The 109,506-nt window shown below is 64.5% G+C and carries 105 protein-coding genes, 1 tRNA gene and 7 pseudogenes (2 of these 113 only partly in view); 66 read left to right on the forward strand and 47 right to left on the reverse strand.

Going from position 1 to position 109,506, the window contains the following annotated elements; translation table 11 throughout:
• Nucleotides 1–2,102, reverse strand: the 5' portion of a protein-coding gene (locus ACTTAG_RS04590; RefSeq protein ID WP_444464372.1) for a GcvT family protein. 346 nt of this gene lie to the left of the window's left edge; the window shows 2,102 of its 2,448 coding nt (coding positions 1–2,102); the start codon lies at nucleotides 2,100–2,102; its stop codon lies beyond the left edge, outside the window.
• Between the two features lie 175 nt (nucleotides 2,103–2,277).
• On the opposite strand from ACTTAG_RS04590, the gene ACTTAG_RS04595 reads away from it, so the two are divergent.
• Nucleotides 2,278–2,835, forward strand: coding sequence for a helix-turn-helix domain-containing protein (locus ACTTAG_RS04595; RefSeq protein WP_444464373.1), 558 nt, complete (start codon nucleotides 2,278–2,280; stop codon nucleotides 2,833–2,835).
• A 198-nt stretch (nucleotides 2,836–3,033) separates the two neighbouring features.
• Complete coding sequence (locus ACTTAG_RS04600; RefSeq protein ID WP_444464374.1) at nucleotides 3,034–4,680, forward strand: FMN-binding glutamate synthase family protein; 1,647 nt, start codon at nucleotides 3,034–3,036, stop codon at nucleotides 4,678–4,680.
• 42 nt (nucleotides 4,681–4,722) lie between these two features.
• Here the strand turns inward: ACTTAG_RS04600 and ACTTAG_RS04605 are convergent, their stop codons facing one another.
• The 3 genes from ACTTAG_RS04605 to ACTTAG_RS04615 are packed head-to-tail and all read right to left on the reverse strand — an operon-like array spanning nucleotide 4,723 to nucleotide 6,550.
• A complete protein-coding gene (locus tag ACTTAG_RS04605) occupies nucleotides 4,723–5,787 on the reverse strand; it encodes a 5-(carboxyamino)imidazole ribonucleotide synthase (protein WP_444464375.1) in 1,065 nt (354 codons plus the stop codon).
• Nucleotides 5,780–6,265, reverse strand: coding sequence for a 5-(carboxyamino)imidazole ribonucleotide mutase (gene purE / locus ACTTAG_RS04610; RefSeq protein WP_444464376.1), 486 nt, complete (start codon nucleotides 6,263–6,265; stop codon nucleotides 5,780–5,782). Before purE ends, ACTTAG_RS04605 begins: the two co-directional genes overlap by 8 nt.
• Before the next feature lie 54 nt (nucleotides 6,266–6,319).
• Nucleotides 6,320–6,550 carry a YdcH family protein gene (locus ACTTAG_RS04615; protein WP_444464377.1) on the reverse strand — a complete coding sequence of 77 codons (231 nt, stop codon included), beginning with the start codon at nucleotides 6,548–6,550 and terminating at the stop codon, nucleotides 6,320–6,322.
• A 222-nt stretch (nucleotides 6,551–6,772) separates the two neighbouring features.
• Between ACTTAG_RS04615 and ACTTAG_RS04620 the strand changes: the two genes are divergently transcribed.
• Both ACTTAG_RS04620 and ACTTAG_RS04625 read left to right on the forward strand, forming a co-directional pair.
• Nucleotides 6,773–7,186 (forward strand): Hsp20 family protein, encoded by a 414-nt coding sequence (locus ACTTAG_RS04620; protein ID WP_013068525.1) that lies wholly within the window; start codon nucleotides 6,773–6,775, stop codon nucleotides 7,184–7,186.
• A gap of 9 nt (nucleotides 7,187–7,195) precedes the next feature.
• Entirely contained in the window at nucleotides 7,196–7,423 is a 228-nt protein-coding gene (locus ACTTAG_RS04625; protein ID WP_444464378.1) for a DUF1150 family protein, read from the forward strand.
• 70 nt (nucleotides 7,424–7,493) lie between these two features.
• Here ACTTAG_RS04625 and ACTTAG_RS04630 read toward each other — a convergent pair whose 3' ends face one another.
• Nucleotides 7,494–9,200, reverse strand: a complete 1,707-nt coding sequence (locus ACTTAG_RS04630; RefSeq protein ID WP_444464379.1) for a bifunctional sulfate adenylyltransferase/adenylylsulfate kinase — start codon at nucleotides 9,198–9,200, stop codon at nucleotides 7,494–7,496.
• 237 nt (nucleotides 9,201–9,437) lie between these two features.
• Here ACTTAG_RS04630 and ACTTAG_RS04635 point away from each other — a divergent pair, with 237 nt between their 5' ends.
• Entirely contained in the window at nucleotides 9,438–9,893 is a 456-nt protein-coding gene (locus tag ACTTAG_RS04635) for a hypothetical protein (RefSeq protein ID WP_444464380.1), read from the forward strand.
• A 54-nt stretch (nucleotides 9,894–9,947) separates the two neighbouring features.
• Here the strand turns inward: ACTTAG_RS04635 and trxB are convergent, their stop codons facing one another.
• On the reverse strand, nucleotides 9,948–10,889 hold the full coding sequence (trxB, locus tag ACTTAG_RS04640; RefSeq protein ID WP_444464381.1) for a thioredoxin-disulfide reductase: 942 nt from the start codon (nucleotides 10,887–10,889) through the stop codon (nucleotides 9,948–9,950).
• A 185-nt stretch (nucleotides 10,890–11,074) separates the two neighbouring features.
• Between trxB and ACTTAG_RS04645 the strand changes: the two genes are divergently transcribed.
• Nucleotides 11,075–11,575 carry an Lrp/AsnC family transcriptional regulator gene (locus ACTTAG_RS04645; protein WP_444464382.1) on the forward strand — a complete coding sequence of 167 codons (501 nt, stop codon included), beginning with the start codon at nucleotides 11,075–11,077 and terminating at the stop codon, nucleotides 11,573–11,575.
• A gap of 186 nt (nucleotides 11,576–11,761) precedes the next feature.
• Here ACTTAG_RS04645 and ACTTAG_RS04650 read toward each other — a convergent pair whose 3' ends face one another.
• The 3 genes from ACTTAG_RS04650 to ACTTAG_RS04660 all read right to left on the reverse strand — a co-directional run bounded on the left by ACTTAG_RS04650 (nucleotide 11,762) and on the right by ACTTAG_RS04660 (nucleotide 14,864).
• Nucleotides 11,762–12,733: a Gfo/Idh/MocA family protein gene (locus ACTTAG_RS04650; protein ID WP_444464383.1), complete on the reverse strand. Its 972-nt coding sequence runs from the start codon at nucleotides 12,731–12,733 to the stop codon at nucleotides 11,762–11,764.
• Nucleotides 12,734–12,784: 51 nt separating this feature from the next.
• Entirely contained in the window at nucleotides 12,785–13,684 is a 900-nt protein-coding gene (gene rpoH / locus ACTTAG_RS04655; protein WP_444464384.1) for an RNA polymerase sigma factor RpoH, read from the reverse strand.
• A gap of 136 nt (nucleotides 13,685–13,820) precedes the next feature.
• Nucleotides 13,821–14,864 carry an RluA family pseudouridine synthase gene (locus tag ACTTAG_RS04660; protein ID WP_444464385.1) on the reverse strand — a complete coding sequence of 348 codons (1,044 nt, stop codon included), beginning with the start codon at nucleotides 14,862–14,864 and terminating at the stop codon, nucleotides 13,821–13,823.
• Here ACTTAG_RS04660 and ACTTAG_RS04665 point away from each other — a divergent pair.
• Nucleotides 14,854–15,156: a DUF6476 family protein gene (locus ACTTAG_RS04665; protein ID WP_444464386.1), complete on the forward strand. Its 303-nt coding sequence runs from the start codon at nucleotides 14,854–14,856 to the stop codon at nucleotides 15,154–15,156. The two genes, ACTTAG_RS04660 and ACTTAG_RS04665, sit on opposite strands and share 11 nt — an antisense overlap.
• Nucleotides 15,157–15,475: 319 nt before the next feature.
• On the opposite strand, the gene ACTTAG_RS04670 is transcribed toward ACTTAG_RS04665, so the two are convergent.
• Entirely contained in the window at nucleotides 15,476–15,715 is a 240-nt protein-coding gene (locus tag ACTTAG_RS04670) for an accessory factor UbiK family protein (protein ID WP_023916636.1), read from the reverse strand.
• A gap of 135 nt (nucleotides 15,716–15,850) precedes the next feature.
• Here ACTTAG_RS04670 and lgt point away from each other — a divergent pair, with 135 nt between their 5' ends.
• The 5 genes and pseudogenes from lgt (at nucleotide 15,851) to ACTTAG_RS04695 (ending at nucleotide 20,087) form a co-directional block, all read left to right on the forward strand.
• Nucleotides 15,851–16,735: a prolipoprotein diacylglyceryl transferase gene (gene lgt / locus ACTTAG_RS04675; protein ID WP_444464387.1), complete on the forward strand. Its 885-nt coding sequence runs from the start codon at nucleotides 15,851–15,853 to the stop codon at nucleotides 16,733–16,735.
• Nucleotides 16,732–17,802, forward strand: coding sequence for a class I SAM-dependent methyltransferase (locus ACTTAG_RS04680; protein WP_444464388.1), 1,071 nt, complete (start codon nucleotides 16,732–16,734; stop codon nucleotides 17,800–17,802). Before lgt ends, ACTTAG_RS04680 begins: the two co-directional genes overlap by 4 nt.
• A 3-nt stretch (nucleotides 17,803–17,805) precedes the next feature.
• Nucleotides 17,806–18,569 (forward strand): annotated as a pseudogene (gene pgeF / locus ACTTAG_RS04685) (peptidoglycan editing factor PgeF).
• Between the two features lie 228 nt (nucleotides 18,570–18,797).
• Complete coding sequence (locus ACTTAG_RS04690) at nucleotides 18,798–18,962, forward strand: hypothetical protein (protein WP_444464389.1); 165 nt, start codon at nucleotides 18,798–18,800, stop codon at nucleotides 18,960–18,962.
• Between the two features lie 285 nt (nucleotides 18,963–19,247).
• Nucleotides 19,248–20,087: a Hint domain-containing protein gene (locus ACTTAG_RS04695; protein WP_444464390.1), complete on the forward strand. Its 840-nt coding sequence runs from the start codon at nucleotides 19,248–19,250 to the stop codon at nucleotides 20,085–20,087.
• A gap of 219 nt (nucleotides 20,088–20,306) precedes the next feature.
• Here ACTTAG_RS04695 and ACTTAG_RS04700 read toward each other — a convergent pair whose 3' ends face one another.
• The gene (locus ACTTAG_RS04700; RefSeq protein WP_444464391.1) at nucleotides 20,307–21,482 is read right to left on the reverse strand and encodes a dipeptidase; all 1,176 of its coding nucleotides are present in this window, start codon (nucleotides 21,480–21,482) and stop codon (nucleotides 20,307–20,309) included.
• A gap of 64 nt (nucleotides 21,483–21,546) precedes the next feature.
• The gene (locus tag ACTTAG_RS04705; protein ID WP_444464392.1) at nucleotides 21,547–23,385 is read right to left on the reverse strand and encodes a M3 family oligoendopeptidase; all 1,839 of its coding nucleotides are present in this window, start codon (nucleotides 23,383–23,385) and stop codon (nucleotides 21,547–21,549) included.
• Nucleotides 23,386–23,587: 202 nt separating this feature from the next.
• On the opposite strand from ACTTAG_RS04705, the gene ACTTAG_RS04710 reads away from it, so the two are divergent.
• From ACTTAG_RS04710 to ACTTAG_RS04725, 4 genes are read left to right on the forward strand one after another with little or no spacing between them, the layout of a single operon-like run.
• Nucleotides 23,588–25,000, forward strand: a complete 1,413-nt coding sequence (locus tag ACTTAG_RS04710) for a circularly permuted type 2 ATP-grasp protein (protein ID WP_444464393.1) — start codon at nucleotides 23,588–23,590, stop codon at nucleotides 24,998–25,000.
• 4 nt (nucleotides 25,001–25,004) lie between these two features.
• Nucleotides 25,005–25,958, forward strand: coding sequence for an alpha-E domain-containing protein (locus tag ACTTAG_RS04715; protein ID WP_444464394.1), 954 nt, complete (start codon nucleotides 25,005–25,007; stop codon nucleotides 25,956–25,958).
• Complete coding sequence (locus ACTTAG_RS04720; RefSeq protein WP_444464395.1) at nucleotides 25,955–26,767, forward strand: transglutaminase family protein; 813 nt, start codon at nucleotides 25,955–25,957, stop codon at nucleotides 26,765–26,767. The genes ACTTAG_RS04715 and ACTTAG_RS04720 overlap by 4 nt, the downstream gene beginning before the upstream one ends.
• Nucleotides 26,768–26,795: 28 nt before the next feature.
• Entirely contained in the window at nucleotides 26,796–27,521 is a 726-nt protein-coding gene (locus ACTTAG_RS04725) for a peptidase (protein WP_444464396.1), read from the forward strand.
• Nucleotides 27,522–27,567: 46 nt separating this feature from the next.
• Here ACTTAG_RS04725 and ACTTAG_RS04730 read toward each other — a convergent pair whose 3' ends face one another.
• Nucleotides 27,568–27,990 (reverse strand): tellurite resistance TerB family protein, encoded by a 423-nt coding sequence (locus ACTTAG_RS04730; RefSeq protein ID WP_444464397.1) that lies wholly within the window; start codon nucleotides 27,988–27,990, stop codon nucleotides 27,568–27,570.
• 103 nt (nucleotides 27,991–28,093) lie between these two features.
• Here ACTTAG_RS04730 and ACTTAG_RS04735 point away from each other — a divergent pair, with 103 nt between their 5' ends.
• Nucleotides 28,094–29,698 (forward strand): lysine--tRNA ligase, encoded by a 1,605-nt coding sequence (locus tag ACTTAG_RS04735; protein ID WP_444464398.1) that lies wholly within the window; start codon nucleotides 28,094–28,096, stop codon nucleotides 29,696–29,698.
• Nucleotides 29,699–29,927: 229 nt separating this feature from the next.
• Nucleotides 29,928–32,219: a glycosyl hydrolase family 28-related protein gene (locus ACTTAG_RS04740; protein ID WP_444464399.1), complete on the forward strand. Its 2,292-nt coding sequence runs from the start codon at nucleotides 29,928–29,930 to the stop codon at nucleotides 32,217–32,219.
• Between the two features lie 69 nt (nucleotides 32,220–32,288).
• Here ACTTAG_RS04740 and ACTTAG_RS04745 read toward each other — a convergent pair whose 3' ends face one another.
• Nucleotides 32,289–32,768, reverse strand: a complete 480-nt coding sequence (locus tag ACTTAG_RS04745; RefSeq protein WP_444464400.1) for a HugZ family pyridoxamine 5'-phosphate oxidase — start codon at nucleotides 32,766–32,768, stop codon at nucleotides 32,289–32,291.
• Nucleotides 32,769–32,856: 88 nt separating this feature from the next.
• Here ACTTAG_RS04745 and ACTTAG_RS04750 point away from each other — a divergent pair, with 88 nt between their 5' ends.
• Together ACTTAG_RS04750 and acs are read left to right on the forward strand one after the other, a co-directional pair.
• Entirely contained in the window at nucleotides 32,857–34,506 is a 1,650-nt protein-coding gene (locus ACTTAG_RS04750) for a SulP family inorganic anion transporter (protein WP_444464401.1), read from the forward strand.
• 350 nt (nucleotides 34,507–34,856) lie between these two features.
• Nucleotides 34,857–36,791 (forward strand): acetate--CoA ligase, encoded by a 1,935-nt coding sequence (gene acs / locus ACTTAG_RS04755; RefSeq protein WP_444465199.1) that lies wholly within the window; start codon nucleotides 34,857–34,859, stop codon nucleotides 36,789–36,791.
• 148 nt (nucleotides 36,792–36,939) lie between these two features.
• Here the strand turns inward: acs and ACTTAG_RS04760 are convergent, their stop codons facing one another.
• Both ACTTAG_RS04760 and ACTTAG_RS04765 read right to left on the reverse strand, forming a co-directional pair.
• Nucleotides 36,940–37,998 carry a quinone-dependent dihydroorotate dehydrogenase gene (locus ACTTAG_RS04760; protein WP_444464402.1) on the reverse strand — a complete coding sequence of 353 codons (1,059 nt, stop codon included), beginning with the start codon at nucleotides 37,996–37,998 and terminating at the stop codon, nucleotides 36,940–36,942.
• Nucleotides 37,995–38,333 (reverse strand): DUF952 domain-containing protein, encoded by a 339-nt coding sequence (locus tag ACTTAG_RS04765; protein WP_444464403.1) that lies wholly within the window; start codon nucleotides 38,331–38,333, stop codon nucleotides 37,995–37,997. Before ACTTAG_RS04765 ends, ACTTAG_RS04760 begins: the two co-directional genes overlap by 4 nt.
• Before the next feature lie 160 nt (nucleotides 38,334–38,493).
• Between ACTTAG_RS04765 and ACTTAG_RS04770 the strand changes: the two genes are divergently transcribed.
• The 3 genes from ACTTAG_RS04770 (at nucleotide 38,494) to ACTTAG_RS04780 (ending at nucleotide 42,090) form a co-directional block, all read left to right on the forward strand.
• On the forward strand, nucleotides 38,494–40,059 hold the full coding sequence (locus tag ACTTAG_RS04770) for a bifunctional metallophosphatase/5'-nucleotidase (RefSeq protein WP_444464404.1): 1,566 nt from the start codon (nucleotides 38,494–38,496) through the stop codon (nucleotides 40,057–40,059).
• Between the two features lie 94 nt (nucleotides 40,060–40,153).
• The gene (locus ACTTAG_RS04775) at nucleotides 40,154–40,840 is read left to right on the forward strand and encodes a D-lyxose/D-mannose family sugar isomerase (protein ID WP_444464405.1); all 687 of its coding nucleotides are present in this window, start codon (nucleotides 40,154–40,156) and stop codon (nucleotides 40,838–40,840) included.
• Nucleotides 40,828–42,090 (forward strand): glycerate kinase type-2 family protein, encoded by a 1,263-nt coding sequence (locus ACTTAG_RS04780; RefSeq protein WP_444464406.1) that lies wholly within the window; start codon nucleotides 40,828–40,830, stop codon nucleotides 42,088–42,090. Before ACTTAG_RS04775 ends, ACTTAG_RS04780 begins: the two co-directional genes overlap by 13 nt.
• On the opposite strand, the gene ACTTAG_RS04785 is transcribed toward ACTTAG_RS04780, so the two are convergent.
• Both ACTTAG_RS04785 and puuE read right to left on the reverse strand, forming a co-directional pair.
• Entirely contained in the window at nucleotides 42,087–42,917 is an 831-nt protein-coding gene (locus ACTTAG_RS04785) for a bifunctional allantoicase/(S)-ureidoglycine aminohydrolase (RefSeq protein ID WP_444464407.1), read from the reverse strand. The two genes, ACTTAG_RS04780 and ACTTAG_RS04785, sit on opposite strands and share 4 nt — an antisense overlap.
• On the reverse strand, nucleotides 42,914–44,329 hold the full coding sequence (gene puuE / locus ACTTAG_RS04790) for an allantoinase PuuE (RefSeq protein WP_444464408.1): 1,416 nt from the start codon (nucleotides 44,327–44,329) through the stop codon (nucleotides 42,914–42,916). Before puuE ends, ACTTAG_RS04785 begins: the two co-directional genes overlap by 4 nt.
• Before the next feature lie 118 nt (nucleotides 44,330–44,447).
• Here puuE and uraH point away from each other — a divergent pair, with 118 nt between their 5' ends.
• Entirely contained in the window at nucleotides 44,448–44,804 is a 357-nt protein-coding gene (gene uraH / locus ACTTAG_RS04795) for a hydroxyisourate hydrolase (protein WP_444464409.1), read from the forward strand.
• Nucleotides 44,805–44,809: 5 nt separating this feature from the next.
• Here uraH and ACTTAG_RS04800 read toward each other — a convergent pair whose 3' ends face one another.
• Entirely contained in the window at nucleotides 44,810–47,452 is a 2,643-nt protein-coding gene (locus ACTTAG_RS04800; RefSeq protein WP_444464410.1) for a methyl-accepting chemotaxis protein, read from the reverse strand.
• 13 nt (nucleotides 47,453–47,465) lie between these two features.
• Nucleotides 47,466–48,059 (reverse strand): hypothetical protein, encoded by a 594-nt coding sequence (locus tag ACTTAG_RS04805; protein ID WP_444464411.1) that lies wholly within the window; start codon nucleotides 48,057–48,059, stop codon nucleotides 47,466–47,468.
• Between the two features lie 182 nt (nucleotides 48,060–48,241).
• On the opposite strand from ACTTAG_RS04805, the gene ACTTAG_RS04810 reads away from it, so the two are divergent.
• From ACTTAG_RS04810 to ACTTAG_RS04830, 5 genes are all read left to right on the forward strand, one after another.
• A complete protein-coding gene (locus ACTTAG_RS04810) occupies nucleotides 48,242–48,871 on the forward strand; it encodes an ATP-dependent Clp protease proteolytic subunit (protein ID WP_444464412.1) in 630 nt (209 codons plus the stop codon).
• 121 nt (nucleotides 48,872–48,992) lie between these two features.
• Entirely contained in the window at nucleotides 48,993–50,267 is a 1,275-nt protein-coding gene (gene clpX, locus ACTTAG_RS04815; RefSeq protein ID WP_444464413.1) for an ATP-dependent Clp protease ATP-binding subunit ClpX, read from the forward strand.
• A gap of 120 nt (nucleotides 50,268–50,387) precedes the next feature.
• Entirely contained in the window at nucleotides 50,388–50,762 is a 375-nt protein-coding gene (locus tag ACTTAG_RS04820; protein WP_444464414.1) for an NADH:ubiquinone oxidoreductase subunit NDUFA12, read from the forward strand.
• Nucleotides 50,763–50,804: 42 nt separating this feature from the next.
• Nucleotides 50,805–51,278 carry an outer membrane lipid asymmetry maintenance protein MlaD gene (gene mlaD, locus ACTTAG_RS04825; protein WP_444464415.1) on the forward strand — a complete coding sequence of 158 codons (474 nt, stop codon included), beginning with the start codon at nucleotides 50,805–50,807 and terminating at the stop codon, nucleotides 51,276–51,278.
• Complete coding sequence (locus ACTTAG_RS04830; protein WP_444464416.1) at nucleotides 51,275–51,643, forward strand: DUF2155 domain-containing protein; 369 nt, start codon at nucleotides 51,275–51,277, stop codon at nucleotides 51,641–51,643. The genes mlaD and ACTTAG_RS04830 overlap by 4 nt, the downstream gene beginning before the upstream one ends.
• On the opposite strand, the gene aat is transcribed toward ACTTAG_RS04830, so the two are convergent.
• Nucleotides 51,607–52,245 (reverse strand): leucyl/phenylalanyl-tRNA--protein transferase, encoded by a 639-nt coding sequence (gene aat / locus ACTTAG_RS04835; protein WP_444464417.1) that lies wholly within the window; start codon nucleotides 52,243–52,245, stop codon nucleotides 51,607–51,609. The two genes, ACTTAG_RS04830 and aat, sit on opposite strands and share 37 nt — an antisense overlap.
• 64 nt (nucleotides 52,246–52,309) lie before the next feature.
• Between aat and ACTTAG_RS04840 the strand changes: the two genes are divergently transcribed.
• Nucleotides 52,310–53,017, forward strand: coding sequence for a hypothetical protein (locus tag ACTTAG_RS04840; RefSeq protein WP_444464418.1), 708 nt, complete (start codon nucleotides 52,310–52,312; stop codon nucleotides 53,015–53,017).
• Between the two features lie 27 nt (nucleotides 53,018–53,044).
• Here ACTTAG_RS04840 and accC read toward each other — a convergent pair whose 3' ends face one another.
• The 3 genes from accC to ACTTAG_RS04855 form a co-directional block, all read right to left on the reverse strand.
• A complete protein-coding gene (accC, locus tag ACTTAG_RS04845) occupies nucleotides 53,045–54,391 on the reverse strand; it encodes an acetyl-CoA carboxylase biotin carboxylase subunit (protein WP_444464419.1) in 1,347 nt (448 codons plus the stop codon).
• A 7-nt stretch (nucleotides 54,392–54,398) separates the two neighbouring features.
• Complete coding sequence (gene accB / locus ACTTAG_RS04850) at nucleotides 54,399–54,896, reverse strand: acetyl-CoA carboxylase biotin carboxyl carrier protein (RefSeq protein ID WP_444464420.1); 498 nt, start codon at nucleotides 54,894–54,896, stop codon at nucleotides 54,399–54,401.
• Between the two features lie 948 nt (nucleotides 54,897–55,844).
• The gene (locus ACTTAG_RS04855) at nucleotides 55,845–56,495 is read right to left on the reverse strand and encodes a TetR family transcriptional regulator C-terminal domain-containing protein (protein WP_444464421.1); all 651 of its coding nucleotides are present in this window, start codon (nucleotides 56,493–56,495) and stop codon (nucleotides 55,845–55,847) included.
• 145 nt (nucleotides 56,496–56,640) lie between these two features.
• Between ACTTAG_RS04855 and ACTTAG_RS04860 the strand changes: the two genes are divergently transcribed.
• From ACTTAG_RS04860 to ACTTAG_RS04905, 10 genes and pseudogenes are all read left to right on the forward strand, one after another.
• Nucleotides 56,641–57,966, forward strand: a complete 1,326-nt coding sequence (locus ACTTAG_RS04860) for an aspartate aminotransferase family protein (protein WP_444464422.1) — start codon at nucleotides 56,641–56,643, stop codon at nucleotides 57,964–57,966.
• An 82-nt stretch (nucleotides 57,967–58,048) separates the two neighbouring features.
• Nucleotides 58,049–58,504, forward strand: coding sequence for a hypothetical protein (locus ACTTAG_RS04865; RefSeq protein ID WP_444464423.1), 456 nt, complete (start codon nucleotides 58,049–58,051; stop codon nucleotides 58,502–58,504).
• Nucleotides 58,505–58,615: 111 nt separating this feature from the next.
• A complete protein-coding gene (locus ACTTAG_RS04870) occupies nucleotides 58,616–58,771 on the forward strand; it encodes a hypothetical protein (protein ID WP_444464424.1) in 156 nt (51 codons plus the stop codon).
• 189 nt (nucleotides 58,772–58,960) lie between these two features.
• Nucleotides 58,961–60,292 (forward strand): short-chain fatty acyl-CoA regulator family protein, encoded by a 1,332-nt coding sequence (locus ACTTAG_RS04875; protein ID WP_444464425.1) that lies wholly within the window; start codon nucleotides 58,961–58,963, stop codon nucleotides 60,290–60,292.
• Nucleotides 60,293–60,340: 48 nt separating this feature from the next.
• Nucleotides 60,341–60,769, forward strand: a complete 429-nt coding sequence (locus ACTTAG_RS04880) for a response regulator transcription factor (protein ID WP_444464426.1) — start codon at nucleotides 60,341–60,343, stop codon at nucleotides 60,767–60,769.
• A 294-nt stretch (nucleotides 60,770–61,063) separates the two neighbouring features.
• Nucleotides 61,064–63,758: pseudogene (locus ACTTAG_RS04885) on the forward strand (ATP-binding protein).
• A 121-nt stretch (nucleotides 63,759–63,879) separates the two neighbouring features.
• Nucleotides 63,880–65,106, forward strand: coding sequence for a FliM/FliN family flagellar motor switch protein (locus tag ACTTAG_RS04890; protein WP_444464427.1), 1,227 nt, complete (start codon nucleotides 63,880–63,882; stop codon nucleotides 65,104–65,106).
• Between the two features lie 71 nt (nucleotides 65,107–65,177).
• Nucleotides 65,178–65,501, forward strand: coding sequence for a TraR/DksA family transcriptional regulator (locus ACTTAG_RS04895; protein ID WP_444464428.1), 324 nt, complete (start codon nucleotides 65,178–65,180; stop codon nucleotides 65,499–65,501).
• A gap of 100 nt (nucleotides 65,502–65,601) precedes the next feature.
• A pseudogene (locus ACTTAG_RS04900) lies at nucleotides 65,602–66,084 on the forward strand (enoyl-CoA hydratase/isomerase family protein); the annotation flags it as partial.
• A 19-nt stretch (nucleotides 66,085–66,103) separates the two neighbouring features.
• The gene (locus tag ACTTAG_RS04905) at nucleotides 66,104–67,477 is read left to right on the forward strand and encodes a hypothetical protein (protein ID WP_444465292.1); all 1,374 of its coding nucleotides are present in this window, start codon (nucleotides 66,104–66,106) and stop codon (nucleotides 67,475–67,477) included.
• Here the strand turns inward: ACTTAG_RS04905 and ACTTAG_RS04910 are convergent.
• Nucleotides 67,470–67,685 (reverse strand): hypothetical protein, encoded by a 216-nt coding sequence (locus tag ACTTAG_RS04910; protein ID WP_444464429.1) that lies wholly within the window; start codon nucleotides 67,683–67,685, stop codon nucleotides 67,470–67,472. The genes ACTTAG_RS04905 and ACTTAG_RS04910 overlap by 8 nt on opposite strands.
• Nucleotides 67,686–67,849: 164 nt before the next feature.
• On the opposite strand from ACTTAG_RS04910, the gene ACTTAG_RS04915 reads away from it, so the two are divergent.
• On the forward strand, nucleotides 67,850–68,098 hold the full coding sequence (locus ACTTAG_RS04915; protein ID WP_444464430.1) for a DUF2312 domain-containing protein: 249 nt from the start codon (nucleotides 67,850–67,852) through the stop codon (nucleotides 68,096–68,098).
• Between the two features lie 27 nt (nucleotides 68,099–68,125).
• Here the strand turns inward: ACTTAG_RS04915 and ACTTAG_RS04920 are convergent, their stop codons facing one another.
• The 3 genes from ACTTAG_RS04920 to ACTTAG_RS04930 all read right to left on the reverse strand — a co-directional run bounded on the left by ACTTAG_RS04920 (nucleotide 68,126) and on the right by ACTTAG_RS04930 (nucleotide 70,045).
• Nucleotides 68,126–69,013: a hypothetical protein gene (locus tag ACTTAG_RS04920; protein WP_444464431.1), complete on the reverse strand. Its 888-nt coding sequence runs from the start codon at nucleotides 69,011–69,013 to the stop codon at nucleotides 68,126–68,128.
• 469 nt (nucleotides 69,014–69,482) lie between these two features.
• On the reverse strand, nucleotides 69,483–69,650 hold the full coding sequence (locus ACTTAG_RS04925) for a hypothetical protein (RefSeq protein WP_444464432.1): 168 nt from the start codon (nucleotides 69,648–69,650) through the stop codon (nucleotides 69,483–69,485).
• On the reverse strand, nucleotides 69,647–70,045 hold the full coding sequence (locus ACTTAG_RS04930; RefSeq protein WP_444464433.1) for an XRE family transcriptional regulator: 399 nt from the start codon (nucleotides 70,043–70,045) through the stop codon (nucleotides 69,647–69,649). The genes ACTTAG_RS04925 and ACTTAG_RS04930 overlap by 4 nt, the downstream gene beginning before the upstream one ends.
• A gap of 327 nt (nucleotides 70,046–70,372) precedes the next feature.
• Here ACTTAG_RS04930 and ACTTAG_RS04935 point away from each other — a divergent pair, with 327 nt between their 5' ends.
• The 3 genes from ACTTAG_RS04935 to ACTTAG_RS04945 all read left to right on the forward strand — a co-directional run bounded on the left by ACTTAG_RS04935 (nucleotide 70,373) and on the right by ACTTAG_RS04945 (nucleotide 73,521).
• Complete coding sequence (locus ACTTAG_RS04935) at nucleotides 70,373–70,579, forward strand: hypothetical protein (protein ID WP_444464434.1); 207 nt, start codon at nucleotides 70,373–70,375, stop codon at nucleotides 70,577–70,579.
• A 181-nt stretch (nucleotides 70,580–70,760) separates the two neighbouring features.
• Nucleotides 70,761–71,789: a RhuM family protein gene (gene rhuM / locus ACTTAG_RS04940; protein WP_444464435.1), complete on the forward strand. Its 1,029-nt coding sequence runs from the start codon at nucleotides 70,761–70,763 to the stop codon at nucleotides 71,787–71,789.
• Between the two features lie 544 nt (nucleotides 71,790–72,333).
• The gene (locus ACTTAG_RS04945; protein ID WP_444464436.1) at nucleotides 72,334–73,521 is read left to right on the forward strand and encodes a PIN domain-containing protein; all 1,188 of its coding nucleotides are present in this window, start codon (nucleotides 72,334–72,336) and stop codon (nucleotides 73,519–73,521) included.
• A gap of 389 nt (nucleotides 73,522–73,910) precedes the next feature.
• Here ACTTAG_RS04945 and tnpC (ACTTAG_RS04950) read toward each other — a convergent pair.
• From tnpC (ACTTAG_RS04950) to ACTTAG_RS04965, 4 genes and pseudogenes are all read right to left on the reverse strand, one after another.
• Nucleotides 73,911–75,496, reverse strand: a pseudogene (gene tnpC, locus ACTTAG_RS04950) (IS66 family transposase).
• Nucleotides 75,497–75,565: 69 nt separating this feature from the next.
• On the reverse strand, nucleotides 75,566–75,919 hold the full coding sequence (gene tnpB, locus ACTTAG_RS04955) for an IS66 family insertion sequence element accessory protein TnpB (RefSeq protein WP_444462574.1): 354 nt from the start codon (nucleotides 75,917–75,919) through the stop codon (nucleotides 75,566–75,568).
• Nucleotides 75,916–76,377 carry an IS66-like element accessory protein TnpA gene (tnpA, locus tag ACTTAG_RS04960; protein ID WP_444464437.1) on the reverse strand — a complete coding sequence of 154 codons (462 nt, stop codon included), beginning with the start codon at nucleotides 76,375–76,377 and terminating at the stop codon, nucleotides 75,916–75,918. The genes tnpB (ACTTAG_RS04955) and tnpA (ACTTAG_RS04960) overlap by 4 nt, the downstream gene beginning before the upstream one ends.
• 6 nt (nucleotides 76,378–76,383) lie before the next feature.
• Entirely contained in the window at nucleotides 76,384–76,752 is a 369-nt protein-coding gene (locus ACTTAG_RS04965) for a HipA domain-containing protein (RefSeq protein ID WP_444464438.1), read from the reverse strand.
• 92 nt (nucleotides 76,753–76,844) lie between these two features.
• On the opposite strand from ACTTAG_RS04965, the gene tnpA (ACTTAG_RS04970) reads away from it, so the two are divergent.
• The 3 genes and pseudogenes from tnpA (ACTTAG_RS04970) (at nucleotide 76,845) to tnpC (ACTTAG_RS04980) (ending at nucleotide 79,357) form a co-directional block, all read left to right on the forward strand.
• A complete protein-coding gene (tnpA, locus tag ACTTAG_RS04970) occupies nucleotides 76,845–77,252 on the forward strand; it encodes an IS66-like element accessory protein TnpA (protein ID WP_444462229.1) in 408 nt (135 codons plus the stop codon).
• Nucleotides 77,249–77,602 carry an IS66 family insertion sequence element accessory protein TnpB gene (tnpB, locus tag ACTTAG_RS04975; protein WP_444462228.1) on the forward strand — a complete coding sequence of 118 codons (354 nt, stop codon included), beginning with the start codon at nucleotides 77,249–77,251 and terminating at the stop codon, nucleotides 77,600–77,602. The genes tnpA (ACTTAG_RS04970) and tnpB (ACTTAG_RS04975) overlap by 4 nt, the downstream gene beginning before the upstream one ends.
• A gap of 63 nt (nucleotides 77,603–77,665) precedes the next feature.
• A pseudogene (gene tnpC, locus ACTTAG_RS04980) lies at nucleotides 77,666–79,357 on the forward strand (IS66 family transposase).
• A 5-nt stretch (nucleotides 79,358–79,362) separates the two neighbouring features.
• On the opposite strand, the gene ACTTAG_RS04985 reads toward tnpC (ACTTAG_RS04980), so the two are convergent.
• The 8 genes and pseudogenes from ACTTAG_RS04985 to ACTTAG_RS05020 form a co-directional block, all read right to left on the reverse strand.
• A complete protein-coding gene (locus tag ACTTAG_RS04985; RefSeq protein WP_444464439.1) occupies nucleotides 79,363–80,376 on the reverse strand; it encodes a HipA N-terminal domain-containing protein in 1,014 nt (337 codons plus the stop codon).
• A 1-nt stretch (nucleotide 80,377) separates the two neighbouring features.
• Nucleotides 80,378–80,599, reverse strand: a complete 222-nt coding sequence (locus ACTTAG_RS04990; RefSeq protein WP_444464440.1) for a helix-turn-helix domain-containing protein — start codon at nucleotides 80,597–80,599, stop codon at nucleotides 80,378–80,380.
• A 924-nt stretch (nucleotides 80,600–81,523) separates the two neighbouring features.
• A complete protein-coding gene (locus ACTTAG_RS04995) occupies nucleotides 81,524–82,843 on the reverse strand; it encodes a type II toxin-antitoxin system HipA family toxin (RefSeq protein WP_444464441.1) in 1,320 nt (439 codons plus the stop codon).
• Complete coding sequence (locus ACTTAG_RS05000; protein ID WP_444464442.1) at nucleotides 82,843–83,094, reverse strand: helix-turn-helix domain-containing protein; 252 nt, start codon at nucleotides 83,092–83,094, stop codon at nucleotides 82,843–82,845. Before ACTTAG_RS05000 ends, ACTTAG_RS04995 begins: the two co-directional genes overlap by 1 nt.
• Nucleotides 83,095–83,548: 454 nt before the next feature.
• Nucleotides 83,549–84,064, reverse strand: a complete 516-nt coding sequence (locus ACTTAG_RS05005) for a hypothetical protein (RefSeq protein ID WP_444464443.1) — start codon at nucleotides 84,062–84,064, stop codon at nucleotides 83,549–83,551.
• A 20-nt stretch (nucleotides 84,065–84,084) separates the two neighbouring features.
• Nucleotides 84,085–84,753: pseudogene (locus ACTTAG_RS05010) on the reverse strand (IS66 family transposase zinc-finger binding domain-containing protein); the annotation flags it as partial.
• 148 nt (nucleotides 84,754–84,901) lie between these two features.
• Nucleotides 84,902–85,171: an IS66 family insertion sequence element accessory protein TnpB gene (tnpB, locus tag ACTTAG_RS05015; RefSeq protein WP_444464444.1), complete on the reverse strand. Its 270-nt coding sequence runs from the start codon at nucleotides 85,169–85,171 to the stop codon at nucleotides 84,902–84,904.
• 664 nt (nucleotides 85,172–85,835) lie between these two features.
• Nucleotides 85,836–86,459 carry a helix-turn-helix domain-containing protein gene (locus ACTTAG_RS05020; RefSeq protein WP_444464445.1) on the reverse strand — a complete coding sequence of 208 codons (624 nt, stop codon included), beginning with the start codon at nucleotides 86,457–86,459 and terminating at the stop codon, nucleotides 85,836–85,838.
• A gap of 102 nt (nucleotides 86,460–86,561) precedes the next feature.
• On the opposite strand from ACTTAG_RS05020, the gene ACTTAG_RS05025 reads away from it, so the two are divergent.
• From ACTTAG_RS05025 to ACTTAG_RS05035, 3 genes are all read left to right on the forward strand, one after another.
• Nucleotides 86,562–86,768 (forward strand): hypothetical protein, encoded by a 207-nt coding sequence (locus ACTTAG_RS05025; RefSeq protein ID WP_023912155.1) that lies wholly within the window; start codon nucleotides 86,562–86,564, stop codon nucleotides 86,766–86,768.
• A complete protein-coding gene (locus ACTTAG_RS05030) occupies nucleotides 86,768–87,487 on the forward strand; it encodes a nucleotidyl transferase AbiEii/AbiGii toxin family protein (protein ID WP_444464446.1) in 720 nt (239 codons plus the stop codon). The genes ACTTAG_RS05025 and ACTTAG_RS05030 overlap by 1 nt, the downstream gene beginning before the upstream one ends.
• Before the next feature lie 605 nt (nucleotides 87,488–88,092).
• On the forward strand, nucleotides 88,093–90,657 hold the full coding sequence (locus ACTTAG_RS05035) for a hypothetical protein (protein WP_444464447.1): 2,565 nt from the start codon (nucleotides 88,093–88,095) through the stop codon (nucleotides 90,655–90,657).
• A 259-nt stretch (nucleotides 90,658–90,916) separates the two neighbouring features.
• Here ACTTAG_RS05035 and ACTTAG_RS05040 read toward each other — a convergent pair whose 3' ends face one another.
• Both ACTTAG_RS05040 and ACTTAG_RS05045 read right to left on the reverse strand, forming a co-directional pair.
• Complete coding sequence (locus tag ACTTAG_RS05040) at nucleotides 90,917–92,221, reverse strand: type II toxin-antitoxin system HipA family toxin (RefSeq protein WP_444464448.1); 1,305 nt, start codon at nucleotides 92,219–92,221, stop codon at nucleotides 90,917–90,919.
• Nucleotide 92,222: 1 nt separating this feature from the next.
• A complete protein-coding gene (locus ACTTAG_RS05045; RefSeq protein WP_023921405.1) occupies nucleotides 92,223–92,444 on the reverse strand; it encodes a helix-turn-helix domain-containing protein in 222 nt (73 codons plus the stop codon).
• A gap of 1,098 nt (nucleotides 92,445–93,542) precedes the next feature.
• Here ACTTAG_RS05045 and ACTTAG_RS05050 point away from each other — a divergent pair.
• Together ACTTAG_RS05050 and ACTTAG_RS05055 are read left to right on the forward strand one after the other, a co-directional pair.
• On the forward strand, nucleotides 93,543–95,312 hold the full coding sequence (locus tag ACTTAG_RS05050; RefSeq protein WP_444464449.1) for a DUF262 domain-containing protein: 1,770 nt from the start codon (nucleotides 93,543–93,545) through the stop codon (nucleotides 95,310–95,312).
• A gap of 11 nt (nucleotides 95,313–95,323) precedes the next feature.
• A complete protein-coding gene (locus ACTTAG_RS05055) occupies nucleotides 95,324–95,722 on the forward strand; it encodes a hypothetical protein (protein WP_444464450.1) in 399 nt (132 codons plus the stop codon).
• A 7-nt stretch (nucleotides 95,723–95,729) separates the two neighbouring features.
• Here the strand turns inward: ACTTAG_RS05055 and ACTTAG_RS05060 are convergent, their stop codons facing one another.
• A complete protein-coding gene (locus ACTTAG_RS05060; protein WP_023921399.1) occupies nucleotides 95,730–95,981 on the reverse strand; it encodes a helix-turn-helix domain-containing protein in 252 nt (83 codons plus the stop codon).
• 395 nt (nucleotides 95,982–96,376) lie between these two features.
• Nucleotides 96,377–97,591, reverse strand: coding sequence for a hypothetical protein (locus tag ACTTAG_RS05065; protein ID WP_444464451.1), 1,215 nt, complete (start codon nucleotides 97,589–97,591; stop codon nucleotides 96,377–96,379).
• 327 nt (nucleotides 97,592–97,918) lie between these two features.
• Between ACTTAG_RS05065 and ACTTAG_RS05070 the strand changes: the two genes are divergently transcribed.
• Complete coding sequence (locus ACTTAG_RS05070; RefSeq protein ID WP_444464452.1) at nucleotides 97,919–98,866, forward strand: hypothetical protein; 948 nt, start codon at nucleotides 97,919–97,921, stop codon at nucleotides 98,864–98,866.
• 447 nt (nucleotides 98,867–99,313) lie between these two features.
• Here ACTTAG_RS05070 and ACTTAG_RS05075 read toward each other — a convergent pair whose 3' ends face one another.
• The 3 genes from ACTTAG_RS05075 to ACTTAG_RS05085 form a co-directional block, all read right to left on the reverse strand.
• Nucleotides 99,314–99,439, reverse strand: a complete 126-nt coding sequence (locus ACTTAG_RS05075; protein ID WP_444464453.1) for a hypothetical protein — start codon at nucleotides 99,437–99,439, stop codon at nucleotides 99,314–99,316.
• 159 nt (nucleotides 99,440–99,598) lie between these two features.
• Nucleotides 99,599–100,606, reverse strand: a complete 1,008-nt coding sequence (locus ACTTAG_RS05080; protein WP_444464454.1) for a hypothetical protein — start codon at nucleotides 100,604–100,606, stop codon at nucleotides 99,599–99,601.
• Nucleotides 100,607–100,696: 90 nt separating this feature from the next.
• Nucleotides 100,697–100,771, reverse strand: a tRNA-Thr gene (locus tag ACTTAG_RS05085).
• Between the two features lie 124 nt (nucleotides 100,772–100,895).
• Between ACTTAG_RS05085 and ACTTAG_RS05090 the strand changes: the two genes are divergently transcribed.
• The 13 genes and pseudogenes from ACTTAG_RS05090 to ACTTAG_RS05150 form a co-directional block, all read left to right on the forward strand.
• Complete coding sequence (locus ACTTAG_RS05090) at nucleotides 100,896–101,060, forward strand: hypothetical protein (RefSeq protein WP_444464455.1); 165 nt, start codon at nucleotides 100,896–100,898, stop codon at nucleotides 101,058–101,060.
• 4 nt (nucleotides 101,061–101,064) lie between these two features.
• Entirely contained in the window at nucleotides 101,065–102,333 is a 1,269-nt protein-coding gene (gene murA / locus ACTTAG_RS05095; RefSeq protein ID WP_444464456.1) for a UDP-N-acetylglucosamine 1-carboxyvinyltransferase, read from the forward strand.
• On the forward strand, nucleotides 102,330–102,809 hold the full coding sequence (locus ACTTAG_RS05100) for a DUF2948 family protein (RefSeq protein WP_444464457.1): 480 nt from the start codon (nucleotides 102,330–102,332) through the stop codon (nucleotides 102,807–102,809). The genes murA and ACTTAG_RS05100 overlap by 4 nt, the downstream gene beginning before the upstream one ends.
• A 13-nt stretch (nucleotides 102,810–102,822) precedes the next feature.
• Nucleotides 102,823–103,299: a GNAT family N-acetyltransferase gene (locus ACTTAG_RS05105; RefSeq protein ID WP_444464458.1), complete on the forward strand. Its 477-nt coding sequence runs from the start codon at nucleotides 102,823–102,825 to the stop codon at nucleotides 103,297–103,299.
• Nucleotides 103,300–103,473: 174 nt separating this feature from the next.
• Entirely contained in the window at nucleotides 103,474–104,790 is a 1,317-nt protein-coding gene (hisD, locus tag ACTTAG_RS05110; protein WP_444464459.1) for a histidinol dehydrogenase, read from the forward strand.
• On the forward strand, nucleotides 104,787–105,266 hold the full coding sequence (locus ACTTAG_RS05115) for a UPF0262 family protein (protein ID WP_444464460.1): 480 nt from the start codon (nucleotides 104,787–104,789) through the stop codon (nucleotides 105,264–105,266). The genes hisD and ACTTAG_RS05115 overlap by 4 nt, the downstream gene beginning before the upstream one ends.
• Entirely contained in the window at nucleotides 105,266–105,718 is a 453-nt protein-coding gene (locus ACTTAG_RS05120) for an arsenate-mycothiol transferase ArsC (RefSeq protein WP_444464461.1), read from the forward strand. Before ACTTAG_RS05115 ends, ACTTAG_RS05120 begins: the two co-directional genes overlap by 1 nt.
• A 125-nt stretch (nucleotides 105,719–105,843) precedes the next feature.
• Entirely contained in the window at nucleotides 105,844–106,251 is a 408-nt protein-coding gene (locus tag ACTTAG_RS05125) for a ketosteroid isomerase-related protein (RefSeq protein WP_444464462.1), read from the forward strand.
• A complete protein-coding gene (locus ACTTAG_RS05130) occupies nucleotides 106,251–106,832 on the forward strand; it encodes a GNAT family N-acetyltransferase (RefSeq protein ID WP_444464463.1) in 582 nt (193 codons plus the stop codon). Before ACTTAG_RS05125 ends, ACTTAG_RS05130 begins: the two co-directional genes overlap by 1 nt.
• A complete protein-coding gene (locus tag ACTTAG_RS05135; protein ID WP_444464464.1) occupies nucleotides 106,829–107,731 on the forward strand; it encodes a carbon-nitrogen hydrolase family protein in 903 nt (300 codons plus the stop codon). Before ACTTAG_RS05130 ends, ACTTAG_RS05135 begins: the two co-directional genes overlap by 4 nt.
• An 82-nt stretch (nucleotides 107,732–107,813) precedes the next feature.
• Complete coding sequence (infA, locus tag ACTTAG_RS05140; protein ID WP_013068259.1) at nucleotides 107,814–108,032, forward strand: translation initiation factor IF-1; 219 nt, start codon at nucleotides 107,814–107,816, stop codon at nucleotides 108,030–108,032.
• Nucleotides 108,029–108,605: pseudogene (locus ACTTAG_RS05145) on the forward strand (Maf family protein). Before infA ends, ACTTAG_RS05145 begins: the two are co-directional and overlap by 4 nt.
• Nucleotides 108,602–109,506: the 5' portion of a ribonuclease E/G gene (locus ACTTAG_RS05150; protein ID WP_444464465.1), read on the forward strand. 136 nt of this gene lie beyond the right edge of the window; the window shows 905 of its 1,041 coding nt (coding positions 1–905); the start codon lies at nucleotides 108,602–108,604; its stop codon lies beyond the right edge, outside the window. Before ACTTAG_RS05145 ends, ACTTAG_RS05150 begins: the two are co-directional and overlap by 4 nt.

Below are 109,506 nucleotides of genomic sequence, written 5' to 3' on the forward strand. Positions count from 1 at the left end.
TTCACCGCAAAGCCCAGACCCGCCTCCAGCACGTGATCCTCGTCGGTGATGTCATGGCCGAAATGGCGATAGGCCTTTTCGATGCGGCAACTGTCCATCGCATGCAGCCCGCACAGCTTCAGCCCGAGCGGTTCGCCCGCCTCGATCAGCGTTTCGAACACATGCGCGGCCTGATCGGTGGGGATGTAAAGTTCCCAGCCGAGTTCGCCCACATAGCTGATCCGATGCGCCCGGCCAAGGCCCATGCCGATCTCGATGTCCTTTGCCAGACCAAAGGGATGGCCCGCGTTCGAAAAATCGTCGGGCGAGACGCGCGCCATCAGATCGCGCGCCCGCGGCCCCATCACCGCGATCACCGCCTCGGCCGAGGTGACATCGGTGACGGTGACGAAGGCCGCGCCCAGATGGCGGCGCAGCCAGGACAGATCGCGCTGCAGCGTCGCCCCCGGCACGACCAGCAGAAAGGCGGTTTCCGAAAGCCGCGTCACCGTCAGATCGCATTCGATGCCGCCCTTGGCATTCAGCATCTGGGTATAGACGATGCGCCCGGGGGCCACGTCGATATCATTGCCGCACAGAGATTGCAGGAACGGCGCCGCATCGCGCCCCTCGACCCGGATCTTGCCGAAAGAGGTCATGTCGAGCAGCCCGATCCCGTCGCGCAGCGCCATATGCTCGGCGCGCTGGTTTTCGAACCAGTTCTGCCGCTGCCAGCTATAGCGGTATTCGGGCGGCTGCCCCGGATTGGCAAACCAGTTCGCCCGTTCCCAGCCCGCCATCTCGCCAAAGACCGCGCCGCGGGCCTTCAGATGCTCGTGCAGGGGCGAGCGGCGGATGCCGCGGCTGGTCGCCATCTGCCGCCAGGGGAAATGGTCGGCGTAAAGCAGGCCCAGCGTCTCGCTGACCCTTTCGCGCAGATAGCGGCGGTTCCTTTGGAATGGCTGGGCGCGGCGGATATCGACCTCCCACAGGTCGAAGGGGGGCGCGCCGTCGGTCATCCATTGCGCCAGCGCCATCCCCGCGCCGCCCGAGGAGACGATGCCGATCGAATTGTAGCCCGCCGCCACCCAATAGCCGCCCAGACCGGGGGCCTCGCCCAGATAATAGCGGTCATCGGGGGTGAAGCTTTCCGGGCCGTTGAAAAAGGTATGGATGCCCGCGGTTTCCAGCATCGGCATCCGCGCCACCGCCTGTTCGAGGATCGGGGCGAAATGCTCGATATCCTCGGGCAGCTGATCGAAGCAGAACTCCTCGGGAATGCCCGCCATGCCCCAGGGCTTAGCCCGGGGTTCAAAGGCGCCAAGCAGGATTTTCCCTGCATCTTCCTTGTAATAGGCGCATTCGTCGGGCACCCGCAGCACCGGCAGTTGCGTCAGGCCGGGGATGGTCTCGGTGACGATGTAGAAATGCTCGCAGGCCTGCAGCGGCAGCGTGACACCATTTTGCGCCGCCAGATCGCGCCCCCACATGCCGCCGCAATTCACCACCGCGTCGCAGGCGATATGGCCGCGCTCCGCCCCCATCTGCCAATCGACGCCGGTCACATGGCCGCCCGCCTGCGTCACCCGCGTGACCTTGACGCCCTCCAGGATCTGCGCGCCGCGGCTGCGCGCCCCCTTGGCCAGCGCCAGCGCGATATTGCCCGGATCGGCCTGCCCGTCGGCGGGCAGATGCACCCCGGCGGTGACGCCCGCGATGTTCAGATGCGGGTAAAGGTCCCGGACCTCGGCGGGGGAAAGCTCGTTCACCTCGATGCCGAAGGCCCGGGCCAGCGCCGCCTGCCGCAAAAGCTCCTCGCGCCGCTCGGCGGTCAGCGCCACCGTCATCGAGCCGCAGGCACGAAATCCGGTGGCGAGCCCGGTTTCCGCTTCCAGCCTTGCGTAAAGATCGGCGGAATATTTCGCCAGCCGGGTCATGTTCTGGCTTGCCCGCAGCTGCCCGATCAGCCCCGCCGCATGCCAGGTCGTGCCCGAGGTCAGCTGCTTGCGTTCCAGCAAAACGATGTCGGTCCAGCCCAGTTTCGCCAGATGGAAGGCGACCGAACAGCCGGAAATGCCGCCGCCGATGATGACGACGCGGGCCTTTGGGGGAATTGCGGGCATCGACGCCTCCGGGCAAGGGGGGGAGTTGCCGAAACTATTCCTGCGGCGAAATGAAATTTCAACATGAAATTTCATTTATGGGAAGGTTGTCGGAAATTGTTTCATCCCTGTCGCGGCAGAGGTTGCCTTTTTTACCGGCTTGCGCCAGCTTGCCCCAAGCATTCGAAGGCCCCAGATGACCCATCACGTCGGCGAAGACATCCGGTACTTGCGCAAATCGCGCGAGATGACATTGCAGCAGCTCGCGGCGGCGGTTGGCCGGTCGCTGGGCTGGCTGAGCCAGGTCGAGCGCGGCCAGACCACCCCCTCGGTCCGCGATCTGGGCTTGATCGCCGAGCGGCTGGGGGTGACGATCAGCTTCTTCTTCCGCTCGTCAAGCCGCGCGCCCGAGGAACGCGGGCTGATCCTGCGCGCCGCCGACCGCATGCCGATTGGCAGCAGCGCCACGGGGCTGGTCGAGGAATTGCTGTCGCCGACGCTGGCGGGGTCGTTCGAAATGGTGAAATCCACCTTCGCCCCCGGCGCGTCAAGCGGCACGCCGCGCCGGCCCGCGGGGGCGCGCGAGGATGGCGGGGTGCTGATCTCGGGGCGGCTGACGCTGATCCTCGACGGGCGGGAGTTCGCGCTGGCGCCCGGCGACAGCTTCCAGTTCGCCGGGGCCGATTACGGCTGGCGCAACGAGGGGACAGAGCCCGCCGTGGCCATCTGGATCATCGCGCCGCCGGTCTATTGACCGGGCGAAGGGGCGGGAATCCACTTGGCCTTGGCCCTCTCTCGCCCTTATGGTCGCGCAGGGGCGGGGGCAGGACAAAGGTCTTTCGGGGGAAAGGCTTCATCCGAAATAAACCCTTGCGACCCTAATCTTTCTGGCCGGGGGGGCCGTCGCCTTCCGGCCATCCTGCCGAAGACCCGGGGAGCCCCGCGACCGACCATGCGCAACCTTCGCCTGAACGCCCGATATGCCCCGCTTGCGGCGGCGCTGATCCTGACGCCCGTGCTGGGCCTTGCGTTTTTGCTCAGCGGGGCGCTGTGGATCTTGCCGGTCTTCCTGGGCGTCGCGGCGCTGGCGCTGGTGGGGGTGCATGATCTGCGCCAGTCCCGGCATGCGATCTTGCGCAATTATCCGATCATCGGCCATCTGCGCTACATGATCGAAAGCGTCGGCCCGGAGTTCCGGCAGTATTTCTTTGAATCCGACCGCGACGAGGTGCCCTTCAGCCGGGAAATCCGCGGCCTTGTCTATCAGCGCGCCAAGGGGGTCGAGGACAAGCGGCCCTTCGGCACGGTCGAATCCGTCTATGCTTCGGGGTTCAACTGGCTGACCCATTCGATCATGCCGAAGACGATCCGGGACACCGATTTCCGCGTCCGCATCGGCGGGCCCGACTGCGCGCAGCCCTATGACGCCTCGGTCTACAATATCTCGGCGATGAGTTTCGGGGCGCTCTCGGCCAATGCGATCCTGGCGCTGAACCGGGGCGCCAAGGCGGGCGGCTTTGCCCATGACACCGGCGAGGGCGGGATCAGCCGCTATCACCGCGCGGGCGGCGGCGATCTGATCTATCAGGTCGCCTCGGGCTATTTCGGCTGCCGCAGCCCCGATGGCCGCTTCTCGCCCGAGGCGTTTGCGGTGCAGGCCCGCGATCCGCAGGTGAAGATGATCGAAATCAAGCTGAGCCAGGGGGCGAAGCCCGGTCATGGCGGGATGCTGCCCGCCTCGAAGATCTCGCCCGAGATCGCCGAGGCGCGGGGGATTCCGATGGGGATCGACTGCATTTCCCCCGCCGCGCATTCGGCCTTTTCGACGCCGCGGGAATTCATGGGCTTCATCGCGCAGCTGCGCGCGCTGTCGGGTGGCAAGCCGGTGGGCTTCAAGCTCTGCATCGGGCATCGGCGCGAATTCATGTGTCTGGTCAAGGCGATGCTGGCCACCGGCGTGACCCCCGATTTCATCGTCGTCGATGGCAAGGAGGGCGGCACCGGGGCGGCGCCGCTGGAATTCGTCAACCGTGTCGGCATGCCGATGCTGGAGGGGCTGCATTTCGTCCACACCACCCTGCGCGGCGCCGGGCTGCGCGGGCGGATCCGGATCGGCGCGGCGGGCAAGATCGTTTCGGCCTATGACATCGCCCGGGCGATGGCGCTGGGCGCGGATTGGTGCAATTCGGCGCGCGGCTACATGTTCGCCATCGGCTGCATTCAGGCGCAGTCCTGCCACACCAACCGCTGTCCGGCGGGCATCGCGACCCAGGACCCGCGGCGGATGCGGGCGCTGGATGTGCCCGACAAAAGCGCCCGCGTCGCGCGGTTCCACAAGAACACGCTGCATGCTTTGGGCGAGTTGGTGGGCGCGGCGGGTCTGGCGCATCCGTCCGAATTCCTGCCCTATCACTTCATGTTCCGCGCCCGGGACAATGCCTTCCAGGACGGCAACGAGGTCTTCGAAGATCTGCCCGAGGGCTTCCTGCTGACCGGCTCCGACCATCCCGAATTGCAGGTCTGGCTGGATCGCTGGAGCCGCGCCAGCGCCGAGACCTTCGTGGCCGAACGCATGCCTAAGAACCGCTTCGCGGGCTGAGCGCCCGCCCCGCCCGGGTCAGAGCCCGGGTCAGAGCCCGGATCAGAGAATGCGGTTCACATGGCCCATCTTGCGACCGGGCTTCGCCTCGGCCTTGCCGTAAAGATGGATCTGGGTGTTCTTCGCGCGGGCGAAGTCGGGGATGCGGTCGACATCGTCGCCGATCAGGTTCAGCATCTCGACATCGGCGTAACGGCCGCCGTCGCCCAGCGGCCAGCCCGCGACGGCGCGGATATGCTGTTCGAACTGATCGACGGTGCAGCCCGCCTGCGTCCAGTGCCCCGAATTATGCACCCGCGGCGCGATCTCGTTCACCAGAAGGCCGGCGGGCGTCACGAAGAGCTCGACCCCCAGCACGCCGACGTAATCAAGCGCATTGAGGATCCGCGCCGCGATCAGCACCGCATCCGAGCGCAGGGCAGGGGGGATGCGGGCGGGCACGGTCGTGGTGTGCAGGATGCCCGACTTGTGCACATTCTCGCCCGGATCGAAGCAGGAAATCGCGCCGTCGAGCCCGCGCGCGGCGATCACCGAAATCTCGGCGGAAAACTCGACGAAACCTTCCAGAACCGCGGTGGCACCGCCCATTGCGGCCAGCGCCTCGGGCGCGTCGGCGGGGGTCATGATCCGCGCCTGCCCCTTGCCGTCATAGCCCAGCCGCGTCGTTTTCAGGATCGCGGGGGTGCCGATCTGCGCCATCGCGGCGTCAAGGCTGGCGGCATCGCGCACCTCGGCCCAGGGGGCGGTGGCAAGGCCGATGCCGTTCAGGAAGGATTTTTCGAGGATGCGGTCCTGCGAGCTGGCCAGCGCCTTGCGCCCCGGGCGAATGGGGCGCAGGCTTTCGAGCAGATCGAGCGCCGAGGTCGGGATGTTCTCGAATTCATAGGTGATGACATCGACCGCTTCGGCAAAGGCCCGCAGGGCGGCTTCGTCGTCATAAGACGCGGTGAAGACCCGGTCGGCGACCTGACCCGCGGGCGGGTTCGCGCCCGGCTCGAAGATCGCGCATGTCAGCCCCAACCGCGACGCCGCGACGGACAGCATCCGCCCCAACTGCCCGCCGCCCAGAATCCCGATCGTGGCGCCCGGTTTCAGCATCTCACTCATCGGCGGGCTCGTCGGGGATCGAGGCCGAAAGGGCCTCGCGCCAGGCATCAAGCCGCGCGGCCAGATCCGCATCCTGCAGCGCCAGAATGCCCGCGGCCATCAGCCCGGCATTGGCCGCGCCCGCGGCGCCAATCGCCATCGTCGCGACGGGAAAGCCCTTGGGCATCTGCACGATGGAATAAAGACTGTCGACGCCCGCCAGCGCCTTGGTCTGCACCGGCACGCCGACAACCGGCACGCGGGTTTTCGAGGCCATCATGCCCGGCAGATGCGCAGCACCTCCGGCGCCTGCGATGATCACTTGCAGGCCACGCTCGACCGCGGTCTTGCCATAGGCCCAAAGCCGATCCGGGGTGCGATGCGCCGAGACGATCTTTTTCTCGTAAGCCACGCAGAGTTCATCCAGAACCGCCGCCGCCTCGCGCAGGGTCGCCCAGTCGGACTGGCTCCCCATGATGATTCCCACTTTCACGCCCATTCGGCCCCCCATCTTGTGGCGGCACTATAGGCAGACCGGCTGCGGGGGCAAGCCTCAGGCGATGATGTCGGGGGTCAGCCGGTCTTCGATCCGGGCGATCTGGTCTTTCAGCGCCAGTTTCTGCTTTTTCAGCCGCACCAGCCGCAGCTGATCGGGGTGGGCGGCGTTGACCAGCGCGGAAATCGCCTCGTCGAGGTCGCGATGTTCGCGGCGCAGGACCTCCAGCTTGATCCGCAGCACATCATCCGAATTCATCTCGATCGGGCTGTCGATATGGGCATTCATGGCTTGTGTCCGATCACGGGCTGAGACAGGAACGCGAAGGCAAGCCCCCCGACTCGCCCTGCATTTGACCAACTATATCAATTTCCGCGGCTTTGCGGGAAATTTCCTGACTGCGACCAGCCGCCGCCCCCTTGCACCTGCGGCGGCGCTGCCCATATCCTGCGCATGGGGCTGCCGCACGGCGGGGTCCACATGCAACGTCGCTTTCCAAAGGGCTTGCCAATGACGAAACTGAGCTTCGGCGCACATCCTTATCTGCTGGGCTTCGACCAGCTGGAGCGCCTTGTCGAACGGACCGCAAAATCCGGCTCCGACGCCTATCCGCCCTACAATATCGAGCAATCGGGGCCCGACGAATTCCGCATCACCCTGGCGGTGGCGGGCTTTGCAGAGGCCGATCTGGCGATCACCATGGAAGATCGCGCCCTTGTCATCCGCGGCCGTCAGGCCGATGACGGGTCCGAGCGCATCTTTCTGCACCGCGGCATCGCCGCCCGCGCCTTTCAGCGCAGCTTCGTGCTGGCCGATGGCGTCGAGGTCTCGGGCGCCGCGCTGGAGAACGGCCTGTTGCATGTCGAGCTGAAACGGGCGCAGCCCGAGCCGGTCGTGCAGACGATTCCGATCCGCAGAAAATAAGGGGGCATCATGGATCACGCAGCTGAATTCGACGTCGCCGCGGGGGCGCGCATCGTCTATGTCCGGTCGGTCCCGCTGACCGAAATCCCCGAGGAGATCCGCGACCGGGTGGGCCACATCGACCACATGTATGCGCTGCACAACGTCAATGGCGAGCGGCTGGCGCTGGTGAAGGACCGCGAGATGGCCTTCGTGCTGGCGCGTCAAAACGAGATCACCGCGGTCAGCGTGCACTGAGCCCGCCGCCGGGCCCGAAAAGCGAAACGCCCCGGGATTTCCCGGGGCGTTCTTGTTTCTGTCCTGCGGCTTACGCCTTGATCAGGCCCATCGATTCCAGCTTCAGGATCACCTGATGCGCGCAGTGATCGACATCGACGCCGGTGGTGTCGACGGCCAGTTCCGGGTTCGCGGGCACTTCATAGGGGTCGGAAATGCCGGTGAATTCCTTGATCTTGCCTTCGCGGGCGAGCTTGTAGAGCCCCTTGCGGTCGCGGCTTTCGCATTCCTCAAGCGAGGTCGCCACATGGACTTCGACAAAGGCGCCATAGGCCTCGATCATCTCGCGCACGGCGCGGCGGGTCGCGGTATAGGGCGCGATCGGGGCGCAAATCGCGATGCCGCCGTTCTTGGTGATTTCCGAGGCCACATAGCCGATGCGCTTGATGTTGATGTCGCGGTGCTCTTTGCTGAAGCCGAGTTCCGAGGACAGATGCTTGCGCACCACATCGCCGTCAAGCAGCGTCACCGGGCGGCCGCCCATCTCCATCAGCTTGACCATCAGCGCATTCGCGATCGTCGATTTGCCCGAGCCGGAAAGGCCGGTGAAGAAGACGGTGAAGCCCTGTTTCGCGCGGGCGGGCGAGGTGCGGCGCAGTTCCGACACCACCTGCGGGAAGCTGAACCATTCCGGGATATCAAGCCCTTCGCGCAGGCGGCGACGCAGCTCGGTGCCCGAGATGTCGAGCACGGTGCAGCCCTCCGGCACTTCGTTCGCCGGGTAATATTGCGCCTTTTCCTGCACATAGACCATGTGTTTGAAATCGACCATGGTGACGCCGATTTCCTCTTCATATTGCTTGAACAGGGTCTGGGCGTCGTAGGGGCCGTAGAAATCCTGGCCCGCCGAGTTCTTGCCGGGGCCGGCGTGATCGCGGCCGACGATGAAATGGGTGACGCCATGGTTCTTGCGGATCAGCCCGTGCCAGACCGCCTCGCGCGGGCCCGCCATGCGCATCGCCAGGTTCAGCAGGCTCATCGTGGTGGTCGATTGCGGGTATTGATCGAGCACCGCTTCATAGCAGCGCACGCGGGTGAAGTGATCGACGTCGCCCGGTTTCGTCATGCCGACGACGGGGTGGATCAGCAGGTTCGCCTGCGCCTCGCGGGCGGCGCGGAAGGTCAGTTCCTGATGCGCGCGGTGCAGCGGGTTGCGGGTCTGGAAGGCGACGATCTTCTGCCAGCCGAGCTTGCGGAAATAGGCGCGCAATTCGTTCGGCGTGTCGCGGCGGGCCTTGAAATCATAGTGCACGGGCTGCTGGATGCCGGTGATCGGCCCGCCCAGATAAATCGCGCCCGCGGTGTTGTGCAGGTAGTTCACCGCCGGATGGGCCAGATCATCGGCGCCGAAGACCTTTTCGGCCTCACGCGCCTTGTTCGGCACCCATTTGTCGGTGACCGAGAGGATGGCGAGAATCACCCCCTCCTGATCGCGCAGCGCGATGTCTTGCCCGGGCGCGATGCCTTCGGCGAATTTCTCGTTCACGTCGAGCGTGATCGGCATCGGCCAAAGTGTGCCATCGGCCAGACGCATGTTTTCAACGACGCCATCGTAATCGGCCTCGCCCAGAAAGCCCTTCAGCGGGAAAAAGCCGCCGTTCATCAGCAGTTCAAGGTCGCAGATCTGACGCGGCGTCAGGTCCCAGGACGGCAGGTTCCCCGCCTCGACCTTCAGCTTTTGCGCGGATTCGTGGGAAACATAGAGCTCCGGAATGGGAGCGAGATTGGGAAGAGTCATCGCTTGACCTGCTTTTTCGAGGGCTAACTGCTGCGTCTGACAAACGCTTGGGCGCGGCTTTGCCCGCAAAGACGGCGATTTTCAAGCAAAAGCGGGGTGATTTCCGCAAAGAAGGCGGTTTTGGTGCCTTTGTGCCAAGGAGCGGAACGAAGTTTCTGCAAACTGCGTCAATCCACGCCGTTTGTTGCGGTGCAAAGCGGTGCTATCGTGCCCCGAAGTTTGCTTTGAGGGGAAGTCATGGGTCTGAAATCAAGTCTGACGCCTATCATTGCCGGTTGGGTGTGGATCTCCGGTTGCGAGTACGGCATCAATCAGGTCTGGCTGAAAAGCCAGTGGGAAGACTACTACAGCGCGCTCGGGATGGCCTATCCCGACGACATGCTGAAATGGGCTGCGTGGTGTCTGGTCTTCGCGCTGGCGATGCGGATGCTGGTGTCCCGCTTCAACGTGCTGGCCGCCGGGATCATCTCCTGGATCTTCGTGGTCGGCCTGTCGCTGGTCGCGCTGTGGAACTATGCGCCGATGCCGCTGGAGATGTTCCAGCTTTACGGCCCGGCCAGCTTTGCCGAAACGCTCTCGGCCTCGCTGGTGATCTCGATGTTCGTGGGGATTGTGGCGTCGGTGAAACGCTCGCAACAACGCGCCAAAGAGAAGGCCAAGGCGAAACTGAAAGCCAAGGCCGTCGCGGCCTGAGCCAATCACATACTGAAACGGGCCGCCTTCGGGCGGCCCTTTTCGTTGCGGGCCTCAGCCCTGTTCGGCCAGCCAGCGTTCGGCATCGAGCGCCGCCATGCAGCCCATGCCCGCCGAGGTGATCGCCTGCCGATAGGTGTGATCGGTCAGATCGCCCGCCGCAAAGACGCCGGGAATGCCGGTGCGGGTCGTGCCCGGCTCCACCTTCACATAGCCGCCGTGATGCAGTTCAAGCTGGTCCTTGACCAGCTCGGACGCAGGCGCATGGCCGATCGCGACAAAGAACCCGTGGCAGGGGATCTCGCGCTCCGCCCCGGTCTGCACGTCCTTGATGCGGCAGCCGGTGACGCCAAGCGGTGCTTCGGTGCCCAGCACCTCTTCGACCGTGGCATTCCAGATCACCTCGATCTTCGGGTTCTTCATCAGCCGCTCGATCAGGATCTTTTCGGCGCGGAAGCTGTCGCGGCGGTGGATGACGGTGACTTTCGAGGCGAAATTCGTCAGGAACATCGCCTCCTCGACCGCCGCATTGCCGCCGCCGACCACCACGACCTCCTTGCCGCGATAGAAGAAGCCGTCGCAGGTGGCGCAGGCCGAGACGCCGAAGCCCTGGAATTTCTCCTCGGACGGCAGGCCCAGCCAGCGCGCCTGCGCACCGGTGGCCAGAATCACCGCATCCGCCGTGTAGACCGTGCCCGAATCGCCGGTGGCGACAAAGGGTCGGGTGCCCAGATCGAGCTTCGTGATGATGTCGGTGATGATCTCGGCGCCCATCGCGCGGGCGTGCTCTTCCATCTGCAGCATCAGCTCGGGGCCCTGCACCTCGGTGCGGCCGGGCCAGTTTTCCACCTCGGTGGTGATCGTCAGCTGCCCGCCGGGCTGCATCCCCTGCACGAGGATGGGCGACAGCATCGCGCGCGAGGCATAGACCGCGGCCGTATAGCCGGCCGGCCCGGATCCGATGATCAGAACCTTCGTGTGCTTCGACTCGCTCATCCGTCGCTCTCCTGTTGTGACGCCGCTCATATAAGCAGCGTGGCGGCGCGGGAAAACCCCTGCGCGGTCGTGCGGTGTCGCACCGCGACCCTTCCCGGGCGATTGCGCTTGCACACGGATGGGCGAAACAATATTGCGCAGCTTGGCGCTGGAAGATAAGGTTTGCGCAGCCAAGGAGGTTCGGCATGGGCACGAGCAAGCTCGACGAGATCGACCGGAAGATTCTGGCCGAGCTGCAGGCGGATGGCCGGATGACGAACGTCGAACTGGCCAAGCGCGTCGGCATTTCCGCGCCGCCCTGTCTGCGCCGCGTCCGCACGCTGGAGGAGGCGGGCTATATCCGCGGCTATCATGCCGATGTGAACCCGCGCGAGCTGGGCTTCGAGGTGCAGGTCTTCGCGATGGTGCGGCTGCACAGCCAGGCGGAAACGGATCTGAGCGCCTTTGAGCGCCGCTGTCAGGCCTGGCCCTTGGTGCGCGAATGCCACATGCTGAACGGCGAGATCGACTTCGTGCTGAAATGCGCGGCGCCCGATCTCTCGACCTTCCAGAATTTCCTGACCGGGCAGCTGACCGCGGCCGAGAATGTGGCCAGCGTGAAGACCTCGCTCGTGATCCGCTGCGCCAAGGATGAACCCGGGGTGCCCTTTGACGTGCTCGAAGAGCGGCTCGCCAAACACGCCTGAGCGCAAGGCCCCGGGCGGGGCAGGGGGCTCGTTCAGGGGGCTTACGCGGCGCCACTGGCGCCACGGTCCCCCTTCACCCCGTCCCTGCGGGACTCCCCCCGGGATCTGCTTTCACCTTGGTCCAAATATCCCGGGGGGTGAATTGGCCGAAGGCCAAGAGGGGGGCAGCGCCCCCCTGCCTTGCCTTCAGATCTCGCCCGCGCGCACAAGGTCGATCATCGCCTGACCGCCCCGGGCGTCTTCCAGCGTCCACAGGAAGGGCGCGCCGTCGCGGATGTGGCGGACAAAGGCTTCGACCTGCAGCACATATTGGTTCACACCGGGGAAGCGGTGGGTCTCGGCGCTGCCCATGCCGTGCAGCGTCACCTCGGCCTGATCGAAGGCCCCGGCGTTGAACGGCGCCGAGAGCGTGATCCGGCCGGTTTCGCCCTGAAACGTCACCTCCTGGCGCGGGAAAAGCCGGGTCGAGGTCATCGCGGCAAAGGTGAAATCCCCGCCCGGGCCCGCCATCTCGCCCCAGACCTGCGCGAAAGTATCGACGCCGTTTTCGCGGTTGAGGCGCGCGGCAAGCCGCACCGGTTCCGCCCGCGCCGCGAAGCGGATCGAGGAATAGGCATAGACGCCGATATCGGGGATCGAGCCGCCGCCGGTCTCGGCGCGGTTGCGGATATTCGCGGGATCGGGATTGTCGAAGGTGAAGGCCACATCGGCATGTTTCAGCCGCCCGATCCGGCCCGCGTCCAGCCAGTGCCGCACCAGCTGCCATTGCGGGTGGTGCACGATCATATAGGCCTCGGCCGCGCATTTGCCGCTGGCGTCGCGGGCGGCGATCAGCGGGTCGATCTCCTCGGCCCGCAGCGCCAGCGGCTTTTCGATCAGCACATGCTTGCCGGCCTCAAGCGCCTTGATCCCCCAGGCGACATGCAGGTGATTGGGCAGGGGAATATAGACGACCTCGATGCCGGGATCGGCCAGCAGCGCCTCGTAGCTGTCGTGCAGGTGCAGATCGGGGGCGAAGGCGGTGAAACCCGCGGCCTTGGCGGGGGAGGAGGTCGCCAGCGCCGCCAGCCGCGCGCCTTTGGCCGCGTGGATCGCGGGCCCCATCCGGCGCGCCGCGAAATCCGACGCGCCGAGAATTCCGAAATTGACTGGCTGCATGATCCTCTCCCTTTGGCCCCAAGCTAGCGCGCGGGGCCGGGGCGGGCAATGTCAGCCCGGCAGGCTCATGCCCTTTTCCTTGGCCAGCGCCTTCATCCGGCCCTGCAGCTTTTCAAACGCCCGCACCTCGATTTGCCGGATGCGTTCGCGGCTGACGTCATATTGCGTCGAGAGATCCTCGAGCGTCACCGGCTCGTCGCGCAGACGCCGCGCCATCAGGATGTCGCGTTCGCGTTCGTTCAGCACATCCATCGCGGCGACCAGCATCGCACGGCGGGCCTGCAATTCGTCGGCTTCGGCATAGGCCTCGGCCTGATCGGCGTCCTCGTCCTCGAGCCAGTCCTGCCATTGCGTGGCGCTTTCGCCATCGCTGGCGCCCACTTGCGCGTTCAGCGACGCATCCGCCCCGGCCAGACGGCGGTTCATCTCGATCACGTCGCCTTCGGTGACGTTCAGATCCTTGGCGATCTTTGCCACCGCATCGGGGCGCAGGTCGCCCTCCTCGAAGGCGCCGATCTTCGATTTCGCCTTGCGCAGGTTGAAGAAGAGCTTCTTTTGCGCCGAGGTGGTGCCCAGCTTCACCAGCGACCACGAGCGCAGGATATATTCCTGGATCGCGGCGCGGATCCACCACATCGCATAGGTCGCCAGCCGGAAGCCGCGTTCGGGGTCGAAGCGCTTCACCGCCTGCATCAGGCCCACGTTCGCCTCGGAAATCACCTCGGCCTGCGGCAGGCCGTAGCCGCGATAGCCCATGGCGATTTTCGCCGCCAGCCGCAGGTGTGACGTGACAAGCCGATGCGCGGCTTTCGGGTCCTGATGGTCGACCCAGGCCTTGGCCAGCATGTATTCCTCTTCCGGTTCCAGAAGCGGAAACTTGCGGATTTCCTGCAGATAGCGGTTCAGCCCCTGTTCGGGGCTGGGGGCTGGCAGGTTGGCGTAGCTCGACATTGGTTCGATCTCCCTTCGGGCCCCAGATGGGGAAGGAGGCCTGCCCTTTCAAGAGGTTCGGCCGCCGGTCATGGGGATGAACGCAGGATGGGCCGGAATCCGGCGCAGGGCAAGCGGCGTTGACGCAAGCGTGAGATCAGGTGATCTGCGGCCCGGCGCGCAGGATGGCCAGCAACGCCTCGAAATCTTCGGGCAGGGGGGAGGTGAAGCTGAGCTCCTCGCCGCTGACCGGATGGGTGAAGCCCAGCGTCGTCGCATGCAGCGCCTGACGGGGGAAATTGGCGACCGCCTCTGCCGCCGCCGCGCCGACTGCGCGGACGGAGAGCTTGCGCTTGCCGCCATAGGTGGGGTCGCCCACCAGCCCATGCCCCACATGGGCCATATGCACGCGGATCTGATGCGTGCGGCCGGTCTCCAGCCAGCAATCCATCAGCGCCGCGACGCCGCCAAAGGCCTCGACCGTGCGGGCGCGGGTGACGGCATGGCGGCCGCCGGTGAAGAGCACCGCCTGCCGCTGCCGGTCGGTCGGATGGCGGGCGAGTTGCGAGGTGATCTTCAGGATGCCGCCCTGTTCGAAGCTGACGCCGCGGATGCCCCGCAGGCGCGGATCGGCGGCCGAGGGCACGCCCTGCACCAGCGCGGTATAGTGCCGGTGCACCGTATGTTTTTCGAATTGCGCCGCCAGCCCGTGATGTGCGCGGTCGGATTTCGCCACGACCAGCAGGCCCGAGGTCTCCTTGTCGATCCGGTGCACGATGCCGGGCCGCGCCTCGCCGCCGATGCCGGAAAGCCTGCCGCCGAAATGGTGCAAAAGCGCATTGACCAGCGTGCCGTCTTCCGAGCCGGGCGCGGGATGCACCACCATCCCCGCGGGCTTGTCGATCACGATCAGGTCTTCATCTTCCCAAAGTACGGTCAGCGGAATGTCCTGCGCGAGGGTTTCCACCGCGCGGGGCGGCTCAACCGCAATCAGATAGACCTCGCCCGGGGCGACCTTGGCCTTTTGATCGGTGATGGCGACGCCGTCCTTTGTCACCGCGCCTTCGGCAATCAGCCGGGCCAGACGCGAGCGCGACAGCGCCGCTTCTTCTGGCACAAGCGCCGCCAATGCCTTATCAAGCCGCTCGGCGGGGTCTTCGCCGATTTCGATGCGCAGGAGGTGTGCCGCGATGTCCGACATGATGCCTTCCGATCCGGCGCCGCCGCCCGAGGTGAGGTTTCTGAAGATTCTGACCACCACCCTTGCGGGGGTGATGATCTTCGGCCTTCTAACGATCATCTTCCTGCTTGTCACCCGCCTGCCGGGGGCGACGAAACTGCCCGAACTGCCCGCCGCGATCGCGCTGCCCGCGGGGGAAAAGGCCGAGACCGTGACCTTCGGCAAGGGGTTCACCGTCGTTGTCACCGAAAGCGGCCGGGTGCTGGTTTATCGCGTGGATGGCAGCCTGGCACAGGATGTGGCGCTGAACTGAGGCCGCGTCGGTTCGGGCGGAACAGGAAAGGCACTGCCTTTCCCCGCCCGCGGGGACCACGTTGCGGCCAGACCGGTCGCCCCATGTGTGCCAGAGGCCGACGCCTGCCCCGGCGGGCGAGAAGCGCCCGCCGGGGCGGGCGCTGGCCGGTGCCTTTGGGCCCCGGCGGTCGCTGCTGCAGACGTCCCGCATGGCCGCGTCACGGGCCGCGGCCAAAGCCATCCGTGATCCGCGCTTTTCCTGGTCCAAATACGCAAACAAAACCGCCGAAGGCGCGAACCTCCGGCGGGCGTATTTTTCCCAAGAAAAAGCCGAAAGCTTACTTAGCTTCCAGCGCGTCCAGACGGGCCTTGAGCGCCTCGTTTTCCTCGCGCGCCTTGGTGGCCATCGCCTTCACCGCATCGAATTCCTCGCGGGTGACGAAATCGCGGTCGGCCATCCAGCGGTCCATCCAGCTTTTCATCGCCGTTTCCGCCTCGGTCTTGGCGCCCTGCGCCACGCCCATCGCATTGGTCATCAGCTTCGACATCTCGTCGAAAAGTTTGTTCGGAGCTTGCATCGTCTTCACCTTTTGTCTGCGGGCCGCCGCACCGGCCCCGCTTGCGCCCTATATGGGCTGTCAGGCCCGCCGAGACAAGGTTGACTTCGCCGCAGCGCAAGGGCCAAGTGGCGCCGCTGAAGCCCCGAGGATGCCATGGCCCTTCCTTTCCCCGACATCTCCCCCGACGCCTTCGAAATCCCGATCCTCGATTGGCCGGTCCGCTGGTATGCGCTGGCCTATATCGCTGGCCTTCTGGCGGGCTGGCGCATCGTCGTCGCGCTGATGAAACGCCCGAAGCTTTGGGGCAAGCGCGCGCCGATGGCGCCCGAAGCGGTCGAGGATCTGCTGACCTGGGTCATTTTGGGCGTGATCATCGGCGGGCGGCTGGGCTTCGTGCTGTTTTACGATCCGGGCACTTATCTGGCCGATCCGCTGGCGGCGCTGCGGGTCTGGGAGGGGGGGATGTCCTTCCACGGCGGTTTCGCGGGCGTCGTCATCGCCGGGCTGGCCTTTTGCTGGCGGCGCGGCATCGCGCCCCTGCCGGTGGGCGATGCCTTTGCGCTGGTCGCGCCGATCGGGCTTTTCCTGGGCCGGATCGCGAATTTCATCAAGCCCGAGCTTTGGGGGCGGCCGACCGATGCGCCTTGGGGCGTGGTCTTCCCGGTCGAGGCGGCGCAGATCTGCCACGGCTGGGCCGGGCAGGTCGATTACGCCTGCGCCCGCCACCCCTCGCAGCTTTACGAGGCCGGGCTTGAAGGGCTGGTTCTGGGCGCCGTGCTGTGGGCGCTGTTTGCGCGGGGGGCGCTGCGCCGCCCGGGCCTGCTGATGGGAGTGTTCCTGATCGGCTACGGCCTGGCGCGGGCCTTTGTCGAGCTGTTCCGCCAGCCCGATGCGCAATTCGCCAGCGCCGCCAATCCGATGGGCTATGCCTATTTCCTGGGCGATATCGGCATCACCATGGGGCAGATTCTGTCGGCGCCGATGATCGTGGCGGGGGGGATGCTGGTTCTCTACGCCCGGATGCGGGGGGCGAGGTGACGCCGCTCGCGCGGCTTCTGGCGTCGCGCATCGCGGCCGGGGGGCCGATCGGGCTGGATGCCTATATGGCCGATTGCCTGCTGCATCCCGACCACGGCTATTACGCCACCCGCGATCCCTTTGGCCGGGCGGGCGATTTCATCACTGCCCCGGAAATTTCGCAGATGTTCGGCGAGATGCTGGGCCTGTGTCTGGCGCAGGCCTGGCTGGATCAGGGTCGTCCCGCGCCCTTCACCCTGGCCGAGATCGGGCCGGGGCGGGGGACGCTTTCGGCCGACGTGCTGCGGGTGATCGGCCGGGTTCCCGGCATGGCCGAGGCCGCGCGGCTGCATCTGATCGAGGCCTCGCCCACCCTGCGCGCGGTGCAGCGCCAGACCCTGCAGGGGCAGGAGGTCACCTGGCACGACAGCATCGCGACCCTGCCCGAGGCGCCGCTTTTCCTGCTGGCGAACGAGTTTTTCGATGCCCTGCCGATCCGGCAGTTCGTCCGGGCGCCCGAGGGCTGGGCAGAGCGACAGGTGGGGTTGCGTGGCGAAATGCTCGTCCCCGGGCTTGCCCCGCCCGCGCGGTTTGCGGCGCTGGAACATCGGCTGGCTGACACGCGGCCGGGCGATGTGGTGGAAACCTGCCCCGCCGCCGCGCCGATCATGGCCGAAATCGCGCGTCGCATCGCGGCGCATGGCGGGGCGGCGCTGGTGATCGACTATGGCCATTGGCGCAGCCTTGGCGACACCTTTCAGGCGGTGCAGGCGCATGGCTATTGCGACCCTTTCGCGGCCCCGGGCACGGCGGATCTGACCGCCCATGTCGCCTTCGAGCCGCTCGCCGAGGCGGCCCGGGCGGCGGGCGCGCGGGCCTCGGCGATGACCCCGCAGGGCGTGCTTCTGGAACGCCTTGGCATCACCGCCCGGGCCGAGGCGCTGGCGGCGAAGCTGTCCGGGGAGGCGCTGGCCGCCCATGTCGCCGCGCATCGACGCTTGACCCACCCCGAAGAAATGGGTCAGGTGTTCCAAAGTCTTGCCATTTTCCCCGCAACCGCCCCGGTGCCGCCGGGATTCGATGTTTGAGCCATGCCGACCACGCTTGAAATCCTGACATCGCCTGCCCTTTCGGGGGTCAAGCACGGCTTCTTCACCCGCAAGGGCGGGGCCTCGTCGGGGATCTTTTCCGGGCTGAACTGCGGCCATGGCTCTTCGGACCAGACCGAGGCGGTGGCGCTGAACCGGGTTCGGGTGGCGACGGCCATGGCGGTGGCGCCCGCGGCGCTAGTGGGGGTCAACCAGGTCCATTCCGCCGATGTGCTGGTGGTGGAGGAGGTTCCGGCCACGCCGATGCGCGCCGATGCGCTGGTGACGGTGCGGCCGGGGCTGTTGCTCAGCGTGCTGACGGCGGATTGCCAGCCGGTGCTTTTTTGCCGACCGGGAGGCGGGGGTGGTGGGCGCGGCCCATGCGGGCTGGCGCGGCAGTCACGACGGCGTGCTGGAAGCGACGCTGGACGCGATGGAGGGGCTGGGGGCGCAAAAGGGCGCGGATCACCGCGGTGATCGGGCCCTGCATTTCGCAACGCGCCTATGAGGTCGGCCATGATTTCATGGAAAATTTCCTGAGCGACGATCCGCAGGCGGCGCGGTTCTTTGCCGGTGGCCCCGCAGGCAAGCCGCTGTTCGACCTGCCGGGCTACGGGCTTTCGCGGCTGCGTGCGGCCGGGGTGGGGCAGGCGGAATGGACGCGCCATTGCACCTATTCCGACCCCGAAAGATTCTATTCCTTCCGCCGCACCACCCATGCGGGCGAGGCGGATTACGGCCGTCTGATCTCGGTGATTCGTCTTTGAGCGCGCCGCGGCTCCGGCCGATCTGGCCCGGATTGTGGCGAATGCGGTGCCCGAACGCCCATTAACCCTTTCTTTGGCGGTTTCGCGCAACACTCCTTGCCACAATCTCGCCCGTTGGCGGCGCAGGAAAGCACGCTTGGTGCCCAATGCCTGCCGCAATGCGGGGGGAAACACCCTTGATGGGGCCGGTTCCATCCCGCGGCCCCGCAAGAACAGCAGGAGAGCAGAATGACCCTGAAATCCGACCGTCGCTGGATGCTGGCCGCCCTGCAGGGCGCCGCGGCCCCTCAGATTGCGATGCCGTGGCAGCGCGGCCCCCGCCGGGCCGAGATGCTGGCGCGCCGCAAACCCGCGCCGACGGCGCCGAAACGGCCCGCTGTCGCCGCCTGCTGAGCGCGGTCTGCGACACCGGAACGGCCCCGTTCGGGGCAGGGCCTGCCCCCCGGGCAGAGCCATCCGCCGCAGGGGCCGGGGGCTGCCACCCCCGGCCGAAGGCGCGGGTGATTCGAACCAATTGCGGCGAAATCTGGGCATTGTTGCGGGATCCGCCCGCAGTGGCGCTGCGGCATGCCGGATTGGCGTTCCGTCGTTCAGCAATTCTTCATGAAATTTGACGCGCGACGCGGGGGAAGGCAATCTTGTCGTGTCTTTCTGCATCCGGTGGGGGCCGTCGCAGATATGACCAGACCGAAAGGCTGCGCCATGTCGTTCACCCACCGGCCCGGGGCCGGGCAGGCTGCCCTGCCCGTCGCCCGCAAGGATCCTCCCGCCGGCACCCCGGTCAAATCGGCCCGGCCCGCCGTGGCCAGGGCGCTGCGGGCCATGCCTTTGACCCGCCGCTATGACGCCTGCTGGCTTGCGCCCGATGGCGCGATCGCCGACAGTTCCCGGCTGGCCCCGGCGACGCCGCTTTTCGAGGAGGCGTTTTCGGCCCTGGCGCGGGGCTCGGTGATCCTGACCGAGACCGGGCCGGTCGCGGTCGAGGATCTGCTTCCCGGTCAAAGGGTTATGACTGCCGAGGGGCGGGTCGAGGCGGTCCGCTGGATCGGCTCGATGGTGATCTATCCCGGGTCGGAGCAGGGCCCCGATCTGGAGGAGCAGGTCAGCCTGACCCGGATCACCGCCGAGGCCTTCGGGGCCGGGCGTCCGGCTCTGGATGTGGTGCTGGGGCCGCGGGCGCGGCTGTGCCTGCGCGATCCGCGGCTGCGCCGGATATCCGGGGCCGAGGCGGTCTATGTGCCCGCCCGCGCCTTTCTGGACGGCATCAGCGTGATCGAGGTCACGCCTTCGGCGCCGGTGACGGTCTATCACGTCGCGCTGGAGCATCACGGCTCGCTGCGGGTGGCCGGGCTCGAGGTCGAGGCCTTTCACCCCGGCGAGGGGATCGAACGGCTGATCGATCCGCGGCTTCTGTCGCTGTTCGAGGCGCAGTTTCCGCAGATCGCCCGGTTGTCCGATTTCGGCAAGCTGGCGCATCCGCGTTTGACCCGGTTCGAGGTTGAAAGCCTCTGGGACTGAGCGGAGATTTCGCCCCGGCAAGCCGGGGCGACCCGCGGGGGGCTCCGCCCCCCGCACCCCCCCCGGCGTATTTTGCCAAGGAAAAACAGGGGCGGGGCTGCCGACACGTTGGGGCGGAACCGAAAGGGGTTTTCCTTGGCAAAATACGCATCTTGGGGGTCCGGGGGCGAAGCCCCCGGCGGGTCGCCGCGCGCAAGCGAGGCGAAATCCTGTTTCCGCCTACTGCGGCAGCGTCTCGCGCAGATAGCGCAGCATGTTTCCCCCCATGACCTTCGCGATCACCCGTTCGTTCAGCCCGGCCTCCAGCATCGCCTGCGTCAGCGCCGCCAGTTCCGAGGCGTCGAATTCCGTCTCGACCGCGCCATCGAAATCCGAGCCGAGCGACACGTGATCCTCCCCCACGAGCCGCACCGCCGCCACGATCGACCTTGCCACCCCCGCAGGCGTCGCGTCGCAGGTCACCTCGGCCCAGGCGCCGATGCCGATCAGGCCGCCTTTCGCGGCGATCTGCTTCATCAGCGCATCGGGGAAATTGCGCTTCACCGGGCAGACGCCATGAATGCCGCCATGGCTGACGATCGGGCGCGTGCCCGGCATCGCCAGCACCTCCCGCGCCATCTGTTCCGAAGCATGGGCGAGGTCGATCACCATGTGCTTTTGCACCATCTTTTCAACCACCTGCCGCCCGAAAGGAGTCAGCCCGGTGTCGTCTTCGCCATGCAGCGAGCCGCCCAGTTCGTTGTCGAAGAAATGCGTGAGCCCCAGAAGCCGGAACCCGGCGTCGTAGAGGCGGTCCAGATTTTGGATCCGGCCTTCCAGCACATGGCCGCCCTCGGCGCCCAGAATTCCGGCGACTGTTTGCGCGCCCTGCGCCCGCGCCATCAGCACCCGGTCGAGATCCCCCGCCGTGCGCACCACCACCAGCTGATCGGGCGCCGCCTTGGCCATCGCGGCCAGCCGCGCCGCCTGATCGAGCGCGCGTTCGGCAAGGCTGAACCAGGTCTTCACCGGGCGCAGCTGCCCGAAGACCAGAAGCGTGATGTTGTCCCGCGCCCCGGCGTCGTTATGGTCGTAATTCATCCCGGCGGGGGTTTTCGTCACCGTGGTAAAGACCTGCACCGCCACATTCCCCGCCCGCAGCCGTGGCAGATCGACATGGCCGCGATCGGAGCGGGTCAGGAGGTCACGGTCCCACAAAAGCGCGTCGGAATGCCAGTCGCCGATGAGGAGCGTCTTGTGCAGCGCCGCCGCCTGCGCCGAGACCGGCCAGGGATCATGCGGCACGACCCGGTTTTGCGCCTTTTCGACGAGGCCCGGGGCAAGGGCGAAAAACGCCCCCGCCGCCAAGATCACGGCCCCGCCGAGGCCCCATCCGATGCGTTTTCCCCAGCCCATGCGCCCCCCCTTGTTTCGGAAAGGCTAGCAGGGCCGGGGGCAGGCGCAAAGCGCCGACGTGAGGTCAGGCCTCCATCGCCTCCAGCTCGTCGATCAGACCGGCGATCATCGACAGACCCTTGTCCCAGAAGGCCGGGTCCGAGGCGTCAAGGCCGAAGGGCGCCAGCAGATCCTTGTGGTGTTTCGAGCCGCCCGCCTCCAGCATCTCGAAATATTTCGTCTGGAAGTCCGGCAGGCCCGCCGCGTAGGTGGCGTAAAGCGCATTCACCAGCCCGTCGCCGAAAGCATAGGCATAGACGTAGAAGGGCGAATGCACGAAATGCGGGATATAGGTCCAGAAGGTCTCGTAGCCCGGCATGAAGTCAAAGGCCGGGCCAAGGCTTTCCGCCTGCACCGACATCCAGAGCGCGTTGATCGCCTCGGGCGTGAGTTCCCCCTCGGCGCGCGCCGCGTGCAGCTTGCATTCGAAATCGTAAAACGCGATCTGTCGCACGACGGTGTTGATCATGTCCTCGACCTTGCCCGCCAGCAGTTGCTTGCGCTCGGCCGGGGTTTTCGCGGCGTCCAGCAGCGCGCGGAAGGTCAGCATCTCGCCGAAAACGCTTGCCGTTTCGGCCAGCGTCAGCGGCGTGTCCGAGAGCATCGGCCCCTGTTTGGCGGCCAGAACCTGATGCACGCCATGGCCAAGTTCATGCGCGAGCGTCATCACGTCGCGCGGTTTGCCAAGGTAGTTCAGCATCACATAGGGGTGCACGGTGGTGACGGTCGGATGGGCGAAAGCCCCCGGCGCCTTGCCAGGTTTCACCCCGGCGTCGATCCAGCCCCGTTCAAAGAAGGGCGCGGCAATCTCGGCCATGCGGGGCGAAAACGCGCCATAAGCGCCCAGAACCGTGGCCTTCGCCTCGTCCCAGAGGATCTTGCGCGGGGTCTCGGTCGGCAGGGGGGCGTTGCGGTCCCAGACCTGCAGCTTTTCGAGCCCCAGCCATTTCGCTTTCAGCGCATAATAGCGATGCGAAAGCCGCGGATAGGCGGCGACGACCGCATTGCGCAAAGCCTCGACCACTTCGGGTTCGACATGGTTCGACAGGTGGCGGCCCATCTGGGGCGTGGGCATCTTGCGCCAGCGGTCCTCGATCTCCTTTTCCTTGGCGAGCGTGTTGTGCACGCGGGCGAAAAGCTTGACGTTTTCGCCAAAGACGCGGGCGAGTTCGCGCGCCGCCGCCTCGCGCTTCGTGCGGTCATGATCGCTCATCAGCGTCGTTGTGGCTTCAAGGCTGAGGGTCTCGCCCCCCACCGTGAATTCCAGCGCCGCGGTGGTTTCGTCAAAGAGGCGGTTCCACGCGGCCGCCCCCACAACGGATTGATCGTGCAGGAACTTTTCCAGTTCGTCCGAGAGCTGATAGGGTTTCATCGCCCGCATACGGTCAAAGACCGGCTTGAACCGCGCCACAAGCGGATCGGCAAAGACGGCTTCATACTGCGCGTCGTCAATCCGGTTGAATTCGAGGCTGAAAAAGACCAGAGGCGTGGTGAAGGTGGTGATCTTGTCGCCCGCATCCGACATGAACTTGGCGCGCTCGGCGTCGGTGGTGTTCTGGTAATAGCGCAGGCCCGCATAGGACATGATCCGCCCGGCCGTGGTCTCGATCGCTTCGTGGCGCGCGATGCAGGCGGCCATGCCCGCGGCATCGAGCCCGGCCAGCTGGCCTTCGTAATCGCGGGCGAAAGCGGCGCATTCAGTTTCGAGCCAGGCCATGTCACGGGCAAATTCCGGCGCGTCGGGGGCGGTGTAAAGATCGCTCAGGTCCCAGTCGGGCAGGGCGCCGAAGTCGCCAGCCCCCCCTTGCGCGGGGGCGGCATCGAACAGGGCTGCGGAAACGGGGGCGCAAAAGCGGCGGTTCATGGCGTTCTCCTTGGTGTCCGTTCAGAGATAGGGGCAGGGCAGGGGGCGTGCAAGCCGCCCGCGGATCGGCTGAGTGCCCAAATTTCGGGCAAACGCACAGAGATAGGGCGGAGATCTTGCGGTTTCTGGCCTGTTTCCTGCTGCAGCGCTTCCGCTTCCCCCGCCGCCTGCCTAGGATTCAATCAGGGCGAGGGAATCACGCATGACGACTTATTTCAATGAAATGTACGAGGGCGGCCAGGTCCGCGAGCCCTATGCGCGGCTTGAAGACTGGACCAAGGCCATGCCCGCCGCATTGCGCGCGATGAAACAGGCCGAGGCCGAGGCGCTGTTCCGCCGCATCGGCATCACCTTTGCGGTCTATGGCGAGGGCGGCGACCCCGACCGGCTGATCCCGTTCGACATGTTTCCCCGGGTTTTCACGCAAGCCGAATGGCGCAAGCTGGAACGCGGCATCAAGCAACGCGCCCGGGCGCTGAACGCCTTTTTGCTGGATGTCTATGGCCGGGCCGAGATCGTGCGGGCGGGCAAGATCCCGGCGCGGATGGTGTTTCAGAACGAGGCGTTTGAGCGCGCCGTGGCAGGCTTCACCCCGCCGCGCGGGATCTATTCCCATATCGTCGGGATCGACATCGTGCGCACCGGGGCGGATGAATTCTTCGTGCTCGAGGACAACTGCCGCACGCCCTCGGGCGTCAGCTACATGCTGGAAAACCGCGAAATCATGATGCGGATGTTCCCGCAGCTGTTTCGCGAAAACCGCATCGAGCCGGTCGATGGCTATTCCGATGCGCTGCGCCGCACCTTGGCCAGCGTTGCCCCGGCGAAATGCGACCGCGAGCCGACGATCGCGATCCTGACGCCGGGCCATTACAACAGCGCCTATTACGAACACAGCTTTCTGGCCGATCTGATGGGCGTCGAGCTGGTCGAAGGCGCCGATCTGTTCGTGGAAGGCGGCTTTGTGTGGATGCGCACCACCGAGGGGCCGAAGAAGCTGGACGTGATCTATCGGCGCATCGACGACGCTTTCCTTGACCCGCTCTGCTTCCGGCCGGACAGCATGCTGGGCATTCCCGGGCTGATGGATGTCTACCGTTCGGGCGGCGTGTCGATCTGTTCGGCCCCCGGGGCGGGCGTGGCCGATGACAAGGCGGTCTATACCTTCGTGCCGGAGATGATCCGGTTCTATCTGGGCGAAGAGCCGCTTTTGAACAACGTGCCGACCTGGCAATGCGCCAAGCCCGATGATTGCAAATATGTGCTTGAAAACCTTGGGGAACTGGTGGTGAAAGAGGTGCATGGCTCGGGCGGCTACGGGATGCTCGTCGGGCCGAAATCGACTGCCGAGCAGATCGAGATGTTCCGCGCCAAGATCGAGGCGCATCCGGAAAACTACATCGCCCAGCCGACGCTGGCGCTGTCGGCCACGCCGACCTTTGTCGAGGAGGGGATCGCGCCGCGCCATGTCGATCTGCGGCCCTATTGCCTTGTCGGCGAGAAAATCGAACTGGTGCCGGGGGGCCTGACCCGTGTCGCGTTGAAAGAGGGATCGCTGGTCGTGAACTCGTCTCAGGGTGGCGGGGTCAAGGACACCTGGGTGTTGGCGGAGTGACATCATGCTGAGCCGGACCGCTGAAAACCTGTTCTGGATTGCGCGTTACATCGAACGCGCGGAAACCATGGCGCGGCTGCTGGAAGTGGGCGCCCGCATCGCGCTGATGCCCTCGGCCGGGCATGGCTACCGCAGCGAATGGGAGAGCCTGTTGCAGGCCTCGGGCACGGCCGAGGGCTTTGCCGCGAAATATGGCGACCCGGTGCAGCGCAACATTGAAAGCTATCTGTTCTTTGACCGCGACAACCCCAGTTCGGTGATGTCCTGCATCGAACGGGCGCGGGAAAACGCGCGGATCGTGCGCACGGCGCTGACCTCTCAGGTCTGGGATGCGCTGAATGGCGCGTTTCAGGAGATGCGGCAGCTGGAACGCAAGCCGCGGTCTGAAATGGAGCTGACCGAGCTTACCGAATGGGTGATGCGACAAGCGGCGCTGGTGCGTGGCGCGATCGACGCGACGCTGTTGCGCAATGATGGCTATGCGTTCTTGAACCTTGGCTTTGCGCTGGAACGGGCCGACAACACCGCGCGGCTGATCGACGTGAAATATTACGTCCTGTTGCCCTCGGTCGATTTCATCGGCTCGGGGCTCGACAATTACCAATGGCAGACGCTGCTGCGCGCGCTTTCGGCGCATCGGGCGTTCCACTGGGCTTACGGCGGCGAGATTACCGCGGCGAAGATCGCGCATTTCCTGATCCTCAATCCGCAATCGCCCCGGTCGCTGGTGACCACCGTCACCATGGCGATGGAAAATCTGGATGCCTTGGCAAGGGGATATCAGAAATCCGGGGCGGCGCAGATGCGGGCGCGGTCGCTTGTGGGCGAGATCGCCGAAACCCGCGTCGAGGAGATCTTCGACGAGGGCCTGCATGAATTCCTGACCCGCTTCATCCGCGATGTCGGCGAATTGTCCGACATGGTGCAGGCGGCTTACTTGAGCGGAGAAGCGCGATGATCCTGACGGTCCATCACGTCACCACCTATGAGTATGACGCGCCGATGCGCGGGGCCGTGCAGTCGCTGCGGCTTTTTCCGTCGCGCTTTGACGGGCAGCGGACGATCCGCTGGGATGTCGCGGTCGAGGGCGGCATTCGCGGCGGCAATTTCCGCGACGGGGCGGGCGACAAGGTCGAGGGCTGGTCGCTGCGCGGTCCGGTGACCGAGGTGACGATCTCTGCCGTGGGGCAGGTCGAGACCACCGACACGGCGGGCGTGCTGCGCGGCCATCGCGAGATCGTCTCGCCCTTCGCCTATCTGCGCGAGACCGCGGCGACCTGGATCGACCATGCTTTGCGCGATCTGGCCGAGACGGCGGCGACGGGCGTGAAAGACCCGCTTGACCGGGCGCACAGGCTGTCGCGCGCGGTCAGCGATGCCATCGCCTATCGTCCCGGCACGACCCATGCCCATACGACCGCGGCCGAGGCTTTGGCGCAGGGCGAGGGGGTCTGTCAGGATCACGCCCAGGCGCTGATCGCCTGTGCCCGCGCCGTGGGGATGCCCGCGCGCTATGTCTCGGGCTATCTGTTTGCGCGCGAAGATGGCGAAAAGCACGAGGCCGCCCATGCCTGGGGCGAGATCTGGGTCGAAGGTATCGGCTGGATCGGCTTTGACCCGGCCAATGAATGCTGCCCCGATGCACGCTATATCCGCATCGGCTCTGGCCTTGACGCGCGCGAGGCGGCGCCGATCAAGGGCGTGGCGCAGGGCGAGGGGAGCGAGCGGCTTGATGTCGCTGTTGCCTTGGAAGCGGTGCAACAATAATGTGGCGGTCTGCTTTTCCGGGGGAATGATGACCTATTGCGTGGGGCTGCTGCTCGATCAGGGCATGGTGCTGTTGTCCGACACCCGCACCAATGCGGGGCTCGACAATATTGCGACCTATCGCAAGATGTTCGTGTTCGAAGAACCGGGCGAGCGGGTGGTGACGATCCTGACGGCGGGCTCGCTTTCGGTCACGCAAACGACGATTGCGCGGCTGCGCGAGGCGATCGAGCATCCCGAAACCAGCGCCGATACCTCGATCATGCAGGCGCCGACGATGCTGGCGGTGGCCGAGATCATCGGCAACACGCTGGCAAGTGTGCGGCAGGACATCGACCACAAGATGAATGCGTCGAAGGTGACCGTCTCCGCCTCGATGATCGTGGCGGGGCAACGCCGGGGCGGGGCGATGCGGATGTTCCTGGTCTATCCCGAGGGCAATTTCATCGAGGCGACCGAAGACACGCCGTTCCTGCAGATCGGCGAGCACAAATACGGCAAGCCGATTCTGGATCGGGTGGTGCGGCCGGGGACGTCGCTTGAGGACGCGCAAAAGGCGGTGCTGTTGTCGATGGATTCCACGCTGCGCTCGAACCTGTCCGTCGGCATGCCGCTGGATCTCGCGGTGATCGAGCGCGACGCCTGCAAGGTCGGGCTGCGCAAGCGGATCGAAAAGGATGATGCGCAATTCGCGCGCATGTCGCAGGCCTGGTCCGAGGCTTTGCGCGACGGGTTCAGCCGGATCACGATTTGAGGTCGCGGGCGGGTTTCCCCGCCCGGTTTGACCAAGACCGGCGCCGTTACAGCTTGACGTGGCGGACCCGCGCGCCCCATTCGATGGCCACGGCATGCAGCCGGTCGATGGCCAGTTCGTCGCGGATTTCTTCCAGCATGCGCAATTCGGGCTGATGCAACACGCCATCGGCCGCCGCCACATCGCAGGCCAGCGCATAGGCGGTCTCGAAGAGCTTTTCGGGCAGGGCCTCGCGCACCAGACCGAAGAGCGCGGCCAGCCCCTCTTCTTCTTCGAAGAGCGCATAGACGGTCTGCGCCACGACGCGGATGCGGTCGATGTCATAGGTGGCGAAGATCGGCATGTGGTTCACCATCCGCTCGATGGCGACCAGTTCGGCGGTGCGGATCGTGGCATCGGAGGCCGAAACCGCCACCATCACGGCGACGAGCGCATCTTGCGGCGAAAGCGAGGGAAGGGTGTCGGTCACGGGCGTTTCCTTTTCTGGGTCCGGCTCAAGAATTATTGACGTTTCAGGCCCCGTTCAATAGGTCAGGCGCGAGGCGCATGGGGCGCCCGGATGAGGATTTGACATGACCACCCTGCGCGACGCTGCGATGAACTCCAAAGCCTGGCCTTTCGAGGAAGCGCGCCGGGTGCTCAAACGCTACGAAAAGGCGCCGCCGAAAAAGGGTCATGTGCTGTTCGAGACGGGCTATGGGCCGAGTGGTCTGCCCCATATCGGCACTTTTGGCGAGGTGGCGCGGACGACGATGATCCGCCGCGCGTTTGAAATCATCTCGGACATTCCGACGCGGCTTTTGTGCTTTTCCGACGATATGGACGGGATGCGCAAGGTGCCCGAAAACGTGCCGCAGCAGGAGCTTCTGTATGCGAATATCCAGAAGCCGCTGACCGCCGTGCCCGATCCGTTCGGCGAGTTCGACAGCTTCGGCAATCACAACAACGCCATGCTGCGCCGGTTTCTGGACACCTTCGGGTTCGAATATGAATTCGCCAGCGCGACGGACTATTACAAGTCCGGCAAGTTCGACGAGATGCTGATGCTCTGTGCCGAACGCTACGATGCGATCATGGCGATCATGTTGAAATCGTTGCGCGAAGAGCGCCAGCAGACCTATTCCTGTTTCCTGCCGATCCACCCGGAAACCGGCCGCGTGCTTTATGTGCCGATGAAGCATGTCGATGCGAAAAACGGGCTGATCACCTTTGACGACGAGGACGGCCGCGAATGGACGCTGCCGGTGACGGGCGGCAAGGTGAAGCTGCAATGGAAGCCCGATTTCGGTATGCGCTGGGCGGCGCTGGATGTCGATTTCGAGATGTATGGCAAGGACCATTCGACCAACACGCCGATTTATGACGGCATTTGCGAGGTCTTGGGCGGCAAGAAGCCCGAGCATTTCACCTATGAGTTGTTCCTTGACGATCAGGGGCAGAAGATCTCGAAATCGAAGGGCAACGGGCTGACCATCGACGAATGGCTGAGCTATGCGGCGACGGAAAGTCTGTCCTATTTCATGTATCAAAAGCCGAAGACGGCGAAGCGGCTGTGGTGGGATGTGATCCCGAAAGCGGTGGATGAATACCACCAGCAGTTGCGCGCCTATCCGACGCAGCCGGTCGAGAAGCAGATCGACAACCCGGTTTGGCATATCCATGGCGGCCAGCCGCCCGAGTCCAATCTGGTGGTGCCGTTCGCGATGCTGTTGAACCTGGCCAGCGTGGCGGGGGCGAGCGACAAGGCCGGGCTTTGGGGTTTCATCAAGCGCTATGCGCCGGAAGCCACGCCCGAGACCCATCCCGATCTGGATGCGGCGGCGGGTTTTGCGGTGCGCTATTTCCATGATTTCGTCGCGCCGACCCGGACCTTCCGGCTGCCCACGGACAAGGAACGCGCGGCGATGGAGGATCTGTTGGCGCGGCTCAAGGCGCTGCCCGCGAGCGATCTGCATGTGCAGTTCGAAGACCCGTCCGAGGGGCTGCAGACGATCGTTTTCGCCGTCGGCACCGCGCATGGGTTCGAGCCGCTGCGGGACTGGTTCACCGCGCTTTACGAGGTGCTGCTGGGCCAAAGCCAAGGGCCGCGTTTTGGCGGGTTCATCGCGCTTTATGGCGTGGCGGAAACCATCGCGCTGATGGAAGCCGCGCTGGCGGGCGGGCTGATCAAGGGCTGAACCCCCTGATATAAAAGACTTTCGCGCGCGTTGTCCGGGGCCCGGGCAGCGCGCGCTGTCGTCAGGTCTTCTTCAATCTTCGCGGCTAGTTCTGGCCAAGCCGGGGCGACAAGGCCCGGTGCATTCCCCGATCCTGCGAAGCGCCAAGGGCTTTCGCGCGGTGCCGCTGTGCCGCGCCCGGCCTGCGCGTGCCGCGTCTCGGGGCGGGCCGAACACGAAGGAGACTCGGATGAACATCGCGATCACCGACGGGGTGAACCTGACCCCCTCTGCTTTCGAACTGGGGCTGGACCAATGGTCGAGCGGGAACGGCACGGCGGGATCGGCCAGCTATGCGGGGGCCTCCAATGCCGCGCTGGTGCCTGCGGATGCCGATTTCGGCGCCTGTCTGGAACTGGTGAAGACGCAAAGCACGCAAAAGCTGCGCTGGATGGGGCAGACGCCGATCCTTCCCGGTGTCTATCTGCGCATCACCGCCAGGGTGAAGGCGGTCTCGGGCAATTTCTGCGCGGTGCGGATCGCGGGCTATGCGATGAATGCCGCAAATGCCCATGTCGGCGGTCTGGTCGAGGAGGCCGCCCCGGTGACGCTGACCAGCTATGGCAAGGTGGTGACGGTGCAGGCGATCGTCGGTTCGGGCACGCGCGCGGGCGTTGACATGGCCTGGGGCACGGCGCCCGCCTATGGTCATTTCGGGCTGGATCTGACCGGGCAGACCGGCGGGGTGGTGCGGATCGAGGATATCGTCATCGAGGATATCACCGAGGCCTTCCTGCGCACCCTGATGGATGTGGTCGATGTGCGAGATTATGGCGCCAGGGGCGATGGCAGCACCGATGACCGCGCCGCCTTTCTGGCCGCCGATGCCGCCGCCGACGGGCGCACGATCATCGTGCCGGCGGGCAGCTATCGCATCGCCTCCTCGCTGGCGATCGACAGCCCGATCCGCTTCACCGGCACGCTGAGCATGCCCGCCGCGGCGCGGCTGGTGCTGCAGAAGAATTTCGACTTTCCGACCTATGCCCAGGCCTTTGGCGACGAGGAACTGGCGCTGAAGAAGGGGTTGCAGGCGCTTTTGTCCTATACCGACAGCAATGTCTTTGATCTGTGCGGGCGGCGCGTCGATCTGACGGCGCCGATTGACGTCAAGGCGGCGGTGCCCGACACGTCGAGCTGGGCGAACCGGCGGGTGCTGGCGAACGGGCAGATCTCGGTCAGTGCGGGCAGCGCCTGGAACAGCACCACGGTCAGCTCGACCGCGACCTATGCCACGGGGCAGGCCTATATCCTGAGCAATGTGTCGAATATCGCCAATATCCCGGTTGGCGCGCGGGTGAGCGGGGCGGGCGTCGGCCGCGAGGTCTATGTGCAGGCGGTCGATCCCGGCGCCGCCAAGCTGACGCTGTCGCAGCCGCTTTACGGCGGCTCGGGCACGCGCAGCTACAGCTTCACCCGCTACAAATATGCGCTGGATTTTTCGGGGATGGATTATCTGTCCCGGTTCACCATCGACAATGTCGAATTCCTGCTGGGCGGGGTGGCCAGCGGCATCCTGCTGCCGCGCGAGGGCGACACGTTCGGGCTGCGCGATTGCTGGATGGTGAAGCCGAAGGACCGCGCCATCACCTCGATCGGGCGGGGGTGCCAGAACCTTTACATCGACCGCTGCGATTTCCTGTCGAACGAGCTGGATGTGAATGTCGAGGACCGGACTTCGGTCTGTGTCAATGTCAATGCGAATGACACGAAGATCCGGGATTCGCGCTTCGTGCGCTTTGGCACGACGATGGTTCTGGACGGCACCGGCCATGTGATCGTGGGCAACCACTGGTTTCAGGGCGACGGGCAGGTGAACGGGCCGCGGGTGCCGGGGCTGGTGTTCTGCAGCCCCAATGTGCAATCGACGGTGACCGGCAATTACATCGACAACAACTTCATCGAATGGACGAACGAATATGCGCCCGACCCCGATCTGGGGGTGCAATATTCCTTTGGCGGCCTGACGATGACCGGCAACACCTGCATCATGGATGACGTGGCGGCCTGGGTGACCTGGCTCTCTATCAAGCCCTATGGCAGCGGCCATTACATTCAGGGGCTGACGGTGTCGAACAACGTCTTCAAGTCGCTCAATGGCAATATCAACCGGATCGAAAAGGTGGATACGAGCTTTGCCGATCTCGATTATGCGCGCATGCGCAACATCGTGTTCGAGAACAATATCTTCAACGCCGTCAACCAGATGACGGTGAACCCGGTGACGGTGCAGGTCAGCCAGTCGAGCGCGCAGACGGTCTGGACGGCGGATGCCGCGGCCTATCTGCCCTTTGGCGGCTGGGCGCGGAATGTCGAAAGTCTGGTCGCGGTGGGGGCGATCACCAATGGCGCGGGCAATCGGGTCAATGCCATGCCCTATGTCACGACCGAGCAGGGCGCCTCGAAGACGCTCGTCACGCTGACCTGGCCCGAGGCCGCCAAGGGCAAGGTCAATCTGCGGATCCGCATGGATAACCCCAACTGAGACGGGCCGAACTGAGACGGCCGAACTGAGATGGGCGGGCGGCGGGGGCTTGCGGGCCCCCGCGCTTTGTCAGCTCAGATCGTCGGGGCCGAAGCGGAAGGCGCGGCCGAACCCGCCGTTCAGCAAACCGCTGCGCAGCGAAAACCCCACGAAGAAGAAATCCGGCAGGTCGATGTAAAGCTGTGCCTTGGGGTGATCGGTCTGCCAGCGCGCCTGCAGCGCCTCGGTCCGGGGCAGGGGGCTGGCCGTGGCCAGAAGCGTGAGCCGCGGATGGGCGAGCGGATCGCCCTTTGCCCCGGGCTCGCCGACCAGCAGCGACACCCGCGGATCGGCCCGCAGCGCGCGGGAATGCGCCGAAAGCCCGGAAACGAGCGTGCAAAGCCCGCCCTCGGGCCGGGCGCCAAGGGCGATGCGGCTGACGGCGGGAAAGCCGGTTTCGGGGTCGATCACGCCCAGCGCGGCAAATCGGGCCGTCGCCATCAGATTGTGCGCCAGCTGGCGGGCCTCGGCGTCGGCGGGTTGCACGGGATCTTTCGGTGTTTCGGACATCGGCTCTCCGAATGGTGAGGGCATCGGGCTTGACAGCGACCATGGCGGCGCTGTTTGCTGCCCCCACATCCATAACGAAGAAGCTGTCATGCGCAACGAAAGCCTGCCTGCAAAGGTCGGGGCAGAGCCCCTTTTGCCGATGTCCGTCACCGCCTTTGCCGAGGGCTACGATCTGGCGCGGCTGCGCGCCGATCTTTTGGCCGGGCTGACGGTGGCGATCGTGGCGCTGCCGCTGTCGATGGCGATTGCCATCGCCTCGGGGGTGGGGCCGGAGCGGGGCCTTTTCACCGCGATCATCGGCGGCTTCCTGATCTCGGCGCTGGGCGGATCGCGGTTCCAGATCGGCGGTCCGGCCGGGGCCTTCATCGTGCTGGTGATGGCCTGTGTGACGGCGACCGGGGTTGCGGGGCTGGTGCTGGCGACGTTCCTCTCGGGGGTGATGCTGGCGCTTCTGGGCCTGTTGCGGCTGGGCTCGACGATCCGTTACATGCCCTATCCGGTCACGGTGGGCTTTACCTCGGGCATCGGGGTGATCATTTTTGCAAGCCAGATCAAGGATATGGCCGGGCTGACGCTGACGGGGGGCGAACCCGGGCCGATCTTGGAAAAACTCTCCGCGCTTTGGGCCGCGCGCGACACGATCAGCCCGACTGCGGTGGGGGTTGCGCTTGCCACCGTCGCGCTGATCGAGGCGCTCAAGCGTTTTGCCCCCCGCCTGCCCAGCCTGCTTCTGGGCATCGCCACGATCACGCTGGCCGCGACGCTGTTGCATCTGCCGGTTGAAACGATCCAGTCGCGCTTTGGCGGCCTGCCGCGGCTTCTGCCTGCCCCGGCCCTGCCCGAGATCTCGCTCGAGGCGGTGCGGGCGGCGCTGCCCTGGGCCTTCAGCTTCACCCTGCTGGGCGCGATCGAGTCGCTTTTGTCGGCGATGGTCGCCGATGGCATGTCGGGCACGCAGCACCGGTCGAACATCGAACTGGTGGCGCAGGGCGTGGCGAACATGGGCGCGGCGCTCTTTGGCGGCTTTTGCGTCACCGGCACCATCGCGCGCACCGCAACGAATGTCCGCGCCGGGGCGAGCGGCCCCGCGGCGGGGATGTTTCATGCGCTCTTCATCCTGGGCTTCATGATCCTGGCCGCGCCGCTCGCGGGCTACATTCCGCTGGCCGCCTTGGCCGGGCTGCTGGGGATCGTCGCCTGGAACATGATCGAACGGCACGAGATGGCGGCGCTGATCCGCTCGTCCAAGGGCGATGCGCTGGTGCTGATCGTGACCTTCGTCGTCGTGGTTTTCCGCGATCTGGCCGAGGGGATCGTGATCGGCTTCGCGCTGGGCGGGCTGGTCTTCATCCGCCACATGTCCGAGATGACCGCGCTGGACGAAGGGGCAACCCATGCCCGCAGCGCCGGGCCCGCGCGGCGCGATGTCGTCACCTATCATCTGCGCGGCGCGGTGTTCTTTGGCGCGGTGGCGCGGCTGGGCTCGGTGCTGGACCGGATCGCCAGCCATCCGCGGGCGGTCCTGCTCGATGTCTCCGAGGTCGGCTTCGTCGACAGCACCGGGGCGCGGATGATCGGGCAGATGGCGCAGAAACTGGGGCGCCGGGGCGAGCGGCTGATGGTGCTGGGCGCCACCCCCGCGATCGAGGCGGCGATGCGGGCGCAGGGCCTCGTTGAACCGCTGCTGTGCTACTGCCCCGATACCGAGGCGGCGCTGGCGAAACTTGACGCTGCGTGAGCTGCGATTCGGGCCGCGCGCCGGTCCCTGGTGCCGCAAGGTCCATTGCGGCGGATCGTCGCTGCGGATTTCTGCCGATCCGCCCGGTTTTCCCGCGCGCCGTCGCCTGGCTTTTCCGGCCACGAACAGGACGGGAAATGCACGGAATTTACAGAAATGCACGGCTGATCTGTGAACGAATTTACAAAATCACCCAGTCGGAATGGACAATTACATTAGGTGTGACAATCCCTTTACAATATCCTAGGGGAATGATGCCTTGGGGCGATGACAGGTTTTCAAGGCCCGGAAAACCGTCAAAGAGGGAGGGACAGATGGGTAAGCAGGAACAGGTGGTCGCAGCCCCCGAGATGCGGGATGTTCCCGCGGGGTTTGAGACTGCGCATGCGAATGGCGCGAAATACCTTGAGATGTATCGGGAATCGATCGAGAACCCGGATGCGTTCTGGGGCCGCGAAGGCAAGCGGCTGGACTGGATCACGCCCTATACCAAGGTCAAGAACACCGATTTCACCTTCGGCAAGGTCTCGATCAAATGGTTCGAGGATGGCGTTTTGAACGCCTCGGTCAATTGCATCGACCGCCATCTGCGCGACCGCGCGCTGCAGACCGCGATCATCTTCGAGCCCGATGATCCGAAGGAGCCGGCCAAGCACATCACCTACAAGGAGCTCTCCGAGAAGGTGAACCGGATGGCGAACGTGCTGCTGTCGCAGGGCATCATGCGCGGCGACCGGGTCGTGATCTATCTGCCGATGATCCCGGAAGCGGCCTATGCGATGCTCGCCTGCGCCCGCATCGGCGCCATCCACTCCATTGTTTTCGCGGGCTTCTCGCCCGATGCGCTGGCGAACCGGATCAATGATTGCGGCGCCAAGCTCGTCATCACCGCCGATACCGCGCCGCGTGGCGGCCGCCGCACGCCGCTGAAGGCCAATACCGATGCCGCGCTTCTGCACTGCTCGGACAAGGTGCGCTGCCTTGTGGTCAAGCATACCGGCGATCAGATCAGCTGGGTGCATGGCCGCGATGTCGACCTTTTGTATCTCATGGAACACGTCAGCCCGGAATGCCCGCCGCGGCCGATGAATGCGGAAGATCCGCTCTTCATCCTTTACACCTCGGGCTCGACCGGCAAGCCGAAGGGGGTCGTGCACACGACCGGCGGCTACCTCGTCTATGCGGCGATGACGCATCAATACACCTTCGACTACAAGGACGGCGACGTCTTCTGGTGCACCGCCGACGTGGGCTGGGTGACCGGGCACAGCTACATCATCTACGGGCCCTTGGCGAATGGCGCGACGACGCTGATGTTCGAGGGCGTGCCGACCTGGCCCGATGCGGGCCGGTTCTGGGCCGTGTGCGAAAAGCACAAGGTGAACCAGTTCTACACCGCGCCGACGGCGATCCGCGCGCTGATGGGGCAGGGCCCGGAATGGGTTGAGAAATATGACCTTTCCAGCCTTCGGGTGCTCGGTTCGGTGGGCGAGCCGATCAACCCCGAGGCCTGGGTCTGGTACGACAAATATGTTGGAAAAGGGAAATGTCCGATCGTGGACACCTTCTGGCAGACCGAGACCGGCGGGCATATGATCACGCCGCTGCCGGGGGCGACGCCGACCAAGCCGGGCTCGGCGACGAACCCGTTCTTTGGCGTCAAGCCGGTGGTTCTGGACCCGCAGACGGCGGTGCGGATCGGCGAGGTCGAATGCGAAGGCGTGCTGTGCATTTCCGACAGCTGGCCGGGTCAGATGCGCACGGTCTGGGGCGATCACGACCGCTTCCAGGAGACCTATTTCGGCCAGTATCGCGGCTACTATTTCACCGGCGATGGCTGCCGGCGCGACAAGGACGGCTATTACTGGATCACCGGCCGGGTCGATGACGTGATCAACGTCTCGGGCCACCGGATGGGCACGGCCGAGGTGGAATCGGCGCTGGTGGCGCATCCGCAGGTGGCCGAGGCCGCGGTGGTGGGTTACCCGCATGACATCAAGGGCCAGGGCATCTACGCCTATGTGACCCTGATGAACGGGATCGAGCCTTCCGAGGATCTGCGCAAGGATCTGGTCAAATGGGTGCGCACCGAGATCGGCCCGATCGCCTCGCCCGATCTCATCCAATGGGCGCCGGGCCTGCCGAAGACGCGCTCGGGCAAGATCATGCGCCGCATCCTGCGCAAGATCGCCGAGAACGACTACGGCGCCTTGGGCGACATCTCCACCCTCGCCGATCCGGGCGTCGTGCAGGAACTCATCGACAACCGCATGAACAGGGCGTGAAACGAAGAAGGGGGGCTTTGCCCCCCCTCTTGCCTTCGGCAATTCACCCCCCAGGATATTTGTCCCAAGGTGAAACGACGCCTTTTCACCTTGGCGCAAATATCCCACGGGGGTGCGGGGGTGTGAAACCCCCGCTGCTACGGTTGGATTAAAGCCAGCGGTTGCGACCGGTGCCCACCGCTTCGGAAACCGACGCGAAACCGTCGCGCGCCAAAAGCGCATCCAGGCCGCGCGCGACCTCGGCCGCGAGGCCAATTCCCTTGTAGACCATCGCCGAGTAAAGCTGCACCGCCGAGGCCCCGGCGCGGATCTTTTCGTAAGCTTCCTCGGCCGAGGAGATCCCGCCGACGCCGATCAGCGGCAGTTTGCCATCCGTCAGCTTAGACAGCTGCGCCAGCACCCGCGTGGACTTTTCGAACAAGGGCGCGCCCGAAAGCCCGCCAGCCTGCCCGGAACTTGCACTTTTCAAACCTTCGCGCGAGAGCGTCGTGTTTGTCGCCACGATCCCGTCGATGCCCACCGCACGCGCGACCTCGGCCACATCCTCGAGTTCGGCGGGGCTCAGATCCGGGGCGATCTTCAGGAAAATCGGGATCGGCCGCGCCAGCCCCGCGCGCGCGTCAAGCACGCCGCGCAACAGCGCCGAAAGCGCCTCCTTGCCCTGCAGATCGCGCAGCTTTTCGGTATTGGGCGAGGAGACATTCACCGTGGCAAAGTCGATCTGCGCGCCCGTGCGTTTCAGCACCGTGGCGAAATCGGCGGCCCGGTCGGCGCTGTCCTTGTTCGCGCCAAGGTTCAGCCCGACCGGCACGCCCGCAGGCCGCGCCGCCAGACGGGCCGCGATCGGCTCCATCCCCTCGTTGTTGAAGCCGAAGCGGTTGATCACCGCGCGATCTTCGGCCAGCCGCCACAGCCGCGGTTTCGGATTGCCCTCCTGCGGGCGTGGCGTCGCGGCGCCCACCTCGAGAAAGCCGAAGCCCACCCGCATCAGCGCCGCCAAAGCGACCGCATTCTTGTCAAAGCCTGCCGCAAGCCCCACCGGATTGGGCAGATCGAGCCCGGCGATCCGCGTGGCGAGCCGCGCCCCGGTCACCGGACCGCAGCCGGGCACCAGACCCATCTGCAGCGCCTTCAGCGCCAGACCATGCGCGGTTTCCGGGTCAAGCCCGTGCAGGAGCCGCAGCCCCAGCCGTTCGGTGATGTTCATAACAGCGCCCCGGGGAAGATATGGCCGCACAGGCCCAGCGGCAATGCGGTGTCCCACACCACATCGGCCCGGCGCAAGCGGCGGTAAAGATGGGGGAAAAGTGCGCCACCGCGCGACACTTCCCATTTCAGATCGGCGCCCAGCGTCTCGACCGCCACCGCCACCAGCACCAGATCGCTTTCGGCGGCGAAATGCCTTGCGGCGGTCTCGACAACCTGCGCGGCGGTGGAAAAATGGATGTAGCCATCAGCCAGATCGACGGGCGCCCCCGCGGTCTCACCCGCGGCGCAAAGCGCATCCCATTCGGGGCGGCGGAAGATCTTGTAGATCAGCATGGCCCAGTCATGACCGCTGCCCGGAAAATGGTCAATCCCCGGCTGCGGGCTTTCGTCATCGGCGCGTCACGGCCAGGGCCGATGAAAAGGCAAATCGGGTTTTGACAGCACGGGTCCGCTCGCGCCAATCTGACCCCATTCCCCAACCGAGGAGGATCGAATGTCCGTCCGTCTGCTGCTTTCCACCGCCGCGCTGGCCCTGACCGCCGGCATGGCCCAGGCCGATTACACCTTGCACATCCTGCATACGAACGATCTGCACAGCCGCATCGAAGAGATCAACAAATACGACAGCACCTGTTCCGAAAAGGATGCGGCCGAGGCGAAGTGCTTTGGCGGCATCGCCCGTGTCGCGGCCAAGGTGGCGGCGCTGCGCACCGAACTGGCGGGGCAGAACGTGATCGTGCTGGATGCGGGCGACCAGTTTCAGGGCTCGCTTTTCTACACCACCTACAAGGGCGAGGACACGGCCGAGTTCATGACGATGATCGGCTATGACGCGATGGCGGTGGGCAACCATGAATTCGACGACGGCCCTGAGGGGCTGGCGGCTTTTGTTGCAAAAGTGAAATTTCCGCTGCTCTCGGGCAATCTGGATCTGAGCCGTTCGTTGCTAAAGGACAAGATCGCCGATACCGTCGTGCTGCAGGTCGGCGGCGAGAAGATCGGTCTGGTCTCGGCCCTGGCCACCGATACGGTCGAGACGGCCGCGCCGGGGCCGGATGTGATCTTTCAGGACGAGATCGAAAGCCTGAAGGCCGATGTCGCCGCGCTGACCGAACAGGGCGTGACGAAGATCATCGCGATCCCGCATACCGGTTTCGTCAAGGATCAAGAGATTGCCGCCGCCGTTCCGGGGCTGGATGCGGTGGTGGGCGGGCATTCGCACACGCTGTTTGGCAAGGACGGCGCCGCCTATCCGACGATGGTGGGCAATGTACCGGTCGTCTCGGCCTATGCCTATTCGAAATACCTGGGCCATCTGGTGCTGACCTTCGACGAGGCGGGCAATCTGAAATCGGCCACGGGGGAGCCCATTTTGCTCGATGCCTCGGTCACGCCCGATGCGGCGGTGGCGGCGCGGGTGGCGGAGCTGGCCAAGCCCTTGCAGGAAATCCGCGACAAGGTCGTGGCCGAGACCGCGGGCGAGATCGACGGATCGCGCGACAGCTGTCGGCAGCGTGAATGCGCCATGGGCAATCTGGTGGCTGAGGCGATGCTCGACCGGGTCAAGGATCAGGGGATCGCGATTGCCATCGCGAATGGCGGGGGCTTGCGCGCTTCGATCGACGCCGGGCCGGTGACGATGGGCGAGGTGCTGACGGTGCTGCCGTTCCAGAACACGCTCTCCACCTTCGAGGCGAAGGGCACGACGATTCTGGCGGCGCTGGAAAACGGTGTCAGCGCGGTCGAGGAGGGCGAGGGCCGGTTTCCGCAGGTGGCGGGGCTGAAATACACCTTCGATCCGGCCAAGCCCGCCGGGTCGCGGGTGAGCGAGGTGCAGGTGGCGACCTCGGTCGGTTGGGCGCCGCTGGACCCGGCCGCAACCTATGGCGTGGTGACGAACAATTTCCTGCGCGGCGGCGGTGACGGCTACAAGATGTTCGCCGCCGAGGGGATGAATGCCTATGATTTCGGCCCCGATCTGGCCGATGTGACGGCGGAGTATCTGACCGCGCAGGCGCCCTATGCGGCGGTTCTGGATGGTCGCATCACCCGGAAGTAGCGGATTTGCCATGATTGCACGGCGGGGGGATCCGCCCCCCGCTTTTCACTTGCGCGTGATCGGGCGTTGCGCAACCCTGCGGCCGGAGGTGGCCATGAAGCGATCCGAGGTCAACAGCATCTTGCGGCACTCCGCGGCTTTCATCCGCTCTTTCGGCTATATCTTGCCCCCCTTCGCCCAGTGGTCCCCGCGCGAGATGCAGGCCCGGCGCGATCAGATCGAGGGCATCGTCTCGGCCCGTCTGGGCTGGGACATCACCGATTACGGGCAGGGCGATTTCGCCCGGCTGGGCCTCTTTCTGTTCACCACCCGCAATGGCCGGGCGACGGATCTCGCCCGGGGTGGCGGCATGTGCTATGCCGAGAAGATCATGATTTCGCGGGAAAATCAGCTTTCCCCGATGCATCGCCACATCGTCAAGGCGGAAGATATCATCAATCGCGGCGGAGCCACGCTGGCGATCGAAATGTTCAGTTCGGATGCGTCGGGGGCGCTTGATCCCGCCGCGCCCGTCATCGTCGCCTCAGACGGGGTGACGACATGCCTGCCTGCGGGCGGTATCCTGCGGCTTGCGCCCGGGGAAAGCGTGACCCTGATGCCGGGCAACTGGCACGCCTTTTGGGGCGAGGGGGGAGATGTATTGATCGGCGAGGTTTCCACGGTCAACGATGACCGCACCGACAACATCTTCCGCGATCCGATCGGTCGTTTCGCGGATATCGAAGAGGACGAGGACCCGCTGCATCTGCTGGTCTCGGATTATGACACGTGGCTTGCCTGACCCCAGCTGACCTGTTGCACAGACTTTTCGAAACGGCCGTGGCGGCGGCGGAGCCGATGCAGGTTCTGCCGCAGATGCTGGGCCCGCGTCCGCCCGGACGGGTGGTGGTGGTCGGCGCGGGCAAGGCCTCGGCGCGGATGGCCGAGGCGGTCGAGCGCCTCTGGGGCCCCTGCGAAGGGCTGGTGATCACCCGGTATGGCCATGCGCGGCCCTGTCAAGGTGTTGAAATTGTTGAGGCAGCCCATCCCGTGCCCGATGCGGCCGGGGTGGCGGCGACGCGGCGGATGCTGGATCTGCTGCGTGGGCTTGGGCCCGAAGATCTTGTGCTGGCGCTGATCTCGGGCGGGGGCTCGGCCTTGCTTTGCGCCCCGGCCGAGGGGCTTGATCTGGCCGACAAGCAGGCGGTGACCGCGGCGCTGCTCGCCTCGGGGGCGCCGATCGAGCAGATCAACACGGTGCGCAAGCATCTGAGCGCGGCCAAGGGCGGGCAATTGGCGGCGGCGGCCTTTCCGGCGCAGATGCGGGCGCTGCTGATCTCCGACGTGGCGGGGGATGACCCGGGTTTCATCGCCTCGGGGCCGACGGTGGGGGATGCCAGCACCCCGGCCGAGGCGCTGAAAATCCTGCAAGATCAGGGCATCGCGCTGTCCGGGAAGGTGCTGGCGCGGCTGCGTGCGGGGTCGGGCGTTCTGGAACCGGGGGCGCCCGCGCTGGCGCGCTGCGAGACCGTCATCGTCGCCGCCCCCGCGCAATCCCTGCAGGCGGCGGCGGCTTTGGCCCGCGCCGAGGGCTGCGCGGTGCGGGTTCTGGGCGACGCGCTGACCGGCGAGGCGGCGGAACTTGGGGCGTCTCTGGCGCGGATGGCCCTGACCTATGCCAGCGCCCGCCGTCCGGGCGAGACGCCGCTGGTTCTGCTCTCAGGTGGGGAATGTACTGTTTCGCTGCCGGAAAACCCCGGTCTGGGCGGGCCGAATGTTGAATTTCTGCTCTCGGCGCTCTGCACGCTCGATGGTGCGCCGGGGATCTGGGCGCTCGCTGCCGACACCGATGGCATTGATGGCATGGCCGAGGTGGCTGGCGCGCTGATCGGCCCCGAAAGCCTTGCGCAGGCGCGGGCCCTCGGGCTTGACCCGGCGGCGGCGCTGGCCGGGCATGATGCGCATCGCTTCTTTGCGGCGCTTGGAACCCAGGTGAAGCCCGGACCGACGCTGACCAATGTCAACGATTTCCGGGCTTTCCTGATCCTTTAGCGGCCAAGCACGCCGCGCAGCCGGGCGTGGCGGTTGACGTCCTTGTAAAGCAGATAGCGGAACGGTCCCGGCCCCGCCGCATAGCAGGCTTGCGGGCAATAGGCGCGCAGCCACATGAAATCGCCCGCCTCGACCTCGACCCAGTCCCGGTTCAGCTTGTAAACGGCTTTGCCTTCAAGGACATAAAGCCCGTGTTCCATCACATGCGTCTCCTCGAAAGGGATCAGCCCGCCGGGCTGGAAGGTGACGATGTTGACATGCATGTCATGGCGCAGATCGGTCGGATCGACGAAACGCGTGGTGGCCCAGCGGCCCTGGGTTTCGGGCATCGCCACCGGCTTGATCTCGCGCTCATTCGTCACGAAGGCGGCGGGTTTTTCCAGCCCCGGCGCCGGCTCCCACAGTTTACGGATCCAGTGGAAACGCAAGGGATCGTCGGCGCCGTTCTTCACCGCCCAGTTGCACCCCGCGGGAATGTAAGCATAACCGCCCGCCGCCAATTCGTGTTCCTGCCCGTCGAGCGACAGCCACATCGCGCCTTCGGTGACGAAAAGCACATGTTCGGCGCCCGGCTCGGCATCGGGCCTGTCAGAGCCGCCATCGGCGCCGACCTCCATCACATATTGGCTGAAGGTTTCGGAAAAGCCGCTCATCGGCCGGGCGATCAGCCACATCCGGGTGTTGGTCCAGCCCGGAAGGAAGCTGGTCACGATGTCCGAAAAGCAGCCCTTCGGGATCACCGCATAGGCTTCGGTGAAAATCGCGCGCCCGGTCATCAGCGCGCTTTGCGGCGGCAGGCCGCCGGTGGGGGTGTAATAGCCGGTCATGGCAGCAGGTCCTTCAGTCGGTGCCAGGCGATGCGTTCGACCTGACGGCAAGCCTCGGCGAATTCGGTGGCGCGGTCATGGGCGATCCGGCGGCGGAAGGCCGCAAGGATCGCCGGTTTCGTGTGGTCCTTCACCGCGATGATGAAGGGAAAGCCGAATTTTTCGGTGTAATCGTGGTTCAACTCCTCGAAGGCGACCCGTTCGGCATCGGTGAGCGCATCAAGCCCGGCCGAGGCCTGTTCGGCCGTGCTTTCCGCCGTCAGCCGCCGGGCGCGGGCCAGCTTGCCGGCCAGATCGGGATGGGCCTTGAGCACGCGCAGCCGCTGGCTGTCAGAGGCGGAGCGGAACACCCGCGCCAAGGCGCTGGCGATGCCTTCGGCGCAGTCATGCGCCGGGCCAAGCTCCAGCGCATGCGCCTTTTCGGCGATCCAGGGGCTGTGTTCGTAGATCGACCCGAAGGCGGCGACGAAGGCACCTTGGGTCATTTCGCTTGGCCGATCAAAGTCTTGCGGCGGATGCGTCGCGGCCCAATGCGCGGCGATCTGGCTGCGGGTGGCAAACCAGACGCCCTCATGGCGGCGGGCGTGATCAAGGAAGCGCTTCAGCCCGGCGATCTTGCCCGGCCGTCCGATCAACCGGCAATGCAGGCCGATCGAGAGCATTTTCGCCGCCCCGGCCTCGCCCTCGGCGTAAAGCGTGTCGAAGCTGTCCTTCAGATAGGTGAAGAACTGCTCGCCCTCGATATAGCCCGGCGCGGTGGCAAAGCGCATGTCATTGGCCTCGAGCGTATAGGGGAGGATCAGCTGATCGCGGTTGCCGACGCGCCGCCAATAGGGCAGGTCGTCATCGTAAGTGTCTGAAATCCAGTCAAAACCGCCGTCTTCCGCGGCCAGCCGCAGGGTGTTGGCCGAACAGCGCCCAGTATACCAGCCGCGCGGCCGTTCGCCCACGACTTCGGCATGCAGCCGGATCGCCTCGGCGATCTGGCGGCGTTCCTCCTCTTCGGGCATGTCGCGGTGGTCGACCCATTTCAGTCCGTGGCTGGCGATATCCCAGCCCGCCGCCTTCATCGCCGCGACCTGTTCGGGGCTGCGGGCGAGCGCGGTGGCGACGCCATAGATCGTGATCGGCAGGCCCATGCCGGTGAAAAGCCGGTGCAGCCGCCAGAATCCGGCGCGGGCGCCGTAGTCATAGAGCGATTCCATGTTCCAGTGCCGCTGGCCGGGCCATGGCTGGGCCCCGGCAATGTCGCTCAAAAAGGCTTCCGAGGCGGCATCGCCATGCAGGATGCAGTTTTCGCCGCCCTCTTCGTAGTTCAGCACCAGCGAAATCGCGATCCGTGCGCCCCCGGGCCAGCGCGCATCGGGCGGAGAACCGCCATAGCCGCGCATGTCTCTGGGATATCGGGTCATCTTCGCCTCCGGTCCGGCCGATGGGTGTTGCACGGACAAGAGTTTCAGGTTTTTTTCGAAAAGGAAATCATCCGTTTCGGCGCCGTAGGCGCGATCGGCGGGGCAGCAGGGGGATGCGATGGCGGGATATCTGACGACACATGTGCTTGATACGGCGCGCGGCTGCCCGGCGGCGGGACTCGAGATTGCGCTGCACGCGCTGGACAGCGAGCCGCCCCGTCTGATCGCCCGGGTTCTGACCAATGCCGAGGGCCGCACCGATGCGCCGATCCTGGCGGCCGCCGATTTCGCTCCGGGCCGGTACGAGCTGGTCTTTCACGTCGGCGCCTATCTGCGGCGCACGGGACAGGCGGGAACAGAGCCGCTGTTTCTGGACGAGATTCCGATCCGCTTCGGGATCAATGACGCAGGGGCACATTATCATGTGCCCCTGCTGCTGTCGCCTTTCGGCTATTCGACCTACCGCGGCAGTTGAGCGGCTCAGAAGTCTTCCCAGTTGTCTTCGGCGGGCGCCGCCTTGACTGCGAGATTCGAGGCCCGGGCGCTGCTGCGCGGCGCGGGGGGGGGCGTGCGGACCGGCGCGGCGGCCACCGGCGGTTCCGCCGCGGGCGGCGCCACCGGGGCGGGGCTCGCCGGGCGGCTGGAGCGGAAGCTGCTTGCCGGGGCCGGGGCCGAAACGGCGGCCGGAACCGGGGCGGTGCTGCCCTGCGTGCCGAGGCTGAAGCGGCTCATCGTCGCGTTCAGCCCGTCCGCCTCGCGGGCGAGCGACTGGCTCGCCGCCGAGGTTTCCTCGAACATCGCGGCATTGTGCTGGGTGACCTGATCCAGCTGCAGGATCGCGGTGTTCACCTCGCTCAGGCCCGCCGATTGTTCGGTGGTCGAGGCGGTGATGTCGGACATGAAGGTGACGATCTCGGCCACGGAACTCTGGATGCCGTCGAGCGCGCTGCCCGCCTGTCCGACGAGTTCCACCCCGCGTTTCACCTGGCTGGCCGAATCCGAGATCAGACCGGCAATCTCGCGCGCCGCTTCCGAGGAGCGTTGCGCGAGCGCCCGGACTTCCGAGGCGACGACGGCAAAGCCGCGACCGGCTTCGCCCGCCCGCGCGGCCTCGACCCCGGCGTTCAGAGCCAGAAGGTTGGTCTGGAACGAGATTTCCTCGATCACCGAGGTGATGCGGGAGATCTTGTTCGAGCTTTCGGAAATCTCGCCCATCGCCTGCACGGCTTCGCGCACGACCTGACCGCTGGATTCGGTGTTGCGCCGCGCCAGCGCCACCATGTCATTCGCCTTCAAGGTGCGGTCGGCGGCCGATTTGACCGAAGCGGTCAGCTGGTTCAGCGCCGCGGCGGTTTCTTCGAGCGTGGCCGCCTGCTGTTCGGTCCGGCGCGACAGATCTTCGGCCGCACGCGAGATGCCGCCCGATTCGGTGCGGATCAGGCTTGAATTCTCGAGCACCAGCACCATCGCGTCGCGCAGTCTCGCCGTCGCCTCGTTGTAGTCGATGCGCAGCGTCTCGTAGTCGCCCGGGAAGGGGTCGCGGATCGTTTTCGTCAGATTGCCTTCGGCCAGATGGCGCAGCGCATCGCGCAGTTGCTCCACCACCTGGCGCTGCTCGGTCGCGGCGCGTTCGCGTTCGACCCGGGCCCGGGTCTCGCGGGCCTCGATTTCCGACATGTCCGTGCCGATGGCGACGACACGCCGGATGGCGCCCTTGCGGTCACGCACCGGTGTCATCGCCCCGTTGAGCAGCAGATCCTGCCCGTCGAGCGAGACAAGCATCTGCCCGATCACGCTTTCGCCGCGCTGAATGACCTCGAAGGCCATCTCTCCGGTTGCCGCAACCCGCACCAGCCGCGAGAAATCCATGCCGATCAGCTGCGACTCGTCGCGTTGCGAAATCACGCACATCGCCACATTCGCCGCGCTCATGCGGCCGTCCGGGGTGAATTCCACCCGCAGCTGGGTCGCGTCGATCGCCTCGGTGATCGCGTTGTTGCGCCGCGCTTCGGTGACGTCATCCCATTCCGCGACATGGCCGATCTTGGCCCCCGCCGCCGTCAGAACCGGGTTCACGTCGACCACCAGCGTGCCGGAGGACAGGTCCTGCTCGATCCGGAAGGAGGTCCGCGCCCCGGCGTCCATCTCGCTGGCGACCTGGGTGCCGTCCTCGACGATGCGGTCGGCGCGATAGCCGATCATGTTTTCGGGGTCGAAATCCGGGTTGCGCGCCCGGATCGCCGCGGCGTGACGGCGCATCAGCGCCACCATCGCCTCGTTCACCCAGGTGATTTCATGCTCGGTATTGGTCAGCATGATCGCGGTCGAGGCCGAGGCCAGCGCCGTGCCGCGCATCAGCGCGACACGATTGGTCGCTTCGGCCTGTTCCAGCGACTGCCGGAAGGCTTCGAGCGATTGCGCGATATGGCCGACTTCGTCCTTCTTGCCGGTGTAGGGCACATCGGTGCCCAGTGCCCCGCCCGCGATCGCCGACATGGCGGTGTTGATCCGCGCCAGCCGGACGGAAATCATCGCGCGGAACGCGAGCGAGGTGCCCAGCATCGCCAGGACCAGCAGCGCGCCGGCGATCATCAGGGAGTTTCGTGTTTCGGCGGCGATCGCGGCATGGGTCGCCGTATCCGACCAATGCGACACGAAGACGCCCAGAATCGCATCGCCCGTGGGGCTGCGCACCGGATGGGCCACCGTCAGCCCGTCTTCGGAAATCATCTCCTCGCCTTTTGCAAGGCTTTCTGCGGCAAGGGCTTTGATCGGCTCGATCTGTACCCCGGGTTGGGCATGGGTCGCGATCACATCGCCCTTCGGGCCGATCGCGATGGCCGCGTCCGCGGGGTTCGTGGGTTCGTCGACCAGATCGCGGAAGATCTTTTCCAGCTGCACCCGGTCCGAAAACCGCATCGGACCCACAAGTTGCTTGGCGACGATGTCGCTGGAGCCATGCGCCTGATCCTGAAGCTGTTTCATGGCGATCTCGGTGGTCGAGCGCACCGTCAGCACGGTCATCGCCGCCACCAGGATCGACGATGCAAGCGTCACCAGCAGCGCCGCCCGGAAGAAACTCGAATGGAAGAATTTGACGGAGGCAGTCGTCTTCGCGCTCATCTGGGCACCTGACTTACTGGATCATTTCGGCATTGAGGCCCAGGGTCATCGACCCGATGGGCGCACCGGTGGCGGGATCTGTGACGGTGAAGGAGGCCTGCACCTGATAGCCCTGGGCGGATTCGTCGAATTCGACCGCGCTCACATGCACAGCGTCGGCGCCCTTGGAGAAAGTTTCCTGAAACTTCGGCTCGTCCCCCTGCCAGAAGTCCGAGGTGACCCCGGATTGCGCGACATTGAGGCCGCGGTTGTCGGTGACGAAAGCTTCCAGCACCTTGCCGCCGCTGGCTTCGATCTTCGCCTTGAGCGCCTGCGACACCGGAGAGGCCAGCACCGGGTCGATGGTCGGGCGGGTGGCCGAGTCGACCTCGGCCTTCCAGGCGGTATCGAGCGAGTCGATCTGCGGTTGCGTCAACGGTGCATGGGCGTCGTTCGCCGCGATGACGGCCGCGATCAGGGCCGGATCGGCGGCCCAGGCACGCAGGTCAGTCGCAACAAGTTCAGTGACTTGCGCCGAAAAATCCTGGGCATATGCCGGAAAGGCCGAAAGCGCGAGGGCAAGGGTTGCGGCGCGAAGTTTCATCGTCAGGCTCCAGTTGCGGGACATGTTCCCCGTGAACATTTGCCGCACAAGCTACCGCGGAACTCTTTCCGCCCGATTAATCCCCAAGAATCGTTCCAACTTCTCTCTTTTCCGTCGCTGCCCTTGCAGGGGGACCCGCGCGACACTAAGACTTGGGTAAGAGACGCGCGCTAAGGCTTGGCGGACATCACGAGGAAAGGCAGCGAATGAAAGACCCGGTCGACCTTTACATGAACACGCTGGTGCCGATGGTGGTCGAGCAGACCTCGCGCGGCGAGCGGGCCTATGACATCTATTCGCGCCTGCTCAAGGAACGGATCATCTTTCTGGCCGGGCCGTTCCACGACGGCATGTCGAGCCTGATCTGCGCGCAGCTGCTGTTCCTTGAGGCCGAGAATCCCTCGAAGGAAATTTCCATGTATATCAACAGCCCCGGTGGTGTCGTCACCTCGGGCCTCGCGATCTACGACACCATGCAATACATCCGCCCGAAGGTCTCGACGCTGGTGATCGGGCAGGCCGCATCGATGGGGTCGGTCATCGCCTGCGCGGGCGAAAAGGGCATGCGCTTCTCGCTGCCGAATTCGCGCATCATGGTGCACCAGCCCTCGGGCGGCTATCAGGGCCAGGCGACGGATATCATGATCCACGCCCGCGAGACCGAAAAGATCCGCCAGCGGCTTTACGAAATCTATGTCCGCCACACCGGCCGCACGATCGAGGAGGTGGCCGAGGCGCTGGAGCGCGACCGCTTCATGTCGCCCGAAGAGGCGCTGGAATGGGGCCATCTCGACGAGATTCTTTCGGCGCGGCCGAGCCTCGACGGCGGAAAATGACACCGCGATGACCGTTCTTAACCGGAGCGGGGAATTTGCGATTGAGAAGAACGTGGTGCTGTCCTAGACTTCGGTCCAGGACAGCCCCCAAAGGCCCGGGTCGGGCCATTCGAGGATGACGATGGCGAACAATTCCGGCTCCGACAGCAAGAACACCCTTTACTGTTCGTTCTGCGGCAAGAGCCAGCACGAGGTGCGCAAGCTGATCGCGGGGCCGACCGTGTTCATCTGTGATGAATGCGTCGAACTGTGCATGGACATCATCCGCGAGGAGACCAAGACCACGGGTCTGAAAGCCACGGATGGCGTGCCGACGCCGCGCGACATCTGCAAGGTGCTGGATGATTACGTGATCGGTCAGATGCATGCGAAACGCGTGCTCTCGGTCGCGGTGCACAACCATTACAAGCGTCTGAACCACGGCTCGAAACAAGATGTGGAGCTGGCGAAGTCGAACATCCTGCTGATCGGCCCGACCGGCTGCGGCAAGACGCTGCTCGCCCAGACGCTGGCGCGGATTCTGGACGTGCCCTTCACCATGGCCGATGCGACGACGCTGACCGAGGCCGGTTACGTCGGCGAGGATGTGGAAAACATCATCCTGAAGCTCTTGCAGGCCAGCGAATACAACGTCGAACGGGCGCAGCGCGGCATCGTCTATATCGACGAGGTCGACAAGATCACCCGCAAGTCGGACAATCCCTCGATCACCCGCGACGTCTCGGGCGAGGGGGTGCAGCAGGCGCTTTTGAAGATCATGGAAGGCACCGTGGCCTCGGTGCCGCCGCAGGGCGGGCGCAAGCATCCGCAGCAGGAATTCCTGCAGGTGGACACGACGAACATCCTGTTCATCTGTGGTGGCGCTTTCGCGGGGCTCGACCGAATCATCGCGCAGCGCGGCAAGGGCTCGGCGATCGGCTTTGGCGCCGATGTGAAAGACCCGGAATCGCGGGGCGCGGGCGAGCTGTTCAAGGAGCTTGAGCCGGAAGATCTGCTGAAATTCGGTCTGATCCCGGAATTCGTCGGCCGCCTGCCGGTGATCGCGACGCTGGAAGATCTGGACGAGGCGGCGCTGGTTACGATCCTGACCGAGCCGAAGAACGCCTTGGTCAAGCAGTACCAGCGGCTTTTCGAGATCGAGGGCGTGAAGCTGACCTTCACCCCCGATGCGATGAAGGCAATTGCCGCCCGCGCGATCAAGCGCAAGACCGGCGCGCGCGGCCTGCGCTCGATCATGGAGGACATCCTGCTCGACACGATGTTCGAACTGCCGGGCATGGAGGGCGTGCGCGAGGTGGTGGTGAACGACGAGGCCGTGGAAATGGCCAATGGCGCCAAGCCCTTGCTGATCTATGCCGAGAGTTCCGGCAAGAAGGAACCGAAGAGCGCCGGCTGAGCCGCGGTCTGGGAATGTGCAAGGGCGGGGAAACCCGCCCTTTGTGCTGGGCGGGTCCGCAAAACACTGGACCTTCACGGCCCTGCCGCTATAACGGGGCCAAAGATGCGGAGGTGAGATATGAAATTCCTGCTGCGCCTGCTGACGTGGTGGAACAGCCAGACCCTTGGCACCCAGATTTTCACCGCGCGTCACGGGGTGAAGGTCGGCGAGGATGCCGAGGGCAATTGCTATTATCAAAGCAAGGATGGCAAGCGCCGCTGGGTGATCTACAACGGCGAAGTGCAGGCGAGCCGCATCCCGCCCGATTGGCACGGCTGGATCCATTTCACCTGGAACGAGCCGCCGACCAAGGCGCCCCTGGATCACAAGCCCTGGGAATTGCCGCACCAGCCCAATCAGACCGGTCTGGCCACGGCCTTCGTGCCGCCGGGATCGCTGCGCCGCGCCGATCCCGTGGCCCGCACCGATTACGAGGCCTGGCAGCCGGAGTGATCCGGCCCAGATCCTGTCCCACCGCGCAACCGGCTGGAAACCATGAGTGAAAATCGTCTCGAAGTGCTGACCGGAGCGGCCGTTCTGGCGGTGGCGGTCGGATTTTTCGTCTGGGCGGGGCAGGGGCACAGCTTCGGCACCGCCAGCAGCGGTTATCCGCTGAAGGCCTCGTTCCGCTCGGTCGAGGGGATCTCGGTCGGCACCGATGTGCGGATGGCCGGGGTCAAGGTCGGCACGATCACCGATATCGCCTTGAACCCGCAGACCTTTTTCGCCGATACTACGGTGGCGATGAAATCGGGCATCGACATTCCCGACGACAGTCAGATCCTGATCGCGACCGAGGGGCTGCTGGGCGGCGCCTTCGTCGAGATCCTGCCCGGCGGCAGCCCGATCAATCTGGGCCCGGGCGAGGAAATCGTCGACACCCAGGGCGCGGTTTCGGCGCTGGGGCTGATGATGAAATTCGCCGGTGCCAAGGACGGCGACAAATCCTCTGACGGGTCTGCGCCATGATTCGTGCGGCGCTGGTCGCGGTTTTGCTGTCGGCCGGGGCCGCCGCGGCGCAGGGCGCCCCGGAGGGGTTGGCCGAGGCCCCGGGGGCCTTTCTGCGCGGGCTCGACAAGATTGCCGGGGCCGCCACGGATCTGACGCTGTCGGTCGGCGAAAGCCTTGCCTATGGCTCGCTGTCCGTGCGTCTGGTCGATTGCCGCTATCCCGCCGATGATCCGGCCTCGAACGCCTATGCCTTTCTGGAAATCACCGACACCGCGATCGGCCGCGAGGTGTTTCGCGGCTGGATGATCGCGCAGAACCCGGCGCTTTCGGCGCTGGATCATCAGCGCTACGATGTCTGGGTCCTGCGCTGCAAGATCGACTGAGCCGTGGCGGCCGGCGGGGCGGTGAAATCGGCCACCTGCCCCAGCGCCACCCGCAGCCGCTTGCGATAGTCGAGCCGGGGGATCTCGACCCCGCCCAGACTTTGCAGATGCGGCGTCAGATATTGCGTGTCAAACAGGCTGAAGCCGCCGCGGATCAGCCGGTCGACCGTATAGGCCATCGCCACTTTCGAAGCATCGGGCGCGCGCGAGAACATGCTTTCGCCAAAGAAAGCCCCCCCCAGCGTCACCCCGAAGATGCCCCCCACCAGCCGATCGCCCTGCCAGACCTCGACCGCATGGGCCGCGCCCAGATCATGCAGCGCGTCGTAAAGGCGGAACAGCGCCGCGTTGATCCAGGTCTCGGGCCGGTCGGCGCAGCCCTCGACCACGGCGCGAAAGGCGGTGTTTGTTCGAATTGTGAAAGTCTCGCGGCGGATGACCCGGGCAAGTGACCGCGACATGTGGAAATTCTGCAAGGGGATCACCCCGCGCAACCGCGGTTCGAACCAGTGCAGTTCGGTCGCGTCGCGGGCGGCGGCCATCGGGAAAATGCCTTGTGCATAGGCCGAAAGCAGTAATTCCGGACTAAGCCCTGCCGTCATTGTTGCCAACCATCACCCCGATCCCTAGACTTGCCCGAGTTTGACACGAAAGCGCGGCAATGCCATGGGATTTTTCGATTTTTTGCGCTCTGTCGCGCGCTATGAGAGCGATGATTACGCGATCGGGCGGCTCAATCAACGCCATCGCAAGCTGATCGCGCCGATTGCCGCCGATCTGGCCGGGGCGCGGGTGCTGGATCTGGCGGCGCATGACGGGCGCTGGTCCTATGCCTTCGCCGCGGCGGGGGCGGCCGAGGTGGTGGGGATCGAGGGCCGACAGCATCTGATCGACCGCTTCGCCGAGTTCCCGCAAGACGAAGCCGCCGCCCGGGTCACCCTGCGCTGCGGCGACATTTTCGAGGGGATGGAAGCCGATCTGGCCGCGGGGGCACGCTATGAGGTGATCGGCGTGCTCGGCATCTTTTACCACATCATGGATCATTTCCGGCTGCTGCAGCTGGTCACCCGGTTCCAGCCGCGGCTGGTGCTGCTCGACAGCGAGTTTTCGCAGCGGCCGGGGCAGGTGATCGACCTGGTGCGCGAGGACCCGAGCAAGGATCTGAACGCGCTGGCGCAGGTGGCGGGGCAGGAAAAGGCGCTGATCGGCATTCCGAGCCTTGGCGCGCTGGAAGCGATGGCGGATGTGCTGGGCTACAGGACCGACTGGGTGGATTGGTCCGATGTGCGACCGAACAAGCGGCGTTTCGTGGCCGATTACTACCGCCCCAAGGGCAAACGCCGCGCCACCTGCGTGCTGCGGCCGAAGATATGAAAACGCCCCCTTGCGGGGGCGTTTCGGTCAGCCGTAGGTTTTGGCCAGCCATTTCTCGAGCCAGTGGATCGAGTAATCGCCCTTCAGGATGTCCGGGTCTTCCAGCAATTGCCGGAACAGCGGGATCGTGGTGTCGACGCCATCGACGATCAACTCGCCAAGCGCCCGGTTCAGCCGCGCCAGCGCCTCGTTGCGGTCGCGCCCATGCACGATCAGCTTGCCGATCAGGCTGTCGTAATAGGGCGGGATCTTGTAGCCGTCATAAAGCGCCGAATCGATCCGCACCCCCAGCCCGCCGGGGGCGTGGTATTGCGTGATCTTGCCGGGGCAGGGGGCGAAGTTCGGCAGCCGTTCGGCATTGATCCGCACCTCGATCGCATGGCCGCGGATCTGCAGCTCTTCCTGGGTGAAGTCCATCGGCAGACCGGCCGCGACGCGGATCTGTTCGCGGACCAGATCGACGCCGAAGATGCCCTCGGTCACCGGATGTTCCACCTGCAGGCGGGTGTTCATCTCGATGAAGTAGAATTCGCCGTCTTCATAGAGGAATTCGATCGTGCCGGCGCCGGAATAGCCCAACTCGCCCATCGCCTTGGCGCAGATGCCGCCGATGCGGGCGCGCTGTTCGGGGGTGATGCAGGGGCCGGGGGCCTCCTCAAACACCTTCTGGTGGCGGCGCTGCAGCGAACAATCCCGCTCGCCCAGATGCACGGCGCGGCCGCGGCCGTCGCCGAAGATCTGCACCTCGATGTGACGCGGCCTTTGGAGATATTTCTCCATATAGACCTCGTCATTGCCGAAGGCGGCCTTGGCTTCGCTGCGCGCGGTACGGAAGGCGATCTCGAGTTCCGCTTCCGATTGCGCGACTTTCATGCCGCGCCCGCCACCGCCTGCGGTGGCCTTGATGATGACGGGATAGCCCATCTCGGCCGCGGCCTTTTTCGCCGCCTCGAAATCGGGCACGCCGCCGTCCGAGCCCGGAACCACCGGAATGCCCAGCTTTTTCGCCGTGTCCTTGGCGGTGATCTTGTCGCCCATGATGCGGATATGCTCCGCCTTCGGGCCGATGAAGGTGATGCCGTGATCTTCGAGCACCTGCACGAAGGTGGCGTTTTCCGACAGGAAGCCATAGCCCGGGTGGATCGCCTGCGCGCCGGTGATTTCACAGGCGGCGACGATTGCGGGAATGGACAAGTAGCTTTCCGAAGACGGGTTCGGCCCGATGCAGACGCTTTCATCGGCCATGCGCACATGCATGGCGTCGGCGTCGGCGGTGGAATGCACCGCCACCGAGGCGATCCCCATCTCGCGGCAGGCACGGATCACGCGCAGCGCGATCTCGCCCCGGTTGGCGATCAGGATCTTGTCGAACATTGCGACCTCACTCGACGATCATCAGGGGCGCGCCGTATTCGACCGGCGAGCCGTCGTCGACGAGGATGCGCTTCACCGTGCCCGATTTCGGCGCCGGAATGTGGTTCATCGTCTTCATGGCTTCGACGATCAGAAGCGTCTGGCCTTCCTTGACCGCATCGCCGACCTTGACGAAGGCCGAGGCGCCCGGCTCGGGGGCGAGATAGGCGGTGCCGACCATCGGCGAGGTCACCGCGCCCGGATGGTTGGCCGGATCGGCATCGGCCAGGGCGGCGGCGGGCGCGGCGGCAGCGGCCGGGGCGGGCGCGGCGGCGGCCAGTGCCGGGGCGGCATAGACCGGGGCGGGGGCGGCGATCAAGGTCGCCTGTTTCACCACGCGCACTTCAAGACTGTCGTCTTCGCCATATTCCCGCACGACCGCGATTTCGGTCAGGTCGTTCTTGTTCAGCAACTCCGCCAGCGCCTGAATGAAGGCGACGTCGTTTTCATGCGATTGTTTGGTCATGCGGTCCTCGAAAGACTCTTCAGGGGCCCCCGGGCTTGGACGGGGCGCGTTCATGTGCCCCGCTTATACGCGAGCCGCGCGGGCGAGGAAAGCGTGAACGGATGACGCAGGGGGAAACGCCCTGCCGCCGTCGCGGGCAAGAAATTCTGCAATGAAAACGGGGCCGCAAGCCGCGCCATCGCCGACACGACCGCAAAGGATCGGCAGCGAGGCAGCGGTGCGGCCAAGTTTCTTCGTCCCGCCCCGCGCGGGGCGGGGCATGCGGGGCGCGCAGCGCGGTCTGGACCCGGCCGCGCTCAGCGCACGACGTCAAGACTCGGTTCGGCTGTGTCCGAGGTGGCCTGCCAGTCGGGGGCGGGCTGAGGTGTCGGCTGCGGCGCGCGGCCTCGGCCGTCGCCTGTGCCTGCGGCTCAGCCGTGACGGCCGGGTCGGCGGGCGGTTGCGCAGGCTCTTCGGGGCCAGCGGCCGTGCCGGTGTCAGGGCGCGTCGCCGCCGTCTCGGCCTCCTGCGGCGGCACGGCCATCAGCGCGGCGGCCTTGGCCTCGAGCGGCGTGACGTCGAAGGTCGGCGGCGGCCCGGTGGGCGCATCCGGATCGGGCGCCGCCTGCGCCCGGCTTTGCGCCAGAACCGCGGTTTCCACCGCCAGATCCCGGTCGCGGGCCTGCAGCTGCGTCACCCGTTCGTTCTGCGTCTGCGACCCGACTTCGGCGCCAAGCCCCGAATTCGTGTTCGCCGACGTCGATGCCGGTTCGACAGTCGTCGCCGGCGCTTTCTTTGGTGGCACCATGCTCAGCAAAGGTGACCATCCGACTTGGGGCATCAGCCCCGATATGCGGTCCATTTCCCCACTCTCCTCGCGGTTTTACCCCTGTCTGAAATGATGCGCCCCGCAAGTTACCCAAGCGTTACCGAATGCGATCATTTCATCAAAGGGTTAACGCCGCGCGATCAGGGCCGCAGCAGCCGCTCGAACAGCGTGTCAAGGAACCGTTCCGCCTCGGCATAGGGGTCGTGGCCGGGGCCCAGCACGGCGCGGACCTGCACTTCGAAATCGGCGTAATGCTGCGTCAGCGCCCAGATCGAGAAGATCAGATGATGCGGATCGACCGGGGCGATTCTGCCCGCCTCGGCCCAGCCGCGGATGATCGCCGCCTTGTCATCGACCAGCGCCTTCAGATCGACCGCCAGCGTCCCCCCCATCCGCGGCGCGCCCTGCAGGATTTCATTGGCGAAAAGCCGACTTTCGCGCGGCATCGCCCGGCTCATTTCCAGCTTGCGGCGCATGTAGCCCATGATCTCGGCGCGCGGCTCGCCGGTCGCGCGCATCTCGCGCAGCGGCGCCAGCCAGACATCCAGAAGCGAGCTGAGCAGCTCGATATGGATCGCCTCCTTGGAGGGGAAATAATACAGCAGGTTCGGCTTCGAGAGCCCCGCCGCCGTGGCGATCTGATCCAGCGTTGCGCCGCGGAAGCCCTGCGCCGAAAACACCTCGAGCGCCGCTTCAAGGATGGCGTCGATGTTGCGCTTCTGGATGCGGGTCAGCGGGCGCGGGGCAGGCTCGGTTTGCATCGGTTCGGCGGGCATCGGTTCGGAAGGCATGCGCTCACAGTCCTTTTACACAGGCGCGGGAAGCTTGACGCCGCCCGCGCCGATGTTAGCCTGATGCTGACCGTTCGGTCAAACGACCCGGCCCGAGATCCGGGCGCAAAATTTGGCCCAAGCCGGGCCCTTCAGGGAGACTTCCATGGCGCTCGACCGCAAGACGCCCAATGATCTCAACGCCTTCTGGATGCCGTTCACCGCGAACCGGCAGTTCAAGAAAGCGCCCCGGATGTTCGTGGGCGCCAAGGACATGCATTATACCACCGCCGATGGCCGTCAGGTGCTGGATGGCACGGCGGGGCTGTGGTGCTGCAACGCGGGCCATTGCCGGCCGAAAATCTCCGAGGCGATCGCGAAACAGGCGGCGGAACTCGACTATGCGCCCGCCTTCCAGATGGGCCATCCGGCGGCCTTTGAACTCGCCAACCGCATCATCGACATCGCGCCCGAGGGAATGGAACATGTGTTCTACACCAACTCGGGGTCCGAGTCGGTCGAGACCGCGCTGAAGCTCGCCATCGCCTATCACCGCGCCCGCGGCGAGGGCGCCCGGACCCGGCTGATCGGGCGCGAGCGCGGCTATCACGGGGTGAACTTCGGCGGCATCTCGGTCGGCGGCATCGTCACCAACCGCAAGGTCTTCGGCAGCCTGCTGACCGGCGTCGATCACCTGCCGCACACCCATCTTCCGGCGCTGAACGCCTTTACCAAAGGGCAGCCCGAACATGGCGCCAATCTGGCCGACGAGCTGGAACGCATCGTCACGCTGCACGGTGCGGAAACCATCGCCGCCGTCATCGTCGAGCCGATGGCGGGCTCGACCGGGGTTCTGCTGCCGCCCAAGGGCTATCTGCAAAAGCTGCGCGAGATCACGAAGAAGCACGGCATCCTTTTGATTTTCGACGAGGTGATCACCGGCTTCGGGCGCCTGGGCTCGGCCTTTGCGGCGCAGCATTACGGCGTGTTGCCCGACATGATGACGACGGCCAAGGGGTTGACGAACGGCGTCATTCCGATGGGCGCGGTCTTGACCACCGCGGCCGTGCACGATGCCTTCATGCAGGGCCCCGAGCACATGATCGAGCTGTTCCACGGCTACACCTATTCGGGCAACCCGATCGCCGCCGCGGCGGGGATCGCGACGCTCGAAACCTACAAGGAAGAGGGGCTTTTCGAGCGCTGCGCCGAGCTGGCCCCCTATTGGCAGGAGGCGCTGCACAGCCTGCGCGGCACCCGCCATGTGATCGACATCCGCAACGAAGGCCTGATCGGCGCCATCGAACTGGAACCGATCGCCGGGGAACCGACGAAACGGGCCTTCACCGCCTTCCTGAAAGCCTATGAAAAGGGCATCCTGATCCGCACCACCGGCGACATCATCGCGATGAGCCCGCCGCTGATCATCTCGAAAGCGCAGATCGACGAGCTGATCGGCACGCTGAAATCGGTGCTCGACACGCTCGAGTGACGCGACGGGGGGCGGGCAGCCGCCCCCTTTCCGCTTCGGGGTTTCTTAACCCTTCTGCGGCATCCTGAGGGTGGAGGATGCCATGCCCACAACTGTCAGCAAGAAATCGAAGCCACGCGTCAACCCGGAGGAGGAACTCTCTCCGCTGCTGGTCTGGGGCGGGGGATTCGCGCTGCTGGTGCTGGTGGCGGGCCTGTTCTGGGGGGTCTGGAAAACCCAGTTCGCCGCGCCAAGCGGGTATCTGTTCAACACCCCCACCCTGGCGGTCGAGGCGGGCTATTGCCTGAGCGTGGCGCAGGCGATCGTTCCCAGCGGCGCCCCTCCGGGCAGCTATTTCGAGGAGGCGGCGCAGTTCTGGGTCAAGCGGCTGCGCGACATCGACGCGCAGATGGGCCCCGCCATCGCCCAGGGCCGGGGAAAGCTTGCCGTCGACAAGCAGGCCTCGGGCGGCAAGGCCTCGGTCTGGCTGCAATATGCGATGGATCTCTGTTCCGGGCGCGCGGTCACCTATGGCGCGCATTTCCGCAGTTTCGACTGAATCTTTCCTCCGCTTGACACAGATCAGGGCATCGGCGCATGATTTGAACCATGTAGTTCACATCGTCCCGGACCCGATCCGGGGACGGTCGCGTTCTGGAGGAGGCCGCACATGACCTGCACATTCACCCGCAAGATGCCGCTGGCGCTGATGGCCGTTTTGGCCCTGACGGCGGTATCGGGCTGCATGCAACCGCCCGCGAAATGCGAAGGCGGCGTGTCCGATCTGTCGACGCTGTCAAGCGTGACGGTGCAAAACCCCTGCTGACATGTCACGGCGCAGGGGCAGGCCCGCGTGCCGGGGTGCCCCCCCTTGCCGCGGGCCGCTTCGCGCCGCGGCCGCGCCAGATCCGTGTTCGGCCAGATCCGCATTCTGGCCGGTAAATCGCTTTGCCATTCGGGTGCTTGCCTGTAAATTCGGCGCAGGCCAAGGGGCTTGGGCGCAAGCGGGGATGCGATGGCACGATCTGCCCTGACGGGCACGCGGATACGCGAACGGCGGCTGGCGCTGCATCTGCGCCAGGCCGATCTGGCGCGCGCGGTCGGGATCTCGGCCGCCTATCTCAACCTGATCGAACACAACCGCCGCCGGGTCTCGGAATCCCTGCTCGAAACCTTTGCAAAGGCGCTTGAGGTTGCCCCGGTGGCGCTGTCCGAGGGCGCCGAAAGCGCGCTCTTCGAGGCGCTGCGCGAAGCGGCGGCAGGGGTCGAAACTGCCGGGACGGCGGCGCTGATCGAGCCTTCGGAGCTGGAGCGGATCGAGGAATTCGTCGGCCGTTTTCCCGGCTGGGCCAAGGTTCTGGCGGCCCGGCAGGCCCGGCTGGACGCGCTGGAGCGGGTGGTCGAGACCTATTCCGAACGGATGGGGCAGGACCCGTTCCTGCTGGACGAATTGCACGAGGTGCTCTCGGCGGTGACCTCGCTGCGCTCGAGCGCGGCGATTCTGGTTGAAACCCCGGATATCGAACCGGAATGGCAGGCGCGGTTTCTGGCCTCGATCGCCTCGGAAAGCCTGCGTCTGAGCGCCGCAGCCGAGGGGCTGGTGAGCTATCTGGACGGGATCGAGGCGGCGGAATCGGGGCTGGCCGCGCCGCTGGACCAGCTGGAAACCTGGCTGTCGGGGCGCGGCTGGCATCTGCCGGAATTCGAGCGTCCCGATCCGCCCGCCCCCGAAGAGCTGATCGCCCAGGCCCCCGAACTGGCCGCCTCGGCCGCGCGCGATCTGGCGCTGGCCTATCTGACCCGGGCGCTGGCCGACAGCCGGACCCTGCCGCTCAAGCCCTTTCTGGCGGCGCTGGCCGAGACGGGGCTCGACCCCGGGCGGCTGGCGGCGCGGTTCGGCGCGCCGATGGCCGCGGTGTTCCGCCGTCTGGCCACCCTGCCCGAGGGCGCGGCCAACCTGCCGCCGCTGGGTCTTGTGGTCTGCGACGCCTCGGGCACGCTGACCTTGCGCCGCCCGCTGCCCGGCTTTGCCCTGCCGCGCTCGGCCGCGGGCTGCCCGCTCTGGCCGCTTTACGAGGCGCTGGCGCGTCCGATGCAGCCTTTGCGCCTGACGCTCGACATGGCCGGGAGGCTGCCGCAGTGCTTTCAATCCTGGTCCTTCGCCGCCCCCCGCCCACAGCCCGACGCGGTGGCCGCCTTCGACGCGCCGGTGCTGATGGAGGCGATGATGCTGATCACCCCCGCCACCACCCGCGCCGAGACCGCGCGTCCGGTCGGCACCTCCTGCCGGGTCTGCCCGCGCGCCGATTGCACCGGCCGGCGCGAGCCCTCGTTGATCGCGGTTTGACAGCATGGCGCCAAGCGTGGATAGATTGACCGGGGGAGGGAGGCGGTCATGGCGGACAAGCAGGTGCTACTGGTCGAGGACGAGCCGAACATCGCCGAGGCGATCCGGTTCATCCTGACGCGGGCGGGCTGGGGCGTCACCGTCGAGGCCTCGGGCAACGCGGCCCTGGCCCAGATTGCCGATCTGCGCCCGACCGCGATCATCCTCGATCTGATGCTGCCGGGCCGGTCCGGGCTCGACATCCTGGCGGAATTGCGCGCCGATCCCGATCTGGGCGCGACACCGGTGCTGATGCTGACCGCGCGCGGACAGGGCCGCGACCGTGAGGCTGCCGCGGCGGCGGGCGCCTCGGCCTTTCTGGCCAAGCCCTTCGCCAATGCCGATGTGCTGGCCGCGCTGGAAGCGATTGCCGCCCCGGTGCTGGCAGGTTCGGGCGTGACAGGCTCGGGCGTGACAGGTTCGGGCAAGGCGGGCTGATGCCGGGGTCTGGCACGCCGCTGTTTCTGGCCCGCCGCTCCTATCGGCGGCGCCGCATGATGGATGCGGCGCGGCTTTTGCCGCTGGCGGGGGTGGTGCTGATCTTGCTGCCGATGCTCTGGCATCCGGCCGCGACCCCGGTGCCGGATACCGCGCGCGGCATGATCTATCTTTTCGCGGTCTGGCTGGGCCTGATCCTGGCCGCCGCGGCGCTGGCGCGCGGCCTCGCCCCGGCGCTGGACGCCGAGGAAGAGGCCGAGGGCAGCACCCCCCGAGATCGGAGACGGCTGATCCATGCCCTTCAACGTGCTGGTGGGCGTCTCGCTTGTCTATGTGCTGGTGCTGTTTCTGGTCGCCTTCATCGCCGAGCGGCGGGCGGCGCGGGGGCGGCTGCGGTTTCTGCACAGCCCCTGGGTCTATACGCTGTCGCTCTCGATCTATTGCACCGCCTGGACCTTTTTACGGCGCGGTGGGCTATGCGGCGCGTTCGGGGCTGGAATTCCTGACCATCTATCTGGGCCCGACGCTGGTCTTTGTCGGCTGGTGGTGGGTGCTGCGCAAGCTGGTGCGGATCGGCCGCACCCAGCGCGTCACCTCGATCGCCGATCTGATCTCCAGCCGCTACGGCAAGTCGAACCTGCTGGGGGTGATCGTTACGCTGATGTCGGTGGCCGCCGCCACCCCCTATATCGCGTTGCAACTGCAATCCGTGACCCTGTCCGTCGGGGTCTTTGCGGCGCAGACGCCCGGCTCCTGGGCGCCGCCCGACCAATCCTCGACCGCGCTCTGGATCGCGGCGGGGCTGGCGCTTTTCACCATCCTGTTCGGCACCCGCAACCTTGACGCGAACGAGCGTCATCACGGCGTCGTCACCGCCATCGCTTTGGAAGCCATCGTGAAACTGGTGGCGCTGCTTGCGGTCGGCATCTGGGTCATCTGGGGCGTGGCGGGCGGTGTGGCCGACATCCTGGCCCGCATCGACGCGTCCGAGATCGCGGACTGGAGTCTGAAGCCCGGCCGCTTCGCCGGGCTGACCTTTGTCTCGGCCGCGGCCGTGCTGACACTGCCGCGGATGTTTCAGGTGCTCGTCGTCGAAAACACCGACGAGCGGCATCTGGTCACCGCCAGCTGGGCCTTTCCCGCCTATCTGATGCTGATGAGCCTTTTCGTCGTGCCGATCGCCGTCGTCGGGCTGGGCCATCCGGGCGCGGGGACGAACCCCGACCTTTTCGTGCTGACCCTGCCGCTCTCCGAGGGCCGGGGCAGTCTTGCGCTTCTGGCCTTTCTGGGCGGGTTTTCCTCGGCCACCTCGATGGTGATCGTCGCCGCCATCGCGCTCTCCACCATGGTATCGAACCATATCGTCACGCCCTTGTGGCTGGCGATCTACCGCGACGAACCGGCCGAGCGCGGCGATGTGCGCGGCCTTGTGCTGATGTCGCGCCGCCTCTCGATCGGGCTCGTTCTGGCGATGGGCTATGGCTATTACAAGCTCTCGGGCGGCTCCGAGGCGCTGGCGGCCATCGGCCTGATCGCCTTTGTCGGCGCGGCGCAGGTGCTGCCCGCATTGCTGGGCGGGATCTACTGGCGCGGCGCCACCCATCTGGGCGCGGCGATCGGATTGCTGACCGGTTTCGCGATCTGGCTTTACGCGCTCTTTCTGCCCTCGGTCGGGGAAAGCGGGCTGATCTCGGCGCGGATGATGGCCGAGGGGCCCTTCGGCCTTGGCTGGCTGCGCCCGCAGGCGCTGTTCGGGATCGAGGGGCTCGATCCGCTGCTTCATGCGCTGCTCTGGAGCCTTTTGTTCAACACCCTGGCTTTCCTTGTGTTTTCGATCCTGTCCTTTCCGGGCCCGGTCGAGCGGCTGCAGGGCGTCGCCTTCGTCAATGTCTTCGAGGGGCGGCCGGGCGCGCGGGGCTGGTCGCGCACCCAGGCCGAGGCCGAGGACCTGCTCTCGATGGCGCAGCGCATCCTGGGCGCCGAGGAGGCGCAGCTCTTCTTTCAGGCGCAGGCGGCGGGGCAGGGCAAGCGCGGCTTCCTGCCCGACCCGACGCCGGATTTTCTGGCCGCGCTGGAACGGCAGCTGGCGGGCTCGGTCGGTGCGGCGACGGCGCATGCGATGATCTCGCAGCTGACCGGCGGCGCCGCGGTCTCGGTGCAGGATCTGATCGCGGTGGCCAATGAAGCCGCGGAAATCAAGGAATATTCCGCCCAGATCGAGGCGAAGTCGGCCGAGCTGGCCCGCACCGCCCGCGCGCTTTCGGAAGCGAATGCGAAGCTGACCGCGCTTTCGGTGCAAAAGGATGCCTTCCTTGGCCAGATTTCCCACGAATTGCGCACGCCCATGACCTCGATCCGGGCGTTTTCGGAAATCCTGATGGAGCCCGACCTGCCCGAGCCGATGCGGGCGCAATATGCGGAAATCATTCACGAAGAGGCCCGCCGCCTGACCCGGCTTCTGGATGATCTCCTGGATCTTGCGGTGCTGGAAAACCGCAAGGTGCAGCTCAATATTTCGGTGGCGAACCTGCATGACCTGATCGACCGGGCGGTGCAGGCGGCGTCGTCAACCCGGCCCGAGCGCGACTTCCGCTATGACCGCGATTTTCCCGCCGAACACATGCCCGTCTTCACCGATACCGACCGGCTGGTGCAGGTCTTCATCAACCTGATCTCGAATGCGCGGAAATATTGCGGCGCCGATCCTGCGGTGCTGCGCATCGAGGTGAAGAAGCGCGGCAAGCTGGTGCAGATCGACTTTTGCGACAATGGCGCGGGGATTCCCAAGGCCTCGCAGGGGCTGATCTTCGAGAAATTCGCCCGGCTGACCGACACCTCCAAGGCGGGCGGCGCCGGGCTGGGGCTGGCGATCTGCCGCGAGATCATGGAAAATCTGGGCGGGACGATCGACTATCTGCCGGGGCAGGGCGGCGCGGCCTTCCGGGTCACGCTGCCGCTGCGCCGCCGCGAGGGGGCCGCCCCCGCCTGACCGCCGCCCAATCCCCCGGAAAGGCGGAAAAAGTGTAAAGCCCGGGGGCAGATATCAACCATTTGTAAACCCTGATCTGCGAATCCTTATCCGTCGACGCACAGGCAAACGGCGGGACGGGATGACGGAAGAACGGCTTCAGACAGTGATGCGGCGCAAGGCCGAGGCGGGCAGGCCCGCGGCGGACGGCTCTCCGGTCACGGCCGAACGGGCGATCGTGCAGGCGGTGTCCAAGGTGGCGCAGGACATGTTCCAGCTGCCCGCGCAAGTGCTTTCGGTGACCGAGGGGCGGCGCACGCTGGCCGATCTGCCCGAGGCGATCGAACCGTTTTCGCTGATCGCCATCATCGAAGGGCCCGAGGAAAGCATGGGCATCATCGCCCTGCCGCCGGAAACGCTGTCGGTGCTGATCGAGGTGCAGACCACCGGCAATCTGGGCAAGGGCCCGCCGCCGCCGCGCAAGCCGACGCGGATCGACGCCTCGATGGTGGTCGATTGCCTGGATGCGATTCTGGCGATGATCGAGGAAACCCTGGTCGAGACCGAGGCGGTGATCTGGGCGGGCGGCTTCCGCTACGCCTCTTATCTCGATGATCCGCGCCCGCTGGGGCTTTTGCTCGAAGACATGGGATACCGGCTCTGGCAGCTGGAAATCGGTTTTGGCACCGGCTTCGAACGCAAGGGCAAGCTGGTCTGGGCGGTGCCGGTCAACGGCCGCGGCCATTCGCTGCGCCGCCTGCCCGGGCTGGCCGAACAGGGCCCGGTCACGCCCGAGCGCGAGGCGGAGGAATGGGCGCATCGGCTGGAAAATTCGGTCATGGGCGCTTCGGCGCAGCTGGATGCGGTGCTGCATCGGGTGACGCTGCCGCTGGCGGCGGTGATGCGGCTGCGCCCCGGGATGGATATTCCGATCCCCTCGGATGCGCTGGAAAATCTGACGGTCGAGGGGGTGGGGCGGCGCAAGCTTTCCGCCGCGCGGCTGGGTCAGCATCGCGGGCTGCGCGCGGTGCGGCTGGTCGAACAGGAAGACGAGGAGATGCAGGCCGCGCCCGAACCCAAGGTGCGCCGCGTCGTGCCGCCGCCCTTCGAGGCGGGGGCAAGCCCCTTTGCCGGCAAGCCGGTTTCGAGCGGGCCGCGCGCGCCGCTCGACCGGATCGATTCCCCGGCCTATGATCCGCTGCCCGGCATGTCCGACATGGGTGGTCTTGGCGGGCTTGGCGGTCTGGAAGGGCTGGGCGGTTTTGACGCCGGCGGGGATCTGCCGCCGCTGGGCATGGCGCTGGACGGATTCGGCGCCGAGGACCCGGGCGGCGATCTGCCGCCGCTGAAGATCGGCTCCGGCTTCTGAGACGCGCTTGACCTGCATCATGGTGTGCGGATGCGTTTCGGGTTTTGATCGTGGAACGACAGGAGGCAGCGATGAAATCCCTCGATCTCCGGCGGGAGGAGCTGGTGACCCGCAAGGCGCAACTGACCGCGCGCATGGCGCAGATTTCCGACGAGTTCGACACCCACGAGGCGAAGGACTGGGCCGAGATGGCGACCGAGCGCGAGGGCGACGAGGTGTTGCAGGATCTGGGCGCGGCGGCGCGGGCCGAGCTGCGGATGATCGAGGCGGCGCTGGCGCGGCTCGACGAGGGCGAATACGGCTATTGCGTCACCTGTGGCGAACCGATCGCCGAGGAACGGCTGGATCTGCTGCCCGCCACCCCCTTTTGCCGCGATCACGCGGCGCAGCACTGAACGGGTCTGAAATTTTCCTGTCCGGGCCGGGGCTTGGGGCCGGGTTGCGCTTGCCGTGACCCGGTTTGCGGCGTTACCTTGCCGAAAAACCGGAGGGGGCATGACAGGCAGGGTCGGGGTGCAGCGGCGGGACGGTGTGGCGCTTGTGACGCTTCCGGGCGCCGAGGAGGGGCCGAAAGGCGCGGGCTTCGATCTGCCCTTGCGCCGCGCGCTGGAGGCGGCGCTGACCGAGGCTTTCGCCACCCCCGATCTGCAGGCGATCGTGTTGCGCGCCGGGGCGGGCGGCTGGCCGCGCGCCGAGGACCCGCTCACCGATTACGGCCCCGAGGCGCCGACATTGGCCGCGCTGTGCACGCGGCTGGCGCAGGCGCGAGTGCCCGTCGTCGCGGTGCTGGCGGGCACGATTTCGGGCGGCGCGCTGGCGCTGTCGCAGGCGGCGGGGCTGCGCCTGGCGCTGGCCGCGACGCGTTTTCACAGCCCCGAGGCCGGTCTGAACCTGTTGCCCGCGGCGGGCGGCACGGTGCGGCTGGTGCGCCGCGCGGGCGGCGCGGCGGCGCTTGAGGTGCTGCTCTCGGGTCGGCTGATCGCGCCCGAGGGGGGCGATGGCGCTGGGCCTGTGCGATGCCGTGGCCTCGGAAGGCACGATCGAAACGGCCGCTTTGACCGAGGCGCTGCGCGTTGCCGCGCTGGGGGCGGAGGCGCCGTTTTCCCCGCGCGAGGGGGCCTTGGCCGATGTCGGCGCCGCGCTCGACGCGCTGGCTGCGGCGCGGGCCGGTCTTTCCGCCGATCTTCCCGCCGCGGCCCGCATCGCCGAGGTCGCCGAGGCGGCGCTGCTTTTGCCCTTGTCCGCCGCGCTGGATGTCGAGGCGGTGGCGCTCGACGATCTGGCCCGCTCCGAGACGGCAGCGGCGCTGCGCCATCAGGCCCGGGCGCAGCGGGCGGCGCAGAGCCTTGCCGCCGCGCCCGCCGAGGGCATCGCCCCGGTGTCGCGGGTCGGGCTGTGGAATCCCGCGCGCGGACAGGTGCTTGCGCTGCTCGGGCGTGGGCTGGCGGTGCAGGTCGGCACCTCGGACCCGGCGCGGTTGCCTGCCCTGTTGACCGAGGTCGCCCGCGCGCAGGAAGCGGCCGAGGCGGCGGGTCTGCTTGATGGGGCGCGCCGGGCCGCCGACTGGGCGCGGCTTGAGCCGGTGGCCGGTCCCGATGCCTTCGCGCCACTCGATCTGCTGCTGGCCAGCCCGCAGACGCTGGCGGAACGCGACCGGCTGCGCCAGGCGCTGCCGACGGGGGCGGTGCTGGCGCTGTCGGGAACGGCCCCCGGCCCGCAGGAATTGGGGATCGACCGCAGCCGCGGGCTGGTGGCGATCTGGGCCGGGGCGCCCGCGCTGGTGCCGCATCTGCCGCGTCTGGCGGCGGTACTGCGCGCCACCGGCGCCCGGGTGATCCATGCCACGGCGCTGGCGCTGCGGCTTGAGGCGATCTTTCTGGCCGCGGCCGAGCGCTGCGTTCTGGCCGGGGCGACGCCCGCGGCGGTGGATGCGGCGCTGATCCGGCGGGGCTTTGCCGAGGGGCCTTTTGCGCGCCTTGACCGGCTTGGCCGGGCCACGGTCGCAACCCGCTTGGCCGCTGCCGGTCTGGCGCCCGGGCCGATCCTGCGCGCAGACCCGCCAGAGACTGCCTCCGCCGTCCTGACCGCGCCCGAGATCCTGGCGCGGATCATGGCCGAACTGGCGGGTCTGGGCGTGGCGGCGCTGGGCGCGGGCACGGCCTTCCGGGCGGGCGACGTTGATCTGATGGCGGTGGCCGAGATCGGCTTTCCCGAACGGCTGGGCGGGCCGCTGTTTCAGGCCGACCGGACCGGCCTGCTGGCGCTGCGCAAGCGCCTGCGCGCCCTGGCCGCCGAAGGGGCCCCGCCCGCGCCCGCGCTGCTTGATGCGCTGATCCGCGACGGCCAGAGCCTCGCGGAACGCTTCACTTGAAGGTCACGCCCAGCACGACCAGCATCAGCCCGATCACCGACACGAAGAGCGCGCCGAGGTTCATCGCCACCACGCCGCGCAACCGCGCGCGCAGGGCGGCATCGTCCAGCCCGGCCTTTTTCGCCTTGGCCACCTGCAGCGCGCAATACAGGATGCCGACCATCCCCACCAGCGACACCGCCGCCCCTGCCCAGATCAGAAGTTCCATCCTCGCCTCCGTTTTGCCCGGGCTACCGCGCGCGCCCGGTCTTGGCAAGCGCCGCGATGGGCAAGGGGGGGCGGGCCAGGGTTGCGGCTTGAAGGGGGGGCGGGGCTGCGCTAGTCAGGGGCTCGATCCCGCGTGACGATCGCAACGACTTTCGGAGAGCCTTCATGTCGAACGACGCCTATACCGTGGCCGCCGATGAACTGCGCCAGTTCATCGAGCAATACGAACATCTCGAAGCCGAGAAGAAGGACATCACCGAACAGCAAAAGGACATCATGTCCGAGGCCAAGGCGCGCGGCTACGACACCAAGGTGATCAAGAAGATCATCGCCATGCGCAAGCGCGACAAGAACGACCTGGCCGAGGAAGAGGCGATCCTCGATATCTACAAGGCCGCGCTCGGCATGACCTGATCGCGGCCGGGGCCGTGCCTGCGGGGCTCAGGGCGTGATCAGCGTCACGCCCGGCAGGCGGGCGATGGCGGCCACATCCTCGGCGTAGCGGGCGGCGATTTCGGCGACCAGATCCGCGGTGAAACCGGGCAGCGGCACATCGGCCAGCAGCGCCTCGGGCCGGGCGAATTTGTCCAGAAAGGCCATCAGCACCTTGCGCCGCTGCTCGGCCGTTTGCGGCGGATGGTCCGCCATATAGGCGCGCAGCCGCTTGCCGCCTTCGGGCTGCATGATCTCCTCGACCAGCCCGAATTCGCCCGCCAGCGCCGCCTCTGGCGCGATGCCGCCCATCCGGCGCAGCACCTCGGGGAAGATCAGCGGCAGATCCTCGTTGCACCAGATCACCAGCGTCGCGCCGACCTGTGCGGCGGCCTCGGCCATGCGCGCAAGCACCGGCCCCCAGCGCAGATCCTCGGGGGCATGTCCGCAGAGCATGTCGCTCAGGTCGCGGCCGGGCTGGCGGGCGGCCAGCGCGCTCAGCAGCAGCGCCGGATCAAGCAGGCCAAGGTGGAACTCGGTCCGGTCCTGCGGGAACAGGTTGGCCAGCGGCGCCAGCTTGTCGGCGGCGGCTGGGTAAAGCCCGGCGGGGCCGATGGCGCGTTCGGGCAGGGCGAGGAAATTCTCGTAGCTGAAGACCAGCCGGTCGACCGGGCCGCGGGCGCCGCGCAGGCAGGCGGTGCGCAGCGCGTCCTGCGTCGCGGCATCGGCGGGCCGCCCTTTCAGCGCGATCAGCGCATCGCGCAGCGCCATGCGATAGGCGGCGGGGGCGGGCGCATGCGCCTTGGCCGCGGCCATCACCTGCGGGTTGGTTGCCAATGTCCGGACAAGACGTTCGTCATCGGTGGCATGGGCGCCAAGATGAAAGACCAGGTGCATCGCGTGTTTCTCCTTGCGGCACCATAGCGACCAATGCCGCGAAGGCAAACCCCCGCCGGGGCAACGGCATGGCACAGGCGCGCGGCGGCCTTCGGAGCAGGCGAGGGGGCTCTCGGGGGCGCGATGATCACCGTGAAAATGGCGCCCGAAATGGAAACAACACCTTGAATGCAAGGGTTTTCTTTAAGATCAAGGGGATGGGATGGGATGGGATGGTGCTGCAAGAGAGGATTGAATTATCGATCGTCCATTTAAAATCAATGACTTAGATGAGGTTCTGGCAAGCTGGCAGGCGAGCATTCTGGCAAAAGATGACGCTGCGTCAACCAGGCTGCGAATGCTCTTTCGGTCGCACAAAAAACAGCGATGGTCGAGTGCTGTTTCATCCCGACAGCAACACATGCGTGGGGTCGAAAGAGGGGCTTGCGCCCCTCCCCGGGGAACGGCGGGCCTCCACCGTTCCGACGCCTCATCCCGCGTCAAGAAGCTCGCGCAGCGTTCGCACCCGCGCGGGCGTCACCTTCGGATCGCGACCGCCGCTGATCACGCGGATGAACTCGATCCACGCCTTCTCGTTCTCGCTCAGCTGATCCCACGGTCCCAGTGGTCCCGTCGGCACCATGAAGAGATCGCTCACTTGCCGAAAATCCCGCGCAGCGTGCTCCGCCCCCGCGCCGTGATCCGAGGGTCGCTGTTGCCAGATGCGTCACGCAGCTCGTCCAGCCACGCCTTCTCGTTCGCGGTAATGGGCGTGCCGAAGATCTCGGTGATCGCCTTCGCCGCCGTCACGCCCACCGCCTGTTCAAGCGCAATGCGCATCAGATATGCCGGGTCGACCTCAAGCGCCTTGGCAAGCGAAGGCCCCCGGTCGAGTGGCAACTTGCTTTTCCCCGACTTCAGGATCGAGATGAAGTTCGCATTCGCGAAGCCTGCTTCGGCTGCGATCTCGTTTTGCGTCTTGCGGTGGGCGAGCGCGTCGACGCGATCGGAGATGAGCCGGGCGACTTCGCTGGTTTTGAAAGGGGTTGTCATGGTGGTTTTCGTCTCGCTGTTGTTGCTGATGAGACGACCGTAACGAACCGCACCGCGCGCGTCGGGTGGGAGTTGCGCTCGAAAGACCGGGATCTGAATGCACGACCGAAGTCCTAGAAAAAACGCTTGGTGGTGATGGGGGTGCAGCCGGTGCCAGCCGGTTGGGGGCGTCTGAACCCTCCACTCCCGGTGAAACGAAGCGCGCCGGGTCAGGGAATGCCACATTAACGCAGTGCCAAGGTCTGGGGCGCAAAATGACTTTGAAACAGGGGGCGCGGCGCGTATATTGGGCGGAGAGCGGATGATCCTGAGCCATCCGAGGATGACATGACCATCAATGTGAACGACTATCCGCAGTTGCGCCAGCTTTGCTGGAACCGGCCCGGCCATGCAGTCGTGGACGGGCACACCGCGCTTGCGCTTTATGAGCGCAACTGGCGGTTCGTCGACCGAGATGTGATTACCCCGCGCGAACAGGAGCTTCTGGACCACCTTGCTGCCGAATATGGCAATGGGCGCCTGATGATCGGCTGATGACCACCAAACCCTCCTCGTGCCCTGCAAAACCGGGCGTGTTGACGCAAGATCTTCGTCGGCGCTCGATCCGGCTTTCATCCAGGCGCAAAGGGCGCGCGACGCGCAACCGCTCAACACGGCACCGTGCATCGCGAGGCGTGTTCCGCTATTGTTCATGCGCGTCGAATCGAGGTGAACCGTGAGCACAGAGCAGGACGAGCCCATCCATCTGATCGAAGAGGAGAGCACCGGGGATCGGTTCCTTGTTTACAGCACCGCAAAGGGCTTGCAGATCGACCTGCGCTTCGAGGGCGACACACTCTGGATGACGCAGGCGCAGATCGCCGCGCTGTTCGGTCGTGACCAATCTGTTATCTCGCGCCATATCCGCAACATTCTCGACGAGGGTGAGCTGGATGAGCAGAGCACTATGCACAAAGTGCATATTGCCTCCTCCACCAAGCCTGTTGCGACCTACAACCTCGACATGGTCATCTCGGTTGGTTACCGCGTCTCGTCGGCGCAGGCGACGCTGTTCCGCCGCTGGGCGACCGGTATCCTGGTGCAATACGCCCGAAAGGGCTTCGTGATCGACGCGCCTCGACTTAAGGAGCCCGGAAACCTCGACCGTGTGCGCGAGCTTCGCGAGATCATTCGTGACATCCGCGCGAGCGAAGCCAACCTTTACGCCGAGTTGCGGCAGATCTGTTCGATGTGTCAGGACTACGACGGCTCCGACGAAGCGTCGCGGCAGTTCTTCCAACACACGCAGGCCAAGCTGGTCCATGCGGTCGTGTCGATGACCCCCTCCGAGCTGATCTATGATCGTGCGGATCATCGTCTTGAAAACATGGGGTTGCAGGACTGGCCCAAGGACAAGATCCGCAAACAGGACGTGACGACATCGAAGAACTATCTCGCCGAAGGCGAACTTCGCGAATTGAACCGACTGACCGAGATCCTGCTTGGGATCTTCGAAGATCAGCTCGATCTCGGGCGTCTCGTCACAATGGCGGATGCCCGCCGTCTGCTCGACGATCAACTCAAAAATCTCGGGCGGTCGGTTCTTCGCGATGGCGGCCGGATCTCGGCAGAGGCTGCGCGCAACAAGGCCTGCGCCGAATATGAACTCTTCGACGCGCAGCGCCGTCTTCAGCGCAAGGAGGAAGCCGACGCGCAGATAGCGGCCTTGAAAGCCGAAGGGAAAAAGCTGCCGCGCACAAGGTGAGGGGAGCACACATCACGCGCCGTCGGTGCTTGTCGCCCGAACCTGTTCATCGCGATGGGCCTGCAGGTGGCGCATGCGTCTCAGACTCACGCAGCGAGTCGCTGGCTGCGTTTGTGGTGTATTCGACTGGGGGTGGTGCTGAATGCGCGCGAGACTCACCGCTGACTCGTTCCGTGGCTCTGGTGGCGCCCTGCGTGTGGTTCAGCCGAAGTCCTAGTAAGGTAGCTTTGTCGTGATGGGGATGCAGCCGGTGCCAGCCGGTCGCGGGCGACTGAACCCTCCTCTCCCTTTCGACAAGGCGATGACGTCCCATTGCTGCCGTTCGCGCCAGGTCAGTAGATAACTGGGGCCAAACTGAAGCGGGTGTTTGAATTCTTGCCGAATTCACAGGAGGTAAGTGAGGGCTGTCGGAAAGCTGCATCAGGCTTGCAGTGAAGCCGGAAAGTGTGTTTACTGTTACAATAGAGCAAGTCTAGGCCATTCGAGCTAAATCGCAGTTCTCTCATTGATCGACACGGCTAGCAAAACAGGACGAGGTTTTTCAGTGACTTATGATGCCCTCACGATTGACACTCAAGTTGTTTACTCCAACGACCTAGAACTGAACACAGGGCTGGTCGGTCAACTCAGCCAGTTCAAGGGTGGTTTGGTGAAGCTCTTGCTGTCAGAAATCACAGTGCGGGAAATCCACAAGGCTCTCACGGAAAAAGCCAAGGCCTCGCATGACGCACTAAACAAAGCGATCAAATCCGGGATATCTAACGGGCAACTTACGGCGCAACAAGAAATTGAACTTTCAGGCGTCCGTAACGCAATGGAGAAACCTTCGGATCATGCGAAAAGGCAATTGTCAGAATTTATAGGTCGGACTGGCGCAGAAATTATTGGTGCGGATACGTTGGACATTAAGCCGATGCTCGACAGATATTTCAGGAATGAGGCGCCTTTCTCCAGTAAAGGAAAGAAGAACGAGTTTCCGGATGCCATAGCACTCCTGACCTTAGAAAAGTGGGCAATTCAGAATCAAAAAAGAATTCTGGCAGTTAGTGGCGATGGAGACTGGCAGTCCTTCGCTGCTCAGAGTCAGCATATTGATTTCGTGGATGATCTTGGGAAAGCGCTTTCGCGGCTGAACGAGCTGGCAGAGGCAACGGTTCCTTTGGCCAGGAGGGTGCTCGATCTAATCGGTGCCGATGAGCAAGGCCTGGCACAAAGCCTTCAGGCTTCTTTAGAGCGGGCTGTGGAATCGGAGTTCCCCTATCTTGAATTTGATGGGCCTATGCCGGGGGAAGACGAAGGTGCAAGCCTTTCTCTGGTCGACTTTGAGATTCCTGGCTTGGAAAATCACAGCACTGAAATCGATATTGTTCGCGTTGGGGCACAGAGATTTGCTTTTCGTGCCCCGGTGTGGATCGTTGCAACTGTGCATGCTGAGATTAGTTTCTCTATTCACGATTCCATCGACAACGATTATGTTCCGATGGGGTCAACTACTGTCGAGCGGGAAATTGAGTTTGAGGCCTTTCTGCTGATCGAAGTCAGTCATTTTACGGATGACGAGGAAGGTGAAAGCTCCATCATTTACCACATTGACAATGTCGAGCTTCTAGAGGCTCCAAGTTCTATTGATATAGGCTACATCGACTACTCTCTTGCCGAGCCAGACTATGATTTTGAAATGGAGAATTTGCGTGAAGATCCTTCAAGTGATAGGCCGCCGCAAAAATCGTAAGGTTAAGATGAAAGCTATCTCTGGTTTTGCGAATACCGCTCCTGCGCTATGAGATCGTCCAGCTGATCGCGGCGACAGTCTGCTTCTGCTCGTCGAGACGACGCTGAGCCTCGTGATGATGTCTTGGCGCCTCAGACTCACGCAGCGAGTCGCTGGCTGCGTCCGTGGGGTCGTCAGCTAGGGTGTGCTGCTGAATGCGCACGAGGCTCACCAGTGACTCGCTCCGTGGCTCTGGTGACACCCTGCTCCAAAGCAATCCCAGCGCTTCACGGTCGATTGATGATCAACCCATCACGCTCGGGGATCTCGATCTCCGCCTTCAGCGCCTGTGCGAGCCAACTCGCCTGCTCCGTAAGCGCCCGCTCATCGCCCTTTGCCTTGCGGCTTGACTATTCTCGGAAGTTCCAGGGCATGAGCGCGGCGATATCGCTTTGCATGTGCTGGTCGAGGATCTTGCGGAGCGTGGCGGCGATATAGGCCTCGGGGTTTATGCCATTGAGGCGGCAGGTGCCGATCAGTGAGGCGATGCGGGCCCAGGTTTTCGCCCCGTCGTCGGAGCCCGCGAAGAGCGCGTTTTTCCTCGTCAGCGGAATCGGACGGATCGCGTTTTCGACGCCGTTGGTGTCCATTTCGAGCCGACCGTCCGCAAGGAACCGGGTCAGCCCCGCCCAACGTTTGAGCCCGTATCGGATGTGCCGCGCGAGTTCGTTCGTCGAGGAGAGCTGCTGCAGGCAGCCCTCGAGCCAGGGCCGCAGGGCCTCGACGATCGGCCTGGAGAACCTCTGCCGGATTTTCACGCGCGTGGCCGGGTCACGGCCGCGGATTTCCTTTCGATGGCGTAAAGCTGCGCAATGCGCTCGACCATCTCGTCGCAGATTTCCGACGGCGTATCCTTGGCGAACTTGACGAAGCGGCGCCGCCAATGCGTCCAGCAATAGGCGATGTCCCATGGCTTTGCGGTCTTTTTCGGATCGGCCAGCTGGTCATAGCCGCCGTGGCCATCGACCAGCAGCGTGCCGCCGGAGAACCCTTGAGGATCTCTTGCGCGACCTTGCCTGCGCGACTGCGCGCGTGATGAAAGACCACGATCGGGGGATCGCCGCCACCCCAGCCACGCTGATCGCGCAGCACCACCCAGAGCCAGTCGGTGCGCACCTCCCGGTGCCCGGCGCCAGCACCGGCACGGTGGTCTCATCCATCTGCAACCGGTCGCTGCGGCGCAACTCTGTCATCATCGCGTCGATCACCGGCGCCAGAAGCTGTGCCGCCCGCCCGGACCATTCCGCCAGCATCGTGCGGTCAAGATCGAGCCCCTGGCGGCGATAGATGTCGGCCTGACGGTAAAACGGCAGGTAATCGCCGAATTTGGCGACCATGCAATGCGCCACCAGCGCCTCGGTCGGCAGGCCGCGCGGCACCAGCCATTCCGGCGCCGGAGCCTGGGCATGCTGCGCGCCCGCGCAGGTCCGGCAGACATATTTCGGGCGCACCGTCACCAGCACGCGGAATTGCGCCGGGATCACATCGAGCCGCTCCGTCCGGCTTTCGCCAACCCTTTGCATCGCGCCGCAGCCGCAGGGGCAAAGGATGCTCTCCGGTTCGATGACCTGCTCGATCCGGGGCAGATGCGCGGGAAGATTGCCCTTGTTACGCTGCGGCGGAGCAGCTGGCGCCTTCCGGGGGCCGATCACCTTCTCGGCCGCTTCGCTGGCCGCCGCCAGCATCCCGGCCGCAGCCTCGACATCTTCGAATGGCAGGTGATGCTGGTCCGGATCGCCCTTCTCGGACTTCGCGCCGAAAGCATCGCGGCGCATCTGCGAGCAGGCGTTCCAGCCGCGCGCGCCTCCTCGACTGCGGCAAGACGTGTTTCCGCCTCGATCCGCGCGGTCTCGGCGGCAGCCCGCGCGGCTTCGGCCTCGGCCAGACGCCGTTCAAGATCTGCCACCCGGGCCGTGCTGGTGCTGCGTGATGCCATGGCCCGAGACTACCCCACAACACCCCGCAAGGACGCCATAAAACACGGCCCGAGTCACCCTGTCGCGGCTCACCCTGCCAGCCGCGGCCTCTGCCTGCGCTCGGCCCGGACAGCCCGCCAATCGACGCCCTCGAACAGAGCGGCGAATTGCGCCGGGGACAGCCTAATGACCCCATCCGCCGGCTTCGGCCAGGCAAAGGCACCGCCCTCGAGCTTCTTGTAGATCAGGATCAGACCGGTCTGGTCCCAGACCAGGCACTTCAGCTGATCGCCGCGCTTCGAGCGGAACAGATACACCGCGCCATTGTAGGGATCGTGGCCGAGCACGTTCTGCACGACCAGCGCGAGCCCCGCGTGACCTTTGCGGAAGTCCACCGGCCGCGTCGCCAGATAGGCGCGAGTGATCCCGCCCGGCAGGATCACGACGATGTCTCCCGCAATGCCGCAACCACCCGCCCAAGATGCGCCGCGTCGAAGCCGGTCGGCACGAGGATCCGCACCCCGACAATCTCCAGCTGAAGGCTCGTCTCGGGTTGATCGCCCGGCCCGGCGCCCCCGCTCACCACGATCGGCACGAGCCCGAGGGCATCATCTTCCGGCATCGGCAAAAGCCCCTCGCGCGCGGCCCGGCGCCAGGCATGCAGTTGCGGCGCCGAAACCCCATGACGCCGGGCCACATCGGCCACCGTCACCCCGTCCCGAAACGTCTCGAGCACCATTGCCGCCTTCACATGCTCGGGCCAGCGACGGCGACCGGTCGGCCCCGTCACGATGTCGATACGACCAGCGTATCCAGGATCATCACTGTGAGAACTTACGTAAGTTTGTATGTCGCTATCCATCGACGCCTCCGTTGTTACGGGCGTCATCTCGGATGACATCGCCCCTCAAACAACGAGGGCGATGGCCGGGCGCTTACCCTGCTCCGCCATCGCATCGCCGAGCGGTTTCAGAGCCGGTCCCCGCATAGGTGCGATCTCTGCAACCGCGGTCTGCACGATCTCGATCAGGCGCTTGCGCAGCGCTGGCGTGAAGCGCGGAAAGCCAAGCGAAAGGATGAAGTCCTCAAGGTCCGCCGCGGTGATCTCGTCGGTCATTTGCGCGCGTCCGATGTCGAAGGCCAGCTGATGCGTCACGTCGCGGTCGATCAGCACCGGCGCGACGTCATAGACCGGCGCCAGAACCGGACGCACTCCGGTGTAAAGCAGCGCATGGTTCTTCGCGTGGTTGTCGGTGTTGCCGAGAAGCAGGTTCACCGTATGCGCCGTCTCTGACCCATTGAAATCGTCGGTTCCAGCCGGTCGCGTGAACGGCGATTTTCCTTCTGAAGTTTCAGAAGGAGGCCGTGATGGCGGATGGAGGCGAAGGTTTTGGTGGCCGGATCGATGTGATTTCGCGGACACGGGGTTATCGGCGTTGGCCGGATGAAGTTAAGGCGCGGATCGTGGCGGAGAGTTTTCAGCTCGGCGCACGGGTCGGCGATGTCGCGCGTCGTCATGGGGTTCTGCCGCACCAGCTGTCGGATTGGCGCCGTCAGGCGCGGGCGGGGCGTCTGGCCTTGCCGGAGGAGGCGGTGGCGGACTTCGCCGCTGCTTTCGTGCCGCTGTCGGTGGAACCGGCGGTTGACGGCGACGCGGCGGCCGCGACCGACGGCGTGAGCATCGAGATCGGCAAGGGCGTCGTGTTGCGGGTTCCCGACGGCATTCCGGGCGCCCGGGTGGCCGAACTGGTCAAAGCCCTGCGGGATCTGGCATGATCGTCGCGGGCCAGCGTCTGCCTGTCCTGATCGCGACGAAGCCTGTGGACTTCCGCTGCGGGCATCAGGCGCTCGCGCTGATGGTGCAGAGCGAGCTGAAGCTCGACCCGCATTCCGGGGTGACGGTGGTGTTCCGTTCGAAGCGCGGCGACCGGCTGAAGATCCTGGTGTGGGACGGAACCGGGATGGTGCTGGTCTACAAGGTTTTGGAACAGGGCAGCTTCGCCTGGCCGAAGGTGCAGGACGGGGTGATGCGACTTTCGCGGGCGCAGTTCGAGGCCTTGTTCGAGGGCCTCGACTGGCGCCGGGTTCTGGCACAGCGGGTGCAGGCGCCGACTGCGGCGGGATGACTCGGCGGGCAGATTTTGGGCTTGTTTTATTGGGCTTTCCTCCCGGATCGGGTAGAAAGGCGCATGTCGCAGCCTTTCGATCTCAGCCAGTTTCCGGACCTGCCGCCCGAGGTGGTGCAGGCCTTTGCGGCCCAACAGGCGGCGTTGGAAGCGGCCCGGTTCGAAGCCTCGGTGGAGCGCGCCGCACGGGAGCATGAGCAGTCGGTTGGGGCCGAGAAGGACGCCTTCATCGCCGAGCTGAAGGCGCTGCTCGCCAAGCTGGAAGGTCAGGTTCAGGATTACCGGCGCACGAAGTTCGGGCCGAAGTCGGAAAAGCTCGATCCGGCGCAGCTGGAATTGGCGCTGGAAGATCTGGAAACGGCGATTGCCGAAACGCAGGCCCATATTGCCGCCGTCGAAGACCGGATCGCCGCCAACGAACCGGATCCCGAGAAACAAACGCCGCGCCCCCGCGCAAGGCCGGGCTCTGCCTGAGAGCCTGCCGCGGGTCGAGCGGGTGATCGAGCCCGAAAGCATCATCTGTCCCTGCGGCTGTGGCGACATGGTCCGGATCGGCGAAGACAAGACCGAGCGGCTCGATTACATCCCGGCGCGCTATCAGGTGATCGCCACGATCCGCCCCCGATATGCCTGCCCGAAGGGCCGCACAGGTGTGGTGCAAGCCAAAGCTCCCGCGCATCTGCTCGAGGGGAGTTGGCCGACCGAGGCGCTGCTGGCGCAAATCGCCGTCTCCAAACATTCCGAGCACATGCCGCTGAACCGCCAGGCGGTGGTGATGGCGCGGCATGGCGTGCCGATCGACCGCTCGGTTCTGGCCGACTGGATGGGCCGCACCGGCGCGCTGATCGCCCCCGTGGTCGAGCACATGGCCAAGCGCCTGATTGCGGAAAGCACCCGTCTTTACGTTGATGAAACGACGGCCCCGGTGCTGGATCCGGGAAAGGCAAAACCAAGACCGGCTATCTCTGGGCGGTGCTGCGCGATGATCGCGGCTGGGACGGGACGGCGCCTCCGGGGGTGGTGTTCCACTATCGCCCCGGCCGGAAGGGCACATATGCCGACGAAATCCTCGCGGGCTTCGAGGGCACGATCCAGGTCGATGCCTATGGCGCCTATACCCATCTGGCCACGCCGAAACGCGCGGGCGGCAAGCCTTTGCAGCTGGCGTTCTGCTGGGCGCACGGCCGACGCCAGTTGATCAAGGCCAAGCCAAAGACAGGCTCGCCCATCGTCGACGAGGCGCTTTTGCGCATCGCCGCGCTTTACAAGATCGAGGATGCCATCCGCGGCGCCGCGCCCGACCGACGCCGGGCGATGCGGCAGGACCTCTCCCGCCCGTTGGTGGACGCGTTCTTCCTCTGGCTCGCGGCCCAGGCCAAGCGGGTCTCGAGCAAAACCGACCTCGGCAAGGCGATGATCTACATGCTCAAGCGCGAGGATGGTTTCCGGCGTTTCCTCGACGATGGCCGGGTCGACATGGACTCGAACCTGGTCGAGAACGCCATCCGCAGCCCGGCGATGAACCGCCGCAATGCGCTCTTCGCCGGTCACGACGAGGGCGGCCGCAACTGGGCCCGCTTCGCCAGCCTGATCGGCACCTGCAAGATGAACGGTGTCGAGCCTTACGCCTATCTGCGCGATCTCTTCACCCGCCTCGCCAATGGCCACCTGGCCAGCAACATCGACGCGCTGATGCCATGGGCCTATGCCCGGGGGGGGCGGAAAATGAGGCCCCCCTCAGATCTCGTGAAATGAACTCATCAGGGATTCCCCAGTGAGATCATTTGAGGGCGATACAAAGCCGCAACGCGCACCCGTCCGCTCGCTCCTCCGACACCCGCAAGAAAAATATCAATGGGCCGTGGCCGCCGCATACGGTTCACCAGCGTCACCTCGAGGAACGCTTGACGCGCGCGACCGGGGTTGGCGGTCTGCGCGAGCAGCTCGCCCACCGAGCGCGCCTCGAAGCGGCGGCTGTCACTGCTGTTGCGCTGGTATTTCAGATGCGGACCAAGACCGAGCGCCTGGGCGAAATCCTCCTGATGGATGCGATGCACGGTGGTGCCGTTGCGTAGCCGATCGAAACGGGTGACGAGCAGCCCTTGCAGATCGCCCTCTCCCAGCATCGCGGTTTCAGCGACCGGGTGGCGCTGCATCCCGCGCATCAGGCTCATCAGAACATGTTCCTGTCGCACCAGCGCCATTTCTGACGGTCGGGGCACCTTCAGGATATGCGTTGTCGGCACGTTCAGCCCGCGTTTGGGCAGCGCAAAGCGACCATCCGGCAGCTGTGTCAGTGCGACCTTGCCTTGAACGCCCGCAAGCGGAGACGGATCGCGGGTGTCCTCGGGCAGACGACGGCGGTCACGCAGCGAGATCATGATCCGAGTGAGATCGTCCGCATCGAGCGCGTCATAGTCGGTCGCAAGATCGCCGGGTGTCTTCGCCGGACCTGCCCCCATCGGAACGCAAGAGATCGCGCCAGGACAATCTGCACCTAGATGCTCAAGCTGCCCGACGATGTCGGACCAGTCGAGCCGGTAGCGTTGCAGGATTTGCTCGCGTTGCGCATTCTCGAAGAGCAGGTTCGAAAAGAAGGTGCGTGTCACGGCGTCGCCAAAGGGCTCCTCGCGCAAGGGCAGTGACAGCGACAGCGGATGGGGCAGCGTGTCGGTGAGGTAGGCGAAAGCAAGCGCGCCGTCGTCGAACCGAGTCAGACGACCGATCGGCTGCGCGCAGGCTTCAAGGAAGACGTCGAGGTCGAGCCAGGGCATCTCAGGCGCTCAACGTGATCTGCAAGCCGAGATCGCGGCAGATTTGCAGGACAAGACCGATGCGGGCGGTCTCCTTACCGTTCTCGATCGCGCTGAACGTTGCCGCCGAGACCCCGCTTTGCATCGCGGCTTCGGCCTGATGCAACCCAAGCGCCTGCCTGCGTGCGCGGATCGCCTGTCCGAGGTCAGCGACGGTGGAGATGGTGGTGAGGGTGTCGGTCATCGCGCCATCGACGATCGTTGAAATGAGTATTGAGGATGCACCACCTTGAGGCTTGCGTCAACGATCGTTGAAATTGTGGTTTGGGATGGGCAGCTCGGCGGGTCGTTTCAATGATCGTTGATGTGCGATCCCGAGCAGGCCGAGGCAGTCAACGATCAAAGGTGCAGGTCGTCGGGCTCAGGCGCGAGGGCTCGGGAAGGTTGACAGCATGGTTGACAACGTAACATTTTGGTTGACAAAAACAGGTCCAAAGTTGACAGAACCTAACATTTTGGTTGACAAGCGACCCTGAAAACGTCGTTTTTGTCAACTTTTCAGGTCAGCTTGTCAACCTTGTCAACCTCGAAACCCCAATAAAATAAGGCTTCGACGCTCCCAAGGTTGACAAAAACCTCGGAAAACTTTTTTCCGACCAAAGCGCGGACTTCAGGACGAGGCATCCTGAAACGAAATCCACCAGGATCGGATCGAAAACCCTGCTCTGCGGCATGACAACGGCTTGGCTGACGACGATCGTTCCGGCGTGGATTTCGATGCGAAAGTGGCCGTCATGAGCGTGTTTCCTGCGCCGCTCTTCGTAAAATGACTGTAGCTCATCAGCTGAACAGCTATTCAGCTATGTAGACAGCGCGGCGCAGGACGTCGTTTCTCCGGTTCGATCGAAAATGCGCTTGGGGCGCTCACAGGCTGCGATCTCGCGCGGGTGCACCGCGACATCATGCGTGATGATGGATGCGACTCAGTGCGCGCCCCAATGGGTCTGACGCACGCTCCGTGGTCGACCTGCGGTGCTTGATGTCGATCTGCATGACAAGGTGCGAAGCGAAGGGGTGGAGGACAGCCGCGGCGCACCTGTTCTCCTTGCGATCGGAAAATCACCGGACCCTTCCGGTCCCGATGTCGTCGCGGACATCTTCGAAGGGATCAATCGTTGCCTTTGAGCCGCAGACTGGAGCGTCTCGCTGCAATCCCGGCACCCACGGCCTCGATCAGGGATCGCGGGATTTCGGCGTCAAGCGCGGCGCAGGTGTCTGCGAAAGCCGTGGGAGCGCGCTCCGCCATCTCGTCGAGAATGCGCTCGGCGCGCTGTTTCGAGAGACCCGCCCGCAATGCGGTTTGCACGAAATGCCGACCGTGGATCTGATCGAACCGGTAGTGCCGGTTGTCGCCCACAGACATCGCCATCTTCATCTGTTTGCGCTCGATCGTGCCCTGGACCAGCGCCGGCTGCACGGTGAGGATGTCGTAAAGCGGTGTCAGACTGAAAGTGCCCCTGCGTCCAAGGTGCAGGCTGAAGTTCTTGGCATGACCGTCATTCGCCCCGATCAGCCAGAACACGATCTGAGCTTTCAGAAAAGTCTCGCGATCCGCAAGCGGCGTGTCGCTGCCTGCGAGCAGGTCCAGCACGGCCAGCATGCCTGGACCGCCGTCCGATTGGTATTTCAGACCCGGTGGGACCGAGAGCGCCTGACAGCAATCCTCCTGGGGCAACCGGATCGGCCGACCATCATCGGTTCGGCGCCGGTCGAACCGTTCGATGACCAGCGCCTTTGTCGCGCCGAATGTCATGATTTCCGCACCGGTCACCGGCAGGCCGAAAGCGCCGACCAGTTTCAGACAGAAAAACTCGTTCTCGACGCTGTCGGACAGGTCGATGCCGCCCGGAAGCCGTCCGATCCGGGTCTTGAAGATATGCGTCGTCGGTGTGGTTCCGTGGGGACGCAGCCATTTGCCTTCGTTGCGCAAGAGTGCGGTCTTTTCCTGCGCTCCGGCCACCGAGATGCGAAAGTCGTCGTCACGTTGCAAGCCCAAAGGTGCCCTTGCCAATCCGAGGAGCAGCTTTTCAATGGCCGCGTCGTCGACCACTTCACCAGAAATGGCGCCGGTGGCGTCTTCGGCGACGTCATCTCCCGCGACGAATTGCAACGCGCCCACGCAATCGCGCCCGATCACCGACAGCAAGCTGAATGCATCGGAGCCTCGCGCCCCGACGCGCTCTGCGACCTGCTGACGAATGCGGGTCGAGTCCGGCAAAAGGTTCTCGAAAACCGCTGTCACCGTTTCGCCGCGATAGGGTGTTTCGCGCAAAGGCATCGACAGTGATACGGGTTGCGCCCGATCCGAGGCCAGCCAGTCGGCATGATAGCTGAAGGAGATCGCCCCGCTCGCCTCTCGCGTCAGTGTGCCGACGCGCAGGTTGTTCAGATGCACCCGAAGCGGCGGATAGGCGGGACGGCGACCCATTACGCCAGATCCTCGATCTCTTGCTGTCGCCATTTCGTGCGACTGTCGATCCGGAACTCGAGATCGAGCGCTCCCAGCACCGACAACAGCGTGTCGATCTTTGCCGGACTTTCGCCGCGCTCGATGTCCGAGATCGTGGCCTGACGCAGGCCCGCGCGCTCGGCCAGGTCACTCTGACTCCAGCCGTGGCTTTTTCGGGTGCGCTGAATGACGGCGCCGATCTGCTTGGGGGTGCGTGCAAGGTTGCTCATGGAAGGAAGAATACGATAGAGCGCATAAGTCGTCAATATTCGCCGCAGCGAATAAATCGGCTTTATTCGCCGTGGAGTATAAGTTGACTTTATGCGCAGCAGCGTATCGTGAGCCTGTGCCCCGATCGCGTGCTCCGATGTCAGCGCGACTTCGGCTGATTGCTCGAAAACATGCTGCTGCGGATGGATGCCACCGCAGTCTCGACCGTGCAGGGCGGCCTCAAGTGGGGAACGGCTGCAAGGCGGGATCGGTCAACGAAGGACCAGCCCGGACAATCACTGGCTGCATCGCCGCCACATTCGGTGCAGGTTTTTTCTACCGTCATCAGCCTTGTCCGCGATCGTGACCCCTTTATGGCAGCCTTTTCTGTAAGGAGTCCGAGCGAAAGACCCTGCTTTCGGTCCTTTTAACTGTAGATAAGCACTTACTCAGAGGCTTCCACACACCCCTTCATCAAGGCTTCAGCTTCTTCCACGCCGTTCCTTCACGCTTCTCCAGGGCTGTCAGCGCCACGTTCACCTTCCTGTTCATCTCATCCCAGGCAACGAACGAGTCCGCGAGCCGCTTTCCTGCAAAAACGCGCGGCCGCGGACCTTTGATCCTTCGCACCGCTTTCGCCACATCGCGCTTCTGCGTCTCGAGGAAATTTTCGCTCGCGCGGTCCATCGCCATCAAACCGACCAACCCGGCGCGCAACCAGGTCTTTGAACGCCAGCGCTGCTTTTCATTCTGCAGCACATCGCTCCCGGTCCTGATCTGTGGCCGTGCCGAAAACGTTGGCAGCTTGAACTGGAAGTAGCACTTTTGCAGCTTGCTTGCCTGCAGTGCCTTCAAGGAAGCGATGTCGGTCACGCCGATCGCAGACAGTTCGGCCCCCTTCAGCGTCACTTCGATCCGCACCCGTTTCCGGTCATCGGCAAGGTCGGTGAAACTCCCATCCATGCGCTGCGTGTCGATCACCTTGTCCATGAGCCGGATCATCAGGTCAGGCGATAGAGCGGAAGGTGGTCGTCGTATTTGGCGACGAGGATGAAGGCCAAAAGGCTCGGACCGGCAAGGCTGCCGGGGTGAGGCGGAGAAGCAAACCGTCCAGTGGACGGTTTGCCCGCCGAACGCCGGGTCGGTGCCGGGCATTGCACCATCTTCTCGCAGCACCGGCAGGACTTCTTCGGCCGCGCCACCTCGATCAGCTTCAGCCGGGCCGTGATCATCTCGAGGATCTGACTCACGTCCTCGCTGACGAGGCGCAGGGCGCCACCGCATTCCGGGCAGCTCTCGCCAGGATCAAGCTCGCGGCGCTCGCGCGGCGTGTCGGGCGACACCCGCGGGCGCCGACGTGGCGCCTTCTCCGGGGCTTCGGCGTCGCCTTGGTCGTCTGACGTGCTGCAGATCGGCGCGGTCTCGACGCTGTCCGGCTCGGGCGGGGGCGCAACCTCGGCCTCGGCCACCTTCAGGCTCTCGAGCGCGAACTCCAGTTGCTCGATCTCGCGGGCAATCTTCTCCGAGCCCTTGCCGAAAGCCTGTCGCCGCAGCCGCGCGATCCGCATTCGCAGCGATTGCACCAGCAGGTCATGCGCGCGCAGGCTGGCCTGCAGCTGAAGGATCATCTCCTTCAGGGCGGCGGGGTCGTCCGGCAGGGAAGAGGCGGTGTGCAACATGGCCAAAGATACCATGCCGCTGCCCGTAGTCCCAACAAAACAAGGGCTAAGCGGCGCTTTGACTCACATCCGGGTCGGCGCGCTCGTCCAGCGCGGCTGGCGCCAATCGATTTTCGCGGGCTCTCTCGAACCGATGGCGTTCGCCCGCTCAATCCCAGAGCATCGCCATCTGCGCCGGGGTCAGTGCAACTTTACCCTCGGCGGCCTTCGGCAAGGGGAAATGGCCGCGCTCGAGCACCTTGTAATAAAGGCAGAAGCCCTGCCCATCCCAGTGCAAAATCTTCAGCCGATCGCCCATGCGCCCCCGGAACACCAAGAGCGCCCCACCCGCCGGATCCTCGCCCAACACCTTCTTTGCCCGCGCGCAGAGCCCGGCGATCCCGCAGCGCATGTCTGTCGTGCCGACGGCAAGAAACACGCGCACCCCATTCCCAGGCCCGATCATGCGCCTTCCAGAACCCGGATCAGCTGCGCGAGGCCCGAAGCCGACAGCCCCTCGATGGCGCCTGATGGCGCCCTTCGCTCGTCGCTATGTCATTTTTTCCTGACCGCGTTCATTTGAACGGAAGAGCGCTCCCGCAATCGCCGTCTGACGAGCGAAGTCAAGGCGTCAAGTTCGTGCCAGATTGTTGTTTTTATTTGATTTTGCTGGGAGAAGTATGGTGCTGCAAGAGAGGATTGAACTCTGCTCAGTCCTTTGAAAATAAAGGAAATGTTTGCCTGTCTGGCACCTGATCTGACCCCAATTCTGGCACCTGATGACGTTGCGTCAACCGGGCTGCGAATGCTCTTTCGGTCGCACAAAAAACAGCGATGGTCGAGTGCTGTTTCATCCCGACAGCAACACATGCGTGGGGTCGAAAGAGGGGCTTGCGCCCCTCCCAAAGGGGAACGGCGGACCTTCACCGTTCCGACGCCTCATCCCGCGTCAAGAAGCTCGCGTAACGCTCGCACACGCGCTGGTGTCACCTTTGGATCGCGACCACCACTGATCACGCGGATGAACTCGATCCACGCCTTCTCGTTCTCGCTCAGCTGGTCCCGCGGTCCCAGCGGTCCCGTCGGCACCATGAAGACATCGCTCATTTGCCGAAGATCCCACGCAATGTGCTCCGCCCCCGCGCCGTGATCCGAGGGTCGCTGTTGCCAGATGCGTCACGCAGCTCGTCGAGCCACGCCTTCTCGTTCGCGGTAATGGGCGTGCCGAAAATCTCGGTGATCGCCTTCGCTGCGGTCACCCCCACCGCCTGTTCCAGCGCGATGCGCATCAGATAGGCCGGATCGACCTCAAGCGCCTTCGCCAGCGACGGCACCCGGTCGAGTGGTAACTTGCTTTTCCCCGACTTCAGGATCGAGATGAAGTTCGCATTCGCGAAGCCAGCCTCGGCTGCGATTTCGTTTTGCGTCTTGCGATGGGCGAGCGCATCGACGCGATCGGAGATGAGCCGGGCGACTTCGCTGGTTTTGAAAGGGGTCGTCATGGTTGTATTCGTCTCGTTGTTGTTGCTGATGAGACGACCGTAACCAACCGCACTGCGCGCGTCGGGTGGGAGTTGCGCGCGAATGACCGGGATATGAATGCACGACCGAAGTCCTAGAAAAAACGCGTCGTGGTGATGGGGATGCAGCCGGTGCCAGCCGGTTGGGGATGGCTGAACCCTCCACTCCCGGTGAAACGAAGCGAGCCGGGTCAGGGAATGCCGCATTAACGCAGCGCGAAGGTCTGGGGCGCAAAATGACTTTGAAACAGGGGGCGCGGGGCTTATATTGGGCAGAGAGCGGATGATCCTGAGCCATCCGAGGATGACATGACCATCAATGTGAACGACTATCCGCAGTTGCGCCAGCTTTGCTGGAACCGGCCCGATGGCGCGGTCCTGGACGGGCAAACCGCGCTTGCGCTTTATGAGCGCAACTGGCGGTTTGTCGATCAGGATGCATTCACCCCGCGTGAACAGGAGCTTCTGGATCGCCTCGTTGCCGACTATGGCAACGGGCATCTGATGGTCGCTTGATGGCTGCGCCGCAGGGGGCGGAGCTTTTCACGCGCCGTCATCACAACGACATCCTTCATGTGCTGCGCTGTCTGAACGGCGAGTTGCTGCGCGACGCCGAATGCTACTTCGGTGGTGGAACGGCGATCGTTCTCCAGCTCGATGAATATCGCGAGAGCGTGGACATCGACTTTCTCTGCGCGTCGCAAGAGGGGTATCGCAAGCTGCGTCAGGCGCTTTGGGGCGGATCGAACCTTGCGGGCTTCTTGCGTCCAGGGGCGGAGCTGACACTGGTGCGCGATGTCCGGATGGATCAATACGGCATCCGAACCCTGATCGGTGTGGGTGATGTCGCGATCAAGTTCGAAATCGTCCGCGAAGCCCGGATCGAACTGACCGGAGAAATCGATCCGCGCTACGGTGTTCCGGTCCTTTGCCGCGATCACATGTTTGCCGAAAAGCTTTTGGCGAATGCTGATCGTTGGAATGACGCAGGGGTGCTCAGCCGCGACATCCTCGATCTGTCGATGATGATCTCGCGGTGGGGGCCAATTCCTGCGGCGGCCTGGGTGATCGCCGAGGGTGCCTATGGGGACACCGTGCGCAAGGCTTACGACAAGGCGGCCGAGCGCATTCGCGCTCCCGAGTGGCTTCGAAAGTGCATGCACGACATGGCGATGGACCCTGACCTCGAGACGGAGATCCTGGCGGTGCATGGCGGTCCGGTGTCTTCGACCTGAGATGTGCGCTCAGACTCACGCAGCTGGTCACGGGCTGCACCCGCGATGTCTTCGACCTGGGGGCAGAACATTCTCGACGAGGACCAACTGGATGAAGCGAGCTCTTTGCAAAAAATGCAAACAACCCATGGGCGATCAGCGACGAACTACACTCTCGATGGGGCATTTCAGTTGACGCATGCGTCTCAGACTCACATGGGGAGACACTGGCTACGTCCGCTGTATCGCCGACTAGGGCTGAGCTGAAGACACATGAAGCGCGCCAGCGACGCGCTCCGGGGCTCTGGTGGCGCCCTGCGCGCCTTAACCGAACATGGTGCAACCGAAGTCCTAGAAAAAGCGCATCGAGGTGATGGGGGTGCAGCCGGTGCCAGCCAGTCGGGGGCGTCTTAAACCTCCACTCCCGGTCGATACATCTATGATCGGTTTCTATCGGTTGAGATCGATCATCTACGACTGCGGTGATGTGCGGTCGTTGCTTGCTCGTTTCGGGACTTGTTGGGATATGCAGGCAACCGATCGTCGATCGCTCAACTGCTGCGGGTTGCTTTTTTCGCTGAGATTTGCACTCTTAAGTCAGATACGCGCGAGAGCAAAGGTGTTCCATGACCAAAAAGCCGTTTCCAATATTCTTCTCAGTTTCCAGCGCCGACATAAATTTCGCGGAACAAGTCTGGGAGCAGTTTCCCGACGATTGGATTTACCTATATTCCAAGACCGGTGAGGAAGCGGCGCACATGTGGGATGAGATATCGGGACGCGAACTCCCAAGGTCGAAAATCCTCGTGGTTTTTTGGTCGCGAAAATATATAGAGGCGCAAGGGTGCGTTAAAGAGATAAAGCAGGCCGCAAGTCTATTAGACGGAAAACTTCTGCGCCCATTGGTCTTACGTTTAGACGACTGCCCCCTGCATTGGACGGAAGACTTTCCAGAAAACACGAAAGAGGTATTTTCTGCCTTGGGTAAGGCGCTGGATTATCGAACGTCGCGAGCAAACCTGCCTATTGAAGTCGCTATCCAGTTAGTCTCGCGGGTTTCTGAACCGCTCCTCGTCTCCGATCACCCTCGTCTGCCCCGACCCGATTTGCTTCAATCAATGCGGACATCACTCCAGTTGCCGAATGATCGGTTCAGATTCTTCCCGGCAGTGTGGATATCTGGCTTCAACGGCGTTGGCCGTGAGAGCATCGTCCGCGAGTTCAATCGCGATTTCGTCCCGAATGGCCATTGCGTCACAATCGAAGTGAACGAAGCAACACTGCCTGATCAGCTTCTTCTTCGCATTGCGAGCGAAGGGCTCGGAGCAGACCAGCGCCGACTTATGGAAATTCAGGCTGAGGCGTCTATGAACGAGACGCAAGCCATCGCAAAAGCGATTGAACAGGTCGCTGAATCGGGCAACTATCTGATTCTTCGCCACGGTAGAATCGTTGAGGAACGGATCGAGTTGCCTGAATGGCTAGACGACGTGGTAAACGCGTTGAAGCCTAAAACTCGCAGCAAACTCTTCATCATATCGCAGGTTCCGCTTCCAGCAGAACGGCGGATACGCTGTCGCGAGCGGCTACAAACTCAGCGAGTCCCGACGATCGACGAGCACACCCTCAAGGACTACTGCTATCGGCTCATCGGTCACTTCGATCCCCATCCTGAGCGCTGGACTGATGACGTGGTCGATAAGGTGGTCTCCGCGTCTGTCGGGACTGTTGGTTTTCTGGTTGCGCTGGTTCGTTCAATAGCAAGCATTGAGGATTTCGATCAGCTCGAAGCTATGATTGCCGCTGAGGGTGCCCCAATGGTCGATCAGATGACTATCTACACGCGCTGGGCCTTTGCACAGCTTTCGAGTTATATCGACGAGCAGCGGACACTGATATTTCTGAACGAGGTATCACCCTGTGATATCATCGACTTAGAGCGCGTCGTCCAGCCGAGTCGACCGATGTCACGGGTTATGGGCAAGCTGCTTGAACTCGGCCTCGTCGAGAGAGAGACGGACAATCTATATCGACTGACGCCACTTTTTTCGCGGCGCCTTGGGCGCGACTTGGTTCGTCTCGAACTACTGAACTGGCTCAGGAATGCACTTTCTGAATTCGTTCGAAATCCGGGGGCAATCGAGACATCCGACCACGAATTTGTGCGCATCGAAAGCCGCATCCAAGCTGCCCTAATTTCAGGCGAAGATAATATCCCAAGCGACTTGACTCCCTTCGTGTCCGCAGCGCATTGGTTCCAAGCGGGCGTTCGCCTCTACCACGCGAGACGTATCGATGCCGCGTATCGGTTGCTACGCAATGCGTTCAAGCATAGAGCTAAATTCGCGCAATCAACTCGCATTGAGATAATCCGCTACTACTGCTTAAGCTCGATCCGAGTAGAGAATTTTCCGGAGGCGGAACAATGCGTCCAGTTGCTGGAAAGAGAACACCGCACGAAGTCGATGGCGGCATTTCTTCGAGGTAATATTCATGAGTTTAAGCGAGAGTATATTGACGCAATTCAATGGTATGAAAAAGCTCTTGAATTCAATTTTGATAAGGGCAGGCGCCTTGAGCACATCTATCGGCCATTAATCGCATGTATTCTTCGAACGCGGTCGCCCGATTTCCGCAAAGCTGAAGGTTATGCGCTCGCCTATGTTAAGCTGAGTCGCACAATCTTTAGCCTGATGTCCCTCGCGCGAGTTGAATTGCACTGGAAATATCGAGGCGAGAGTGTCGGAAGAACTGCGCCGAATGACATTGAACAACGTTACAATAACGCCTTCAGGGATCTAGCCAGTGACCCTGGCGTCGGTAGTGCACACTTCGAAATCCGAGCAGAAGAGGCGGAGTTCGAGGGGGATTTTGCAGGAGCGCTTAAATACATGGACGAGGCTGTTGCCGCCGATCCTAGGCTACTTTTGCGTAACGATAGATGGAAGCTAATGGCAAGACGTGGTGATCGGAAAGTTGCAGAGCAGGTCATTCACGAAATGGATCAAGCTAAGGCGAACAAAGAATTTTCTGGAAACTGGACAGTTCTTCAGTCCACTCTGGCAGAGACCTATGCGAGGGCGCTTAGGACTTCTGGTAAGCCTATAGGGCTGCTAAACCAGTTTGCTTTAGGCATCCCTGATGCTGAAATCGGTCGAATTATCGGGAATGTGGATTCTGAACGACTGTGAAGCAAAAAACAGGACTCGCGTGCCCGACTGCACAAGCGGCGTCAACGATAGTTTAAATGAATGCCCCCGACGCTCTGCTTCGGCGCTTCTATAAGCGATCGTTGAGGTCGCATTGGAAAGCCTCATAGGCTCGCGCAGCGAGTCGCTGGCTGCATCAGTGGTGTCGTCATCTAGGGGTGGTGCTGAACGCGCGTGAGACTCACCAGTGACTCGCTCCGTGGCTCTAGCGGCGCCCTGCTTCCACAGCAACCTCGACGCTTCACGGTCGATTGATGATCAACCCATCGCGCTCGGGAATCTCGATTTCCACCCCAAGCGCCTGTGCGAGCCAACCGGCCTGTTCCGCCATTGCATCGCCGAGCGGTTTCAGACCCGGTCCCCGCATCGGCGCGATCTCTGCGACCGCGGTCTGCACGATCTCGATCAGGCGCTTGCGCAGCGCGGGCGTGAAGCGCGGAAAGCCAAGTGCGCCGATGAAGTCATCAAGGTCCGCCCCTGTGATCTCGTCGGTCATCTGAGCGCGTCCGATGTCGAAGGCCAGCTGATGCGTCACTTCGCGGTCGATCAGCACCGGCGCGACGTCATAGACCGGCGCCAGCACCGGACGCGGACCGGTGTAAAGCAGCGCATGGTTCTTCGCGTGGTTGTCGGTGTTGCCGAGAAGCAGGTTCACCAGCGTCACCTCAAGGAACGCTTGACGCGCGCGACCGGGGTTGGCGGTCTGCGCGAGCAGCTCTCCCACCGAGCGCGCCCCGAAACGGCGGCTGTCACCGCTGTTGCGCTGGTATTTCAGATGCGGACCAAGACCAAGCGCCTGGGCGAAATCCTCCTGATGGATGCGATGCACGACCCCGCCGTCGCACATCCGGTCGAAGCGGGTGACGAGAAGTCCTTGAAGGTCGCCCTCTCCCATCATCTCGGTTTCAGCGACCGGGTGGCGCTGCATCCCGCGCATCAGGCTCATCAGCACATGTTCCTGTCGCACCAGCGCCATTTCTGACGGTCGGGGCACCTTCAGGATATGCGTCGTCGGCACGTTCAGCCCGCGTTTGGGCAGCGCAAAGCGCCCATCCGGCAGTTGTGTCAGCGCGACCTTGCCTTGAACGCCCGCAAGCGGAGACGGATCGCGGGTATCGTCGGGCAGACGACGGCGATCACGCAGCGAGACCATGATCCGAGTGAGATCGTCCGCATCGAGCGCGTCATAGTCGGTCGCAAGATCGCCTGGCGTCTTCGCCGGACCTGCCCCCATCGGCACGCAGGAGATCGCGCCAGGACAATCTGCGCCCAGATGCTCGAGTTGTCCAACGATGTCGGTCCAGTCGAGCCGGTAGCGTTGCAGGATCTGCTCGCGCTGCGCATTCTCGAAGAGAAGGTTCGAGAAGAAGGCGCGTGTCACGGCATCGCCGAAGGGTTCTTCGCGCAAAGGCAGCGACAGCGACAGCGGATGGGGCAACGTGTCGGTGAGATAGGCGAAAGCAAGCGCGCCATCGTCGAACCGGGTCAGACGGCCGATCGGCTGCGCGCGGGCTTCAAGGAAGACGTCGAGGTCGAGCCGGGGCATCTCAGGCGCTCAAGGTGATCTGCAAGCCGAGATCGCGGCAGATCTGCAGGACAAGACCGATGCGGGCGGTCTCCTTGCCGTTCTCGATCGCGCTGAATGTCGCCGCCGAGACCCCGCTTTGCATCGCGGCTTCGGCCTGATGCAAGCCAAGCGCCAGCCTGCGCGCCCGGATCGCCTGTCCGAGCTCGGCAACGGTGGAGATGGTGGTGAGGGTGTCGGTCATCGCGCCATCTACGATCGTTGAAATGAGTATTGAGGATGCACCACCTTGGAGCCCGCGTCAACGATCGTTGAAATCGTGGTTTGGGATGGGCAGCTCGGCGGGTCGTTTCAATGATCGTTGATGTGCGATCCCGGGCAGGCCGAGGCTGTCAATGATGCAAAAGTGCGGGTCGTCGGGCTCAGGCGCGAGGGCTCGGGAAGGTTGACAGCATGGTTGACAACGTAACATTTTGGTTGACAAAGACAGGTCCAAAGTTGACGGAACCTAACATTTTGGTTGACAAGCGACGCTGAAAACGTCGTTTTCGTCAACTTTTCAGGCCAGTTTGTCAACTTCGTCAACCTCGAAACCCCAATAAAATAAGGGTTTTCCTCTGCCAAGGTTGACAGATTTTCGGAAAACTTTTTTTCTCCTGAAAGCGCGGCCTCCGGGACGGCTCATCCGGAAACGAAATCCATCGAAACAGGATCGAAAACCCCGGTGCTCGGCATGACAACGCCTCGGCCTACGACGATCGCACCGGCGCGGATTTCGATCTGGAGGTGGTGATTTCGGTCTCGTTTCCTGCGCCGCGCTTCGTCATATGACTGTAGCTCATCAGCTGAACAGCTCTTCAGCTATCTAGACAGCGCGGCGCAGGACGGCGTTTCTCCGGTTCGATCGAAAATGCGCATGGGGCGCTCACAGGCTGCGATCTCGCGCGGGTGCACCGCGACATCATGCGTGATGATGGATGCGACTCAGCGCGCGCCCCAATGGGTCTGACGCACGCTCCTTGGTCAGGTGCGCTTGTCTTTCGAACCGACATCAAATCGAGGAGTGGAGGTTGTGTCTGCCGCGCGTGATTCTGTCTTGTTCTGCAGGACGTCGGCGCCCTCCACCCTGCTTCCTGCCTGCCGCTTGGATCGTGCCGATGCGTCGTGCCGCATGCTGTCCCACTTGACACTCGCCTCAAAGCGGAGAACCTTCCGCCAGAACTTGTCGCGAGAAACGCAAATCTTTCAAATTGTTAGTATACGAGACGCCGTCGCCCAGAGATCCGAACCTACATCCGCCCGCTCCCCCCGCATCTGCAAATCTCGGCCTGCACGGTTTCCCATGAGCTATTCTTCCAAGACGATCGGCACTCTCCTTCAGGAGGTGAATACCACCCATTTCCTGCCCGCAATCCAGCGTCCCTATGTCTGGACGCCTGCGCAGATCATCGCTCTCTTCGACAGCCTGCTGAAGGGCTATCCGATCTCCAGCTTCATGTTCTGGGCGGTCGATGAAGCCACGAAAGCCGAGGTGCGGATCTATCGCTTTCTCGAAAACTATCACCCCGACAAGATGAACGAACCAACCGGCGCCGAGGGGCGGGAGGTTACCTTGGTGTTGGACGGTCAGCAGCGGCTGACGTCGCTTGTCATCGGGCTGCGCGGAACGTTCTCCGAAAAGGCCAAAGGGGCGCGCAAGACCAATGCCGCCGCCTGGTCGTCAAAGACGCTCTGGCTCGATCTGCTGAAGGACCCGAGCGAGGAGGACGAAGACGGTGAGAGCGACATGGGGGTCACCTATGGTCTGGCGTTCCACGACCGCAAGCCGTCGAACACCCATCGCAGCCACTGGTTCAAATTGGGCGCGATGCTTGACTACGAAAGCGACGCCCGGCTCGAGGCACTGATCGCCAAGGTGAAATCCGAGCTGCATCCGGGTGTCAGCGCCTATGAGCGCGAGATAGCCGAAACCACCCTGCGGACGCTGCATCGCGTGATCTGGCGCGATCAGGCGATCAACTTCTACACCGAGACCGACCAATCCGCTGACCGGGTTCTGGACATCTTCGTGCGCGCGAACGATGGCGGCACCAAGCTGTCAAAGGCCGATCTGCTGATGTCGATGATCACCTCGAAGTGGCAGAACGGCTCAGCGCGCGAGGACATCTTCGGCTTTGTCGATCACATCAATCGCGGCCTTGGAACGCCCAACAAGGTGACCAAGGATCTGGTGCTGAAAGCCTGTCTGGTCGTGTGCGATTACGACGTCGTCTACAACGTCAAGAACTTCACCGCCGACGCCATCGGCGAGATCGAGCGGAACTGGGAGTTCATCAAGCGGGCGATCGAGAACACTTTCCGGCTGATCAACCGTCATGGACTGGGCGGCGACACGCTCGGTTCGCTCAATGCGGTGCTGCCGCTCGTCTATTACCTCTACAACACCCCCGATTTCGATTTTCGCGGCTCGACCGAATTCGAGCGGGTGAACGCGGCCGCGATGCATCGCTGGTTGCTCAACAGCCTGCTTGTCAGCGCCTTCGTCGGCCATTCGGATCAGACGATCACGACGGCGCGGGCGACGATCCGCGATCATCTGCGCATCGCACGGGAACGCGATTTCCCGGTGCAGAAGCTGTTCGATGCGATGGCGAAGGGCGGGCGGTTGTCGCAGGTCGACGAGCGCACGATCGAGGAACTGCTCGAGCTGCAATATGGCAAGCCGCGCACCTTCGTCGCGCTGTCGCTGCTGTATCAGGGCATCGACTGGGCAGGGTCCAGTTGGCATATCGACCACATCATCCCGCAGGCCGACGCCCAACGTAACGTCTTGCGCGGGCGCAACATGCCCGAGCATCGGATCGTCGAGATCCTTGAAAACGTGAACCGTCTGGGCAACCTGCAACTGCTGCGCGCCGACGAGAATGTCGAAAAGAGCGACATGCCGTTCCGGTCGTGGATCACCGGGCGCCGACGCGATTTCCATGAGTTGAACATGATACCGGAACGGCTCGACTATTGCGATGCGATGTGGCTGCCCGAATTCGTGCAGGAACGCGAAAAGCTGATCCGCAGACGCCTGCTTGCGCTTTTGGGCGGGGTGTCGGCATGATCGAGGCGGCCATGACACGCGCAGATCTGAAGCGAGCCTGTCTGACGATGCTCGATGCGGTGGCGATCGAACACCCGGCGGGACATCAGGGTTCGCTTTCGGCGCGTTATCTGCTGGTTAGTCGCGGCGGTGACCGGATCGGGATGATGTTCGAAAAGGGAGAGCGGTCGGCGGCGAACCTGTGGTTCGCACGTCGTTTCGCGGGGCCGCTGTCAGAGGCGGGTCTGACCCTGCGCGACTATCCGGCAAGCGCGCTGCACCAGCTGTCGAGCGACGGCAAGGCGCGCAACTACGGTCGCCATTCCGCGCTGAAACCGATGCGCGACCTTGCCAATGTCGATCTTGTGCGCATCACCATCGAACGGCCGACCGAGATGCGCCTGATCCTCGATAATCTGGCTGCGCTTTGAAGCAGATTCATGCCGGATGCTCGATTTCCTGCTGCGTCCATTTCGATCGGGTCTCGATCCTGAACTCAAGATCGAGCGCCCCCAGCACCGACAGGAGGGTGTCTATCCTTGCGGGGCTTTCGCCGCGCTCGATGGTCGAGATCGTGGCCTGACGCAAGCCCGCGCGTTCGGCGAGGTCGCTTTGGCTCCAGCCGAGGTTTTTTCGGGTGCGCTGAATGACGGCACCGATCTGCTTGGGTGTGCGTGCAAGGTTGGTCATCGCGCGATTATGCGCCAAGGCGTATAAATCGTCAATATGCGCTGTAGCGTATATTGTCTCGATCGCGTGCTCCGATGTCAGCGTGGCTTCGGCAGAATGCTCGAAAACATGCGACTGCTGATCGATGCCACCGCAGTCCCGACCATGCAGGGCGGCCTCAAGCGGGGAGCGGCTGCAAGGCGGGATCGGTCAACGAAGGACGCCGGTCCTGACAATCACTGGCTGCATCATCGCCACATTCGGTGCAGGTTTTTTCCACCGTCATCAGCCTTGTCCGCGATGGTGACCCCTTTGTGGCAGCCTTTTCTGCAAGGAGTCCGAGCGAAAGACCCTGCTTTCGGTCCTTTTAACTGTAGATAAGCACTTACTCAGAGGCTTCCACACACACAGCTGCATCAAGCCTTCAGCTTCTTCCACGCCGTTCCTTCACGCTTCTCCAGCGCTGTCAGCGCCACGTTCACCTTCCTGTTCATCTCTTCCCAGGCAACGAACGAGTCCGCGAGCCGCTTTCCTGCAAAAACGCGCGGCCGCGGACCTTTGACCCTCCGCACCGCTTTCGCCACATCGCGCTTCTGCGTCTCGAGGAAGCTCTCGCTCTCCCGGTCCATCGCCATCAAACCGACCAACCCGGCGCGCAACCAGGTCCTCGCGCGCCAGCGCTGCTTTTCGCCTCTCAGCACATCGCTCCCGGTCCTGATCTGTGACCGGGCCGAAAACGTGGGCAGCTTGAACTGGAAGGTGCGCTTTTGCAGCCTGCTTACCTTCAGTGCTTTCAAGGAAGCGATGTCGGTCACGCCGATCGCAGACAGTTCGGCCCCCTTCAGCGTCGCTTCGATCCGCACCCGTTTCCGGTCATTGGCAAGATCGGTGAAACTCCCATCCATGCGCTGCGTGTCGATCACCTTGTCCATGAGCCGGATCATCAGGTCATCGTCGCTCGCACCAAGATACATCGTTGCATCGATGGGCGGGATCTCGTGCGCATCCGGGCTCACCGCTGACAGATCCCGTTCTCGCATGGTTGGAGCACGCAGGAGCTTTCGAACCCCTGTCTCTACTTTCGCAAAGACCGCGCGCGGGCGGCTGTTCTTGTTCGACCAGATGTCTCGCCCGGTCCAGATCGTGCGCTGCATCGCACCCAGAAGCATCGCCCTGTCCTTGTCACCTGGTTGGACAGGGTAGGCGTCGATGCTGATTTCGAGACCTGTCACGCGCGCTGCGCTTGCTTCTCCGAAAGAGGTCTTCAAGGCAGCATGGATCTCGGTGATCCGCGCCATGCTGGCCGGTTCCTGCACCTTGATCGTGCAAGCGGTGAAGACCCCACCTGGTCCCAGATCCTCCGGCGCGATATGACTGTTCCGGTCGAGGAACTGTCTCAGCACCTGCTGGACATGCTGCGCCTGCGTCGGCCGCGCGAAATGAACGCGAACCTCGATCCAGTCATACACGGCTTGGAAGCGATACGCGTCCAGATCGACCTTCGGCACCAGCGCAACGCGTCCTGCAAGACGACGCTGGGTGTTCGTCAACACCCGAACCTCATGCTCAAGGCGCAAAGGGTCGGCGAGCTTTTTCGCAAAGGGCAGAAGGGCTTCGGTCGGCAATCTCATGCGCGTCTCGTATCGAAACCCGCGCTGCGGTCGCAAGGGGGTTCAATGGCATCGGGGTGATGATGGTTTCCCGGTCACGGCAAATGGCAGCAAAGCGGGATCGATGACCGGAGGGTTGAGCAAGATCGCGACGCAGGCGGGTAGCTATCAAGCTATCAAGCCAGAAAGCTATCAAGCCAGAAAGCTATCCAGCTATCGAGTCAGAAAGCTGGCTGGCCAGTTTCCTGGGGCGCCTCCAACGATGGAAATATTGATATCATATCAAAATCACTATTGATCTAATTTTGTGATGGCGATATATGATCCGTATCACCAATGAGGTTCATCATGAGCAAGCCCAACCCCGCCCCCTACAGCTGGTCCGAGATCGAAGCCCAGGTGCGCTCTGCGATCTTCTGCCAAGCCTCCATTCTCGCCTGCCTCGGCCCGGTCGCTGCAGATGTGGTCGCGAATTACCTTGGTGTCGACCCCGACCGGGCGAGCGAGTTGAGCGACGGTTTCAACGAGGGTCTCGACAAGAAGCCCGACACCGGCGTCGTGATCGAGCGTCACCACCTCTACAACCTCGCGCGCAATGCCTATGATTTCGCCTATCAGCTCGACGGCTATCAACGCGCCAGTCACGAAGATCAGTATGAGATCAGCTGCGCCGTGCTGCCGGGTTTTCCGCAAACCGACATGCACGGCAACCCCTCCCCGCTGTCATCCGATTGCGACGAACCGCTCCGGCGGGTTTTCGAAACCTTCGTCGCGCGCTGGAAGCTCTTCGACACTGACCTCGGTTCTACGGGTCTCACCGTGCGCGAGCTTGCGCTTTTGTCGAACATGACCATCCCCGCCGTGCGCACCTCGCTCAGCAAGGAAGGGTTCAAGCTCGACCTGTCCGGGCGTCGTGACGATGACAAGGGGGGGGTGCTTGACCTCGACAACGCCCTGACCTGGCTCATGCGGCGGCGTGGTTTCATTCCGAACCGCTGGCCAGGTGGCGACAAACTCGACATGACCGTCGCCGAGGTGTTTGCGCTGCCTGACCTGAGTTTCGACGCCGCCCTGCGTCAAGCGCTCGAAATCAGCGCGCTCTCGGCTGTCCAGCTTGCTGCAACTGCGCAGGTGCCTGCGACTTGGCTTGATGCGATCCTCGAAGGCAAGTCGGCCAGTGCGGATGTCCCTGCATTGCGCGCCATCGCCCGCGTCCTGGCCCAGTCTGAACCCGAATTCGTCGGTCGCGCGGTGCAGCACCTGCTGAGCTTCGAAGTGCCGAAAGCGCCAAGCTGATCCGGCTGACGCTTACGGTTCAGAACCCTAACCCGACGTTTTCATCGGAACGTTCGAAGACTGGCTCGCGAAACAGACTTTCGTGGTCCAGGCGATCAGCTGAAGCGTCACGACCACCAGCAACCGGCTACATCTGAACTAACGCCCTGACCGAAGCATGCACCCCGCGCGCTTCGGCGGGTCTTTCGCATCCTGACAACACGACAGAGCACCTTGCATCGCTCGATCATCGAAAACCATCGCGTTTCCGGTGCCGAAGCATTTGTGCCTGCCTTCAACCGACGGAGATTTCTTTCATGACCTGATGACGTGACCGACAGACCAACACCTTCCCGCCCTTACCGACCAGGCGGGACCGCCGGGACCGGCGAACGCTTCAGAAAAAAACTGACCCAACCGACGCGGCCATGCCGGCCGCGACCGATCCCCCATTGCCGATTGATCGGCTCAGAAGAGAAAGATCAAGAAATGAACGTCATGAACAAGATCGTCTCGATCTCCGACGCGATTGAAGCGCAAGCCGAAACCGAGTTTGCGGTCGAGGCCGCCAAACCCACCCTGCAACTCGTTCATCCGGTGCAATCCGAGCCGATCCCTGCGGCCGAAGCCGAGGTGACGGCGCAAAGCGTCGAAACATCCACACTCGCCGCGAACGATGATCGGCAGCCGGTCCCAGCGGTCCCAACTGTCACGACCAGTGCTGAAGCTGCAGATCCGGTCAGCGCGGTCTCATCAATCCCTGATGGTTATGCATTCTTTTCCGATGGCGTCTATCAGATGCCGAGCGACGAGGAGGGAGTCGCGCCATCCGATCAGATCTTCATGCTTGATGCGGCGGGCATCGTCGTGGCCCACGAAGTCGATGAGCGAACGGATCGGCACCGCCCAGTTCGCGCCGCCGTCCATGTGTTTGCCGACCTTTTGCTTCTTCTCGACGTAAGCCTCGAACAATCCCCAAAGCGAAACGGGCTCGCCCTCGTCGATCGGCTTTGACGGCGGGCGCACGATCGGGTCCTGCGGTGTTCCGCCGAACATGCCGGCATCCAGCTCGCAGGTTCGCTCGAGCGCTTCGATCTCCGCACGCATGAGCTTTTGCGCCAGATCGCGCCATTCCTGAGACTCGCGGGCGATGGCGATATGGTGTCGATCAATGAACTCCTGCACTGTCGCATTCACCAATCGCGTGTTGCCGGTGGCTATCTCGGCGCGCAGAGCCTTGAGTTTGCTCTTGCGCAAGCGTTCGTCGAAATGGCGCATGGAGGCCTTCAACTCGTAGTCCGAGTAGACGTTGAAAAAGCCCGAGATGCTCTTTCTCGGATCGGCGTCTCCAGCTTCGATGCGCTTGTTCGCCTTTTCGAGCTCGTCCGCGATCTCCTGCTCGGTCGGCATTGCAGCCCGTTTCGCCGCGTCTTGTGCAAGCGTGTTGGTGTAATGCGCCCAGACGGCCTGTTCGACATCTTCCGGGGTCAGGGCGCGACGAGGCGTCACGGCGGCGACGGGAGCCGGTTCGACAGCTACACCGGAGGAGGCGGCTTCAAGCATGCGCCGCGCCGCCTTGAGCTTGTCCTTCAGTCGGGCGACAGCCGCGGCGTGATTTTCATCCGCGATACGCAGGTCGCCGCCCAGCGGCTCGGTCAGCTGCGTCTTGTTGTCGAAGAACGGTTTCAGCTCGAGCGGGATCGAGATGCGCGCCCAGTAACGCCCGTCCTTCTCTTTCCAATGCCGTCGTTTCGCCGCCATCGATACCCCCATTCTGGCACCTGTTCTGGCACCAAAAATGGCACCAGCGCCTTGAATTCAAGGGTTTTCTTTAAGATCAATGGGATGGGATGGTGCTGCAAGAGAGGATTGAACTCTCGACCTCTCCCTTACCAAGGGAGTGCTCTACCACTGAGCTACTGCAGCATCCGGCGCTTTCACGCTGGTCGCTTCCGACCGTGGCGCGGATTTAGACGACTCGCGCCGGGTGCGCAAGCGCAAATATTCACCCTCTCTCGACACATTTCATCGGTCTCGCTAAAGAGGGCCCATGACCGATGATACCCCCAGCCGGAAAACAACCCCTGAAGCCACGCGCGAAGAGCGTCTGGCCGCCGCCCTGCGCGCCAATCTGACGCGGCGCAAGGCGCAGGTGCGGGCGCGCTCGGCCGGGGACCAAAACAACGAGACGGCCGAAACCGGCCCGGAGGAGTGAGCGAGTGGACAGCATCCTTGTGCGCGGCAACGGGCCGCTTTCCGGGCAGATCCCGATTGCGGGCGCCAAGAACGCCTGTCTGGCGCTGATGCCCGCCACCCTGCTTTCCGAAGAACCGCTGACGCTGACCAATGCGCCGCGGCTCTCGGACATCCGCACCATGACCCAGCTTCTGGCCAGCCTCGGCGCCGAGGTCACCGCGCTGCAAGATGGCAAGGTGCTCGCCACCTCGTGCCACGGCGAGATCAACCCGGTCGCCGATTATGACATCGTGCGCAAGATGCGGGCCTCGAACCTCGTGCTCGGCCCGCTTCTGGCGCGGCTGGGCCATGCGGTCGTGTCGCTGCCCGGCGGCTGCGCGATCGGGGCGCGGCCGATGGATATCCACATCGACGCGCTGACAGCCCTTGGCGCCGAGATCGAGCTGAAGGAAGGCTATCTGCACGCCACTGCGCGCGGCGGGTTGAAGGGCGCGGTGCATGAGATGCGCTTTGCCTCGGTCGGCGCGACCGAGAATTTCCTGATGGCCGCCGTTCTGGCCAAGGGAACCTCCGTGCTGAAGAACGCCGCGCGCGAGCCCGAAATCGTCGATCTCGCCCGCTGCCTGCGGGCGATGGGCGCGCAGATCGAGGGCGAGGGCACCTCGGACATCACCATTCAGGGCGTCGATCGGCTGCACGGGGCAACCCATCCCGTTGTCACCGACCGGATCGAGCTGGGCACCTACATGCTGGCGCCTGCGATCTGCGGCGGCGAGGTGGAATGCCTGGGCGGCCGGATCGATCTGGTCGCAAGCTTCTGCGAGAAACTGGATGCCGCCGGGATCTCGGTCGAGGAAACCGCGCGCGGCATCAAGGTCAAGCGCAAGAACGGCGGCATCCGCGCCGTCGATGTGGTGACCGAACCCTTCCCGGGCTTCCCGACCGACCTTCAGGCGCAGATGATGGCTTTGCTCTGCACGGCCGAGGGGACCTCGGTGCTGGAAGAACGCATTTTCGAGAATCGCTTCATGCATGCGCCGGAACTGGCGCGGATGGGGGCCCGGATCGAGGTGCATGGCGGTGTTGCAAAAGTGCACGGCGTTGCGCGTCTGAAAGGGGCGCGGGTCATGGCAACCGATTTGCGGGCCTCGGTTTCCCTGATTCTGGCCGGCTTGGCGGCCGAGGGCGAAACCGTGGTCAGCCGCGTTTACCACCTTGATCGCGGCTACGAACGGGTGGAAGAAAAGCTGCGCGCCGTCGGGGCGCATATCGAACGGGTGAAGGGCGAATGAGCCGGGATGCACGGTTTGACGACGGGGCCGAAGGGCCGCTGAGCCTGCGCGCCGAAAGCGCCGAGGATCTGGCCGTGATCGCGGCCCTTGTGCAGGATGCCGTGCTGCCGGTGACCGAAATCCGCTACGAGCCCAAGGCCCGGCGGCTGTCGATGCTGCTCAACCGCTTTCGCTGGGAGGACAAGGCCGCCGCCGAGGCCGAGGGCCGCCCCTATGAACGGGTGCAATCGTTGCTGGTGCTGTCCGATGTGACCCAGGTCGCCTCGCAGGGGTTTGACCGCAAGGACCCGGATCTGGTGCTCTCGGCGCTCGACATCGCCTTTGAACCGGCGGCCGAGGGGGCGGGGCGCGTGGTGATCACCCTGGCGGGGGATGGGGCGATCGCCGCCGGGGTCGAATGCCTGTCGGTCGATCTGCGCGATGTGACGCGGCCCTATCGGGCGGTTTCGGGGCAGGCCCCGAGCCACCCGGAATAAAGGGCGCAAGATCATGATCCGTCCTGCCCGACCCGAGGAGCTTGCCGTGCTCTCGGCGGTGATCGGCGCCTCGATCACCGCCTTGTGCCGGGCCGATCACCATGGAGACCCTGACCGGATCAAGCCCTGGGTCGCATCGAACAGCCCGATGACGCTGGCCTCGATCCTGAACCATCCCGAGCAGCGGCTGTTCGTCGCCGCACCCGAGGATGTGGCCGCCGTCGGCGGGATCGACTGGCGCGCTCAGCCCGACGGGCAGGGCCGGATCCGGCTGCTTTTCGCCGCCCCCGAGGCGCAGGGCAAGGGCTGCGGCCGCGCCCTTCTGACGGCGCTGGAAGACGAATTGCGCGCGCTGGGCCGGGTGGAAGCGCGGCTGACCGCGACCAACACGGCGCTGGCCTTTTATCGCAGCCAGGGCTGGCAGATGGACGACCGCGCGGGCGGCGGCGGCTGGCTCTTGGGCCATCCTTTGCGCAAGCGCCTGATCTGAAATCGCGCGCCCGGCCCCCGGGGGCAGAATGCGTATTTGCACCAAGAAAAAACCACATGCTTTTTCTTGGCCCAAATACGCCCTTTTGCGGTGGATGCCGCAGGGCCGGGCCGCGCGCGAAGCTTGCCCCGCGTCCCGCTTCGCTCTATCCCCTTGGTCAAGAAGGAGCCCCCGATGCCGCATTTCCTGACCACCGATGCCGATGATTTCGAGACCCGCTTCACCGCCCTTCTGGGGATGAAGCGCGAGGACAGCCCCGATGTCGATGCGACGGTGGCCGCGATCATCGCCGAGGTGCGGGACCGCGGCGATGCGGCGGTGATCGACTACACGTCGAAATTCGACCGGCTCGACCTGACGCCCGCGACGCTCGCCTTTTCGAAAGCCGAGATCGCGGCCGAAATCGCCCGCGTGCCCGCGGCCGAGCGCGCGGCGCTGGAACTCGCGGCGGAGCGCATCCGGGCCTATCACGCCCGGCAGATGCCGGTGCGGGAGGAACGCTGGACCGAGGCCACGGGGGCAGAGCTGGGCTGGCGCTGGTCGCCGGTGTCCGCCGCGGGGCTTTATGTGCCGGGGGGGCTCGCCTCCTATCCCTCGTCCGTTTTGATGAATGCGATCCCGGCCAAGGTGGCGGGGGTGGAGCGGCTGGTGGTCGTCTGCCCGACGCCCGGGGGCGCGGTCAATCCGCTGGTGCTCTTGGCGGCCGAGATCGCCGGGGTGGACACGGTCTATCGCATCGGCGGCGCGCAGGCTGTGGCGGCGCTCGCTTACGGCACGGCGACGATCGCGCCGGTCGACAAGATCACCGGGCCGGGCAATGCCTTTGTGGCGGCGGCGAAGCGGCGGGTCTTTGGCCGCGTCGGCATCGACATGATCGCCGGGCCCTCGGAAATTCTGGTGATTGCGGATGAGACGGCCAATCCCGACTGGGTGGCGCTGGATCTGCTTTCCCAAGCCGAACACGACCAGTCGGCGCAGGCGCTGATCCTGACCCCCGACGCCGGTTTTGCCAAGGCCGTCACCGCGGCGGTGGAAAAGCGCCTTGAGACGCTCGAACGGCGCGCGATTGCAGGCGCCAGCTGGCGCGATTTCGGCGCGGTGATCGTGACCCGCGATCTGGCCGAAGCCGCCGCCTTGTCGAACCGCGTCGCCCCCGAACATCTGGAGCTTTGCGTCGCCGACCCCGAGGCGCTCTCGGCGCAGATCACCCATGCCGGGGCGATTTTCCTCGGCCAATGGACGCCCGAGGCGATCGGCGATTACGTCGGCGGGCCGAACCATGTTCTGCCCACGGCGCGCTCGGCGCGGTTTTCCTCGGGCCTCTCGGTGATGGATTTCCTCAAGCGCACGACGCTGGCGAAAATGACGCCCGAGGCCCTGCGTGCCATCGGCCCCGCGGCCGAGACGCTCGCGATTTCGGAAAGCCTGCAGGCGCATGGGCTTTCCGTCCGCGCCCGCCTTGATGCGCTGAACGAAAAGGGGACGCCATGAGCCGCATCACCCGCCTTGAGATCGACGACTCGGGCCTGCCCGCGCCGACGCCCGAAATCGAACAGGAACGCCGCGTGGCGGTCTTTGACCTGCTCGAAGACAACAGCTGGGTGATCCCCGGCCGCGATGGCGCCCCCGCGCCCGAGGGGCCCTTTGCGCTGACGCTCTCGGTGCGCGACGGGCGGCTGGTCTTCGACACCTGTCTGGAAACCGGCGCCAAAGTGGCCGAGTTTCATCTGTCCTTCGGCCCGTTCCGGCAGGTGGTGAAGGATTATTTCCAGATCTGCCAAAGCTATTTCGAGGCGGTGAAGAAACTGCCGCCCAGCCAGATCGAGGCGGTCGACATGGCCCGGCGCGGCATCCACAACGAGGGCGCCCGCGTGCTGCAGGAACGCCTGACCGGCAAGGCCGAGATCGACATCGACACCGCCCGGCGGCTCTTCACCCTTGTTTGCGTGCTGACCCCGGTGAGTTGATGGGCAAGCTTCCCAACGCCGTCCTGTTCTGCTGCGACCACAATGCCACGCGCTCGCCGATGGCAGAGGGGATGATGAAGCAGTTCTACGGCCGCAAGGTCTATGTGCAGTCGGTGGGGGTCAAGGCCGATCTGGACACCGACGGTTTCGCGATTGCCGTCTGCGCGGAAATCGGCGTGAACCTGGAACGGCATCAGGCCAGAAGCTTCCATGAACTCAAGGAGATGGGCGACGATCTGGGGGCGTTCGATCTGGTGATCGCGCTCTCTCCCGCGTCTTACCATCAGGCGCTGGATCTGACCCGGTTTTATCATATCGAGGTCGAGCACTGGGCGATCATGGACCCGACCGGGCTGGGCGAGGGGCGCGAGGCCCGGCTGCATTACTACCGCCAGACCCGCGACCAGATCCGCGATCATATCCTCGCCCGCTTCGGCCAACCCGGGGGGTAACCCGGCCCGGGCCCTTGGGTCGCGCCGCTCAGGGCCCTGCCGCTTTTGCCCCTTGACCTGCCGGTTCCGGGGTTTGACCTGATCGGCAGGCCATGTCACAGATGGGTGGAAAGATGGAGGACCCGATGCCCCGCGCCGCCGCCCTTGCCGTGATTTCCGCCTATTACGAGGCCTTCAACCGGGGCGACACCTCGGCGATGGAGGCGCTGTTGACCGAGGATTTCGAACATCACGTCAACGAGGGGCAGATTCGCCATGGCGTCGAAAAGTTCCGCGCCTTCAACGCCCACATGTCGCGGTGTTACCGCGAAAAGCTGACCGACATCGTGGTGATGGCGAATGATGCGGGCAGCCGCGCGGCGGCGGAATTTGTCGTGCATGGCAGCTACATCGCCACCGATGACGGCCTGCCCGAAGCGCGCGGCCAAAGCTACATCCTGCCCGCGGGCACCTTCTTCACCCTGCGCGGCAACCGCATCCAGCGCGTCACCACCTATTACAACCTGGCCGACTGGATCCGTCAGGTCCGCTGATGCAGACCCGGGTTCTGACCGGCCCCGCGCTCGATGCCGCGCTCGACGATGTGGCGGCGCTGCGCATCGCCGTCTTCCGCGACTGGCCCTATCTTTACGAGGGCTCGCTCGACTACGAACGCCGCTATCTGGACAGCTACCGGAGCTCGCCCGGCGCGGTCGTCGTTGGCGCCTTTGACGGGCCGCGGCTGGTCGGCGCCGCCACCGGCACGCCGCTGGAAGATCACGCGGAAGATTTCGCCGCCCCCTTCGCCCCGACCGGCCTGCCGCTCGACAGCGTCTTTTATTGCGCCGAGTCGGTGCTTTTGCCCGCCTATCGCGGGCAGGGCCTTGGCCACGCCTTTTTCGACTTGCGCGAGGCCCATGCACGGGCGCTGGGCCGCCGCTTCAGCGCCTTTTGCGCGGTGATCCGGCCCGAGGATCACCCCCTGAAGCCAAAGACTTACCGCCCGCTGGATGCGTTCTGGCGCAACCGCGGCTATGCGCCGATGCCCGGTGTGATCGCGCATTTCCGCTGGACGGATGTCGGCCAGACGGGCGAGACTGAAAAACCGCTGCAATTCTGGGGGAGACCGCTGTGAGACATGTCACCATCGCCGCCGCGGCCTATCCGCTCGACTGGGCCGAGGACTGGGCCGCCTATGAGGCGAAGACCCGCGCCTGGGTGCAGATGGCAGCCCTGAAGAAAGCCGATCTGCTGGTCTTTCCCGAATATGCGGCGATGGAACTGGCCAGCCTTGGCGGGGCCGGGGTCGCGGCCGATCTGACCCGCGCGGTGCCCGAAGTCCTGCACCACCGCGCCGCGATGGAGCGTCATTTCGAAGGCTTGGCGATCGAATTCGGCCTTTACATCCTGGCCCCCTCGGGCCCGGCGCAGGACGGGCTTGAGCTGCGCAACCGCGCCGTGCTGTTCGGGCCCTCGGGGCGGATCGGCCATCAGGACAAGGCGATCATGACCCGTTTCGAGCGCGAGGATTGGACCATCGGCCCGGGTCGCGGCCTGACGCTGTTCGACACCGGCATCGGCAAGATCGGAATCGTGATCTGCTACGACAGCGAATTTCCGCTTTTGTCGCGGGCGCTGTGCGAGGCGGGGGCGGAAATCCTGCTGGTCCCCAGCTGCACCGATGCGGCGGCGGGCTACAACCGGGTGCGGATCGGGGCGCAGGCGCGGGCGCTCGAAAACCAGTGCGTGACGGTGCAGGCGCCAATCGTCGGCCTTGCGCCCTGGTGCCCGGCGGTCGATGAAAACCACGGCGCAGCAGGGATTTACGGGCCGCCCGATGCAGGCTGGCCGGACACTGGCGTGCTGGCGATGGGGGGCTATGACGAACCCGGCTGGGTGGTGGCAAGGGTCGATCTGGACCAGATCGCGCACAGCCGCCGCGACGGGGCGGTGCTGCTCTTTCAGCATTGGACCGAGCAAGCCTTGCAGGCGGTGCAGATCCGCACTGTGGCCGAATCCCCGCGCAAATCTTGACATTGCCCTTGAATTCTGCCTTTAGCGGGCGCAAAGAAAGCGCGCCCGCCGCATCCGTGCGGGTATCCCCAATGGAGTGACCATGGCCAAGGAAGAGATGCTCGAATTCCCCGGCGTCGTGAAGGAACTCCTGCCGAATGCGACGTTCAAGGTCGAGCTGGAAAACGGCCATGAGATCATCGCGCATATGGCAGGCAAGATGCGCAAGAACCGCATCCGTGTTCTGGCAGGCGACCGGGTGCAGGTGGAAATGAACACCTATGACCTGTCCAAGGGTCGCATCAACTACCGTTTCAAGTGAAGCTTGTCCTCGGATCGGCCAGCCCGCGGCGACGCGAGCTTCTGGGTCAGCTGGGCCTGACCCCCGCCGAGGTCCGCATTCCCGACATCGACGAGACCCCCGCGCGTGGCGAAGACGCCCGCGCCTATGTCGCGCGCATGGCCCGCGAAAAGGCGGCGGTGCTGAATTGCGCGGCGGACGAGGTGATCCTGACCGCCGATACCACCGTCACCCGCGGGCGCCGGATTCTGGGCAAGCCTGCGGATGAAAAGGAAGCGGCCGAGTTTCTGTGGCTGCTCTCGGGTCGCCGTCACCATGTGCTGACCGCCGTGGCCGTGCGCAGCGCCGCGGGCCTGCGCGAACGGCTGGTGGATACGGTGGTGAAATTCCGCCCGCTCTCGAACACCGAAGTGAACGGCTATCTGGCCTTCGGGCGAATGGCAGGGCAAGGCGGGCGGCTATGCGATTCAGGGCCTGGCCGGGGCCTTCATTCCGTGGATTCAGGGCTCGTTCACCGGCGTCGTCGGCCTGCCGCTGGCTGAAACCGCCGTGCTTCTGCGCGCGGCGGGCGTTGCCGTGGGAGAGGGCGCATGAAGGGTCGCATCGTGGTTTTGGGCGCCATCGGCGGGCTTGAGGCCGCCGCGCTGATGGTCGATGGCCAACTGGAAGACCTGCTCGTCGATGTCTCGGACGCGATGGCCTTGGCGCCCGGTGCGATCTGCCGCGGCCGGATCGAGCGGCCGATGAAAGGGCAGGGCGGTCTTTTCGTCACGCTTCCGGGCGGCGAAAAGGGGTTTCTGAAAGACGCCAAGGGGATGTCACCCGGGCAATCGGTGCTGGTGCAGGTCTCGGGCGGGGCGGAACCCGGCAAGGCGATCCCGGTCACGCTGCGGCTTTTGTTCAAGGGCCGCTACGGCATCGTCACCCCGGGCGCGCCGGGGCTGAATGTCTCGCGCCGCATCCGCGAGGAAGACACGCGCGAAGGTCTGCAGGCCTTGGCGGGCGTGGTGATGGAGGGCTCGGAGATGGGCCTGATCCTGCGCTCGGCCTGTGACGGCGCCGAGGAAGGCGAGATCGTCGAGGATATCGCAGGCCTGCGCGAGCTGGCCGAGGCGGTGCTGGCCGATCTGGACGGCGCCCCGGAATTGCTGGTCGATGCGCCCGCGCCGCACGAGGAAGCCTGGCGCGAATGGGCCGATCCCGCCCCCGACGAGGTGGTGGAGGGCTTTGAAGATCACGGCGTTCTGGAGGCGATCGACACGGTTTTGACCCCGCGCGTGGCGCTGCCCGGCGGCGGTCACCTGATGATCGAGCCGACCCGCGCGCTGGTGGCGGTCGATGTGAACACCGGCCCCGACACCTCGCCCGCCGCGGCGCTGAAAGCCAATATCGCCGCCGCCCGCGATCTGCCGCGGCAGTTGCGGCTGCGGGGCCTCGGCGGTCAGGTCGTGGTCGATTTCGCGCCGATGCCGAAGAAAGACCGTCTGGTGCTGGA

The organism is Rhodobacter capsulatus (assembly GCF_052363185.1).
In the GTDB taxonomy this organism is placed as follows: domain Bacteria; phylum Pseudomonadota; class Alphaproteobacteria; order Rhodobacterales; family Rhodobacteraceae; genus Rhodobacter; species Rhodobacter capsulatus_E.

Bases quoted from the DNA above. Each gene is read 5' to 3' on its own strand.
- ACTTAG_RS04595 (WP_444464373.1), top strand. From the start codon at position 2,278: ATGACCCATCACGTCGGCGAAGACATCCGGTACTTGCGCAAATCGCGC.
- ACTTAG_RS04600 (WP_444464374.1), top strand. From the start codon at position 3,034: ATGCGCAACCTTCGCCTGAACGCCCGATATGCCCCGCTTGCGGCGGCG.
- ACTTAG_RS04605 (WP_444464375.1), bottom strand. From the start codon at position 5,787: ATGAGTGAGATGCTGAAACCGGGCGCCACGATCGGGATTCTGGGCGGC.
- purE (WP_444464376.1), bottom strand. From the start codon at position 6,265: ATGGGCGTGAAAGTGGGAATCATCATGGGGAGCCAGTCCGACTGGGCG.
- ACTTAG_RS04615 (WP_444464377.1), bottom strand. From the start codon at position 6,550: ATGAATGCCCATATCGACAGCCCGATCGAGATGAATTCGGATGATGTG.
- ACTTAG_RS04620 (WP_013068525.1), top strand. From the start codon at position 6,773: ATGACGAAACTGAGCTTCGGCGCACATCCTTATCTGCTGGGCTTCGAC.
- ACTTAG_RS04625 (WP_444464378.1), top strand. From the start codon at position 7,196: ATGGATCACGCAGCTGAATTCGACGTCGCCGCGGGGGCGCGCATCGTC.
- ACTTAG_RS04630 (WP_444464379.1), bottom strand. From the start codon at position 9,200: ATGACTCTTCCCAATCTCGCTCCCATTCCGGAGCTCTATGTTTCCCAC.
- ACTTAG_RS04635 (WP_444464380.1), top strand. From the start codon at position 9,438: ATGGGTCTGAAATCAAGTCTGACGCCTATCATTGCCGGTTGGGTGTGG.
- trxB (WP_444464381.1), bottom strand. From the start codon at position 10,889: ATGAGCGAGTCGAAGCACACGAAGGTTCTGATCATCGGATCCGGGCCG.
- ACTTAG_RS04645 (WP_444464382.1), top strand. From the start codon at position 11,075: ATGGGCACGAGCAAGCTCGACGAGATCGACCGGAAGATTCTGGCCGAG.
- ACTTAG_RS04650 (WP_444464383.1), bottom strand. From the start codon at position 12,733: ATGCAGCCAGTCAATTTCGGAATTCTCGGCGCGTCGGATTTCGCGGCG.
- rpoH (WP_444464384.1), bottom strand. From the start codon at position 13,684: ATGTCGAGCTACGCCAACCTGCCAGCCCCCAGCCCCGAACAGGGGCTG.
- ACTTAG_RS04665 (WP_444464386.1), top strand. From the start codon at position 14,854: ATGTCCGACATGATGCCTTCCGATCCGGCGCCGCCGCCCGAGGTGAGG.
- ACTTAG_RS04660 (WP_444464385.1), bottom strand. From the start codon at position 14,864: ATGTCGGACATCGCGGCACACCTCCTGCGCATCGAAATCGGCGAAGAC.
- ACTTAG_RS04670 (WP_023916636.1), bottom strand. From the start codon at position 15,715: ATGCAAGCTCCGAACAAACTTTTCGACGAGATGTCGAAGCTGATGACC.
- lgt (WP_444464387.1), top strand. From the start codon at position 15,851: ATGGCCCTTCCTTTCCCCGACATCTCCCCCGACGCCTTCGAAATCCCG.
- ACTTAG_RS04690 (WP_444464389.1), top strand. From the start codon at position 18,798: ATGACCCTGAAATCCGACCGTCGCTGGATGCTGGCCGCCCTGCAGGGC.
- ACTTAG_RS04695 (WP_444464390.1), top strand. From the start codon at position 19,248: ATGACCAGACCGAAAGGCTGCGCCATGTCGTTCACCCACCGGCCCGGG.
- ACTTAG_RS04700 (WP_444464391.1), bottom strand. From the start codon at position 21,482: ATGGGCTGGGGAAAACGCATCGGATGGGGCCTCGGCGGGGCCGTGATC.
- ACTTAG_RS04705 (WP_444464392.1), bottom strand. From the start codon at position 23,385: ATGAACCGCCGCTTTTGCGCCCCCGTTTCCGCAGCCCTGTTCGATGCC.
- ACTTAG_RS04710 (WP_444464393.1), top strand. From the start codon at position 23,588: ATGACGACTTATTTCAATGAAATGTACGAGGGCGGCCAGGTCCGCGAG.
- ACTTAG_RS04715 (WP_444464394.1), top strand. From the start codon at position 25,005: ATGCTGAGCCGGACCGCTGAAAACCTGTTCTGGATTGCGCGTTACATC.
- ACTTAG_RS04720 (WP_444464395.1), top strand. From the start codon at position 25,955: ATGATCCTGACGGTCCATCACGTCACCACCTATGAGTATGACGCGCCG.
- ACTTAG_RS04725 (WP_444464396.1), top strand. From the start codon at position 26,796: ATGACCTATTGCGTGGGGCTGCTGCTCGATCAGGGCATGGTGCTGTTG.
- ACTTAG_RS04735 (WP_444464398.1), top strand. From the start codon at position 28,094: ATGACCACCCTGCGCGACGCTGCGATGAACTCCAAAGCCTGGCCTTTC.
- ACTTAG_RS04740 (WP_444464399.1), top strand. From the start codon at position 29,928: ATGAACATCGCGATCACCGACGGGGTGAACCTGACCCCCTCTGCTTTC.
- ACTTAG_RS04745 (WP_444464400.1), bottom strand. From the start codon at position 32,768: ATGTCCGAAACACCGAAAGATCCCGTGCAACCCGCCGACGCCGAGGCC.
- ACTTAG_RS04750 (WP_444464401.1), top strand. From the start codon at position 32,857: ATGCGCAACGAAAGCCTGCCTGCAAAGGTCGGGGCAGAGCCCCTTTTG.
- acs (WP_444465199.1), top strand. From the start codon at position 34,857: ATGCGGGATGTTCCCGCGGGGTTTGAGACTGCGCATGCGAATGGCGCG.
- ACTTAG_RS04760 (WP_444464402.1), bottom strand. From the start codon at position 37,998: ATGAACATCACCGAACGGCTGGGGCTGCGGCTCCTGCACGGGCTTGAC.
- ACTTAG_RS04765 (WP_444464403.1), bottom strand. From the start codon at position 38,333: ATGCTGATCTACAAGATCTTCCGCCGCCCCGAATGGGATGCGCTTTGC.
- ACTTAG_RS04770 (WP_444464404.1), top strand. From the start codon at position 38,494: ATGTCCGTCCGTCTGCTGCTTTCCACCGCCGCGCTGGCCCTGACCGCC.
- ACTTAG_RS04775 (WP_444464405.1), top strand. From the start codon at position 40,154: ATGAAGCGATCCGAGGTCAACAGCATCTTGCGGCACTCCGCGGCTTTC.
- ACTTAG_RS04785 (WP_444464407.1), bottom strand. From the start codon at position 42,917: ATGACCGGCTATTACACCCCCACCGGCGGCCTGCCGCCGCAAAGCGCG.
- puuE (WP_444464408.1), bottom strand. From the start codon at position 44,329: ATGACCCGATATCCCAGAGACATGCGCGGCTATGGCGGTTCTCCGCCC.
- uraH (WP_444464409.1), top strand. From the start codon at position 44,448: ATGGCGGGATATCTGACGACACATGTGCTTGATACGGCGCGCGGCTGC.
- ACTTAG_RS04800 (WP_444464410.1), bottom strand. From the start codon at position 47,452: ATGAGCGCGAAGACGACTGCCTCCGTCAAATTCTTCCATTCGAGTTTC.
- ACTTAG_RS04805 (WP_444464411.1), bottom strand. From the start codon at position 48,059: ATGTCCCGCAACTGGAGCCTGACGATGAAACTTCGCGCCGCAACCCTT.
- ACTTAG_RS04810 (WP_444464412.1), top strand. From the start codon at position 48,242: ATGAAAGACCCGGTCGACCTTTACATGAACACGCTGGTGCCGATGGTG.
- clpX (WP_444464413.1), top strand. From the start codon at position 48,993: ATGGCGAACAATTCCGGCTCCGACAGCAAGAACACCCTTTACTGTTCG.
- ACTTAG_RS04820 (WP_444464414.1), top strand. From the start codon at position 50,388: ATGAAATTCCTGCTGCGCCTGCTGACGTGGTGGAACAGCCAGACCCTT.
- mlaD (WP_444464415.1), top strand. From the start codon at position 50,805: ATGAGTGAAAATCGTCTCGAAGTGCTGACCGGAGCGGCCGTTCTGGCG.
- ACTTAG_RS04830 (WP_444464416.1), top strand. From the start codon at position 51,275: ATGATTCGTGCGGCGCTGGTCGCGGTTTTGCTGTCGGCCGGGGCCGCC.
- aat (WP_444464417.1), bottom strand. From the start codon at position 52,245: ATGACGGCAGGGCTTAGTCCGGAATTACTGCTTTCGGCCTATGCACAA.
- ACTTAG_RS04840 (WP_444464418.1), top strand. From the start codon at position 52,310: ATGGGATTTTTCGATTTTTTGCGCTCTGTCGCGCGCTATGAGAGCGAT.
- accC (WP_444464419.1), bottom strand. From the start codon at position 54,391: ATGTTCGACAAGATCCTGATCGCCAACCGGGGCGAGATCGCGCTGCGC.
- accB (WP_444464420.1), bottom strand. From the start codon at position 54,896: ATGACCAAACAATCGCATGAAAACGACGTCGCCTTCATTCAGGCGCTG.
- ACTTAG_RS04855 (WP_444464421.1), bottom strand. From the start codon at position 56,495: ATGCCTTCCGAACCGATGCCCGCCGAACCGATGCAAACCGAGCCTGCC.
- ACTTAG_RS04860 (WP_444464422.1), top strand. From the start codon at position 56,641: ATGGCGCTCGACCGCAAGACGCCCAATGATCTCAACGCCTTCTGGATG.
- ACTTAG_RS04865 (WP_444464423.1), top strand. From the start codon at position 58,049: ATGCCCACAACTGTCAGCAAGAAATCGAAGCCACGCGTCAACCCGGAG.
- ACTTAG_RS04870 (WP_444464424.1), top strand. From the start codon at position 58,616: ATGACCTGCACATTCACCCGCAAGATGCCGCTGGCGCTGATGGCCGTT.
- ACTTAG_RS04875 (WP_444464425.1), top strand. From the start codon at position 58,961: ATGGCACGATCTGCCCTGACGGGCACGCGGATACGCGAACGGCGGCTG.
- ACTTAG_RS04880 (WP_444464426.1), top strand. From the start codon at position 60,341: ATGGCGGACAAGCAGGTGCTACTGGTCGAGGACGAGCCGAACATCGCC.
- ACTTAG_RS04890 (WP_444464427.1), top strand. From the start codon at position 63,880: ATGACGGAAGAACGGCTTCAGACAGTGATGCGGCGCAAGGCCGAGGCG.
- ACTTAG_RS04895 (WP_444464428.1), top strand. From the start codon at position 65,178: ATGAAATCCCTCGATCTCCGGCGGGAGGAGCTGGTGACCCGCAAGGCG.
- ACTTAG_RS04905 (WP_444465292.1), top strand. From the start codon at position 66,104: ATGGCGCTGGGCCTGTGCGATGCCGTGGCCTCGGAAGGCACGATCGAA.
- ACTTAG_RS04910 (WP_444464429.1), bottom strand. From the start codon at position 67,685: ATGGAACTTCTGATCTGGGCAGGGGCGGCGGTGTCGCTGGTGGGGATG.
- ACTTAG_RS04915 (WP_444464430.1), top strand. From the start codon at position 67,850: ATGTCGAACGACGCCTATACCGTGGCCGCCGATGAACTGCGCCAGTTC.
- ACTTAG_RS04920 (WP_444464431.1), bottom strand. From the start codon at position 69,013: ATGCACCTGGTCTTTCATCTTGGCGCCCATGCCACCGATGACGAACGT.
- ACTTAG_RS04930 (WP_444464433.1), bottom strand. From the start codon at position 70,045: ATGACAACCCCTTTCAAAACCAGCGAAGTCGCCCGGCTCATCTCCGAT.
- ACTTAG_RS04935 (WP_444464434.1), top strand. From the start codon at position 70,373: ATGACCATCAATGTGAACGACTATCCGCAGTTGCGCCAGCTTTGCTGG.
- tnpA (WP_444464437.1), bottom strand. From the start codon at position 76,377: ATGTCATCCGAGATGACGCCCGTAACAACGGAGGCGTCGATGGATAGC.
- tnpA (WP_444462229.1), top strand. From the start codon at position 76,845: ATGGCGGATGGAGGCGAAGGTTTTGGTGGCCGGATCGATGTGATTTCG.
- tnpB (WP_444462228.1), top strand. From the start codon at position 77,249: ATGATCGTCGCGGGCCAGCGTCTGCCTGTCCTGATCGCGACGAAGCCT.
- ACTTAG_RS04985 (WP_444464439.1), bottom strand. From the start codon at position 80,376: ATGCCCTGGCTCGACCTCGACGTCTTCCTTGAAGCCTGCGCGCAGCCG.
- ACTTAG_RS04990 (WP_444464440.1), bottom strand. From the start codon at position 80,599: ATGACCGACACCCTCACCACCATCTCCACCGTCGCTGACCTCGGACAG.
- ACTTAG_RS04995 (WP_444464441.1), bottom strand. From the start codon at position 82,843: ATGGGTCGCCGTCCCGCCTATCCGCCGCTTCGGGTGCATCTGAACAAC.
- ACTTAG_RS05000 (WP_444464442.1), bottom strand. From the start codon at position 83,094: ATGAGCAACCTTGCACGCACCCCCAAGCAGATCGGCGCCGTCATTCAG.
- ACTTAG_RS05005 (WP_444464443.1), bottom strand. From the start codon at position 84,064: ATGGACAAGGTGATCGACACGCAGCGCATGGATGGGAGTTTCACCGAC.
- ACTTAG_RS05020 (WP_444464445.1), bottom strand. From the start codon at position 86,459: ATGCGGCATTCCCTGACCCGGCTCGCTTCGTTTCACCGGGAGTGGAGG.
- ACTTAG_RS05025 (WP_023912155.1), top strand. From the start codon at position 86,562: ATGACCATCAATGTGAACGACTATCCGCAGTTGCGCCAGCTTTGCTGG.
- ACTTAG_RS05030 (WP_444464446.1), top strand. From the start codon at position 86,768: ATGGCTGCGCCGCAGGGGGCGGAGCTTTTCACGCGCCGTCATCACAAC.
- ACTTAG_RS05035 (WP_444464447.1), top strand. From the start codon at position 88,093: ATGACCAAAAAGCCGTTTCCAATATTCTTCTCAGTTTCCAGCGCCGAC.
- ACTTAG_RS05040 (WP_444464448.1), bottom strand. From the start codon at position 92,221: ATGCCCCGGCTCGACCTCGACGTCTTCCTTGAAGCCCGCGCGCAGCCG.
- ACTTAG_RS05045 (WP_023921405.1), bottom strand. From the start codon at position 92,444: ATGACCGACACCCTCACCACCATCTCCACCGTTGCCGAGCTCGGACAG.
- ACTTAG_RS05050 (WP_444464449.1), top strand. From the start codon at position 93,543: ATGAGCTATTCTTCCAAGACGATCGGCACTCTCCTTCAGGAGGTGAAT.
- ACTTAG_RS05055 (WP_444464450.1), top strand. From the start codon at position 95,324: ATGACACGCGCAGATCTGAAGCGAGCCTGTCTGACGATGCTCGATGCG.
- ACTTAG_RS05060 (WP_023921399.1), bottom strand. From the start codon at position 95,981: ATGACCAACCTTGCACGCACACCCAAGCAGATCGGTGCCGTCATTCAG.
- ACTTAG_RS05065 (WP_444464451.1), bottom strand. From the start codon at position 97,591: ATGAGATTGCCGACCGAAGCCCTTCTGCCCTTTGCGAAAAAGCTCGCC.
- ACTTAG_RS05070 (WP_444464452.1), top strand. From the start codon at position 97,919: ATGAGCAAGCCCAACCCCGCCCCCTACAGCTGGTCCGAGATCGAAGCC.
- ACTTAG_RS05075 (WP_444464453.1), bottom strand. From the start codon at position 99,439: ATGAACGAGTTGCAGGGTGGGTTTGGCGGCCTCGACCGCAAACTCGGT.
- ACTTAG_RS05080 (WP_444464454.1), bottom strand. From the start codon at position 100,606: ATGGCGGCGAAACGACGGCATTGGAAAGAGAAGGACGGGCGTTACTGG.
- ACTTAG_RS05090 (WP_444464455.1), top strand. From the start codon at position 100,896: ATGACCGATGATACCCCCAGCCGGAAAACAACCCCTGAAGCCACGCGC.
- ACTTAG_RS05100 (WP_444464457.1), top strand. From the start codon at position 102,330: ATGAGCCGGGATGCACGGTTTGACGACGGGGCCGAAGGGCCGCTGAGC.
- ACTTAG_RS05105 (WP_444464458.1), top strand. From the start codon at position 102,823: ATGATCCGTCCTGCCCGACCCGAGGAGCTTGCCGTGCTCTCGGCGGTG.
- hisD (WP_444464459.1), top strand. From the start codon at position 103,474: ATGCCGCATTTCCTGACCACCGATGCCGATGATTTCGAGACCCGCTTC.
- ACTTAG_RS05115 (WP_444464460.1), top strand. From the start codon at position 104,787: ATGAGCCGCATCACCCGCCTTGAGATCGACGACTCGGGCCTGCCCGCG.
- ACTTAG_RS05120 (WP_444464461.1), top strand. From the start codon at position 105,266: ATGGGCAAGCTTCCCAACGCCGTCCTGTTCTGCTGCGACCACAATGCC.
- ACTTAG_RS05125 (WP_444464462.1), top strand. From the start codon at position 105,844: ATGCCCCGCGCCGCCGCCCTTGCCGTGATTTCCGCCTATTACGAGGCC.
- ACTTAG_RS05130 (WP_444464463.1), top strand. From the start codon at position 106,251: ATGCAGACCCGGGTTCTGACCGGCCCCGCGCTCGATGCCGCGCTCGAC.
- infA (WP_013068259.1), top strand. From the start codon at position 107,814: ATGGCCAAGGAAGAGATGCTCGAATTCCCCGGCGTCGTGAAGGAACTC.